The 115,343-nt window shown below is 46.8% G+C and carries 87 protein-coding genes (1 of these 87 running past the window's edge); 40 read left to right on the top strand and 47 right to left on the bottom strand.

Going from position 1 to position 115,343, the window contains the following annotated elements:
• A partial coding sequence (locus VFC92_00675; protein ID HZK06688.1) for a T9SS type A sorting domain-containing protein occupies positions 1–430 on the top strand: 430 nt, incomplete at its 5' end.
• Positions 431–476: 46 nt separating this feature from the next.
• On the opposite strand, the gene VFC92_00680 is transcribed toward VFC92_00675, so the two are convergent.
• The 4 genes from VFC92_00680 to VFC92_00695 form a co-directional block, all read right to left on the bottom strand.
• Positions 477–2,195 carry a glutamine--tRNA ligase/YqeY domain fusion protein gene (locus tag VFC92_00680; protein ID HZK06689.1) on the bottom strand — a complete coding sequence of 573 codons (1,719 nt, stop codon included), beginning with the start codon at positions 2,193–2,195 and terminating at the stop codon, positions 477–479.
• A 143-nt stretch (positions 2,196–2,338) separates the two neighbouring features.
• Positions 2,339–2,959: a hypothetical protein gene (locus VFC92_00685; protein ID HZK06690.1), complete on the bottom strand. Its 621-nt coding sequence runs from the start codon at positions 2,957–2,959 to the stop codon at positions 2,339–2,341.
• Positions 2,960–2,962: 3 nt separating this feature from the next.
• Positions 2,963–3,778, bottom strand: coding sequence for a metallophosphoesterase (locus VFC92_00690; GenBank protein ID HZK06691.1), 816 nt, complete (start codon positions 3,776–3,778; stop codon positions 2,963–2,965).
• Positions 3,779–3,885: 107 nt separating this feature from the next.
• A complete protein-coding gene (locus VFC92_00695) occupies positions 3,886–4,407 on the bottom strand; it encodes a nitroreductase family protein (GenBank protein ID HZK06692.1) in 522 nt (173 codons plus the stop codon).
• A gap of 65 nt (positions 4,408–4,472) precedes the next feature.
• Between VFC92_00695 and VFC92_00700 the strand changes: the two genes are divergently transcribed.
• Positions 4,473–5,498, top strand: a complete 1,026-nt coding sequence (locus tag VFC92_00700) for a GntG family PLP-dependent aldolase (protein ID HZK06693.1) — start codon at positions 4,473–4,475, stop codon at positions 5,496–5,498.
• Between the two features lie 323 nt (positions 5,499–5,821).
• Complete coding sequence (locus VFC92_00705; protein ID HZK06694.1) at positions 5,822–7,252, top strand: transporter substrate-binding domain-containing protein; 1,431 nt, start codon at positions 5,822–5,824, stop codon at positions 7,250–7,252.
• 27 nt (positions 7,253–7,279) lie between these two features.
• On the opposite strand, the gene fumC is transcribed toward VFC92_00705, so the two are convergent.
• Both fumC and VFC92_00715 read right to left on the bottom strand, forming a co-directional pair.
• Positions 7,280–8,674 (bottom strand): class II fumarate hydratase, encoded by a 1,395-nt coding sequence (gene fumC / locus VFC92_00710; protein ID HZK06695.1) that lies wholly within the window; start codon positions 8,672–8,674, stop codon positions 7,280–7,282.
• Positions 8,675–8,685: 11 nt separating this feature from the next.
• Complete coding sequence (locus VFC92_00715) at positions 8,686–10,191, bottom strand: alkaline phosphatase (protein ID HZK06696.1); 1,506 nt, start codon at positions 10,189–10,191, stop codon at positions 8,686–8,688.
• A 361-nt stretch (positions 10,192–10,552) separates the two neighbouring features.
• Between VFC92_00715 and VFC92_00720 the strand changes: the two genes are divergently transcribed.
• From VFC92_00720 to VFC92_00735, 4 genes are all read left to right on the top strand, one after another.
• Positions 10,553–11,818 carry a peptidase U32 family protein gene (locus VFC92_00720; GenBank protein HZK06697.1) on the top strand — a complete coding sequence of 422 codons (1,266 nt, stop codon included), beginning with the start codon at positions 10,553–10,555 and terminating at the stop codon, positions 11,816–11,818.
• Positions 11,815–12,063 carry a C25 family cysteine peptidase gene (locus VFC92_00725; GenBank protein HZK06698.1) on the top strand — a complete coding sequence of 83 codons (249 nt, stop codon included), beginning with the start codon at positions 11,815–11,817 and terminating at the stop codon, positions 12,061–12,063. The genes VFC92_00720 and VFC92_00725 overlap by 4 nt, the downstream gene beginning before the upstream one ends.
• Positions 12,064–12,076: 13 nt before the next feature.
• Positions 12,077–13,483: a T9SS type A sorting domain-containing protein gene (locus VFC92_00730; protein HZK06699.1), complete on the top strand. Its 1,407-nt coding sequence runs from the start codon at positions 12,077–12,079 to the stop codon at positions 13,481–13,483.
• Between the two features lie 157 nt (positions 13,484–13,640).
• Positions 13,641–14,480 (top strand): histidinol-phosphatase, encoded by an 840-nt coding sequence (locus VFC92_00735; protein ID HZK06700.1) that lies wholly within the window; start codon positions 13,641–13,643, stop codon positions 14,478–14,480.
• Between the two features lie 166 nt (positions 14,481–14,646).
• On the opposite strand, the gene VFC92_00740 is transcribed toward VFC92_00735, so the two are convergent.
• A complete protein-coding gene (locus VFC92_00740; protein HZK06701.1) occupies positions 14,647–15,120 on the bottom strand; it encodes an SPOR domain-containing protein in 474 nt (157 codons plus the stop codon).
• Positions 15,121–15,132: 12 nt separating this feature from the next.
• Positions 15,133–15,978: a universal stress protein gene (locus VFC92_00745; GenBank protein ID HZK06702.1), complete on the bottom strand. Its 846-nt coding sequence runs from the start codon at positions 15,976–15,978 to the stop codon at positions 15,133–15,135.
• Between the two features lie 273 nt (positions 15,979–16,251).
• Between VFC92_00745 and ruvB the strand changes: the two genes are divergently transcribed.
• Positions 16,252–17,280, top strand: coding sequence for a Holliday junction branch migration DNA helicase RuvB (gene ruvB, locus VFC92_00750; protein ID HZK06703.1), 1,029 nt, complete (start codon positions 16,252–16,254; stop codon positions 17,278–17,280).
• A gap of 225 nt (positions 17,281–17,505) precedes the next feature.
• Here the strand turns inward: ruvB and trxB are convergent, their stop codons facing one another.
• From trxB to VFC92_00800, 10 genes are all read right to left on the bottom strand, one after another.
• The gene (gene trxB, locus VFC92_00755; protein HZK06704.1) at positions 17,506–18,459 is read right to left on the bottom strand and encodes a thioredoxin-disulfide reductase; all 954 of its coding nucleotides are present in this window, start codon (positions 18,457–18,459) and stop codon (positions 17,506–17,508) included.
• Between the two features lie 199 nt (positions 18,460–18,658).
• A complete protein-coding gene (locus VFC92_00760) occupies positions 18,659–19,654 on the bottom strand; it encodes a dihydroorotate dehydrogenase-like protein (protein HZK06705.1) in 996 nt (331 codons plus the stop codon).
• 83 nt (positions 19,655–19,737) lie between these two features.
• A complete protein-coding gene (gene trmB, locus VFC92_00765) occupies positions 19,738–20,403 on the bottom strand; it encodes a tRNA (guanosine(46)-N7)-methyltransferase TrmB (protein HZK06706.1) in 666 nt (221 codons plus the stop codon).
• Between the two features lie 38 nt (positions 20,404–20,441).
• A complete protein-coding gene (locus tag VFC92_00770; protein HZK06707.1) occupies positions 20,442–21,521 on the bottom strand; it encodes an SPOR domain-containing protein in 1,080 nt (359 codons plus the stop codon).
• Positions 21,522–21,580: 59 nt separating this feature from the next.
• Positions 21,581–22,306, bottom strand: coding sequence for a 3-deoxy-manno-octulosonate cytidylyltransferase (kdsB, locus tag VFC92_00775; protein HZK06708.1), 726 nt, complete (start codon positions 22,304–22,306; stop codon positions 21,581–21,583).
• Positions 22,303–23,404, bottom strand: a protein-coding gene (gene prfB / locus VFC92_00780; protein HZK06709.1) for a peptide chain release factor 2 whose coding sequence is annotated in 2 segments (ribosomal slippage) — positions 22,303–23,340 and positions 23,342–23,404 — 1,101 coding nt in all. Because the reading frame shifts where the segments join, the coding sequence is not laid out codon by codon here. The genes kdsB and prfB overlap by 4 nt, the downstream gene beginning before the upstream one ends.
• A 73-nt stretch (positions 23,405–23,477) precedes the next feature.
• Complete coding sequence (locus tag VFC92_00785; protein ID HZK06710.1) at positions 23,478–23,936, bottom strand: RecX family transcriptional regulator; 459 nt, start codon at positions 23,934–23,936, stop codon at positions 23,478–23,480.
• A gap of 1 nt (position 23,937) precedes the next feature.
• The gene (locus tag VFC92_00790) at positions 23,938–24,645 is read right to left on the bottom strand and encodes an NAD-dependent deacylase (protein HZK06711.1); all 708 of its coding nucleotides are present in this window, start codon (positions 24,643–24,645) and stop codon (positions 23,938–23,940) included.
• A 71-nt stretch (positions 24,646–24,716) separates the two neighbouring features.
• Positions 24,717–25,661 carry a malate dehydrogenase gene (gene mdh / locus VFC92_00795; GenBank protein HZK06712.1) on the bottom strand — a complete coding sequence of 315 codons (945 nt, stop codon included), beginning with the start codon at positions 25,659–25,661 and terminating at the stop codon, positions 24,717–24,719.
• Between the two features lie 161 nt (positions 25,662–25,822).
• The gene (locus VFC92_00800; protein ID HZK06713.1) at positions 25,823–26,491 is read right to left on the bottom strand and encodes a PrsW family glutamic-type intramembrane protease; all 669 of its coding nucleotides are present in this window, start codon (positions 26,489–26,491) and stop codon (positions 25,823–25,825) included.
• 81 nt (positions 26,492–26,572) lie between these two features.
• On the opposite strand from VFC92_00800, the gene rsgA reads away from it, so the two are divergent.
• From rsgA to VFC92_00850, 10 genes are all read left to right on the top strand, one after another.
• Positions 26,573–27,511 carry a ribosome small subunit-dependent GTPase A gene (gene rsgA / locus VFC92_00805; protein HZK06714.1) on the top strand — a complete coding sequence of 313 codons (939 nt, stop codon included), beginning with the start codon at positions 26,573–26,575 and terminating at the stop codon, positions 27,509–27,511.
• A gap of 72 nt (positions 27,512–27,583) precedes the next feature.
• Complete coding sequence (locus VFC92_00810; protein HZK06715.1) at positions 27,584–28,249, top strand: CBS domain-containing protein; 666 nt, start codon at positions 27,584–27,586, stop codon at positions 28,247–28,249.
• Positions 28,250–28,352: 103 nt separating this feature from the next.
• Entirely contained in the window at positions 28,353–29,819 is a 1,467-nt protein-coding gene (locus tag VFC92_00815) for a hypothetical protein (protein HZK06716.1), read from the top strand.
• A 197-nt stretch (positions 29,820–30,016) separates the two neighbouring features.
• Positions 30,017–30,895, top strand: coding sequence for an NAD kinase (locus VFC92_00820; GenBank protein HZK06717.1), 879 nt, complete (start codon positions 30,017–30,019; stop codon positions 30,893–30,895).
• 242 nt (positions 30,896–31,137) lie between these two features.
• On the top strand, positions 31,138–31,791 hold the full coding sequence (locus tag VFC92_00825) for an immunoglobulin-like domain-containing protein (GenBank protein ID HZK06718.1): 654 nt from the start codon (positions 31,138–31,140) through the stop codon (positions 31,789–31,791).
• Positions 31,792–31,797: 6 nt separating this feature from the next.
• Positions 31,798–32,634, top strand: coding sequence for a DUF6089 family protein (locus VFC92_00830; GenBank protein ID HZK06719.1), 837 nt, complete (start codon positions 31,798–31,800; stop codon positions 32,632–32,634).
• Between the two features lie 82 nt (positions 32,635–32,716).
• Positions 32,717–33,475, top strand: a complete 759-nt coding sequence (locus VFC92_00835; protein ID HZK06720.1) for an isoprenyl transferase — start codon at positions 32,717–32,719, stop codon at positions 33,473–33,475.
• A 4-nt stretch (positions 33,476–33,479) separates the two neighbouring features.
• Positions 33,480–36,149: a POTRA domain-containing protein gene (locus VFC92_00840; GenBank protein ID HZK06721.1), complete on the top strand. Its 2,670-nt coding sequence runs from the start codon at positions 33,480–33,482 to the stop codon at positions 36,147–36,149.
• Positions 36,150–36,233: 84 nt separating this feature from the next.
• A complete protein-coding gene (locus VFC92_00845; GenBank protein ID HZK06722.1) occupies positions 36,234–36,788 on the top strand; it encodes an OmpH family outer membrane protein in 555 nt (184 codons plus the stop codon).
• A 136-nt stretch (positions 36,789–36,924) separates the two neighbouring features.
• Positions 36,925–37,440, top strand: coding sequence for an OmpH family outer membrane protein (locus VFC92_00850; GenBank protein ID HZK06723.1), 516 nt, complete (start codon positions 36,925–36,927; stop codon positions 37,438–37,440).
• 56 nt (positions 37,441–37,496) lie between these two features.
• Here the strand turns inward: VFC92_00850 and VFC92_00855 are convergent, their stop codons facing one another.
• Both VFC92_00855 and VFC92_00860 read right to left on the bottom strand, forming a co-directional pair.
• A complete protein-coding gene (locus VFC92_00855; GenBank protein HZK06724.1) occupies positions 37,497–38,312 on the bottom strand; it encodes an alpha/beta hydrolase in 816 nt (271 codons plus the stop codon).
• Between the two features lie 6 nt (positions 38,313–38,318).
• Positions 38,319–39,614, bottom strand: coding sequence for an aminopeptidase P family protein (locus VFC92_00860; GenBank protein HZK06725.1), 1,296 nt, complete (start codon positions 39,612–39,614; stop codon positions 38,319–38,321).
• A gap of 164 nt (positions 39,615–39,778) precedes the next feature.
• Here VFC92_00860 and VFC92_00865 point away from each other — a divergent pair, with 164 nt between their 5' ends.
• The 3 genes from VFC92_00865 to VFC92_00875 are packed head-to-tail and all read left to right on the top strand — an operon-like array spanning position 39,779 to position 43,219.
• On the top strand, positions 39,779–40,483 hold the full coding sequence (locus tag VFC92_00865; GenBank protein ID HZK06726.1) for a succinate dehydrogenase cytochrome b subunit: 705 nt from the start codon (positions 39,779–39,781) through the stop codon (positions 40,481–40,483).
• A 13-nt stretch (positions 40,484–40,496) separates the two neighbouring features.
• Positions 40,497–42,440 (top strand): fumarate reductase/succinate dehydrogenase flavoprotein subunit, encoded by a 1,944-nt coding sequence (locus VFC92_00870; GenBank protein ID HZK06727.1) that lies wholly within the window; start codon positions 40,497–40,499, stop codon positions 42,438–42,440.
• 11 nt (positions 42,441–42,451) lie between these two features.
• On the top strand, positions 42,452–43,219 hold the full coding sequence (locus tag VFC92_00875; GenBank protein HZK06728.1) for a succinate dehydrogenase/fumarate reductase iron-sulfur subunit: 768 nt from the start codon (positions 42,452–42,454) through the stop codon (positions 43,217–43,219).
• Between the two features lie 191 nt (positions 43,220–43,410).
• Here VFC92_00875 and VFC92_00880 read toward each other — a convergent pair whose 3' ends face one another.
• Positions 43,411–44,205: a hypothetical protein gene (locus VFC92_00880; protein ID HZK06729.1), complete on the bottom strand. Its 795-nt coding sequence runs from the start codon at positions 44,203–44,205 to the stop codon at positions 43,411–43,413.
• A 135-nt stretch (positions 44,206–44,340) separates the two neighbouring features.
• Here VFC92_00880 and VFC92_00885 point away from each other — a divergent pair, with 135 nt between their 5' ends.
• From VFC92_00885 to VFC92_00900, 4 genes are all read left to right on the top strand, one after another.
• Entirely contained in the window at positions 44,341–44,793 is a 453-nt protein-coding gene (locus VFC92_00885) for a hypothetical protein (GenBank protein ID HZK06730.1), read from the top strand.
• Between the two features lie 65 nt (positions 44,794–44,858).
• On the top strand, positions 44,859–45,104 hold the full coding sequence (locus VFC92_00890; GenBank protein ID HZK06731.1) for a hypothetical protein: 246 nt from the start codon (positions 44,859–44,861) through the stop codon (positions 45,102–45,104).
• 218 nt (positions 45,105–45,322) lie between these two features.
• The gene (locus VFC92_00895; protein HZK06732.1) at positions 45,323–46,882 is read left to right on the top strand and encodes a toxin-antitoxin system YwqK family antitoxin; all 1,560 of its coding nucleotides are present in this window, start codon (positions 45,323–45,325) and stop codon (positions 46,880–46,882) included.
• Positions 46,883–47,125: 243 nt separating this feature from the next.
• Positions 47,126–47,689 carry a GNAT family N-acetyltransferase gene (locus VFC92_00900; protein ID HZK06733.1) on the top strand — a complete coding sequence of 188 codons (564 nt, stop codon included), beginning with the start codon at positions 47,126–47,128 and terminating at the stop codon, positions 47,687–47,689.
• A gap of 272 nt (positions 47,690–47,961) precedes the next feature.
• Here the strand turns inward: VFC92_00900 and VFC92_00905 are convergent, their stop codons facing one another.
• The gene (locus tag VFC92_00905; GenBank protein ID HZK06734.1) at positions 47,962–48,696 is read right to left on the bottom strand and encodes a response regulator transcription factor; all 735 of its coding nucleotides are present in this window, start codon (positions 48,694–48,696) and stop codon (positions 47,962–47,964) included.
• Positions 48,697–48,771: 75 nt separating this feature from the next.
• A complete protein-coding gene (locus VFC92_00910; GenBank protein ID HZK06735.1) occupies positions 48,772–50,070 on the bottom strand; it encodes a HAMP domain-containing sensor histidine kinase in 1,299 nt (432 codons plus the stop codon).
• A 154-nt stretch (positions 50,071–50,224) separates the two neighbouring features.
• Between VFC92_00910 and VFC92_00915 the strand changes: the two genes are divergently transcribed.
• The gene (locus tag VFC92_00915) at positions 50,225–50,551 is read left to right on the top strand and encodes a hypothetical protein (protein HZK06736.1); all 327 of its coding nucleotides are present in this window, start codon (positions 50,225–50,227) and stop codon (positions 50,549–50,551) included.
• A gap of 196 nt (positions 50,552–50,747) precedes the next feature.
• On the opposite strand, the gene dtd is transcribed toward VFC92_00915, so the two are convergent.
• The 4 genes from dtd to VFC92_00935 form a co-directional block, all read right to left on the bottom strand.
• Positions 50,748–51,200: a D-aminoacyl-tRNA deacylase gene (gene dtd, locus VFC92_00920; GenBank protein HZK06737.1), complete on the bottom strand. Its 453-nt coding sequence runs from the start codon at positions 51,198–51,200 to the stop codon at positions 50,748–50,750.
• A 14-nt stretch (positions 51,201–51,214) separates the two neighbouring features.
• Complete coding sequence (locus VFC92_00925; protein ID HZK06738.1) at positions 51,215–51,937, bottom strand: FKBP-type peptidyl-prolyl cis-trans isomerase N-terminal domain-containing protein; 723 nt, start codon at positions 51,935–51,937, stop codon at positions 51,215–51,217.
• A gap of 113 nt (positions 51,938–52,050) precedes the next feature.
• Positions 52,051–52,674 carry a hypothetical protein gene (locus VFC92_00930; protein HZK06739.1) on the bottom strand — a complete coding sequence of 208 codons (624 nt, stop codon included), beginning with the start codon at positions 52,672–52,674 and terminating at the stop codon, positions 52,051–52,053.
• A gap of 199 nt (positions 52,675–52,873) precedes the next feature.
• Positions 52,874–54,436 carry a T9SS type A sorting domain-containing protein gene (locus tag VFC92_00935; GenBank protein HZK06740.1) on the bottom strand — a complete coding sequence of 521 codons (1,563 nt, stop codon included), beginning with the start codon at positions 54,434–54,436 and terminating at the stop codon, positions 52,874–52,876.
• A 142-nt stretch (positions 54,437–54,578) separates the two neighbouring features.
• On the opposite strand from VFC92_00935, the gene VFC92_00940 reads away from it, so the two are divergent.
• Both VFC92_00940 and VFC92_00945 read left to right on the top strand, forming a co-directional pair.
• Positions 54,579–55,997, top strand: coding sequence for a dicarboxylate/amino acid:cation symporter (locus VFC92_00940; GenBank protein ID HZK06741.1), 1,419 nt, complete (start codon positions 54,579–54,581; stop codon positions 55,995–55,997).
• Between the two features lie 480 nt (positions 55,998–56,477).
• Entirely contained in the window at positions 56,478–70,376 is a 13,899-nt protein-coding gene (locus VFC92_00945; protein ID HZK06742.1) for a T9SS type A sorting domain-containing protein, read from the top strand.
• Positions 70,377–70,464: 88 nt separating this feature from the next.
• Here VFC92_00945 and VFC92_00950 read toward each other — a convergent pair whose 3' ends face one another.
• On the bottom strand, positions 70,465–71,736 hold the full coding sequence (locus tag VFC92_00950; protein ID HZK06743.1) for a folylpolyglutamate synthase/dihydrofolate synthase family protein: 1,272 nt from the start codon (positions 71,734–71,736) through the stop codon (positions 70,465–70,467).
• Between the two features lie 239 nt (positions 71,737–71,975).
• Between VFC92_00950 and VFC92_00955 the strand changes: the two genes are divergently transcribed.
• Complete coding sequence (locus tag VFC92_00955) at positions 71,976–74,105, top strand: DPP IV N-terminal domain-containing protein (protein HZK06744.1); 2,130 nt, start codon at positions 71,976–71,978, stop codon at positions 74,103–74,105.
• A 125-nt stretch (positions 74,106–74,230) separates the two neighbouring features.
• On the opposite strand, the gene metG is transcribed toward VFC92_00955, so the two are convergent.
• Complete coding sequence (gene metG / locus VFC92_00960; protein HZK06745.1) at positions 74,231–76,294, bottom strand: methionine--tRNA ligase; 2,064 nt, start codon at positions 76,292–76,294, stop codon at positions 74,231–74,233.
• 407 nt (positions 76,295–76,701) lie between these two features.
• Here metG and VFC92_00965 point away from each other — a divergent pair, with 407 nt between their 5' ends.
• Positions 76,702–77,070 (top strand): YccF domain-containing protein, encoded by a 369-nt coding sequence (locus VFC92_00965; protein HZK06746.1) that lies wholly within the window; start codon positions 76,702–76,704, stop codon positions 77,068–77,070.
• Between the two features lie 8 nt (positions 77,071–77,078).
• On the opposite strand, the gene VFC92_00970 is transcribed toward VFC92_00965, so the two are convergent.
• The 10 genes from VFC92_00970 to VFC92_01015 form a co-directional block, all read right to left on the bottom strand.
• Positions 77,079–78,002, bottom strand: a complete 924-nt coding sequence (locus VFC92_00970; protein HZK06747.1) for a hypothetical protein — start codon at positions 78,000–78,002, stop codon at positions 77,079–77,081.
• A 5-nt stretch (positions 78,003–78,007) separates the two neighbouring features.
• Positions 78,008–79,120: a heparan-alpha-glucosaminide N-acetyltransferase domain-containing protein gene (locus VFC92_00975; protein HZK06748.1), complete on the bottom strand. Its 1,113-nt coding sequence runs from the start codon at positions 79,118–79,120 to the stop codon at positions 78,008–78,010.
• A gap of 62 nt (positions 79,121–79,182) precedes the next feature.
• Positions 79,183–80,214, bottom strand: a complete 1,032-nt coding sequence (locus VFC92_00980; GenBank protein ID HZK06749.1) for a hypothetical protein — start codon at positions 80,212–80,214, stop codon at positions 79,183–79,185.
• 6 nt (positions 80,215–80,220) lie between these two features.
• Positions 80,221–81,378: a hypothetical protein gene (locus VFC92_00985; protein ID HZK06750.1), complete on the bottom strand. Its 1,158-nt coding sequence runs from the start codon at positions 81,376–81,378 to the stop codon at positions 80,221–80,223.
• Positions 81,379–81,416: 38 nt separating this feature from the next.
• The gene (locus VFC92_00990) at positions 81,417–82,325 is read right to left on the bottom strand and encodes a hypothetical protein (protein HZK06751.1); all 909 of its coding nucleotides are present in this window, start codon (positions 82,323–82,325) and stop codon (positions 81,417–81,419) included.
• Between the two features lie 11 nt (positions 82,326–82,336).
• Positions 82,337–83,485: a poly-gamma-glutamate system protein gene (gene pgsW / locus VFC92_00995; protein ID HZK06752.1), complete on the bottom strand. Its 1,149-nt coding sequence runs from the start codon at positions 83,483–83,485 to the stop codon at positions 82,337–82,339.
• Between the two features lie 55 nt (positions 83,486–83,540).
• The gene (gene pgsC / locus VFC92_01000; GenBank protein HZK06753.1) at positions 83,541–83,993 is read right to left on the bottom strand and encodes a poly-gamma-glutamate biosynthesis protein PgsC; all 453 of its coding nucleotides are present in this window, start codon (positions 83,991–83,993) and stop codon (positions 83,541–83,543) included.
• Positions 83,994–83,995: 2 nt separating this feature from the next.
• Positions 83,996–85,177: a poly-gamma-glutamate synthase PgsB gene (gene pgsB / locus VFC92_01005; protein ID HZK06754.1), complete on the bottom strand. Its 1,182-nt coding sequence runs from the start codon at positions 85,175–85,177 to the stop codon at positions 83,996–83,998.
• Between the two features lie 18 nt (positions 85,178–85,195).
• A complete protein-coding gene (locus tag VFC92_01010) occupies positions 85,196–86,548 on the bottom strand; it encodes a FlgD immunoglobulin-like domain containing protein (protein HZK06755.1) in 1,353 nt (450 codons plus the stop codon).
• A gap of 72 nt (positions 86,549–86,620) precedes the next feature.
• Positions 86,621–88,960 (bottom strand): C25 family cysteine peptidase, encoded by a 2,340-nt coding sequence (locus tag VFC92_01015; protein ID HZK06756.1) that lies wholly within the window; start codon positions 88,958–88,960, stop codon positions 86,621–86,623.
• A 338-nt stretch (positions 88,961–89,298) separates the two neighbouring features.
• On the opposite strand from VFC92_01015, the gene cysS reads away from it, so the two are divergent.
• The 4 genes from cysS (at position 89,299) to VFC92_01035 (ending at position 96,655) form a co-directional block, all read left to right on the top strand.
• Complete coding sequence (gene cysS, locus VFC92_01020; GenBank protein HZK06757.1) at positions 89,299–90,771, top strand: cysteine--tRNA ligase; 1,473 nt, start codon at positions 89,299–89,301, stop codon at positions 90,769–90,771.
• Between the two features lie 146 nt (positions 90,772–90,917).
• The gene (locus tag VFC92_01025; protein ID HZK06758.1) at positions 90,918–93,170 is read left to right on the top strand and encodes a S9 family peptidase; all 2,253 of its coding nucleotides are present in this window, start codon (positions 90,918–90,920) and stop codon (positions 93,168–93,170) included.
• 20 nt (positions 93,171–93,190) lie between these two features.
• Positions 93,191–94,771 (top strand): hypothetical protein, encoded by a 1,581-nt coding sequence (locus tag VFC92_01030; protein ID HZK06759.1) that lies wholly within the window; start codon positions 93,191–93,193, stop codon positions 94,769–94,771.
• 150 nt (positions 94,772–94,921) lie between these two features.
• Positions 94,922–96,655 carry a C69 family dipeptidase gene (locus VFC92_01035; protein ID HZK06760.1) on the top strand — a complete coding sequence of 578 codons (1,734 nt, stop codon included), beginning with the start codon at positions 94,922–94,924 and terminating at the stop codon, positions 96,653–96,655.
• Positions 96,656–97,006: 351 nt separating this feature from the next.
• Here the strand turns inward: VFC92_01035 and idi are convergent, their stop codons facing one another.
• The 8 genes from idi to VFC92_01075 all read right to left on the bottom strand — a co-directional run bounded on the left by idi (position 97,007) and on the right by VFC92_01075 (position 102,185).
• Entirely contained in the window at positions 97,007–97,558 is a 552-nt protein-coding gene (gene idi, locus VFC92_01040) for an isopentenyl-diphosphate Delta-isomerase (GenBank protein HZK06761.1), read from the bottom strand.
• A 78-nt stretch (positions 97,559–97,636) separates the two neighbouring features.
• Positions 97,637–98,167: a hypothetical protein gene (locus VFC92_01045; GenBank protein ID HZK06762.1), complete on the bottom strand. Its 531-nt coding sequence runs from the start codon at positions 98,165–98,167 to the stop codon at positions 97,637–97,639.
• Positions 98,164–99,000: a phytoene/squalene synthase family protein gene (locus VFC92_01050; GenBank protein HZK06763.1), complete on the bottom strand. Its 837-nt coding sequence runs from the start codon at positions 98,998–99,000 to the stop codon at positions 98,164–98,166. The genes VFC92_01045 and VFC92_01050 overlap by 4 nt, the downstream gene beginning before the upstream one ends.
• Before the next feature lie 13 nt (positions 99,001–99,013).
• The gene (crtI, locus tag VFC92_01055; GenBank protein HZK06764.1) at positions 99,014–100,483 is read right to left on the bottom strand and encodes a phytoene desaturase family protein; all 1,470 of its coding nucleotides are present in this window, start codon (positions 100,481–100,483) and stop codon (positions 99,014–99,016) included.
• A 272-nt stretch (positions 100,484–100,755) separates the two neighbouring features.
• Positions 100,756–100,962 carry a sulfur carrier protein ThiS gene (thiS, locus tag VFC92_01060; protein HZK06765.1) on the bottom strand — a complete coding sequence of 69 codons (207 nt, stop codon included), beginning with the start codon at positions 100,960–100,962 and terminating at the stop codon, positions 100,756–100,758.
• Entirely contained in the window at positions 100,962–101,552 is a 591-nt protein-coding gene (gene thiF / locus VFC92_01065) for a sulfur carrier protein ThiS adenylyltransferase ThiF (protein HZK06766.1), read from the bottom strand. The genes thiS and thiF overlap by 1 nt, the downstream gene beginning before the upstream one ends.
• A gap of 152 nt (positions 101,553–101,704) precedes the next feature.
• The gene (locus VFC92_01070) at positions 101,705–101,935 is read right to left on the bottom strand and encodes a CopG family antitoxin (GenBank protein ID HZK06767.1); all 231 of its coding nucleotides are present in this window, start codon (positions 101,933–101,935) and stop codon (positions 101,705–101,707) included.
• A complete protein-coding gene (locus tag VFC92_01075; protein ID HZK06768.1) occupies positions 101,922–102,185 on the bottom strand; it encodes a BrnT family toxin in 264 nt (87 codons plus the stop codon). The genes VFC92_01070 and VFC92_01075 overlap by 14 nt, the downstream gene beginning before the upstream one ends.
• A 137-nt stretch (positions 102,186–102,322) precedes the next feature.
• On the opposite strand from VFC92_01075, the gene VFC92_01080 reads away from it, so the two are divergent.
• From VFC92_01080 to VFC92_01105, 6 genes are all read left to right on the top strand, one after another.
• The gene (locus VFC92_01080) at positions 102,323–102,532 is read left to right on the top strand and encodes a hypothetical protein (protein ID HZK06769.1); all 210 of its coding nucleotides are present in this window, start codon (positions 102,323–102,325) and stop codon (positions 102,530–102,532) included.
• Between the two features lie 252 nt (positions 102,533–102,784).
• Positions 102,785–104,944, top strand: a complete 2,160-nt coding sequence (locus tag VFC92_01085) for an aldehyde ferredoxin oxidoreductase C-terminal domain-containing protein (GenBank protein HZK06770.1) — start codon at positions 102,785–102,787, stop codon at positions 104,942–104,944.
• A gap of 362 nt (positions 104,945–105,306) precedes the next feature.
• Positions 105,307–107,229 carry a molecular chaperone DnaK gene (dnaK, locus tag VFC92_01090; protein HZK06771.1) on the top strand — a complete coding sequence of 641 codons (1,923 nt, stop codon included), beginning with the start codon at positions 105,307–105,309 and terminating at the stop codon, positions 107,227–107,229.
• Between the two features lie 347 nt (positions 107,230–107,576).
• Positions 107,577–109,208 (top strand): T9SS type A sorting domain-containing protein, encoded by a 1,632-nt coding sequence (locus VFC92_01095; GenBank protein ID HZK06772.1) that lies wholly within the window; start codon positions 107,577–107,579, stop codon positions 109,206–109,208.
• A gap of 69 nt (positions 109,209–109,277) precedes the next feature.
• On the top strand, positions 109,278–112,631 hold the full coding sequence (locus tag VFC92_01100; GenBank protein HZK06773.1) for a choice-of-anchor J domain-containing protein: 3,354 nt from the start codon (positions 109,278–109,280) through the stop codon (positions 112,629–112,631).
• 72 nt (positions 112,632–112,703) lie between these two features.
• Positions 112,704–115,343, top strand: partial view of a choice-of-anchor J domain-containing protein gene (locus VFC92_01105; protein ID HZK06774.1) — the 5' portion only. Its footprint extends 732 nt past the window's final position; only the first 2,640 of its 3,372 coding nucleotides appear in the window; its start codon is at positions 112,704–112,706; its stop codon lies off the right edge, out of view.

A 115,343-nucleotide genomic window follows, 5' to 3' on the forward strand; every position in this document is an offset into this window, starting at 1 on the left:
TGATACCGGCACACCTGACACCTTGGGATTGTTGCTGCCCGCCGGCGACCTTTTGATGAACCACCGCATCTGGGACGGCAACCACAACGGCACCGCCATCATCGACATGGGCGCCTATGAGTTTGATGCCGCTCCGCTGGGCTTTGTATCTCCTGAAATTTCGGGCAGGAAAGTCACTGCACTTCAGGTTTTCCCAAATCCTGCTAAAGAAAATTTTGTGGTAGCTTTTGATTTAGAAAATGCACAGCAGGTTTCGCTTCAAATCTTTTCGATCACCGGTGTTTTGGTGCACCAAGTACCGGCAACCATTTATGAAAGAGGAACGCAACAGATAGCAATAGATATTTCACACCTGCGACCGGGTATTTATCTGCTACGGCTTATGCCGGATGGAAGATTTGCAAGGCAGACAAGACTGGTGGTTCGGTAGAACCCTTGCAGGGTTTAGATAACCGCCTCGCTGTTCGATGCTTTTCTTATCCCTGCGACCGCGCCCACGAATCGCGCAGCGGCACCGTGCGGTTGAAGATGAGATTGCCGGGTGTGGAAAGTTTATCCACACAAAAATATCCGAGCCGCTGAAACTGGAATTTCTCACCAGGCTTTGCCTCTTTCAGTCCGGGTTCTACTTTACAACCTTCAAGAATCTGCAGTGAGTCGGGATTGATATTTTTCTTGTAATCTTCGCCTTCGGGCACATTTTCGGGATCTTCGCTCAGGAAGAGCCTGTCGAACATGCGCACATGTACATCGATGGCGTGGGGCGCCGAAACCCAATGCAGCGTACCTTTTACTTTGCGCTGGCTACCGGCACCGCCACTTTTGGTATCGGGATCATAGGCGCATATCACTTCAGTGACATTTCCCTTATCATCTGTTTTGTATTCTTCGCAGCGAATGATGTAGGCACCTTTGAGACGCACTTCGAGGCCGGGTGCCAGACGGAAGAATTTTTTGGGCGGATCGACCATAAAATCTTCACGCTCGATAAACAAAGTTCCTGAGAAAGGCACTTCGCGTGTACCGCCCTCCGGGTCTTCAGGATTATTTTCGAGAGTGACCATTTCGTGCTCCTGCGGGTAGTTAACGATAACAACCTTCAGTGGGTTGAGCACGGCCATCACGCGCGGGCTGTGGCGGTTGAGGTCTTCGCGGATGCTGTGTTCGAGCAGCGCCACATCTATCACGTTGTCGCGTTTGGCTACGCCCACTTTTTCGGCAAACATTCGCAGCGACTCCGGCGTGTAACCCCGACGCCGCAATCCGGAGATAGTGGGCATGCGTGGATCGTCCCATCCTTCTACAAATTTTTCGTTGACCAGCTCCAGCAGCTTGCGTTTGCTCATCACGGTATAGGTCATGTTGAGGCGTGCAAATTCGATTTGTTGCGGGCGGTATTCGTCCGTTTGTATCTGATCGACAAACCAGTTGTAAAGCGGCCGATGCACCTCAAATTCGAGCGTACAGATGCTGTGGGTGATTCCCTCGAGATAATCTGACTCGCCGTGTGCCCAGTCGTACATCGGATAGATGCACCATTGGTCGCCGGTACGGTGATGGTGTGCATGCAGGATACGATACATCACCGGATCGCGCATGTGCATATTGGGCGAGCTCATGTCTACTTTAGCACGCAGCACTTTTTCGCCGTCGCGGAACTCGCCGGCTTTCATGCGGCGAAACAGATCCAGATTTTCTTCAGCGCTGCGGGTACGGAAAGGACTTTCTATGCCGGGTTGGGTCGGCGTACCACGCTGTTGCGCAATGATGGTTGCCGGCTGGTCGTCGATGTAAGCCTTTCCATCGGTGATAATTTTCTCTGCCCATTCGTAAAGCTGATCGAAATAATCGCTGGCAAAGAAAAGCCGGTCTTCCCAATCGGCACCAAGCCAACTTACATCCTCAAGGATAGAATCGACATATTCCTGTTCTTCTTTGGTGGGATTGGTATCGTCGAAACGCAAATTGAATTTCCCGTTGTATTTTTTAGCCAGGCCGTAGTTTAGCAAAATCGATTTGGCATGGCCAATATGAAGATAACCATTGGGTTCCGGCGGAAACCGCGTGTGCACCCGGTTGTTGTTTTTTCCTTGTTTCAGGTCTTCGTTGATGATGGCTTCGATAAAATTCACCGATCCGCCCTGACGCGATTCCATATTCTTCGGATCGATTTCTGGATTTCTACTTTCAGTCATAAAACTCTGTTATTTATAAATGAGCATTTTAAAATCATACTACAAAAAAGCAAAATTAGCCTAAAATGGCGGTGTCAAATTGTTTTTTTATTAAAAATCAGATTATTGAGATTAAAAAAGTGATCGCAATTCCTTGAAATAAATCAGTTTTTCTCAAACATAATCAGGTTGATGCCCAGCGCCATGCTGAAGATATTGCGAAACTGCACCTCCTTGCTTTTTAGCAGATAGGTCATGTAAAGGTCGTTGGTGGTGGTTTCGGCGTAGAAGTCGATGGCTTTGATAAAGGTGTAATCTTTAAGCTGCTTTCTTACTTTGACGCCCAGGTTCAGATGAAACCTTAAGGCATTGGGGGCGTAATATCCGTCGGGAAAGGTTTTGGGCAATCTTACAAAAGTGTTTCCCGCACCCGAAAACTGGCGGCTGATGGTGATTCCCATCTGTGGTGCCAGCATCCAGCCTTTTTTCAGATCGAAAGTCGTCGGCACCACAATTCCTTTTACAAAAATGTTGTGAATACGCTTGTTGGCTTTTTGCTTGGTTGTGTAGCCATAGCCCGCCACCAGCTGCAGGGTGTGTTTGTGGTTAAGATAATATCCTGCCCCGGCGATGTAGGCGCCATAATTGCCGGCATATTGCAGGTTGATGTAATTGGGCGTCAAAGCCCGCTTGAAGCGAATGATGGTATCCTGCGCCGCAGCCGGAGCCATAATGAGCATCATGATCAAAACCAAAAAAATAGGGAAATGTAGCTTTTTTGTCATGGCTCAGAGTTTTTTGGTTTCGAGAATGAGTGTGTCGGGCGTAACGGTGAGCGTACACCAGGTATCTTTGCCCGGCGATCCGATGACCAGGTATGGGATGCTGTCGCCGAAATAATTACCAAAATAATGGTCGTGGTGATGCCCGTGAATCGACATGGAAACCTTGGCAGAGTCCATCAACATGCGATAAGCGTTAGTGTTGAGCGGTGTAAACTGGTCGGACCACGGCGGGATATGCGCAATCACAAACACATGATCGTATTGAACGTTGCTAAACAGCTCCTCTTTAAGCCAAAAATAATCAGGTTCGGCATTGTTGAGCTCCCAAATAATATTGTTGAAAAAGATGAATTTGCAATTTTTAAAAACAAAACTGTAGTTCTCCGGCCCGAACATATCGTTATAGATAAGCCTTCCATTGGCCAGACAGTCGTGATTGCCAATAACGGTAAAGTAAGGCATCTTCAGGTCGTGCATTAGCTTGTGAAAAATGTTGTACTCGGCTATCATGCCGCCATCTGTCAAATCGCCGCCATGAAGCACCAGGTCGATATCCTGGTCACTTTCTATTTGTTCTACAACCTCCGCGAGGCCGTTGTAATAAGTATGGCTATCGGCAATCAGTCCTATTTTAAAAGTGTCTTCAGCCGCTATCTGTTGCTCAATCAGGCGCAGCTTCTCAAGGTTTTTGCTGTGGGTATTGAGCCGTTCGTGGCGCACGTTCGACGAATAGGGCGTGTATTCAAACAGCCGCTCGCAGGCTGTCGTTGCCAGCAGAAGCGTAAGAGCGGTTATCAACAGTATCATGATTTTTTTCATCTTAAAAAACTTAGATTTGTAAAAATTATTCAATGGAATTTGCCGCGGGGATCGATCGCTTGTCACGGCTAATTTCATGGTGTCAAAAATAGAAATGTCTAAAGTTTTTACAAATATACCACCATCTCCGAAAAGTCATTTCTGATTTTTTGTTTCCCCAGTCCCACTTCTTTTGCAGGATAGCCCAATGGCGTAAAAGCAAAAATGATCTCTTCAGATTTGAACAAGCCTGATTGTTTGAGCTTTTCAGGGTCGAAATTAGAAATCCAGCAGGTGCCGATACCTTCTGCTGTGGCAGCCAGAATCATGTGATCCATGGCGATGGTAAGATCAGTCTCGAGCGAGTTGTAGCCGTCGGCTTTGCGCGTCCAGGCTGCGGTGCGCTGCCCTGCCGCCAGCAGTATGTGTGGCGCATCGTACAACCACACGCCGCTGTAACATTGGTGCATCAGCTTTAGGTTTTCGGGCTCGGAAATCAGGTAAAATTTCCACGGTTGCCGGTTGCATGCCGAAGGAGCCAGATGACCCGCTTCGAGAATGCGGTACAGCTTTTCAGTTTCTACCGGACGCGTATCATAGCTGCGGATGCTTTCGCGCTGCCGGATGAGTTGTTGGAAGTTCATATTCATAATCGTTATTTTCGGTAAAAATAATAAAAGCCTACTTTTGCGCTGAATATAAAAAAATTGAAACTATGAAAATTGATTTGCGCAGCGATACCGTAACACGCCCCTCCGAATCCATGCGTGAGGCCATGTTTGCCGCACCGGTTGGCGACGATGTTTTTGGGGAAGACCCCTCGGTGAAAGAACTCGAAGAATATGCATCTCAACTTTTTGAAATGGAAGCGGCTCTATTTTGTCCGTCGGGCACCATGACCAATCAGCTTGCAATAAAAGTACATACGCAGCCCGGCGACGAGGTGATCTGTGATCATACTGCGCATATCTACATCCACGAAGGCGGCGGCATTGCTTTCCATTCGGGCTGCTCAGTGCGCCTGTTGCCCGGCAATCGCGGTCAATTTACAGCGCAGGATGTTATCGATAACATCAATAGCATCGACGTACATCATCCTGTAACGAGACTCGTTTCGATCGAAAACACCTGCAACAAAGGGGGAGGAAGTATCTGGGATTTTGATGAGATCATCCGCATCCGCCGGGTATGTACCGAAAATGATTTGAAAATGCACCTCGACGGCGCACGAATTTTCAACGCCTTGGCAGCCACCGGCGACGATCCCGCTCAATTTGGCCGGGCATTCGATTCCATCTCGGTTTGTCTGTCGAAAGGGCTGGGCGCTCCCGTTGGCTCCTTGCTAATGGGCGACAGCGATTTCATCCGGCAGGCACGTCGCTTCCGGCGTATGATGGGTGGCGGAATGCGCCAGGCCGGCTATCTTGCCGCAGCTGGCAGTTATGCCCTGAAAAATAACATCAACCGCCTCAAGGACGACCATAACAGAGCGACGACTTTGGGCGCAGTTGTGCAAGAACTTCCATTCATTGAGGAGGTACTGCCGGTAGAAACCAACATTGTGCTTTTCCGTCTTAACGAAGCTATGCCGGCAGAAATGTTTATCAAAATGCTGGCAGAAAAAGAGCTGCTGGTAGTACCTTTCGGCAAACAGTACATCCGCATGGTCACTCATCTCGACTTCAACGACGACCATCTGGAGGAAGCTTGCTCGCTGCTGCGAAAAACAAAAGGTAGATAGTAGAAAGTATCTTTTTGAATATTGAAAACTGCGGAACCGCATCCTTTATGCCATAGGCTTTACAGCAACTGTTTCCTACCATAAATCTATGTCTATAAATCTGAGGTACAACAAATAGAAGCTTATCTTGCGATTCTCCATCTCAAATTTAATTTTATTGTTCCTACTACGAATCTAAAAACCAGTAAAAGAAGTTATTACGCACTATTCTATTCATTAAGATAGGGTTATAAAAGCACTCATATCATGTTAAAAACCTTTAAGATGATTCAGGTTATAAAAATGATAATATCTTTGCCGCCCAATTTTAAAAGCAACACTAGATGAAACAATGGATCATTTTATTGATTGCCTTGACAACCATACTGATACCTCACTCGTGTGACATTGACTCAACTTCTTCTGACACTGACGCCCTTGCTGCTATACAGGATAAGTCGCTGAGCGACATACTGCAAAGAGGCAAACTCATAGCCACCACCAATTATAATTCGTCCAATTATTTTATCTACCGTGGCGAACCGGCGGGCTATGAATACGAGATGCTCGAGGCTTACGCCCAACATCTTGGCGTGGATCTGGAGCTGATTGTTAATGATAGCTACGAAGAAGCACTTGCCGACCTTGAGCGTGGCAAGGTAGATTTGATTGCCATGGGAATAAAAGTTATTGGTGAACGCACTCGGCAGGTCGACTTCAGCAAACCTTTGCTGCAAACCCGCCAGGTTCTGGTGCAACGACTGCCCGCCAACTGGCGGCAGATGCGCACCACTGCCGAAGTGCAGCAGCATCTTATCCGCAACCCGCTCGATCTGGCCGGCAAAATGGTGTACGTACCACGCCATTCGGCTTACAGCCTGCGTCTGCACAACCTGCAGGAAGAAATGGGCGACAGTATTATGATCGTGGAGTTTCCGCAGTCGGATGAAAAACTAATAGAGATGGTAGCCCGCGGTGAGATAGATTACACCGTGTGCGATGAACATGTGGCCATCGTAAACAAGAAATATTTCCCCGATATCGACGTGGAAACAGCACTTAGCTTTCCACAAAATGTGGCCTGGGCAATGAAAAAGCAAGACAATGCCCTACAGCAAAATCTCAACGAATGGCTCGGGACTTTCACCGACAGCCGCATAGCACAGCATATTTATAACAAATATTTTGTTAATCCCCGCTCAATGCAATTCGCACACAAATATCACTCGGTGCGCAGCGGACGTATCTCCAAATGGGACGACATCCTCAGGCAGAAAAGCAACGAGCTGGGATGGGACTGGCGATTGGTAGCTTCGCTGGTGTTTCAGGAATCGCGGTTTCAGACAGATGCCACTTCATGGATGGGCGCGCAGGGACTGATGCAGCTCATGCCCGGCACCGCCCAAATTTATGGCGTCGACAGCCTCTCGTCACCTGTCGAAAATATTATCGCCGGCATAAAGTATCTGAAAATGCTCGATAATAGGTTTAAAGATATTGTGCAAGACCCCGACGAGCGTATCAAATTTGTACTCGCCGCATACAATGCCGGTATTGCCCACGTCTTCGACGCCCGTCGCCTGGCCGAAAAGTATGGCCGCGACCCAAACGTGTGGGCCAACAATGTGGACTATTTTCTGCTCAACAAATCCAACCCTAAATATTACAACGATGACGTTGTCTTTTACGGCTATTGCCGTGGCGAAGAATCCTTCAATTATGTCAACGACATCCTGCAGCGATTCGAGCATTATCGCAATGTTATTCCGGGGTAGTCAGAAAGCAGTCGGCAATCATCACACTTACTTGTGACCAAGCATCTTGCGCGGATCCACCCATTCATCAAATTCCTTGTCCGTTACCAATCCTGATTCGAGGGCTGCTTCGCGCAAAGTTTTGTTTTCGTTGTGGGCTATCTTGGCAATCTTAGCGGCATTTTCATAGCCAATGTGCGTATTGAGCGCCGTGACGAGCATGAGCGAATTTTCCAAATTTTTATTGATGTCAACAAGATTGGGCTCTATGCCCACGGCACAGTTGTCGGTGAACGACACACAGGCGTCACCCAGCAATCGCGCCGACTGCAGCAGATTGGCTACCATCACGGGTTTAAACACATTGAGTTGAAACTGTCCGTGGGTGCCGGCCACAGCAATGGTCATGTCGTTGCCAATTACCTGTGCGCACACCATAGTGAGCGCTTCGCTTTGGGTGGGATTGACTTTTCCGGGCATGATGGATGATCCGGGTTCGTTGGCCGGAAGGATAAGCTCACTGATCCCGCAGCGCGGACCCGAAGCCAACAACCGGATGTTGTTGCCGATGTGCATCAGGCTCACCGAAAGGGTTTTTAAGGCGCCGGAGGTTTCTACCATTGCATCGTGAGCCGAAAGCGCTTCAAATTTGTTGGGCGCGGTCACAAAAGGGAATCCGCTGATTTCAACAATTTTCTTTGCAACCAGCTCAGCATAACCTTTGGGCGTATTCAGTCCGGTGCCTACGGCAGTGCCACCCAGCGCCAATTCGGCAAGATGCGGCAATGTAGCTTCAAGTGAGCGAATGCCATGATTGAGTTGTGAAACATATCCCGAAAACTCGTTGCCCAGCGTCAGCGGCGTAGCATCCATCAGGTGGGTGCGGCCGGTTTTTACAACATCTTCAAAATCCTTTGCTTTGGCGGCAAGTGTATCACGCAATTTTTTTATCCCCGGAAGGGTAACGGTGACGATGGCAGTGTAGGCCGCAATGCTCATGGCCGTGGGGAAAGTATCGTTTGACGACTGCGATTTGTTGACGTCGTCGTTTGGATGGATAAACTTTTGTTTGTCGTCGAGGGTGCCGCCATGCATCACGTGTGCGCGGTTGGCCACCACTTCGTTTACGTTCATATTGGATTGGGTGCCGGAGCCGGTTTGCCATATCACCAGCGGGAAATTGTCGTCGAGTTGGCCATTGATGATTTCGTCGCAGGCGCGGCCGATGAGCTTTTGTTTTTCTTCAGGCAAAACGCCCAGCTCATAGTTGGCCATAGCGGCGGCCTTTTTCAGGATGCCAAAGGCTGTGATGATTTCTTTGGGCATAGAGCCGGGCTGCCCGATTTTAAAGTTTTCTTTAGATCGCTGTGTCTGCGCGCCCCAGTATTTGTCGGCAGGAACTTCTACCGTTCCCATAGTGTCGTGTTCGGTTCTTGTTTTCATCTGAACTATTTTTATTTGTCTAAAATAATCAATTTCTGGTCTTCTCTAATTTTTCTGTCTTCCATTTTTATACCCATAGCCTGCGCTATTTTTTTGGGCACATCTGTATTGTCGTAAACCCCGCTAAAAGATTCCGCGCCAGCGCCAATAGCATACACCGGTACCGGCAATCCTGTATGCGACCACGTGGTCCATCCCAGACCGGCTTTGTTGTTGAGGATACGCGTGGCGGTAGCTGCCAAGGCATTCTCATAGCTATAGCGTAACCGCATCTCATCTTCGTCTTCAAATTTCAACTGTTTGGTGGTTACCAGATAGGCATCCTGCAAAAGTTTGTTTTCACGATCTGTCAACAGAATACCATCCACAGTTCCAAGTTTATAATATTTGTACACCAGCGCCATAGCGGTATCGGGGTGGTTGTGTCCTTCGATGGCAAATGTGGAATCTGCTATTTTGGCAAAACGATCCATAGATACTTTTTGTGCTGTGAGCATCTGCAGATAGCTTTCGTAATGTGTGAGGGCGTACCCGAGGGCGAGACCACCAGTTTCGTGGTCGGCGGTTACGATGATGAGTGTTTCGTCAGGATGCTTCTGATAAAATTTCAATGCCGGTTCGATGGCATGTGCCAGCGCCTCTATATTGTAGGCCATAGCCACGGCGTCGTTGGAATGGCAAGCCCAGTCGATCTTGCCTTCTTCGCACATGATAAAAAAGCCTCTTTCGTTGTCGAGCATCTGAATAGCTTTTTCGACATATGCTGACAACGGTATGTCGTCAGCAGTTTGATCCATAGCATAGGGCATGGCTCCCGAAGATTCGAGACGCGGCGCTACTGCCAGCGCTTTGCCTACGGCCGGTGATAATGTGTCGAATTGTTCGCGGGTACGGGTGATGGTGTAGCCGGCTTTTTGCGCAAGCTCCCAGGAGCTAGGACTTTTCTTACCGCCGCCATCGGGTTTGGCAAATCCGCCGCCGCCAAAGAAGTCGAAGTTGCTGGCGGCCAGGTCTTGTGATATTTCATAATAATCGTTGCGGTCGGGACGATGGGCATAAAACACTGCCGGTGTGGCATGGTCGATGCTCACGCTGCTGATAATTCCCACCTTTTTGCCGCGCGCTTTTGCGTAATAGGCTATCGAGTTGAGCGGCTCAGTGTTGTCGCCATTCATGCCAATACGATTGATATTGGTTTTGTGTCCGGAAGCCAACGCTGTTCCTGCGGCAGCCGACCCGGTGACGAGGCGGTTGGCAGCGTGTGTGGTGATAAGCCCCGTTACAGGAAACTCGCTGAAGTTGAGATGTTCAAAGCCGTCCTTGTTGTGTCGGGCAGCCAGCATAGCTTCAGTTGCAGCTACCTGCGCCAGACCCATGCCGTCGCCGATAAAATAAAAAACATACTTTGCCCGCTGTGCCTCCGCTTGATTTGTCCGCTGCGCCTCCGCCTGAAATGACAACAGAAAAAGAAGGACAATCAGAAATAAATGCTTTTGAATGATACTGAAAAGTTTCATAGTCTAAATAGGATTTTACGTGAGTTGATGTTAATAGTAATTTGTAATGATCATACACATTATGGCAAAAATAGCCAGTTTTTGGATTCCTGCGTAAAATGGCTCTACTTTATCATTTTCAAAACAAGCTATTTTTGCTCATCGTTTGTTGTTCCCTTCGGCAAGCTGGCTTCGACAAGCTCAGCCACCGCAACCGACACAGGGCAGACTGTTGTTTTTTGTTGTTGAATAAAGGAATGTGATAAATGAAGAATCCAGGTTTATTTTTAATCATCAAAAATGTGATCTTAAAAGGTAAATACAACGACATAAGTAACTGCTGAAACCAACGTTCATTACAATGAAACAAAGATTTTAAACTATGACAACACCACACGATACAATAGAGATCATGGCGCCGGTAGGTTCGTACGAATCGCTGATGGCTGCCATTCAGGGAGGCGCTGACTCGGTCTATTTTGGCGTGGGCAAACTCAACATGCGCTCACGCTCTTCCAAAAACTTTACGCTCGACGACCTGGCCAGGATTTCCGAAATATGCCGCAAGCACGGCAAACGATCGTACATCACGCTTAACACCATTATTTACGACGACGAAATCGATGAAATGCAAACAATAGTGGATGCTGCCAAAGCAAACGGCATCAGCGCCATCATTGCTTCTGATATGGCTGTGATCGACTATGCCCGCTCCCAGCAGGTGGAGGTACACATGTCAACCCAAACCAACATCACCAATTTGAGGGCAGTGCGCTTCTATGCGCAGTTTGCCGATGTAATGGTGACGGCGCGTGAGCTTTCGCTGGAGCAAGTCGGCGCCATCACCCGCGCCATCAAAGAACAAAACATCACCGGGCCATCCGGCAATTTGGTGCAGATTGAAGTATTTGCCCACGGCGCTTTGTGCATGGCCGTTTCGGGCAAATGCTACCTGAGCCTCGACAATATGAATTCCTCGGCCAACCGGGGCGCCTGCCTGCAGGTGTGCCGCCGTGGCTACAAAGTTACTGACCTCGACAATGAAATAGAGCTGGCCATCGACAACGAATATATCATGTCGCCCAAAGACCTGAAGACGGTGGATTTTCTGGATAAGATACTGGCCGCCGGCGTGCGGGTTCTCAAAATCGAAGGGCGTGGCCGCCAGGGCGATTACGTGAAAGTGGTGAGCCGTGTATATCGCGAAGCTGCCGATGCCGTGCTGCAAGGCCATTACACCGCCGAAAATATCGAACGCTGGAACCGCGAGTTGGCCACGGTTTACAACCGCGGTTTCTGGGATGGCTATTATCTGGGACGCAAAACCGGCGAATGGACCGAGAGCTATGGCTCGATGGCCACACGCCGCAAAGAATACGTGGGAAAAGTTACCAATTATTTTTCTAAAATCGGTGTGGCCGAAATAAAGATGGAGACGAAGCAGCTTGCCATGGGCGACGATATTCAAATCACCGGACCTACCACCGGCGTTTACGAAGGCACCGTTGGCGAAATACGTGTGGACGAAAAGCCTGTGGAGATTACCGTGAAAGGCGACATGGCTTCGATCCCCGTAAAAGAAACTGTGCGACGCATGGACAAAGTTTTCAGGATGTTTGATGATAACCCCGAAAGTGCCGACCAATGAACGCACACTATTCAGACGGTTTAACTTCAAATCCTAAAACACAGAAAACAAGGTTTGATGTTTGCGTCCCCCCGCATCAAGAGGGCCACGATATCTATTTCACCCAGCTTACCTACGACAGCATAGCCGGAGAGTACGACCCCTACCCCGATATTATGATAGGCCGCTGCAGCGTGGATGATACCGAGCAGGTGCAAAATGTGGTGCGTAAAATATTGGATTCAATAATTTTAATCTTAACATAAAAACTCAATTATTATGAAAAAAACAATTTTATTAATCGTATTCTTTCACTTTACAATTGGTTCAATTGCGCAAACCATTACAAGAGGACCAGACATAGGTGAAATTTACTTTTTTGGTTTTACCGTAACACAAGGAGATGACGGAATCTATCATTCAACTGATTTTGGTAATAGCGCATCTTGCATGGACAGTATTTCACAATTATCAAATAATATAGTGTCTATTACTGCTGACAAAGCTGTTGGTGGTCTATATTTTGTTACAATGGGTGAAGCATTGTACTACTCCGACAGTTATGGTCAATATGGGAGTTGGGAATTTAAACATTCAGGTATCAATAAATACATAAATGCTGGTCGCATTGTTGGGGAAGTATATAAATCTTTTATTTCTCATAGTGAAAATTATGGTTCAAATTTCACTTCACATACTTGCAATGGGTATTTTGGCACATTAAAAGATGTTGATATTGACTTAAATAATGACATTGGGTATTGCATATCTAAAAAATATAATGTAAACGATACGTTATATTTTTTCAACTCATTTAACAATTTTGATGACATAGAAATGATCAAAAAATTTGATTTTCATGGTTTAGATTTTATTGACATCACGAGGGAAAATAATGAAGGCAATATTTTTTTGTGTAACCAAAATTCTAAGAAAATTCTATTTAGTTCAAATTACGGAGTTGATTGGAAATTAAAAAATCAGTTAACATGCCCTAATTTACCAATTATTGGAATAACAGGTGGACGCCAAAATGGTGAGCTTTATTTACACGTGGTTTATGCACAATTGATGGGGCAACGACGACATATCTACATTTATCACAGCTTAGATTATGGAGAAACATATACTGTTTATCATCCTGTCTCTATTGGCCCTGATCCAATTTTTGCGGATTTTATTGCTGAAGACACCTTGGTAGAACCAGGTGATACATTACAGTTCACAGATTTATCCAATGATGCTGAAACATGGGAATGGGATTTTGACAATGATGGCACAATTGATTCGTATGAGCAGAATCCTACACATATCTACCAGGATACAGGATATTATACTGTTAAACTTTCAATCACAGGAGAAGCGATTCAGGATTATGGGATCAGGTATGATTATATACATGTTGATAATATCACCAGTATTGAAATATTTCATAAACATGATACAGATTTTATAATCTTCCCGATTCCCGCAAAAGACGTGATAAATGTTAATTTATACTTTGAAGCAACCAAAATACAACTTCTCGATTTAACTGGAAGATTGGTAAAAAACTTTAACACAAATCCAATTATTAAAAATTCATTAATTGAGTTATCTGTTACTGACATTCCTTCAGGAGTTTATTTGCTGAAAGCTAAATCACCAGAAAATACGATTACAAAAAAGATATTGATAAACAAATAAAATGAAAATACCATGAAAACAATCGTAATTATCACAGCCTTAATGCTTGTAAGCATTTTCTCCTATTCACAAGAATGGGTTGAATTTTCTGCAAGCGAAAGCACCAGCCCACAACCCAACTAATTCCAAACCATTATTTTTTTATTAAAAACAGAATATGTTCAACCTCCACTGCCACTCCAACTATTGCGACGGAGCATCGCCATTGCGTGAATATACTGAGGCTGCCGTTTCCAAAGGATTTCATACGCTTGGATTCTCCAGCCATGCACCATTGTCTATCGAAAATAAATTTGCTTTGCGCGATGAGCAGGCATTGTTGCAATATGCCGCCGAGATAGCACAACTTCGCAAGGAATATCAGTCGCGGCTTAAAATTTACACAGCCCTCGAAATCGACTACATCCCGGGCATCAGCGATGATTTTGATCATTTGCGCAAGCTGGCCAACCTCGATTATGTGATTGGCGGCGTGCATTTGGTCAGGAATGCTGACCAGGAGCAGCTTTGGTTTATCGATGGACCGAAGCAGGAAATTTATGTGGAGGGATTTCAGCAGGTTTTTGGCGGCGACATCCAAAAAGCTGTCATAACGTATTGGCAGCAGATGCGCGATATGATTACCACCCAAAAGCCCGACATCGTGGCACATCTCGACAAGATAAAAATGCACAACCAAAACCGGTTTTTCTCAACTACCGACAAATGGTATGTGGAACAGGTAGAACAAACGCTGGAAGTGATTGCCGCCGCCGGCACCATCGTTGAGGTGAATACGCGCGGGCTTTACAAAGGCCGCAGCGACGAGCTTTTCCCCGGCGACGCCATCCTTGCACGGATGCTTGAACTGAATATCCCGGTCACCGTAAACTCCGACTCGCACCGCCCCGAAGAAATTGATGGGTTTTACCCAATGGCTTACGAAACGCTTAGGCGCATTAGCTTCCGGAAGGTGATGTGTTTTACAGATAAGGGATGGGAGGAAAGAGATTTCTGAAAAAAGAAGTTATCAGGTTATCGTAGAAAAACCTCATAAGCTTTCTGTTTCTATCAGGTTATAGAATTATTGGATGTTGTCTTATTGACATTTGGAATTTGCGAAAACCGCTCCGCTCTCCAGATCAAAAAAAACGCCTTTCAGATTTACTAAAACTAACGAAAGCTTACGGTTTTATTGCGCTCAAGCGCACCCGATCTTTTATTACAAAGGCATTGGGATACACGCTGAGGATTTGCTGAAGAAAACCTTCAGCGGCCAGGCGTGTGCGAAAATCACCCACCCGTACCTTGTAATAAGGCTCGCTGTAGGAAACATAAGCGGTGTCGTCAGGGTAAAGCATCTGGTAGGTGCGCGCTTCGGTTCGTGCGCGTTCCAGCGAATTGGTGCCGGCATCGAAATAAATTTGCACGCGATAGCCCATAGCTACGTCCTGCCGGCGCTCGTTGTAAACCTTGTGCATCTTTACGATCTCATCCACCCGCTGGTCGCGGATAACCTCAACGTTGCCTTGCGTTACAGGTGGCATCGGCAACACCCGATCGAGCGGCACTGCAGGTTCCGGAGCAATATTTTGTGCCGTTATGGCAACACTGGCTAAGATGGCCAGAGCAAGAAGAAAATATTTGGGTATTTGCATTATTTAAAAAATCTATTCAAACGAACTTTCGCTTTTTTTAGCATCATCCTCGTGCATGCTCAAAATAGGTATTGGCGAGTAGTTGACAATTTGCTGAGCACACGGACCCAAAAGCCCATTGTCGTCCTGCTCGGTCATAATCGAAATCAAATCAGCATTGATGCTTTGGGCATATTCGATGGTCGATTTGGTGACATCCGTCGAATGGATGTATTCGATATGATATGGAACGTTGACTTTGTCGAGGTATTTTCGCGCCTTGTCAAGAAAGTTTTCTATGCGTTGGTTCATCGTCTTCATGGTGGTGGCATAGATACCGACAAGATGTAGCTCCGACTGATAAAGCCGGGAGAAGTCTGCAGTAAAAGGAAGCTTTAGCAGGGTATTGTTGTAATGGTCGATCGGCGCGACGATTTTTTTAATCTCTGGTTTTAGTTCAAATTTGCTGCTAACAGTGATGACCGGACAGCAGGCATTGGTGATCACCCGGTTAGCGTTGCTGCCAATCCAAAACTGTTCGTAGCCCGACACGCCGTGCGAACCCATCACGATCAGGTCGGCGTGTTGTCGTTTTGCAATGGTTGCAATTTCCAGATAAATCTTGCCTTTGCGCAATTTGTATTCGAGCTTTCCCCCCGTTAGCAAAGGCTGGTACTGATCTACCAGATCATTAAAACGCTTCACAGCTTCTGTTCGGTAATCTTCGACAGAGATGGAATAAATGGATTCGGGAGAAGCTGTTTTGTCAACCCAAACCATCAGGATGTCGGATTGAGCTTTGTTGGCAATAGCAATCGCGTAGCGGAGCGCATGGATAGAACCGGTAGAGAAATCGACGGCAACAATGATTTTTTTCATGGCAATAGTTTTAAAAATGCCCGAAGGCAACAACATCAGAACTTTTAAATCGGGGCTAAATTAGATATTTTTTGGATGACCGATAGAAAGACAGAGAAGGCTGCAATGACTTCCCGCCACAACGTGAATTTCGCTTAATCCGTCAACAGCAATTCGACCATTCTTCTTTGAAGCCCAAGTTATTCAAGGTATGAGTTGTCATCTTACCACAATTTTCATCCCTTTGCTTGCCGCGATTTTGCTACTTTTGAAAAATTAAAACAGAATAAAACAATGGCGATAAATAAGAATCTGGATGCCGATACCGAACGTCTTTCCAACGGAGAAAAAGAGTTGGAAAGGGTGTTACGACCTTCTCACTTCGTAGGTTTTGCCGGACAGGGCCAGATAGTAGATAATCTCAAAATTTTTGTAGAGGCCGCCCGAAACCGAGGCGAGGCACTGGATCATACTCTGTTGCACGGCCCGCCGGGACTGGGCAAGACCACGCTCTCGCACATCATCGCCAACGAATTGGGTGTGGGTATAAAAATTACTTCCGGACCAGTAATAGACAAGCCCGGCGACCTGGCCGGCCTGCTTACCAACCTGGAGCCCAACGATGTGCTTTTCATCGACGAGATTCACCGCCTCAGCCCGGTGGTAGAGGAATATCTCTACTCGGCCATGGAAGATTACAGAATCGACATCATGATCGAAACCGGTCCCAACGCCCGCAGCGTGCAGATTACACTAAATCCTTTTACACTCATCGGTGCTACAACCCGCTCGGGATTGCTCACCGCTCCTTTGCGTTCGCGCTTTGGCATCAATTTACGCCTGGCTTATTACGATGCCGGAACGTTGTGTAAGATTATACTCCGGTCAGCCGGTATTTTGCATCTTGAGATCTCCGACGAAGCTGCCATGGAAATAGCCCGCCGCAGCCGCGGAACGCCACGTATCGCCAACCTGTTGCTCCGCCGCGTGCGCGACTTTGCCGAAATAAAAGGCGACGGAACCATCAACATCGATATTTCACAATATGCTCTTGCAGCACTAAATGTGGACAAACATGGTCTGGACGAAATGGACAACAAGATACTGCTGGCCATCATCGATAAGTTTGGTGGCGGACCCGTGGGCCTCACCACCATAGCCACGGCCGTGGGCGAAGACGCCGGCACCATCGAAGAAGTTTATGAGCCTTTTCTCATCATGGAGGGCTTCCTGATGCGCACCCCACGCGGCCGCGAAGCCACAGGCTTTGCCTACAAGCACCTGGGCAAAATCAAAAATCCGGATCAGGGAAAACTGTTTTAAAAAACAGGGCGCAAAGAGCGTGGCGTTAAACCTATTTTTGAATATCGAACCGTAGAATATCGAATTTTGAAGTAAAGAAGGCAGGGCGCAGGGCGCAGGGCGCAAAGAGCAGGGCGCAGGGTTTCTATTTTTGAATATCGAACCGCAGAATAAAGCCTGCCCTGAGCTTGTCGAAGGGAATATCGAATTTTGAAGTAAAGAAAGGAACAAGATCAAAAGAAGCTTTTAATCCTGCGCCGCCAAAAACCGCTCTGCTTCCAGTGCCGCCATGCATCCTGTTCCGGCAGCCGTAACAGCCTGCCGATAAACTTTGTCCTGCACGTCGCCGGCGGCAAAGATTCCCGGCACCCGTGTGGCGGTGCTGTCGGGCTTGGTGATGAGGTAGCCGGTTTCATCCATGTCGAGTTTGCCTTTAAACATGTCGCTGTTGGGCTTGTGGCCAATGGCAACAAAGAAACCGTCGATGTCGATGGTCTTTTGTGCGCCGGTTTTTACGTTTTCCACAATCACACCGGTAACGGATTTGGCAAAACCATCCTGTTTGCCGGTGATCTCTTTGGGTATGCTGTCCCACACCATCTCGACGTTTTCGGTTTTGAAAAGCCGGTTTTGCATAGCCTTGGAGGCGCGCAACTCATCGCGGCGGTGTATCAGGTACACTTTCTTGACGAGCTTGGCCAAATAGGTAGCTTCTTCCACAGCGGTATCGCCGCCGCCAACTACTGCCACCATTTTGCCGCGATAAAAATATCCGTCGCAGGTAGCGCAGGCCGAAACGCCATAGCCATTGTATTCTTTTTCGCTCGGCAGTCCTGTCCATTTAGCGGAAGCGCCCGTAGAAATAATTACGGTTTCGGCCAGCAGTTGCTTGCCTTCGTCGGTGGTTACTCTGAAAGGCCGCGCACTGGTGTCGATATCGGTGATCTCGCCCCAGCGCACTTCGGCACCGAAGCGCTCGGCTTGTTTTTTCATGTCTTCCATCATGGCCGGCCCCGTCACACCATTGGGAAAGCCAGGATAGTTTTCTACCTCGGTAGTGATGGTGAGCTGGCCGCCCGGCTGCATGCCCTGGTAAATGACAGGTTTAAGTTCGGCGCGGGCTGCATAAATGGCTGCTGTGTATCCGGCGGGGCCCGATCCTATGATCAGACATTGTACTTTTTCGATGTTTTCGCTCATTGCTTTTGTATTTCAGTTTTTTTGTTTTCCTTTTCAGAAAAAATTATTGAATGTTTTAATCACTTTTGTGAAAACTGCCTGCTGTGAAAATCATGCCATTATTAAATCGCATGAATATCACCATCGATTTCTGACAAGATTTCGTTTTCACAAAATTTATTGTCAGAAATGAGGTGTCAATGCGGCAGCAGGATAGTGATTATTCAAAAATAAAATGGCGGAAACTTTTCATAAACTGCACCCTCTCATAAGAAGCGGGATTGTTGCTTTTTGCCTGGCTGAGCTTGCCGCGGAAATCCTTGAGACTGCCGTAGCCTTCGTGATCCATCCAGCGCTTCAAGTCATCGAGCATCACGCCGATGTGATCGAGACCATGTTTGTAAAGTGTCGATACCGTTTGCACAGCATTGGCGCCGGCAAGTATTTGTTTTATCAGAGCTTCGCCGTCGTGGACGCCTGTGGAAGCAGCCAGGTCGCACTCCACGCGATTGGCCATCACAGCAATCCAGCGCAATGATATGGAAAGATCGGAAGGCTGGCTCAACACATTGGTAGAAACCACCTGATAGGTTTCGAGGTTGAAATCGGGACTATAAAAACGGTTGAACAACGTCAAACCACTGATGCCGGTTTTTGACAATTTCTGCAGAAGTTGCCCCAGGTTTGAAGCGTAATAACTCACTTTGAGCAGCAGGGGCATCTTTACCTCTTTTTTTACAGCTTCGATGATCTCGAAATAAAGCTTTTCGTTGTCAGCTGAGCTTCTGTTGAAGTCGGTGGGAAGGATGAAAAGGTTAAGCTCCAGAGCATCGGCGCCGGCAGCTTCAATTTCGCGGGCAAAGTATGTCCATTTTTGGGCACTCACACAGTTGATGCTTGCTATAACCGGGATGTCCACGGCAGCTTTGGCTTCTTTTATCAGCCGCAGGTATTTGCGCACGCTGTCTTCATCTTCGTCGTGATCCATGTAGTCCATCGTTTCGGGATAGATGAACTCGCGCGACGTCATCCGATGCATCGACTCCTCCATTTCGGCAATGATCTCTTCCTCGAACAACGATTTGAGAACTACCGCGCCGGCGCCGGCTTTTGCGATGTTTTTGATTTTATCGACACTGTCTGTCAATCCTGAACTACCTACTATTAATGGATTGCGTAGGGTTAAGCCTAAAAATTTTGTGGTTAAATCTGCCATAGTAATATTGTTTTAAATTCTTTTGTATTGATGTCGGAATGACTGATGTTTTGTGGCATTCCGGAAAAATGTGTTCAAAAATACTACTTTAATTCGAATTTCAGGTATTTGATGGTGGCGCCTCTGGCTCTGAACATCTCTTCGTAATAGGTACGGATGGCGGAAACTTCTTTGAGGCCGGCCTCTTTGTCAAGATCAAAAGTACAGGTAATCAATGGCAATTGCTGTTCGTGGATCACCTCCAGAGAATACTCAAAAAAAAAGTCGTTATCTGTTTTAAGATGAACGATAGCGCTGGGTTTGGCAATTTGGCGGTAGCGTTCCAAAAACTGTGGCGAGGTAAGACGCTTTTTTGTTTTGGGTTTGTTGGGCAACGGGTCAGGAAAAGTGATCCATAGCTCGTCAACTTCCCGTTCGCCGAAAATAAAGCTCAGATGCTCGGCGCTGCTCCGTACAAAAGCCACATTTTGCATCCCGGCTTCCAGCGAAGTTTTGGCGCCACGCCACAACCGGGCACCTTTTATATCGATACCAATAAAATTTCTTTCGGGATAACGTGCTGCCAGTCCGGTGGTAAATTCGCCTTTGCCGCAGCCCAACTCAAGCGTAATGGGGTTTTGGTTTTTAAAAAAAACTTCTGCCCAACGGCCTTTCATTTCATAACCATCGAAAAGCTGTTTGTAATTAGGCTGGAAAAAATGAGGGAAGGTGTCGTTCTCGGCGAAGCGCTGTAGTTTTCTCTTGGCCACAATAAAAATAAATCAGTTGGACAAAAATTTTAAAGCTACTACTGCCGCAGCAACCAGATGTTGGGATTGTACTTTTCGCGAACCTCCGCCAGCACTATCAACGCATCTTCTTTGCGCAGATAGGCAGCAATGCTCACACGATAACGTCCGTTTTCGCCCGGGGCAATCACCTCAGGCGAAAATCCCTTTTGGGTATAGCTGTCGATAAGTTCTGTGGCATTTACACTGCGTTCGTAACTTCCGGCTATCAGGTGGTACATGCGTTGGTAAGCTGCGTTTGTATTTTCTGGGGCTTTTTCAGCAGGTGCTGATTCCCAAATATTTTCTTCCACAACTATTGCAGAATTGTCAATGGTGGGCAAATCTTCGAGCAAACGCGTAACGATTTCGGCTACTTCAGGATCGGGACGTTCTGATGAAGCAAATGAAACTCCAAAAGCGGCATTGGAAACAGGCTCCACCATCGTGGCTGGTTCCTTAGTTATTTGTGGAACAACATTTTTAGTGTTGTAAATCATCGCCAACTGCGACCATTGATTTGAAACAAATTGCCGTGATTCCGAAAAATTTAATCCTACCATCCCAATTAAAACGACAATTACCGCAGCTACTGCCACACGACGAACAGAAATGCTTCGTTGCGGAGCGCCCACGGCTGTTTTGCGATCTTTGAACACAGGCTTGTTGCTACGGCCATCGCGGCGCACTGCCGGCGAAACCACTGCTGTCATTCCATAAACATCTTTAAGATAATTGATGGTATGATCCTGTGTAAACTGGATGGTTCCCTCACCGTCGAGAGCAAAGGTTCCGATATTATTAAAAATAACAGGCTTGGATTGCTCGAGTGCACGCAGCGTGTCGCGCGAAATAGCAGCAAGCTCCCGCAAAGATTCTTCATAACTAATTGCTTCACCGGCAGCTATTTCGTTGGCCAGCAAACCATCGTTGATGGTCAGTGCCGGGTTGAACAAAATATGTTTGCAGGGCGGATGAAACTGGTGCTGTAATTTGTTGACGCGCGTTGATTGGTAATTGCTGACAAATCCGCCAAAGCCCGGCACGATAACGCAGTCGTGACTAAAAAGCAGCTTGCTGATATGTCGTGAAATATCCATGTGTGGTAATATTTTTATTGAATAAAACAGCTAAGATAATGAATCTGCAAAAGTAGGACTTATCTGTTGATAATTTTTGATAAATCTTCGGGTGTGTCCACAGAAATACTTTCGACGAAAGTCTCACTTACGTAGATAGCAAAACCATTTTCGAGCCAGCGCAACTGCTCGAGTTTTTCGGTTTCTTCCAGAGTTCCGGGAGGCAATTTTACAATTTGTTTCAAGATGCAGCTACGGTAGGCATAGATGCCGATGTGTTTCATAAAAAAGGAATCTGCTTCATCAGCAGCATCGCGTGGAAAAGGAATGGGTGCCCGGCTAAAGTAGAGCGCTTTTCCTTCCGTACCCGTCACCACTTTTACAACGTTGGGATTGTGAAGTCCTTTTTCTGCCGGCGTTTTTAGCATCAGCGTGGCAATTTCCACTTTGTCATTATCAAAAAGACGGGCAAGGTCGTCGATCTGTTGTGGATCGATAAAAGGTTCGTCGCCCTGAATATTAATAACCAGATCGAAATCTTCATCCAGCATATCGAGCGCCTGGGCACAGCGTTCGGTGCCACTTCGGTGGTATGCATCCGTTATCACAGCTTCAAAACCACAATTTTTTACTACCTGGCTGATGCGTTCGTCATCGGTAGCTACCACCACTTTGGCCGGGCTAACAGCTTTATGCGCTTGCTCTGCCACATGCTGAATCATGGGTTTTCCATCGATCAATGCAAGCGGTTTGCCTGGAAATCGTGTAGAACCATAGCGGGCGGGGATGAGGCAGACGATTTTCATTTCTTGTTATTTTTCTGTCCTGACTCCATCAGGAAGGCTTTGATAAATTCGTTGATGTCGCCATCGAGCACGGCCTGGGTGTTGCCGGTTTCGTAACCTGTGCGTACGTCTTTGACCATTCGGTAGGGATGCAGCACGTACGAGCGTATCTGCGAGCCCCATTCGATGCGGCGTTTGCTGCCTTCTATTTCGGTGATTGTTTCCTGTTTTTTACTCAATTCGATGTCGTAGAGTTGTGATTTGAGCATGCGCATGGCTTTCTCGCGGTTTTGCTGTTGTGAGCGGGTTTCCTGACATTCGACAATGATGCCGCTGGGTTCGTGATGCAGCCTCACCGCCGTTTCCACCTTATTCACATTTTGGCCACCGGGACCGCTCGATCTAAAAGTGTCCCAGGAAATATCAGCCGGATTGATAATGATTTCGATGGAGTCGTCGATCATCGGATAAGCGTACACCGAGGCAAAAGAAGTGTGACGCTTGTTTGCGGAATCGAACGGCGAAAGACGCACCAGACGGTGAACACCATTCTCACTTTTGAGATATCCATACGCAAAATCGCCTACAAATTCCAATGTTACGTTTTTGATTCCAGCCACCTCACCTTCCTGAAAGTTGACTTCTTTAACGCTGTAGTCGTTTCGTTCGCCCCAACGGATGTACATACGCATGAGCATCCCGGCCCAATCCTGACCTTCGGTACCACCGGCGCCTGGATTTATGTGCAGGATGGCCCCCAGCCTATCCTCCTCGGTGCTAAGCATGTTTTTGAATTCCAGATCTTCGACCATCTGAAGGGTTTTGCTGTATTGCTTTCCGAGGTCTTCTTCGGTGGCCTCATCTTCTTCGTAGAAATCGTGCATTACACGCAAATCGTCGAGCGACGTCTGTACTTTGGCGAAAGCCTGCGTCCAGATTTTTATTCCTTGTATATCCCTCATCACCAGCTCAGCTTTTTTCACATCATTCCAAAAGGTGGGCTGCCGGGTGATTTCTTCGAGTTCTTTTATCTGTTGTTCTTTTCCGGAGATGTCAAAGGTACCTCCTCAGAGCATCCGTTCGGTGGCTGATCTCCTTGATGTTTTCTGTTGATGTCATAAATGTTTTTTGAAATTTGATCAGTTGGTTTTTGAAACTTATTTGGAATTTGTTTCTGTGATTTACAATTTGCTTAAGCGTGCTCGTATTGTTCGATCACCTCCTCGATAAGCGGCATTTCATAACCCAGCGAGTAGAGGTAACTTTTTAACCGAAAAAACCTTTTGTCGGCTGGCAGCTCTTCCATCAGGCGATATTTTTTTTCGGCGATATGCTCCAGATTGTCGCGGTACTGACCAGCGTCAATTTTAAGAATCTCAAGGGTTATTGCTGATGATTTTATCTGATGGTGCGCCAATGCGAACCTGATCTTCTTTTCGCCCCAGCGCTTTTGGTTTACTTTGCTTCTTACGAAAAGTTCGACGAAGCGTTGTTCGTCGAGATAATCTTCTTTTTTGAGGGTCTCAATTATCTCTGTTATTTGATCAGGCTCCACCCACAAAGCTTTCAGTTTACGCTCTACTTCATGCTCGGAACGCTCCTGATAGGCACAGAAGTTTTTCATTTTTGCAAGCAGATCCTGAGTTTTCATTTTATTGTTTTTGTCGGGTACCATATTCTTCAATCAAATGGTCGACCAGCATCGGAACTCCCATGCCGGCGGTTTGTTTGATTATTTGCAATTCAGCAAAACCAGGAGAGGCCTGCGCTTGTGGATCGACGAAAAACAGGGGTATGCCTCTGGGGGTGTAGCTTATCAGATTGGCAGCCGGATAAACGCGCAGGGAAGTTCCGATGATGATAAATACCTCCGCGCTTTCTGTCAGCGCAATAGCCGGAACAATGTTTTCGGTGATCTCACCAAACCAAACAATATGCGGCCGTAGCTGGCTTCCCATGCTACACGTGTCGCCAAGCTTCAACTCCCATCCATCGATGTCGGTAACCAGCGAATCATCGGCAGTGCTCCTTGCTTTGCGCAATTCACCGTGCAGATGCAGGACATTTTTCGAACCGGCGCGTTCGTGTAAATCATCTACGTTTTGGGTCACAATCCTTACGTCAAAAAACTCCTGCAACTTTGCCAGAGCATAATGTGCCGGATTGGGCTTCACCTCGAGCAACTGCCTGCGACGAATGTTATAAAATTCAAGCACCAATCCCGGGTCGGCAGCCCAGGCCTGTGGACTGGCAACTTCCTCAAAACGATAGTTGCGCCAAAGCCCATTATCATCTCTGAAAGTTTTTATTCCGCTTTCTGCACTGATTCCCGCACCGGTAAGGACAATAATTTTTTTCATTTGCTTATGAAAGATTCTCTTATTTCCCGAAATTCAAATAATCTAACAACCCAACAATTGGTTTTCTGTGATTATTCTCCCGCAACGTTCATATTTTCGAACACTTTTACCAGCGCACGCACCTGATTGGCCGATTCGTGCAACAGGTTGTATTCTTTCTGGTTCAGGTTGAGTTCGATCACTTCTTCGATTCCGTTTTTGCCAAGCTTCACGGGCACGCCAATGTAAAGATCGTTGATGCCATATTCGCCATTGAGGCGAGCGCACACCGGAAATATCCGTTTTTGGTCGTCAACAATGCTTTCCACCATTTGGGCTGCTGCAGCTCCCGGGGCGTACCATGCCGAAGTTCCCATCAGATTCACCAGCTCGCCGCCGCCTTTGCGCGTGCGTTCCACAATTTTATCAATCTCATCTTTGCCGAGCAGCTCGGTAATGGGGATTCCTTTTACGGAAGTATAACGACGCAGCGGAACCATGGAATCGCCGTGGCCGCCAAGCAGCAATGCATGAATATCTTTGGGAGAAACGTCAAGGGCCGTTGCCAGAAATGCGGTGTAGCGTCCTGTGTCGAGAATGCCGGCCATACCAAAAACTTTGTGCGCCGGTTTGTTGGCTGCTTTCCAGGCTGCGTAAGTCATTACGTCGAGCGGATTACTCACCACCACGATGATTGCTTCAGGCGAATATTTTACTACCTTTTCGGTGACATCGTAGATGATGCGTGCATTGGTTTTTATCAGATCATCGCGGCTCATGCCGGGTTTGCGCGGCACACCGGAGGTAATTACCACCACACCCGAGCCTTTGGTACGCAAATAATCGTTGGTGCATCCTACCACGCGTGTGTCGAAATTATTGATGGAGGATGTTTGCCAGATGTCGAGTGCTTTCCCTTCAGCAACACCTTCTTTGATGTCCACCAGCACTACTTCATTAGCAAGATTTTTATGAGCTATCACATTTGCACAGGTTGCGCCCACGTTACCGGCACCTATTACTGTTATTCTTTCCATATCTTTATAGTTTTTATAAAATTATAAATGATTGCATTACAAACATAGTTTGCAAAATTAGGAAAACCCATCAGTTTAATTTTTCAGGAAAAGCAGGGTTGCCCTTATTTATGAAACATTAACAAGTAAAAGAAAGGCAAAGGATACTGTTAGGTTCTGCTTTACATCATCGATTTCACATCGGTATTGATGGAGCGCACACTGAGCATGATGCAGATGATGAGCGTGCCGGCGGCCACCAATGCCAGCAGTAGGTAGTCCTGCGAGAAGAGACAGAAGCTGAAGAAGCCATTAAAAAAAACGGCTGCCAGCAAGCCGGTGAGCGAATCGAAAGAACCGCCGGTTCTGAATTTTCCCATCCCTACAAAAAACCCGAGGATAATACCTGTGAGCAGGTTGGCAAAAGGCACAGCGTAAAGCACTGTGAGCAGGTTGTCGGTATAATCCCATTGATAATAAAAATAAATGTTGGCCACGGTAGCAAAACCCATCGACACCAATACCGAAAATAAAATACCGTCGAAGGGCTTGGTAATCCTTTCGTTAGGCATGTATTTGTAGCGCACAATCAGAAACTTGGTAAGCTCACTCAGAAGCCCAATTAGGATGAAGCCATAAAACAAAATGCGCCGAAGGCTTTGCACATGAACCAGCCAGTAGGTGTTTACCAAATAAATAGCAATGATCATGGGCAGTGCTGCCACAAACCCGAAAAAATAGGAACCGGCAAAGAGTCCCAGAGTTTTTTTCTCCATTCCGGCTTGTGCTATCAGCAATAGCAAAAGGAAGAGGGCGGGTGCGATAAATAAAGGAATAAGATAGGTCGCCATGATGATTGTTAGGTTGAGTGAATCTTAAAAAAATTAATTTTGAGCAAAATTATAAAATTACAAAAGCGAAAGTAATAAATTTTGGAAGGATTAGTAATAAAATCAACCGGAAACTGGTACCAGGTAAAACTGGCAGATGGCGAAAATCTTAATTGCACCATCAAGGGACGGTTGCGGCTGCGTGGTATCAAGACCACCAACCCGGTGGCTGTGGGCGATCGGGTAAAACTGGAGCGCGTGCCCGGCCAGCCTGAGGGAATTATCAACGACATCATGCCGCGCAACAACCACATCATACGCAAATCGACCAAGCTCTCGAAACTCTCGCACATCATTGCTGCCAACATCGACCTGGCCATACTGGTGGTCACCATACGAGAGCCACGCATCACCGCAGGATTCATCGACCGTTTTCTGGTAACTGCCGAAGCCTATCACATCGACGCTGCATTGGTTTTTAATAAAATAGATATTTATCAACCTCCAGATTTGAAAAAGCTGGAGCAATGGTCGGCTATTTATGAGGATGCCGGCTATCCCACTTTTGGCGTGTCTGCGCTCACAGGCGAAAACGTTGAAGAATTAAAGGCGGCTGTTGCCGGAAAGATAAATCTATTCTCTGGCGTTTCGGGAGTGGGCAAGTCGGCGCTGATCAACCAAATAGAGCCGGGGCTGAAACTGGCCACCGGACGTATCTCAAGCTACAACGAAAAAGGCCGGCACACCACCACCTACACCGAGATGCATCCTTTGACCATCGGCGGCTACATCATCGACACGCCTGGCATACGCGAGTTTGGGCTGGTGGAGTTTCAAAAACACGAGATTGCTGAACGTTTTCCTGAGATGCGACGTTATATGCATGGTTGCCGGTTTAACAACTGCACCCATATCCACGAGCCTGAGTGTGCTGTAAAGAAAGCTGTGGAAGAAGGGAAAATCCCCGCATCACGCTATGATAGCTACCTGCGCATTTATAACGACGATTATCTGGACAAGGAACTGTGGGAGTGGGAGTAGCAGCGGCACAATAATTACTTTTAGCGAAAGCGAAACGTTTTTAAAAATACCTTTACAGAAAAAAATTAAAAAATGACCACCATCGAACTGATCGACGATCTGATAAGCCCTCTTTCGCCCACCGACACAGTGCAGCATGCGCTGGCGCTGATGCTCGATTGCAAAGTAAGCCACCTGCCCCTGGTAAACCAATCAACGTTTGAAGGCATAATTTCCGAAGAAAGTCTGCTGGATAAAGATGATGAAAACCTGACACTGGGTGAAATAAATCTGACCACAGTGCCAGTATCCATTTCGCAAAGCGATCATTTTTACAATGCACTCCGACTTATGGCGCAAAACCGTCTCAGCCTCATTGCTGTCACCAGCCAGGACAACACCTATCTGGGCGCGCTCACTGCCGAAACCGCCATGCGCGAAATAACCGAAACCATGTCGCTGGGAAATCCGGGCGGCATCATCGTGCTGCAGGTGAACGAAACGGATTTTTCGCTTAGCGAAATAGCGCGCATTGTCGAGTCAAACGACGCCAAAATATTAAGCATGGGAGTGAGCAACCTGCCCAACAACGGCTCATTACAAATTACCCTTAAGCTCAACCGCATTAACATTGAGTCTGTGTTGCAGACTTTCACCCGATTTGAATATAATATCCCAGCCTATTTCGGGATGAATGAAAAAGACGAAGATTTACTTCGCGACCGTTACGACTCGCTGATGATGTATCTTAAATTATAGACCTGTGTTGCGGTGCTTTTCGTTTATTAAAAAATATGCTTTTGAGTTTTATTCCGGATCATCATCTTTATGAACAGATAATAGCCGTTACTACTAAATTCCAATGAGGCTTGTTTTTCTAATTTTGTTTCTTTTCGCAACAGCCCATCTGGTGCAGGGTCAACGCGCGACTATGGTGACAGATCGTACCGTCGGCGACAGCGTGTTTGTGGTCAGCAACACCATCGATCCGGAACTACGCATCATCATTGACACCGTCGAAATCAGTGGCAACAAAGTTACCAAGTCCAAAATTATTTTGCGGGAGCTTACTTTCGATCTCCACGACACCATTGCAGTGCATAACCTGGTAAATCATTTGGAGCGCACACGCGAAAACCTTTTGAATACCTCTTTATTCAATTTCGTCACCATCCACGACAGCATCCTCACTTATGGGCAGTATTCGCAAGTGATAATTCGCATCGACGTGATAGAACGCTGGTACCTGTGGCCATTTCCAATCATTGAATTATCCGATCGCAACTTTAACACCTGGTGGCAAACCAAAGACTTCGACCGTATTTCTTATGGTCTTTTATTAATAGAAGAAAATATGCGTGGGCGCAAAGAAAGGCTCAATTTGCTGCTGCGCTTTGGCTACGATGAGAAATATGAATTGAGTTACGATGTGCCCTTTATCAACCAAAAACAAACTTTTGGCGCTACGGCAGGCATAGGCTTCAGCCGCAACCACGCGGTTTCGTACCAAACCCGTAACAACAAACTCGACAATGTGAAAGACCCGAAGAAATATCTCTACACAAGGTTTTATTCTTTTTTGGGCATCACCCACCGGCCATCGCTTTACCAGCATCATTTGCTGCAGCTCGGCTACAGCTCTTACAACTTTGCCGACACCGTGCTGCAGCTCAATCCTGAATATTCGTTCAACGGAAAAACACAAAACGAATACCTGACGCTGGTCTACCGCTATACCATCGACCACCGCGACTCGAAGAACTATCCGCTTCAGGGCAACTTTCTGCAAGCGAACATAAGTAAAAGTGGCTTTAATGTGTTTCGCGAAGGCGACATATCCATGATGGATGTTTGGGGATCCTACCGACACTATTGGAAGCTTTCGAAGCTGTTTTATTTGGGCACCGACTGGACGGGGAAGATTTCCACCTCGCGCGAGCAACCCTACTTTTATCAGCAGGGGTTGGGCTATGGACGCAATTTTGTGCGTGGATACGAACTTTATGTGGTGGACGGACAAAGCTTTGTGCTTTCCAAAAATACTTTAAAATTCAATCTTGTCCCCACCAGGGTGAAGAATATTGGTTTTTTGAAATCACAAAAATTCGGGCTTATCCATTACGCTCTTTATTTGAATTGGTACATCGATGCCGGCTATGTGGACGATTACCGAAAACTAGATTACAACGAACTGTCGAACAATCTGCTTTTGGGAACAGGAGTGGGGCTCGATTTGGTGACCTATTACGATATGGTTTTTCGCTTCGAGTTTTCGGTAAATCGCATGGGTGAACCGGGATTCTTTTTTCATGTAGCCAATACATTATAATGATGGGTTGCGGGTTGCGGGTTTTGAGTTACCATTAACGATGAACGATTAACGATTAACGAACCAAATCCAGCCTCTCCGCATCAAAAACAGTCGGATAGAAAACCACCACCCAAAATAATACGATGTTTGTATGAATGTTTTAAAAAGGCTATTCGGCGGAGGTTGATCAGCTATCGCTTTTAAATTCTCAAAATATGAAAATAGGATTGTTTGGTAAAAACGTTGCAGACGAAGGGATTCAATACCTGCAGCAGCTCATCGATAAACTGAAACGAGCGCAATGCACCCTGCTGGTGTTCGAGCCTTTTCTTAATCAGATTCGCAACAATGTAACACTGGCCTGCGAGGTGCAGCCTTTTAATACACATAGCGAGCTTCGCAACAAGTGCGACCTGTTGTTTTCGATTGGCGGCGACGGCACCATGCTCGATATTATTTCGCTGGTGCGCGATTCAGGCATACCCGTGCTGGGAATTAACCTGGGCCGGCTCGGATTTTTGTCGAGCATTTCGCGCGACGAAATCCTACCCGCCATCGACGAGGTGATCGCTGGCAATTACCAACTAGAGCAACGAACGCTCATCACCCTTGAACGCCCCGAAGGTTTGTTTGGTGAGATGAATTATGCCCTCAACGAGCTTTCGCTTACCAAAACCGACAACACTTCGCTGGCAGTGATTGAGGTTTTTGTTGATAATAAATTTCTAAACACCTACTGGGCCGACGGATTGCTGGTAGCAACACCCACCGGCAGCACGGCCTATTCGCTAAGCTGCTATGGCCCTATTATTTCTCCCGATTCCGAAAACTTTGTAATTACACCCATCGCCAGCCACAACCTTACGGTACGCCCTATTGTGGTGCCCGACAGCAGCGTCATCACGCTGAAGGTGAGCGGACGCAACAAACAATATCTTGCCGGCCTCGACTCGCGCTACAAAACCATCAGCAATACCGAGGAGCTGGTAGTGAAACGTGCCGGTTTCAGACTAAACCTGATACAACTGCCGAACAAAGATTTTTTTACCACACTGCGCGAAAAACTCCTTTGGGGCAAAGATCAGCGGAATTAATAAAATTAATAAGGTTGGATTTAATGAGGTGTTGTTTTCAACTGAGGTTAAAAAATAGAATAAGGTTTTTTGTTTTTAATCAAAAAAATAGCGCAGTGCGCTGCATGCCAGAACCAATATGGTCATAAAGCAATTTATGGGCTGCCGACTGAAGACTCCCCCCCCTGTCCCTTCATTGCTGCTGTGATTTATAATAAAAATCCTCATCATGAGTTTATCAATGAAATTCGGATATTTAGAAAATGTTGAACATCAATAAGCTTTTTTTTACTGTTTTAGGCGGCTTGCTGCTCTTGGCCGGATGCCAAAAAATAGCAGAGGATAAAATCCCGCCGGTCATCCTGCTCAATGGTCATAATCCCGCAACGTTGCTGCTGGACATGGGCTGCAGTTACAGTGACCCCGGCGCTGTGGTTATTGACGACCAAACCTCTGGCTTGAAAGCTACCGTGACGGGAAGCGTGAATTCTGACAGCGCCGGCGTTTATTACCTCGACTACACCGCCGTGGATGCCGACAGCAATGTGGCCACCATTCGCCGCAAAGTAACCGTACAGCACATTGACTTCAACCACTATGCCGGAACTTTTACTGTCGTCGACACGCTCATCAGAATTCCTCACGTTGATACCAGCTACACTTCCAATATCTCCCTCTTTATGTCGAATCCCCGCACATACAGCATTGCCAACTTCAATAATTTTGGCAGCCATTTTAAAGTGCTATTTGCACCCGACTCCTCAGGCAATTTTCTGGTGAACTACTCTAAAGCTGATACGGTGGTCACAGGTTCCGGCTATACATTCTGCGACGACACCGGTTTTAATATCAGTTACAATGTGTATGTTCCGGACTCTATAGAACGACGTAAAACAAGCTACATAAGACCCCGATAAAAACCTATGCGGAACAGCATCATAAAAATCTTTTTCCTATTTGCATCAGCGTTTATCATTTCTGCCTCGCAGGCACAGGTTGTGGATATCGGCCTGTTGGGTGGCGGCACTTATTATTTGGGCGACCTTAATCCACACCAACAATTTTTGCTTACCAAGCCGGCGTATGGCGGGTTGATACGCTTTGTGTTTGACGACCGCTGGTCAGCCCGGTTCAATTTGATGCGTGGCGAAATTGCGGGCGACGATGCCATTAGCGGCACCAACGAGCTGCGCAATCTGCGCTTCAAATCCTCAATTACAGAGCTTTCGCTCACGGCAGAGCTTAACTTTCTGGAATACTTTACCGGCAGCCAGTTTTATTATTTCTCACCCTACCTTTTTGCAGGGCCGGCATTTTTTATCTTCAATCCCAAGGCCCCCTATCAGGGCGAAATGCTTGCTTTGCGCGATCTGGGTACCGAAGGACAAATAGCAGATAGCACCAAGAACAAATACAGCCTGTATGGCGGCGCACTGGTTTTTGGTTTTGGTATTAAATACAGCATTAATAAACGCCTCGGCCTTGGATTAGAATGGGGCATGCGCAAAACCTTTACCGATTATCTGGATGATGTGAGTACTAATTATTACATAGATTTTACCAGCCTGGACCCTAATAATATCTCAGACTGGGATCGGGTGATCCTTTCCGATCCATCGGCAATAAAGCATACGCCGGGCATGCAGCGGGGCAACTCTGGAACCAACGACTGGTACTCTTTTGCAGGCATTACGCTCACCTATCGTTTCAGACTGGGTGAGAAAACTACCTGCGTCGACTTTGACTACATCAATAAATAATAATACTTTTGCAACCCAAAAAAAGGCTGAAATGGGGGGCTAACAAATTGTTGCACTGAATATTCAGAACTGATAACAGCGGATGAGTTTTAAAGAACAAATAGACCAGACGAAACTGCCTCGTCACATTGCCGTCATTATGGATGGCAACGGACGATGGGCGAAGCGCAGAGGCAAACTGCGGATTTTTGGTCATGAGAACGGGGTGATTTCCGTGCGAGAAACTGCTGAAGCTGCCGCTGAGCTGGGAGTAGAGTATCTGACGTTGTATGCTTTTTCGACAGAAAACTGGAAGCGTCCCCGCCGTGAGGTGGAAGCGCTGATGGGACTGCTGTTCAGAACTATCAACATCGAGATAAAAACCCTGAACGACAACAACATTCGCCTACAGGCTATCGGTGATCTTGATTCATTGAATGAAAGCATCAGAAAGCGTCTGCAGCAAGCTATCGAAGAAACGCGCAACAATACCCGCATGACGCTGATCCTGGCACTGAGTTACAGCTCACATTCCGAAATTACCGAGGCCATAAAAGCCATTGCCACCAAATACAAAAACGATCAGATCCAACTGAGCGACATCAACGAGGCCTTGATTTCCGATCATTTGTTTACCAAAGGTGTTCCCGATCCTGAGCTACTCATCCGTACCAGCGGCGAGTATCGCATCAGCAATTTCCTGCTCTGGCAGCTTGCCTATTCCGAATTATACATCACACCTAAGCTCTGGCCCGATTTCCGAAAAGAAGATTTCTACGAAGCTATTGTTAACTATCAATGCCGTGAAAGAAGGTTTGGATGCACCAGCGAACAAATTAATGAGCAGGCCAAAGTACAATAAGAAGATGACAGAAAAGGCAAACCTGACAATCAGCATCCGGAGCATATTATTACCAATCACCATTATCGCCATGTTGTGGCTGCTCAGTGGCAATTGTTTGATGGCGCAGGTGTCCATCGGTGGCGCCGACGATTTCAAGGTGGATTATACCCAACCCAAAGAATACGAAATTGGCGGCGTAACGGTGTCAGGCATCCAGTACCTCGACCAAAATGTGCTGGTGATGATTTCGGGATTGAAAGTAGGCGATAAAATAAAAATCCCCAGCGACAAGTTTCGAAATGCCATCAAAAAACTCTGGGATCAAGGGCTTTTCGAGTACATCAATATTTCGGTGACAGGTGTAAATGATAATATTGTTTTTCTGAATATTGACCTTCGTGAACGCCCACGCCTTTCCAAGTTTTCGTTTGAGGGAATAAAGAAAGCCGAAGCCGACAACATACGCGACGAGATACAAATTGTGCGTGGCGACGTGGTTACCGACAACCTTATTAATACAGCCAAAAACCGCATCGTTAGTTATTATACTAAAAAAGGATTTCTGGATGCCGAGGTGAACATCATTCAAACCCCCGACACCACCAAGCCCAACAGCATGATCCTTACCTTCGACATTGATAAAAACGACCGCATCCGCATCTACGATATCAATTTCATCGGCAACCATCATCTTACCACCCAACAGGCGCTGAAGACTTTTAAAAATACAAAAGAAAAAGGCGTGTTCCGTCCTTTCGACGACATCGAGCTGCTCATTTGGAATGCGGCCAATGCTGCTTTGCATCTCAACTTCGACAGCATTCCTACTATTGCTCAAAATTATGTGAACGACAATATCAAGATCAGGATTTTTAAACCGTCCAAATACATCGAAAGTAATTTTGAAGAAGACAAGCAGGCGCTCATCGACCGGTACAATGCCTTAGGCTTTCGCGATGCCAAAATCATCAGCGACTCGGTGTATCGCCACGACGAAAAAAGTATCAACATCGACATTAAAGTTTCGGAAGGTGAACGCTACTACTTTGGCAATATCACCTGGATAGGCAACACCAAATACACCGACGAATTTTTGAACACCGTGCTGCGCATCAAAAAAGGTGACGTTTACGACCAGGAGGCACTCAATACCAACTTGTCGTTCAACCCCGGCGGCATCGACGTGAGTTCACTTTATCTCGACGACGGCTATCTATTTTTCCAGGCTATTCCGGTGGAGATGCATGTAGAAAACGACACCATCGATCTTGAGATTCGCGTACGTGAAGGCAAGCAGGCGCGTATTAAAAAAGTACTCGTACGTGGCAATACCAAAACTAACGACCGGGTGATCATCCGGGAGCTGCGCTCACGTCCCGGGCAGCTCTTCAGCCGTACCGACGTGATCCGTACCACACGTGAACTTGCGCAGTTGCGTTATTTCAATGCCGAAACCATCCAGCCCGACATCCAGCCCAATCCTACCGACGGCACCGTCGACATCATCTACCAGGTAGAGGAAACTTCTGCCGACCAGATAGAACTTTCGGGCGGCTGGGGCTATGGCCGTGTGATTGGAACCTTGGGATTGAGTTTCAACAACTTCTCCCTGCGCAACATGTTTAATAAAGATGCCTGGCGCCCGATTCCAAGTGGCGACGGCCAAAAACTCAGCCTGCGTCTGCAATCTTATGGCAGAGGATACATCAGCTACAACCTTTCGTTTACGGAACCGTGGCTGGGTGGGAAGAAACCCAATTCCTTCAGCGTTTCCTATTATCACTCGCTCTATTCCAACGGACGAAGCAAAAACGACCCGTTGCGCTCATCTTTTACCATCGACGGGGTTTCGTTCGGTTTGGGAAAACGCCTTCAATGGCCCGATGACTATTTCAGCCTTTTTCAATCCATCAACTTACAGGTGTATAATCTGCGCAATTACACCACTATTTTTCCGGTGGGCGATGGCAATGGAAAATACAACAACGTCAACTACAGCATTGGCTTTGCGCGAAATTCGATAGATGCACCCATTTTCCCACGCAGCGGATCAGAAGTGTCGTTGACTCTGGAGGTTACTCCGCCTTACTCGGCCTTCAGCAATAAAGATTACAGTACCCTTTCGGAAAATGAAAAGTACAAGTGGATCGAGTACCACAAGTGGAAGATCAAAGCCAATTTCTATTCAAAACTCATTGGCAACCTGGTACTGAGCACACGTACGCAATTTGGCTTTTTGGGAACTTATAACCATGACCTTGGCGTTACACCTTTCCAGCGCTTTTATCTGGGTGGCGACGGATTGTCGGGCTACAACAACCTGGACGGACGCGAGCTGATAGGCATGCGCGGCTACGGCAACGAAACCATCACACCCAATTATTATCTCAACTCGAACCTGGGCGGAAGCATCTACACCAAATACACTTTTGAGCTGCGTTATCCGCTGTCGCTCAATCCAAACGCAACCATTTATGCATTGGGATTTTTGGAGGCTGGTAACTCCTGGGCCAATTTCGCCAACTTCAACCCGTTTAAAGTTTATCGTTCGGCTGGATTTGGCATGCGCGTGTTTCTGCCCATGTTTGGCGTGTTAGGTCTCGACTGGGGCTATGGCTTCGACAAAGTACCCGGCATACCCGGAGCCAACAAAGGCCAGTTCCACTTCTCTATTAACCAGTCGATAGATTAATAAAGTGAAATAAAAATAATTTGGAATACAATTTGTAAATGTTCGCCGTAAATTCTAAAAATAAAACTACGGAGGTTTAAAATCATGAAAAATAAATTAAGTGTAGCTACCAAAACCCTGATGCTGACAGGAGTGCTTTTTGCGTTGATGTCGATCACAGCAACTGCTCAAAAGATAGGATATGTTGATACGGAATACATCCTGCAAAACATCCCTGAATACCAGGATGCCCAAAATGAGATTGAAGAATTGTCGAAGCAATGGCAGGAAGATATTGAGAAACAATACGCTGATGTAGACAAAATGTACAAAGCCTACCAGGCCGATGCCGTGCTACTACCCGAGGACTTGAAGCGCAAGCGTGAAGAAGAAATAGTAGCTGCCGAGCGTGAAGTAAAAGAACTGCAGCGCAAACGCTTTGGCGCCGAAGGAGACTTATTCAAAAAACGCGAAGAACTCATCAAGCCTATCCAGGAAAAAATCTTCAACGCCATTGAGGCAATTGCCACCAAGAAAAACTACGCTTTTGTTTTCGACAAATCAGGCGGCCCGGTGCTTATGTTTGTGGATAGCAAATACGACATCTCCGACGAGGTACTCGACCAGATTGGAAGTATTATGGGAGTAAGAGGAAGGTAATGCCAGGCTTTGATTCCAGGTTCTTTTTAAACAAGTTTTAAATAGCCATCTGTTACAATTTATTTGTTTAAGTAATGTTAATTAATATAATTTTGCCCACTTAGTAATTGAATAGAAATCATTTAATAAATTGAGAATGAAAAAAATAGCAAAAGTATTCTTCGTTTTGGTGTTCATGACCACTGCCATCGCCGCCAATGCACAAAAAGCACAAAAATTCGGTCATATCGACTTTTCATCACTGATACAGATGATGCCCGGGCAGGACTCCATCAATACCGCTTATGAGACCTACGCCAAAGGTCTCTCCAACCAGCTCACTACCATGCAGGCCGAGCTTGAAAACAAACAAATGGATTTTCAGGCCAAAGAACCAACCATGTCGAACATTATCAAGCAAACCAAAGAAAAGGAATTGCAGGATCTTTATAACCGACTGGTAGATTTTCAGCAACAGGCACAGCAAGACCTTCAGAATTACGAAAACGAACTTCTCAAGCCGCTGATTGATAAAGCCCGCAAAGCAATCGAGAAAGTTGCCGAAGAAAACGGTTTCACCTATATCCTGAATTCTACCCAGGGAATGGTGCTTTACTCACAACCCTCCAGCGATGTGATGTCGATGGTAAAAACCAAACTTGGAATCAACTAATCGAAAGATTCTTCAGAATAAAAAAATAAAAGCCCTCTGCGACCCAGAGGGTTTTTTTATTTCTGCTCCGTAACTTCAACAGCAAAAGTGCGGGCAGCAAAGTCACGCAGCACAGGTAACGTTTTTTCAGGTGCTTCCACAAAACCCATGTGCCCCACATCAGCAAGCATCAGCATTTCAGCGTGACGGGGAAGTAGTGCCTGCGACATAATTTTTTGCACAGGGATGCGCGGATCCTCTTTGCCGGAGATAAAAAGTACCGGCACTTCTATATTTTGCAACAGCTCGATACCCCCGGAGCGTCCACGCATAGCTTCGAGCGAAGCAACAATGCCCTCTACCGAAACCCCGGCAGCGATTTCCTGCAGCCGGTTTATTGTAGCCGTCAGGCGCATGAGATTAGTTTCTGCAAATAATTCGGGAATAAACTGCCGGACAAAACCATCATGGTTGAGCCGAACAATATTAATAGTTCGTCGCCGGTTTTCTTTGGCTTCCTCAGTATCAGCCGAGGCATGCGAATGAAAAAGACATAGCCCTCGGAGCATTTCCGGATTTTGTCGGGCAAATTCCAGTGATACATACCCACCCATCGAATGTCCTGCCATCAGGCAAGTCTTTATTTGCAGAGAATCCAAAACAGCTTTTACAGTTGCAGCAAAGGCTTCCATACTCGCATCTTCAATGACATCGGAACTTCCGTACCCCGGCAGGTCGATGGCAATTACTCTGAAATGAGTTGAGAGTTCGCGTGAAAAATCATTCCAGATTTGTAGCGAGCCCAAAAAACCATGCAGCAAAACGATTGCGTCGCCTTGCCCCTGATCAGTAAAATGAATCTTTTTGTTGTTATGAATAATGGTTTGATTCATGTCATTTTATATTTCAATGTTTTTCATCAATTTTTCGATGTCGTCAGGGTTTACGGGAATATCAGATGAAAGAATCACCGGCCCATCGTTGGTAATAAGTATGTCATCTTCGATGCGAATGCCAGTGGATTCCTCAGGAATATAAATTCCCGGTTCGCATGTTAAAACCATGCCTTCGGCCAAAGGTTCATATTTATGAGCAGCGTCGTGCACTTCAATCCCCAGGTGATGCGCCACGCTGTGCATGTAATATTTTTTGTAAAGCGGCTTTTTATCGTCTTGCTTTTCTACCTCAGCAGCATCAAGCAAACCGGCTTTTATCAATGCTTTTTCCATCAGCTTTCCGGTAAATTTATTGAGTTCCTGCAGGGTCGTTCCCACCGTCATGCGGCTGATGGTTTCTCTTTGTACATTTAGCACCAGCTCATAAAGCTGCCGCTGGCGGGCGGTAAATTTTCCGTTTATCGGAATAGTTCGAGAAATATCGGCGGCATAGCCATTTATCTGCGCACCAAAATCGAGCAGCAGCAGACTGCCATCATCGCATTTTGCGCTGTTGCGCGAATAGTGAAGCGTACAGGCATTTTTTCCGGCAGCTGCAATGGGAGCAAAAGCATTACCGGTGGCACCGCTGTAGCGAAATTGATGTTCAATTTCGGCCTGTACCTGGTTTTCTGTTACGCCTGGCCGAACAAAACGCAGCACTCTTTCGAAAGCCGATGCTGTAAGCGATATAGCTTGCGCAATGAAATTTTGTTCGGCAGAATCTTTAACCATTCGCAGCTTAGTGATCAGTGGCGCTGCACGCAGATAGTGATGCACGGGATAACGTTGCATCAGCAGCAGCTCGGTGGTGCGCTGAAGCGCTCCTTCAAAAATTGCTGCAGGCTGATGCTCCGGAACGTTCAGATACACCTGCCGGCACCAGGCAAAATATTCGGCAAGCATTCCTTCTGCTTCATTTAATGAATGTATTTCCTCGATTCCTGAAATGGTAGCAGCGTCTGAAAGAGAGATTTTATCGCTGCCCCACACGATCTCCTTTTGCGTAGGCTCCGAAACAAAAAGCACTTCCCGCCGCCGGGGTTCAGGATGATCGGGTGCCAACACTAGCAAACATTGTGGCGCGCGTATTCCGGTGAGATAATAAAAATCGGCAGCAGCGATCATCGGATGGCACTCTTCCCCAACAGATGCTGCGGGTGCCGACGAGCTAAAAACCGCAATGCTGAGCGGTTCGGTCAGTTTTACAAAATGCTCACGATGATTCTTGAAAATTTTGGATGCAGCAACAGAAATCATTTTATTGGGTGATAGTTATTTAAAAACGTTACAAATTATGTCGGATTAGATATTTAGATTGAATACGAATGATATTAAAACTAAATTTGTCGTGACTTGCAAAAGAAGGTTTTTTTAGTCAATTTTGAAAAATCAGAACTTTAATATTCGAAAAACATAATCCTATGAGCAGTTATTCATTACAGTACTCCTCCATCACAAAAAAGGCCATCATGGCATTGGTGGGACTGTTTCTTATCACGTTTCTGTTCGTGCACCTGGGAATCAATCTCACGTTGCTGATTCCCGGCACCGACACCACCGCCGACAGAGAAATCTTTAACTTAGCAGCTCATTTTATGGGCACCTTTTTCCTGATAAAGGCATTCGAAGTGGTTCTCTTTGGCGGCTTTATCATCCATATTATCCTTGGATTGATAATACAAATTCAAAACTGGATGGCACGTCCCAAACGTTACAAAGTTGAGGGCTGGTCGCACACCTCGCCATTCTCCAAGTTTATGATTCATACAGGAATCATCATCCTCATCTTTCTGGTGATACACCTGATGGATTTTTATGTAAAAGTCAAAATTCTTCATGATGTTCCCAATGTGACCTATAATGGCAAAATCTACCACGACCTGGGAGCACTTGTGATTATGAAGTTTACAAACGGTTGGTTTGTAATAGGCTACATTGTCGCTTTTGTACTGCTGGCTTTCCACCTCGACCATGCTTTCCAATCGGCGTTTCAATCGCTTGGCCTCAATCACAGCAAGTACATGCCATTTCTCAAAGGGTTGAGCCGTGTTATTGCCATCGTCTTAGGCATCGGCTTTACGGTGATCCCCTTGGTTATTTATTTTAGTAACAGTATTCAAGTATAATTATCAGATAGCTATGGTAAAATTAGAATCGAAATCCCCCGAAGGTCCTTTAACACAGAAGTGGACGAGCTACAAAGATTCGCAAAAGCTGGTAAATCCGGCCAACAAGCGCAAGCTCGAAATCATAGTGGTGGGTACCGGCCTGGCAGGAGCAGCAGCAGCAGCAAGTTTTGGTGAGCTGGGGTTCAAAGTCAAGATTTTCACCCTCCTCGACAGCCCTCGCCGGGCACATAGCATCGCAGCTCAGGGCGGTATCAATGCTGCCAAAAACTATCCCAACGACGGCGACAGTGTTTACCGTCTGTTTTACGATACCATCAAAGGCGGCGACTACCGCGCACGTGAGTCCAACGTTTACCGCCTGGCCGAAGTGAGCAACGCTATCATCGATCAATGCGTGGCACAGGGCGTTCCTTTTGCCCGCGAATACAGTGGCTTACTCGACAATCGCTCGTTTGGCGGCGCGCTGGTGTCGCGTACTTTTTATGCCCGCGGACAAACCGGACAACAACTGCTTTTGGGCGCCTATGGTGCGCTTAGCAAAGAGATTCATAATGGTTCTGTGAAGATGTACACCCGGCAGGAAATGCTCGACCTGGTAATCGTCGACGGACGCGCCCGCGGCATCATCACCCGCAACCTTGTAACCGGAGAGCTCGAGCGCCACGCAGCTCATGCAGTGGTGCTGGCAACGGGCGGCTATGGCAATGTTTTTTTCCTTTCAACCAACGCCATGAACTCAAATGGCAGTGCTGCCTGGCGTTCTTACAAACGCGGCGCTGTGTTTGCCAATCCTTCGTTTACACAAATTCATCCTACCTGCATCCCAGTGCATGGCGAATACCAAAGCAAGCTTACGTTGATGAGCGAAAGCCTCCGCAACGACGGGCGTATCTGGGTTCCTAAGAAAAAGGAAGACGCTCAAAAGATTCAACAGGGCACACTAAAGCCCACCGAAATAAAGGAAGAAGACCGTGATTATTACCTCGAGCGTCGCTATCCGGCTTTTGGCAACCTGGTGCCGCGTGATGTGGCTTCGCGTGCTGCCAAAGAGCGCTGCGATGCTGGCTATGGCGTTGGTAACACTGGCCTGGCTGTTTATCTCGATTTTGAAGATGCCATACAACGCCTGGGCATCGACAAGATAAAAGCACGTTACGGCAACCTTTTCCAGATGTATGAAAAAATTGTAGACGAAAATCCCTACGAAACTCCCATGATGATTTTTCCCGCGGTACACTATACCATGGGCGGCCTATGGGTGGATTACGAACTACAAACCACTATCCCGGGACTTTTTGCTGCCGGCGAAGCCAACTTCTCCGATCATGGCGCTAACAGACTGGGCGCGTCGGCATTGATGCAGGGTTTATCGGATGGATATTTCGTGCTTCCCTTCACCATCCAAAATTATCTGGCTGATCAGATCAACGTTCCGTTTATCAGTACTGACCAGCCTGCTTTCGCTGCTGCTGAAAAAGATGTAAAAGAGCAGTTGCAGAAACTCCTTGCTATCAAGGGTAACCAAACCGTCGACACGTTCCACCGCAAGCTGGGTCGCATCATGTGGGAGAAGGTAGGGATGAGTCGCAACAAAGAGGGGCTGCAAAAAGCTATCGAATTGATACGCAAATTGCGCGACGAATTTTGGAAAGATGTAAAGGTTCCAGGCGAACTCAGCGGCAAAAATGCCGAGCTTGAAAAAGCATGGCGCCTTGTAGATTACCTGGAAATGGGCGAACTGATGGCGCGCGACGCCCTGGAACGCAACGAGTCGTGCGGCGGACATTTCCGCGAAGATTATCAAACACCCGAAGGTGAAGCTCTGCGCGACGATGATAACTTTACCAACGTGTTTGCCTGGGAATGGAAAGGTGCCGACACCATTCCCGAAAAGAACATCGAACCGCTCAACTATGAGTTTATTGAAGTAAAAACAAGAAATTATAAAGAATAAAACGCACAGCTATGGATCTTACTTTGAAAATCTGGCGACAGAAAGATTCGAAATCCAAAGGGGCTTTTAAGACCTACGAAGTAAAAGATGTTTCACCCGACGCTTCCTTCCTCGAGATGCTCGACGTACTCAACGAGGATCTAGTGATGAAGGGTGAGATGCCCGTGAATTTCGACAGCGATTGCCGCGAAGGCATTTGCGGTGCGTGCAGTTTGTACGTCAACGGCAGGCCTCATGGCCCGGATTCAGCTATCACCATTTGCCAGGTGCACATGCGCAAGTTTAAAGATGGACAAACGGTGATCATTGAGCCATGGCGCTCCAAGGCATTTCCCGTAATCAGCGATTTGATTGTCGATCGTTCGGCTTTCGACCGGGTGATACAGGCCGGCGGATACGTGTCGGTGAGTACCGGCGGTATTCCTGATGCCAACGATATTCCGGTGAATCAGCCCAAAGCTGAGGCGTCCATGGATGCTGCTGCCTGCATAGGCTGTGGTGCCTGTGTGGCGGCTTGCAAAAATGCTTCAGCCGTACTTTTTGTCTCCGCAAAAATTTCACAACTGGCGCTGCTGCCACAAGGACAAATTGAAGCCAAACGTCGCGTGCAGAAAATGGTGAAACAAATGGACTACGAAGGTTTTGGCAATTGCACCAACACAGGTGCCTGTGAAGCCGAATGTCCTAAAGAAATCACTCTGGCGAATATTGCCCGCATGAACCGCGAATTTATCGGCTCCAAGCTCGGCGCACAAAAGATGAATCTGGAGAATTATTAACTAGCTTTACATCAGCATCTTCAATAATCGTCGATGCTTTTATAAATTTATTATAGCTATGATAAAGAACATCTTTTTCATAGCTATAATTTTTTTAGCCATAGCTAACATGAAATCGGATTACATGAAAATTCAGTTGTAAAGAATTACTTTACAACTGCCTCTGACGGCAAAAATTACGAGTTCATTGATTACACCACCAGCTTGCGGTTGAACTTCTTCACCGCTTGAAAAATAGCTACTACCAAAATTATGAGCATTCCAATGCCTGCCATCCAGGCGATGGAACCGTAATATACTTCGGCCAGTTCGGTGCGCTTGTAGATGATTCCGGCGAAAGCCCAGATGATGACAAGACTGAAGAAAATATCTTTGCGCGCAAACAAAACTATCAGCGTAAGCAATATAACAATGGCTATCATTACCACAGTCCATGTTTCGGGTGCCAGCCCCCAGCCATTCCATTTGTAGCGCAGTAGCAGGGTGGAAGCATTGGCGATGGTGGCCACGCTGATCCATCCAAGATAAACACTAAAAGGCATGTGTACCAAATACATTTCGCTGCGACTTACCACGCGATTTCCAATGCCCAGACGGGTGTAGATAAGAATGAGCGAAAACAAAAACAGCAGCATCAGCACCATCGAAAGCCAAACCACCTGATGGTGCCAGGCAAAAATCCAGGATACGTTGAGCACCGAAGTAACGAAAAACCAAATGTCGATGCGGTAGAGATAACGGTTTTGCGGGATGTTGCTCTCTTTAAATAGTCCTTTGGCCTGGTAGATGACAAAAATGATCAGCAACAGATAAATGACGCCCCAGATAGAAAAAGTGATGCCTGCAGGGGTGAAAAGACTGGGGAAACTGTCGGAGAGTGCGCCGGTGGTGCGGCCTGCAATTGGAAGTGCGTTGGCCAGATAATTTACCACGATTACTGCAATCAGGCCGACGATGTTCAGGATTTGGTAGGTTTTAATGCGCATGTTGCTTGTTTTTATTTTTGTTTTTTAGTGAACGTACAGAAGCAGTCTTGGATGTCCGGTGTCAACGGTTTTTTTGTAAAAAAATGTTTTTGAACAAACGCCGGCGTGCCCGGTTTCTTGCAAAATTATGAAAAAATGCAGCTATTAATTAAGTCGAAGGTAGCCGCGCCTTTTGAGCTGGTGCGTGAAAATTTCGACAGGGAATTATTTGAAGCGCTTTTGCCGCCGTCATTTGTAGCTTCACTTGCACGTTACGATGGCTCTGCGCCCGGCGATGAAGTGCATATTCAATTTCATCTGCCGTGGCGGTCTCTTTGGATTAGCCAAATCACCGAATCAGAGCAAACTCCCACAGCGCAACATTTTATCGATGAAGGAATCCGGCTGCCTTTTGGCCTGCGCACATGGAGGCATCAGCATGGCGTTATAAAAATTGACAACAATAAAACGGCTATCATTGATGACATAAGCTTTAGCACCCGAAACAAGCTGATGGATCTGTTGGCCTGGCCGATGCTATTTCTGGCTTTTTATCCACGAAAGTGGCAGTATAAATCTTTCTTTAAAAAACTAAAAGGGAAACGATAAATCAAAACCATAAAACTTTCGTTGATTTCTTTTTTAAAGAACCAACATCATTAATAAAAATACAAATGGAAATTGCCGAATGGAGAGAAATAGCTTACCGAAAAGCATTTGAAACCACGTTGAAATACATTCAGAATCTGCGCCACAGAGATAAGAAGTTCACCATCGACAGTCTGGAGGCGATGCTGCAAACCGAATACGACCGGCAGGGACTGGCCTGGGATGGCCGGGGCGAAGTGGTCGAGATTTCTATCGAAGCCAACATAGCAGCCATGCAGCAGGAACTTTACAGCTGGCGCAAAGAGATATAGCATCGGGTAATACTGTTTCGTGATTGCAACAGGAAAATTTTTACCAACCGACCAGATGGTTATTGTCCCGCTGTCATTTTCTAACTTCTGAGTTCCAACTTTTGGCCTCCACCTTCCAACTTCTGATTTTTACTACTTTTAGCCTCACTTTTTTAAAAATACTATCGCAATGCGCCCGGCGTTAAAATGTTGTTTTACAAAGGGCTTTTATTCAGATCATGGCTAAGCAAATTATACCATTCTTTTTATTTTTCTTCATTTCGTTCTCTCCGATGCTCATGGCGCAGGACACGATCAAGCCGGAGAATTATCAGATTTTTTATTATGAAAATGAAAACATCGCCAGCGAAGGCCTGATGGTAGATGGAAAGCCCGATGGCTATTGGAAGACTTACCACGAAAACAGAACGCTGAAATCGGAAGGCAACCGCACAAATTTTGATTTGGAAGGGTCATGGAAATTTTATGATGAAACCGGAAAGATCTTGTTGCTGGTGAATTATAGCCAAGGCATTAAAAACGGGCTGCGTATCACCTGGCACGACCAGGAAATAGTTGCAGAGAATTTTGAAAACGACATCCGGCAAGGTCTCACCACCTATTATTATGCCGACAGCACCATCGCCAAAACCATTCCTTTTGTGAATGGCCGTGAAGAGGGACTGGCCAAAGAGTTCGCCGACGACGGGAGAGTAATCACTCTCACCACCTACAAAAAAGGTTACATCGTGGCCCGCGAACGCATCAACCGAACCGACTCGGAAGGACGCAAGCAGGGAGCCTGGAAGTTTTTTCACAACAATGGTCTGGTAAGTCTCGAAGGCCGCTATACCAGCGATGAGAAAGATGGGTATTTTAAAAGTTATGATAAAAATGGCAAGCTGCTCGAAACCAGCAAATGGGTAAATGGCGTGCAGCAGGAAGATGTGGCTGAGCTGGCGCGGCTCGAAGTGGTGAAAGATTATCACAACAACGGACAGGTGGCCATTGTGCAAACCTACAAAAATGGATTGCCGCAAGGCGTAAGGCGCGAATACGACGAGGAGGGAAATCTGGTGTCAGGCGCCTATTACGAAAATGGCGTGCTGACCGCCAGCGGCATCACACTTACCAATGGCGTGCGCAATGGCAAATGGGAAGAGTTTTATCCCGACGGCTCCATGCGTGCCGAGGGTAGCTATGCCGATGGACTAAAAACCGGACGCTGGAATTATTACCACCCCAACGGGAAATTAGAACAAACCGGCACTTACAACAATAAGGGAACGCCGGAAGGTCTCTGGACGTGGTATTATCCTTCGGGTTCGCTGCTGCGTGAAGAGAATTTTCTGCATGGCCTGCCTGACGGCATGCTGACCGAATATTACGAAGATGGCAACATCGTTACCGAGGGCGAATACATCGAAGGATTGCAGGAAGGCCCCTGGACATACACCTACGGCGACAGCCGCGAAGAAGGCAGCTATAGCTATGGCCGAAGAAACGGTGTTTGGAAGTATTTCGACACGGATGGCAACTTGCTTTTCGAGGGCGAGTTTATCGATGATAATCCCCACGGCAAGCATGTTTTTTATTGGAACAACGGCCAGGTAAAAGATGAGATAAACTACGTGGCCGGCATGAAACAGGGTGATTGGAAAAAATACAATTCCGATGGCACGCTCCTGCTGGTAATCACCTTCGAAAACGGAATCGAACGCAAGTACGATGGCGTTACCATCAAGCCGGCTTTTTCCGAATCGTTCGACGATGATGGCGATGATGAGGATTGGGATTAGGATTTTTTATACCTTCTCACCACGGAGACGCGAAGGTTTTTATTAAAACCTATCAGACCAGATTACTTGTTCAATTTGGCTTAATCTCACTTTTTTTGCCACTTTAAGCCAAATTGAATTTTTAGTATGCACCATTTTATTATTTCAACACCATCTTGTTGTAATTGTGCGTTTCAACCATTGTCAGCTTATACTTTCATTTGTATGAATAATCTTTTAAATTAGAAAATCGAAGACAACAAGATGATCATCAGAAAAGCAATACCATCAGATGCAGAGCGCATCGTCGCCTTTTTGCTTTTGGCAACGGAGGAAATTGTATACAAATTTATCGGCGAAAAGGATCATGAAAAAGCGAAGGCGTTTTTACTTTACTTTATTAAAAAAGAAAACAACCAATATTCGTATCAAAACTGCCTGGTGGCCGAAATTGATAACGAAATGGTGGCAGCGGTTGCTTTTTATGACGGCGCCAGGTTGGCGGCATTGCGACAGCCAATAATAGATTACATTCGGGACAATTTTAATAAAACCTTTGAACCTGAAGATGAAACCAGCAATGGTGAATTTTACATCGATTCGATAGGCGTTAGCCTTAGCCATCGGGGAAAAGGCATCGGTGCAAATCTGCTGCAGTTTCTGATTGATGAATACGTGAGCAAGAAACGGAAAAACCTGGGTTTGCTTGTTGATGAAGAAAACCCCAAGGCAAAGAAGCTGTATTTGAAACTGGGTTTTAAAAGTGTAGGGAAAATTGTTTTAGTGGGCAAGCAGATGGAACATCTTCAAATCAAAGGGGGAGAATAATCGCGAGCGGTACATTAACGAGCATCCTTTCAGTAGCGCGCGTTCAGGTTTCTTTATTAAAAATAGATTTTGGTGGTTTATAATAAGTATAAAAAAATTAATGGATCCTCAACTATCGAAGAGATTCTGCGGGAAACCGGATTGGATCAAACCACAATCGAAGAGCTTTAAAACTAAAAAGGCGCACGATTGTGCGTCTTCAAAATAAAAGCTGTAACCGGCATTGTCAAATCGTTTGTCTTCGCAGTCCTGCCAGAAAAGTCAACAATATTCTAATCCGTTGGCTCCTGCTCCAGCTCCTGGTTTACCTGCAGCCTGAAACCGGTGCCATGCACATTTACGATGCTTATGTTGGGATCAGCTTTGAGGTAGCTGCGCAGCTTGGCAATAAAAACATCCATGCTGCGACCGATAAAATAATCGTTGCCACCCCAAATTTTTTTCAGCGCCTTTTCGCGTGGGAGCAGTTGGTTGCGATGTTCGATGAGTAACTTAAGAAGAGCGGACTCCTTGCGGGTAAGTTTTTGCTCGAAGTCGTCGCAGCGCAGGATCATGTTAATAGTATCAAATTCAATGTTGCCAAGTTTATAAATATTCCCTGCGATGCTTTCACCACTGTGGCTCTTTACCAGGCAGCGTTTAAGTACGGCACTGATGCGTAGACTAAACTCTTCGGTGCTGAAAGGCTTGGTGATGTAATCGTCGCAGCCTGCCTTGAAACCTTTGATACGATCTTCTTTGAGCGATTTGGCGGTGAGAAAAATAATCGGGATCGTATCGTTCATGTCGCGGATTTCCTGAGCAAGAGCAAAGCCATCCTTGCGTGGCATCATCACATCAAAAATACAAAGATCGAAGTGTGTGGTTTTAAATACAGTAAGCGCCTCATAGCCATCCCTACAGAGCGAAACGTTATATCCCAACATCTCGAGATAGTCTTTTAAAACCACACTTAAATTAGGATCGTCCTCGGCAAGAAGGATGGCTATGTCTTTGTTTTCTATCATGTAAATGATTTAGCAGTTTGGTAAAGCAAATATAACATAGTTTTTAGTTTGATCAGAATCTCTGGTTATCAGTCACTATTCGAGCGCATTTTGAGTGGGTGCATGAAAAGGCCAGAACAAAATAAAATTGCTCCCCTCACCCTGTTTGCTTCTTACCTGGATATTTCCGGCATGAGCCTCTACGATTGTTTTTACGTAAAACAGGCCAATCCCAAAGCCTTTCACATCGTGTACGTTACCGGTGGAGATGCGATGGAATTTTTTAAAAATGTGACGAAAATGTTCTTCGGCGATGCCAATACCTTTGTCCTGAAATGATATGAAAATACCCTTGCGGTTGCTGTGTGTCGAAATGATGATGTGTGGAGCCTCAGGTGAATATTTATTGGCGTTTTCCATCAGATTGCTAAGCACATTGGTGAAATGGTTTTTGTCGGCCTGTACGATGTAACCGGAAGCATTGAGTCGGTTTTGGATCACACCGTTACGGCTCGTAACTGTCACACGCAAGCTATCGGTGAGTTGCTCTATTAATTGATGAACATCCACAGCTTCGGGATTAATTTTGTACTCGCCGCGCTCGAGCAAGGCCACCTGGAGCACCTGATCGGCCTGATTCCTCAGCCGCTGGTTTTCGTTGTAAATGATTTTAGCATAGTGATCTACTTTTTCGCTTCTGCTTTGAATCCCTGGCTTGAGCAGCATTTCGCTGGCCACCGAAATAGTAGCAATGGGCGTTTTAAGTTCGTGCGTCATATTATTAACATAGTCGGCTCTGAGCTGAGCGAGTTTTTTTTGCTGCAGCAACGATCGCGTCACATACCAGAAACCGCTGATGGCGATGAGCATAAAAAGTGCCGACAGCAAGATGTACAACAACATCTCGTTGAACAGATAGCGCTCTTCGTGAGGAAAATATACCGTGAGATAAAACTGTTCGATTTGGAAGATACAGGAGATAGGTTTCTGGTGACGCGAATTGATAAGTTGTTCTTTTATTGCTTCATCGCTGATTAAGATAAATTGGTGATTTTCACCATCATAAATTCCATAATCATAGGAACGGAGTATCTCCAGATTTTGGAATTCAGTGGTAATAAGCTGAGTGATGAGTTCAGGATTGAGTGAGCGAATAAATTGTGAGTGGAGGCTGTTTTTGTTTGGAGAGCTAAGATAGCGCGAAGCCAGAGCCGTATCGTTTTGCAGCGACATGAGCTGGTTTATTACGCGTTTCATGCCCAACCCAACATTCTCCCGCAACTGATCGTCTTTGGTTTCTAATGCGCTGGCAACCCAAAAGGTCTGCGTGAGAATTATCCCCGTAAGGGCAACCGCAGTTATGATGATTATGATAAAATAAAGTCGTTTTTGCATGCCTCAAAGTTACTGCTCTTCGGGTCTTTTTCCGGACATTAACAAAACCTTAACAGCTTTTAACAGCCTCTTAACAGCTACCGTCTGACGCAGGTGTATGTTTGCAGCATAATTATTCAGTCAAAAACATTTAAAAATTAAAAACTAAAACCTCATGAAGAAAGTATTACTGATAATCGCCCTTGCCTTGTTCATCACCACTGGTGTTGTTACAGCAACCGAAGTACAGCAAGCTACAGCCAATGATTCTGAATTAATTGTTCAGGCTGACAACAATAATGATTTTGCATCACCGTTTATGGATAACGACAAAACTAAAAAGGACGCCAAGAAAAAGGACAAGAATGCAAAGAGCGCCACTAATTGTGTAAAAGAAAATTGTAAAGAAACCAGTTGCAAGGAAGTATGCCCCGACAAAAGTGCTACCAAGTGCTGTGACGAAAGCAAAACAGCCTGCAATAAAGATAAAGGTGAAAAGTAATTTGTTAGAGAAAGAGAGAGATAATTTTTTCATTTCATTTTTTTGTCCCCGCCTCCCCGGCGGGGTTTTTTTTTGTTAATCCCACCACAATCTCCAAAAGGAAAAGAAGATTATCAGGCTGATTGCCAATAGCTGAAAGGTTTCTCAGGATCTGCTCCCAAAGGTTGGTAAAAGAGTACGCTTTTAATTTTCAGGATTAATCCCGATTTTTGGTATCGATGATGAGCGTTACCGGACCGTCATTCAACAGTTCTATCTGCATGTTAGCGCCAAACTCACCCGTAGCGGAAGCCTTTCCGGTATCGTAGCTAATTTGGTTTACAAATTTTTCGTAAAGAGGAATAGCTGTTTCTGGTTTGGCCGCCTTGATATAGCTGGGGCGATTACCTTTTTTGGTGGAAGCGTGCAACGTAAACTGGCTCACCACCAACACTTCTCCGTCTGTTTCGATAACGGATTTATTCATCACTCCTTCGGCGTCATCAAAAATACGCAGCCGCGAAATTTTACCACTTAGCCATTCGATATCGGCATCAGTATCGGCCTCTTCGATACCCAGCAAAATGAGCAGCCCCGCGCCAATGCAAGAATAGACGCTCCCACCGATGGTTACGCTGGCTCTTTGAACTCGTTGGATTACCGCACGCATAGTTTTGCTTTCTATTAATAAATTTCGATAAGCTCGATGTTGTAGATGGTGGTGGTGCCTCCGGGGATCAAATCGATATAGTTTTGATCGCCATAGCCCAGTTGTGGCGGAATGTAAAACTCGAAGATCGCTCCCCGATGCATCAGTTGAATTCCTTCCTGCAAGCCTTTCACCAGATGATGTACACGAATATTTATAGGCCCGGTTTCGTAAGACATATCAAAGGTAGTGCGGTCGGTGTACATGGCGCGGTAATGAATGGTGACGCTGTCAGTGACGGCCGGATATCGTTTGCCGGTGCCTGTCTTCAGTATTTTGTATTGAAGTCCGTCGGGCAAAGTATTAACCCCCTCCGCCGATTTATTCTTTTCCATAAAGATTTTGCCGGCTGCTTTGTTTTGGGCCACCATTTTGAGAAAGCGCATTTGCTCCATCGAGTCAACTTCATGCTGAAAGATTCGGATAAGACGCACTTTGGTGCTGTCGCTAAAATAATTGTCGCGGTGATTTAGAGCATCGTACAACCCTTTGTAAATCATAGCTGCATCAGCATTTATTTGCTGGTCGCGAATTCCTTTGCCATAGTCGTAGCCAATAATGTAGCTCACCGAGTCGAGATGTGTGGTGGGCGTTAGATCATCGGGCGTTGCCATCCGATTGTTGCACCCCTGGCCAAACAAGAGCAGCAGCATAATGGCAGCTAATGTTTTTGTTGTTTTTATTAAAAATGACATCATTTTCGTTTTTGCATGAGCTGCAAATATAATGGACTGTCGTAATATTGAAATGGAGGGGAGATAATTTTAAACTCATTTTCCCCCGGATTAAAACCCGGGGCTATTGAAAAGCTCTATTTGTTGGCTTTAGACTTTTTGTTTCGTTTCAGTTCAAAATACTTTAAACCTTCGGGGGTAGCGATGCCACGAACAAAATTTTCGATCATGACTTCGTAAATGGTTTCAAAAGAAAATTGGTCGGAGGGGAAAATCTCTTCGTTGTGGATGTCGATAAGACGGCTCATGTAGAGGCGCGAAACCAGCTCAATGCTCAGATCGTCGCGATACATTTCCTGACTGATGCCTTTTTGCAGGTTGATTTGGATTTTTGTAAAAATAAAATCGCTGCGATTTTGAAAGTGGGCCTGATAAATTTTTGGATAACGTTCTTTGAGCATCACGCTAATGGTGGGCGTTACGTCGTAATATCGGCTTGCTATCTCACGGCTCACGATCATCAAGATGTCGATAGCATTCATCCCTTCAAAATCGAATTCGTCAAAGATTTCCATGAAGCTGCTTCGCTCAAAAGTAAGAATCTTAGTTACCAGGTCGCGCTCGTTCTTTACGTATTTACCAAGCAGTTCAGGCGTAATATTAAGCCGTTTGCAAATGCTCTCGATGTTGAGATTTGCAATCCCTTCCTGCATAGCCAATACACGTAAATTGGAAAGAATACTCTTGAATTGTGAATCCATCAACTTTTGGTTTGTTTGAATCATTACTTCAATAGAACGACAAAATTAGTATAATTATCAAAATGACAATCTGTTATAAAACAAAGCTTTAGAGCAATTTAGGGATATGATTTACAGGTAGTTTGTTCATCACCACAAAATTGATTGAAATCTAAAATAAGTACAAAACACAAAATTTAAATCGAAAAACCGATCCTTATTATTCCACCACCATTTTGCGCACCCTGTTGATGTTGTCGCCGGTAAGCGAGAAATAATAAACGCCGGGCGCCAGGTTGTATTTGCGAGCGTCAAAATGTTCGAGATACATACCGCTGCTGAGCTTTTCATGATCGATCAGACAAGCAATCTGTCGGCCGAAAATGTCGATAACTTTAAGCGTAACCGTTGCCGGACTTCGGAGTTTAAACGAAAAATGTGTGGTGGCGCTGAACGGGTTGGGATAATTCTGGTTGAGTGCAAAGGGAATTGCGGATTCGATGTGATTACTGATGCCTGTTGAGATGGTGTCGATGATGGCCGTCCACACACTTAGCTGGCCATTGTGCAGGCGCGTCCAGATGGGTCGAATCACATTGTTGACAGCTGAGATATTGTTGTAATCGCCAAAGAAAATACTCGACACGGGAACAAAAGGCTCCTCGCTGATTTTGTAATTACTGATGGTTTCGCCGCCATCGGTGGAAGTGGCCATGTAAACGTCAGTATTGCTGTCGGTATAGTTGCGGCGATCGTAAAACACAAAATGCAGATGGCCGGTAAACTGATCCAAAGTCATCCAGGTAAAAAATTGATGCCTCCCGGGCGGGTCATCGTTTACACGGATGCGTTCCGTCCAGGTGTCACCGCCGTCGGTTGATTTAACGAGCCAAACATCGGTGTCGTCAGTGCCGTTGCGTTGATCGGACCAGTTGATGTAAATAGTTCCATGATTTGGGCCGCCACTTCTGTCGCACACTGTTATTGGGAAACCGTTGCACCGGGAAATACCGGGGATTTCAAAATCCCATCCACCGGGAAGATCGCTCACAAATATGTCGTTTTCGAGCCAGGTTTCTCCCTGGTCAAGCGACCGGTCAAAAACCAACCCCAGCGGCCCTGCCCAACAAACGTAGATTTCGCCATTAGGACCTACCGAGGGCACAGCGCCTTCTACGGTTTCGTCGCTATCGATACAGTTGCCATCGACTTCGTTTATCCGCAAAGCCTCCGACCAGCTTTCGCCGCTGTCGGTAGATTTCGAAAACATAATATTGCTTCGGTGCTGTAAATTGCTGTCGCCATAAACATCAAACTGCGTCCAGGTTGCGTAAAGATTGCCATTGTTTCTATCCACGTCTACCCATGGCTTATCCTGATCTTTCCCATTCAATCCCATATAAGAACCCTGGCTCCAGGTGACCCCGCCATCCGTCGATTTCTGACATACGATACGGTCGAGCCAATTCCCATTAGATGGGTTGGAAAGATGAAAATAATAATAATGCCCATGCTCATCTACAATTACCATCGGGTCACCGGCCACGCCATACGCTGACGAATATAGTTTCTTCACGTTCCAACTGTAGCCACCATCATTTGAGTAAAACAAGTTGTTAATATTAGAACCGGCAATAATGCGATTGGTATTGTTGGGATCGATGTAAATAGTTGGCTCCTCCGGATAGCTCGAATTGCTAATCATCACGTTGGTGTGCTGTGCGGCGAGCTGCTGCAAACCAAACATGGCAAAGAAAAGAATCGCCATTTTCAGTGTCTTCATTTCCTGTCATTTTATAAATTATAAAAACAAAAATAGGCATTTTTCGGCGAGGAATGTCTGCTGTAGCCTATGCAGTAAATGAATTTGTGTAGTTTAGCCACCAAAATTTATTACAAAAAAATAAATGTGTAAAATATAGCAGATGAAAAAAGTTGCCCTTCACTGGCAGATTCTCATTGCACTGATACTTGCTGTTATTTATGGTTTATTGTTCCCGACGCACTATGTGTTGGATGAACAGGTGGTAGATAAACTTGAAAAAAAGATGGCGCCTTCCGAGGTGGTTGCTACCTTGCGGGAAGCACAAAGCGACAGTAGTTACACGTATGGCGAATTAGTTGAGGTTGCCCGGGAGCAGCTCACCCCGGCAGCTTACGAAAAGTATTATCCGTTGCTGGTTCGTTTTTCATATACCAATCCGGCCATCAAAGCTGTGAGCTGGATGGGCGATCTCTTTCTGCGCGCATTGCGCATGATCATCATTCCGCTTATTCTCAGTTCGCTTATCTCGGGCGTAACAAACATCGGCAGTGGCAGCAATCTGGGCAGGCTTAGCCTGAAGACGATGGGATATTATGTAATCACAAGCCTGCTGGCAATCCTTACCGGATTACTTCTTGTAAATCTTATTCAGCCTGGCGTAGGAACTGAAATCACATTGACACAGGAAGTTGGAGACCTTGTAGGGAAACAAAAGAGCTTCCTCGATATTATCATCGAAATTGTCCCCGACAACATTTTCAGAGCTTTGGCTGATGCTGATATGCTGGCCATCATCTTTTTTGCCATCCTTTTTGGCTTCTTCGTCATGAAAGTAGACGAAAAGCCCCGCCAGATGCTGATTGGTTTTTTCAATGCCATCTTTGAAGTAATGATGAAAATTGTAATGTTTGTCATTCTTTTTACCCCGCTGGGTATTTTCGGAATCGTGGCCAAAGTGGTCGCTGACCAAAACGATCTTTTAGGCCTTATCTCAAGCATGAGCCTTTACATGGTAACGGTAGTGGCAGGATTGCTTATTCATGCTTTGATTACCCTGCCGCTCCTGCTGCGTTTTGTCGGGCGGGTGCGACCATTTGCACATTTGCGCAACATGACCACACCACTTCTCACCGCTTTTTCTACCTCTTCGTCGGGAGCAACCCTTCCGCTCACCATGTCGGCTGTAGAAAAAAAATCGGGCGTCTCCAACAAGATCAGCAGTTTCACTTTACCGCTTGGAGCTACCATCAACATGGATGGAACCGCACTTTACGAATGCGTTGCAGCCATGTTTATCGCCCAGGCTTACGGCATTGAATTATCTCTGTTCAACCAACTTATTATTGTGGCCACAGCGCTGCTTGCGTCCATTGGCGCTGCCGCTATCCCAATGGCGGGTCTTGTAATGATTACAGTGATACTTACCGCGGTGCAGTTGCCGCTCGAAGGCGTTGGCCTTATTCTGGCTGTCGATCGGATTCTGGATATGTTCAGAACAACTGTAAATGTGTGGAGCGACAGCTGTGGCGCTGTCATCATTGCACGCTCGGAGCAAGAGCAGTTGGCGGTGGATTTGTAAAAATTTCGATCTTACATAAATCAATTATACTATCACGAGCCAAGCAATTATGAATTTGGGTTTCGTGCATTCCTTTGTTTCTAATTTATTTTAATTATAAAATACAACAAGAAAAAGAAAACGTCGACTGATGGCACATTAATTGACACGCCCAAAGAACTAATTTAAAACCGTTTTTTAACAGCTTTCTCTATTTGTAAGTGTTTTAAATAATAATTTTATATTATTGAATATCAAAGATATAAATTTATCTTTTCAATAGTATCCATATAAACTGCGCCTCTCCTTTTGGATGATGTTAATATTCCATTAATTTAGCTGCCCAAAATATTTTAACTAAGTTACCACTTTTTATTAACACTTGCTTAACCTCTAAAACCAAATTTATTTTTTAACATTCAGGATTTGTCAAAATTAACCCGGCAGTAATGGGGATTCTGTCGTTTGCAGAGTTTGACAATGACTAAAAAAGGGGAAATCATGAATTTATTTTACAACTGGATTACCAGGGGGGTGATTTATGCCTTGGCGCTAGTAATATGCACTTCAACCACACTCAACGCACAAAATTATTCTCAGCCATCTGGTGAACTAACTCAAGAAGAGCCTGGGGTTACTATTAACAGAATCAGAATTCTTGATTCTTTACTGCAAAATTACAATACCAAAGCCCCGTTTGTTTATCCTCCGGGATGGGACGTGCCGGTAAACACCGGAAATATTACCGGTGTGTACGTGGCACGTGAGGCCAAACCCAGCATCAACGGGATTCCGCTGAAGCAAAACGATGCTATAGGCGGCTTTTTCATCAATGACCAGGGCGAGTACCAGTGTGCCGGAGCCATTTATTGGCCTGACACTTCCGGGATAGTTTTTTCAATATTTGGCGACGATCCGCAAACACCTGTCAAAGAAGGTTTCGCATGGGGTGAAACCATTCACTACAAGTTGTTTTCCTATGATCTTATGGCTGAATTCGATGTGGACGAAATTCAACTTAGTCCCGATTATTTGATGATTAATAAATGGTATCCACTTAGCCTGATCGGAATCGTAAAGATGAATTGTTATGAGGACATAATCGTTCGCGCCACAGCTGACAAGGAGTTTTTTTGCAATCAGGGTACAGCATTGCTGGATGCTGAAATCATCACCGGATTCGGGAACATCACTTATAGCTGGACCTCTGACCCTCCCGGTTTTTCCTCCTCACTAAAGAGTCCATCAGCAAACGTTACCGAAAATACTGTTTTTAAGGTTCGGGCTTCTATGGGCAATGCTACCGCAAGCAGTATTATCCCCATCTGCATAAACCATTCATCCATGGTAGATGCCGGGATGGATATAGAGGTATGCGGTATCGATAGAATTTTGCTCGCACCATTAGCTCAGAATGTTTCCGAAGTTCAATGGGCAACATCCGGTGATGGCACTTTTGAAAATAGTAACGCAGCCAATACTTTTTATTTTTTTGGTGGAGGTGATCTGAATAATAGTGGAGTAACTCTCAATATCTCCGGCCTGCCATTGGCGCCTTGCACTGCTGTTGCTACAGATCAGATGGAGATAACACTTTTCCCGTCTCCTCAGGTTACAATCCCTCAAGGACTTTTCACCTGCCAGGAAATCCCTGTTGATATTGAAGCAACAGCGACTAATGTTTCGGGACTTTTGTGGCAAACGGATGGTAACGGAACTTTTAGCAATCCTACCTCACTTGTTACAACCTACACTAATGGCACATACGGAAATATGCATTCCTCTGTCCGGCTTACGCTTACCGGTTACGGACAGTCGCCTTGTGATGCTACTTTTGTTGACGAAACTTACCTCCAGATTAATAAACCTGCAGTATGCTTTGCTGGAGTCGGTGCAACCATTTGTGCCAACGAAACCTACACCACCTGTGCTACCGCTTCTTATCAAAATACCGTAAAGTGGTCTACCAGCGGTGACGGCACCTTTTCTGACGACACCCAATTAATTACCACCTATACCCCCGGACCTAATGACAAAATCACAGGCAAACCACGTCTAACCTTGTGCGTTACCTCTATTGCTCCGTGCACAGGATCCAAATACTCGAGGATGGATCTTTGGATTAAACCCGAACCGACAGTAAATGCTATCGATGATTTTGCCATCATCAACACTGATATAATTCCGCTTAATGCCACTGCTTCTTCCTATTCATCTTTACAATGGTCAACTTCAGGCGATGGAACTTTTGCCGAGGCTCAGCAAGCTGCTACAAATTATTATCCGGGACCGGATGATATCGAGATTGGTACCGTCATTCTCGGTTTACAGGCCAACCCGCTGGCACCCTGCGCCACACCAGCACAAGATGAACTAATGGTTAGTCTTGTAGAAGGTGCTAAAGCCAATGCAGGCCCGGATTTAACGATCTGTGGTGCCACCACGGTAACTTTACAAGGCAGTGCCTCCAATTACGTTTCAGTGCTTTGGTCTACCTCGGGCGATGGCACCTTTTCCAACGCCAATCAACTGACAACGCAATACACCCCCGGAACTGACGACGAAGCGTCCGGTGAGGTAGTACTAACACTCACACCCTTTGGTGAGCCACCTTTTGTAAACGGAAATCCTGATCACAAGACCGTGACTATCCTCCAACCTGCAGTTGTGAATAAGATTATTGCGCTGACGGCAGTTTGTCAAACACAAGCAATAAATCTCTCGGCTACAGCCTCACATTATGCTTCTCTGATGTGGACATCCTCCGGCAACGGGGCCTTTAACAACACTTCAATAATAAACCCGCAATATACTCCAGGAACGGTGGACATAGCCAATGGCAGCGTGGTGATTACCGTTACGGCAGCTTCGGTTGCGCCTTGTTCGGGCAATGCCACGAAGAGTAAAACGATACAGATAAAACATGCGCCTGTGGCAAATGCAGGAAACGACGTCACCGTTTGCCAGGGAACGCAAGTTCCGGTTAACGGAACTGCCCAGCACAATGGTAGTATCCTTTGGACGACAACAGGAGACGGCGTTTTTGCAAACCCGCAACAATTAGCAACCAGCTATATTCCCGGAAACGGCGATGTGCAGTCAGGAACCGTAACGTTTACACTAACAGCAGCAGCCATACAACCATGTACAGTTTCTGCAGCAGATCAGCTTGTGGCTAAAATATTCAAAAATCCGGTTTGCAATGCAGGTATCGATATTGTTTCCTGCGAAAGAGAGCCCATTGCGATAAGCGGCACCGCAACCAACTATAATTCTTTGGTTTGGGAAACCACCGGTAGCGGCACTTTTGCAAACAAATATGCAAAGAACACAACTTATCATCCCTCCGATCAAGATGTAACAAATGGCGGCGTCACACTTACACTAAAAGCGCTGCCCATGACGCCTTGCCAGATAACCGCTGAGGATAGCAAGCTGATCACTTTATCGGTTTCGCCAATCGTTGTTGCTGGCAACAATATCATCGTTTGCGAACAACAAAGTGTGCAGCTTAACGGAACAGCTACCAACGCCCAATCCGTTATTTGGAGTTCGGATGGAAATGGCGTTTTCGCTAATGCATCATCCTTATCAACCACCTATACACCCGGTAACCTTGACATTACGAATGGCAAGGCGGTGCTTCACTTAACTGCAATTTCCGGAAATGCTTGCAACAATGTAACCGGTTCCCTCACTGTTTCCATTATTAAAAATCCTGTGGTGAATGCCGGCAACGACGGACAAGTGGCTCTCGGCAGCAGCTTTAAAACCAATGAAGCATCAGCAATACATACCAACAGCACGCTGTGGACAACACCTAATGGCGATGGTATCATTCAAAATGCAAATGCTATTAAGGCAACATACGTTCCGGTGGAAGCTGACTATTATGCCGGTGTTGTTACCCTTATTCTTACAGCAGCACCTATCAATCCCTGTATTACATCTGTTTCTGATGAAATAAATCTCATCGTTACTTCCGGATGTGAAGACGCCACAGCTGTTGCCGGAGCAGATATGGAAATCTGCTACTATCCAAATACACCCATAACTCTGGCGGCAGCGACAGCACAAAATCACGCATCGCTGCTTTGGACTACGCAAGGTGACGGCACTTTTAGCAATGCCACTCAGCTGCATCCAAACTATACACCCGGAAATGGAGATGCCCAAAATGGCTTTGTAATTTTAAATCTTTTGGCCAGGGGCACAGGCGTTTGCAATGATGCCACAGATCAAATAAAAATCGTCCTTATCCAACCTGCTACGGTGGATGCAGGAATTGACGCTACAATTTGTGTCAATCAATCATTTAATACAAACGGAGCGGCCTCCAATACCGAAGCCCTTCAATGGACAACCTCCGGAGATGGCAGCTTTGCCATTCCCAATCAATTAAAAACAACATATTTACCGGGCACAGCCGATAGAGTTGCCGGTCAGGTTCAATTATGCCTCAGTGCCGAAGGCCTTCAGAGCTGCCCCGCCGTTTCTGATTGCATGACCCTACACTTTCAACCATTGCCAACGATTTTTGCGGGATCGGATTTAACACTCATCGTCGGTGATCTTTATAATACAAATGTGGCTCAGGCCTATAATTTTTCATCATTATTATGGAGTACTTCCGGCGACGGCACCTTTACGAATCCTTTGAAATTGTCGACCATCTACACGCCCGGACAAATGGATTGTCAAAACATGGTTGTAACGCTTACGCTGACGGCCTACTCAAAAAGCCCTTGCATGGGTAGTATTCAGGATGATTTGGTGATCACTTTCGTGAATGGATGCGAAGACGCCACGGTTGATGTTGGTCCCGACAGAACAGTATGCGAATCGGCCAATGTTGACTTGGGAGGAGTTGTGCAAAACCAGACTTCAGTGCTCTGGAATACCAATGGCGATGGAACCTTCGATGCTTCCGCAAATATTGATGCTACTTATTTCCCCGGCACAGCCGACCTCGCTAATGGCAATGTTCAGCTTTGTCTTACAGCTTTTGCTAATGGCGAATGCAACGACGCCACCGACTACTTAAACATCACCTTTGGGAAGGCTCCGATTGCAAATGCCGGTCCTGATATTTCGACATGTAAAACCAATGCTTTCGTAAAGCTAAATGGTCAGGCACAAAACAACGAGTCGTTTCAGTGGATAACGCTGGGAACGGGCTATTTTGTTCCGCCGACAAGTAGCACCCCCAAATACTTCTTTAGTGGCCTGGACAAAGAAGTGGGCGAAGTACAGTTGATCTTTGCAGTCACTAATGCTGCATGCGGTACCGCCGCTGACACAATGACCATAACCCTCCTCAACCCACCGCTCGTTTCCGCCGGCGCCGATGCTACCATTTGCGCAAGCCAGCCCTTTACAAATAATGATGCTACCGCAACGGATTTTTCGGCACTGCTCTGGAGTACCAATGGCGATGGTACTTTTGATGATGCCTCGATGCTTCATGCTACCTACACTGCAGGTACTATCGACGCGGCTGCCGGCACAGTAACACTAACGCTGGCGGCTGACGGCCAGTCAGATTGCCAGCAGGCACAAAGCAGCCACACGCTTACGCTGATTCCTTCGGCTTACGCCAATGCAGGCGAAGATCGCACCATCTGCGAAACGGGAACTGTGAGCCTTACAGGCCAGGCTGCCAATTATGAAAGCTTATTGTGGGAAACCACCGGCGACGGCACCTTTGCTAACGCTGCTGCTTTGAACACTATCTATTTCCCGGGAGCCGGTGATCTTACTCTCAGGTACTTGGAAATTAGCCTCACGGCTTACGCTGCAGGCAATTGCGGAGACGATTTCAGCGAATTACAAATTAACATCTTACCTGCGCCCTTCACCAATGCCGGCAACAACCAGCAAATTTGTGCAGGTGAGCAGGTGCAATTATCGGCCACAGCCGCCAATTACGACGGTTTGTTATGGAGCACCAATGGCGACGGGATTTTCAGCAATCCGTCGGCGCTTAGCGCAATGTACACACCCGGCGCTACCGACTTATCCTCCGGAGGCGTCACTTTGTGCCTCACTGCTGTGGGTACCGAACCCTGCGGCGAAGTGATGGATTGTTTAGAAATCGACATCATAGCGCTCCCCACAGTAAATGCCGGAGCCGATGCCACGCTTTGCCAAAACAAAACATTGCTGCTCACGGGCAACGCTGCAAATTATAGCTCACTACAGTGGACAACAGCAGGCGATGGTACATTTACCAATACATCCGGAGCCAACGCTCAATATTATCCGGGAAATGGGGATATTTCAGCCGGAAATGTGGTGATATGCCTGAATGCTCAGGGACTGTCAGGGTGTGGAATTGCTAACGATTGTATGGTGCTCACCCTGCAAAAGAACCCGGTGGTTTTTGCCGGCAACGATGCCACCATCGATCAGGGCAGCAGCTTTCAAACCCTTCAGGCTAATGCCCAGAACTACTCCTGGTTAGAATGGAGCACTTCGGGAAGCGGAACTTTTGCTAACCCGCTGCAGGCAGTCACTACCTACACTCCGTCGCAGGCCGATTGCCAAAACCAGCCGGTGACACTTACCCTTACTGCATTACCCAAAAACCCATGTACCGCGTCTGTAAGCGATGCGCTTTTGTTAACCATCAACATCCTGGATCTTATGGCAGATGCGGGGGATGATGCTGTGATTTGTTCAGGCCAGAATTTGCAACTTGCAGCTCAGGCCATCAACTACAGCACACTGCAATGGAGCACCAGCGGCAACGGAACTTTTGACGATGCTACAGCTCTGAATCCTATTTATATCCCATGTTCATCTGATGCTTTCAACGGACCGATAACACTGTGCCTGAAAGCTTTTGGCAACGATGCCGGTCAAAGCATCACCGATTGCCTTACGCTTACCTTTCAGCACCTGCCCATAGCGTTTGCCGGATCGGATAACACGGTTCCCATCGACGAAGGCTGCCCCCTTCATGAGTCTTTTGCTGAAAATTATGAAACCATTCAATGGTACACTTCCAACGGAATGGGAATGTTCGACAAAGAAAATATTTTGCATCCTACCTACTATGCCTCACCCATGGACATTACGCAAAGCGAAATATTCCTATACATGGCTGTTTCGCCAATGAGCCCATGTGAGATTGGTGACGAAGACATGGTAGCTGTGAAATTTGTAAACGGTTATGCCAACGCAACGGCCTATGCCGGAGCCGACATGCACCTCTGCAAGGGCCTCGAAACTGAGGAGGTTTCCCTTACAGAAGCGGTAGCTGAAAACTTTAGCAGCATCCTGTGGAGTACCGGCGGCACTGGAACTTTCAATTATGATCACATCAGCCGCCCCCAATATTATCCTTCAGAACAGGATCTCGCCAATGGATCGGTAACCCTAACCATGTCGGTAGCAGCTTTCGGTACCTATGCCCCTGCCACCGATCAGATTGTACTTTATTTTGATGAAATGCCTCAAGTTTGGGCAGGAAACGACATGACGGTGTGCAGCACGGATAATCTGCAGCTTTATGGCACAGCAAGTAATTACGCATCACTTACCTGGACCACCACAGGCGATGGCGTATTTGTAAATGGCAATACACCGCAGGCCACTTATTATCCGGGACCCGGAGATGTAATAGTTCCCAGCGTTACGCTATGTCTGGAAGCCGAAGGCTATGGCGAATGTTTTTCGGCCAGCGACTGCATGACGGTAACCTTTGTGCCAGTTCCGGGAGTTAGTGCCGGGATTGATGCAGCAGTATGTGCCGGCAGTTCACATTTGCTCCAGGGTACAGCATCAAACTTTGCAAGTGTACTATGGACCACTGCAGGCGACGGCAACTTTGATAATGCCACGCTGTTGCAGGCGAAATACACTCCCGGAGCAGCCGATATACTTTCCGGCAGCGTTAAGCTGTGCCTTACTGCACAAGGATTGATGGGATGCCCCGAAAACACAAGTTGCATGACTATCACAATACAACGAAACCCGATAGCTAATGCCGGTCAGGATGCAGTAGCTATTACCGGCCAGCAATATCTCATCAACGACGCCACCGCACAATTTCATTCAGCAGTACAGTGGATCACAAGCGGGGATGGTATCTTTGGGAATGCCGGTGAGCTAAACACCACCTACACGCCGTCAGCATTTGACGAGCAGCAACAGCAAGTAACGCTCACGCTCCAGGCAGCTCCGATAAATCCTTGCACCGTTGCAGCGAGCGACGAGAAGCAGCTTACCATTACACCCGATTGCCAGGATGCTATTGCTGATGCCGGCACTGATCTCACCGTTTGTTATGGCGGCGCCATAGCGCTTAGCGCAACAGCTCAAAACCATACCGGAGTAGAGTGGAATACCAATGGCGATGGAACCTTCGATGCTTCCGCAAATATTGATGCTACTTATTTCCCCGGCACCGCCGACCTCGTTAATGGAAATGTTCAGCTTTGCCTCACCGCTTTCGCTAATGGCGAATGCAACGACGCCACTGATTGCATAGAAATTACCTTTGGCACCGTTCCCATTGTAAATGCCGGTGAGGATGTCACCATTTGTACTACAGAAGATTTTATTCAACTGGAGGGTATTGTTATTAACGGTGATAATTATCAATGGATTTCCACCGGACAGGGATATTTCGATCCGACCAATCAACTTGTGACGAAATATATCTTCAGCAGGTACGATAAAATTGATGGGTATGTAGATTTGATTCTGGCGGCCACTAAAAGCCCTTGCCCAACGGTGTATGATACCTTACACGTTACTTTCAATCCCGATCCTATTGTTTATGCCGGGGAAGATGCTACCATTTGTGGCAACGATGAATACCTAATTTTTGAAGCTTTTGCTGCCGAATACCAAAGCCTGGAATGGACGACTTCGGGTGATGGCACTTTTGAAGATGCAACCGCACTCAATACAATTTATTATCCAGGGTCGGGTGATATTGACGCCGAAACCATTGAGCTGCAACTGATCGCATATCCTCTGGAGGGATGCGCTCCAGATGCAAGTTCGTTTATGCTTACGCTAATTCCGTCGGCTTACGCCAATGCTGGAAGCGATCTTACCATTTGTGAAACGGAAATTGCCAGTCTTTTTGGTCAGGCTTCCGGATATGAAAGCCTGCTGTGGGAAACCAGCGGCGACGGAATCTTTGGCAATGCTGCTGCACTCAACACCACTTATTTGCCGGGAGCCGGAGATCTTACGCTCGGTCAGGTAGAAATCAGCCTCACCGCATTCTCATCAGGGAATTGCGGCGACGCTGTCAGCGATATGCTGATTACAATCTTACCTGTACCCACCGCCAATGCAGGCAATAGCCAGCATATTTGTGCGGGCGACCAGGTGCAGTTGTCGGCCACTGCTGCCAATTATGCCAGCCTGTCGTGGAGTACCAGCGGCGACGGCGTATTCAGTAATCCTTCGGCGCTTAGCGCAATGTACACACCCGGTGAAACTGATCTGCAGAATGGATTTGCAGAGTTGTGTCTGACCGCGGTTTCAGCTGCTGCCTGTGTTGATGCTTATTCCTGTATCGAAATTGTTATCGAAAGCAGCCCGGTTGCTAACGCAGGTGCTAATGCTGTGATTTGTCAAAACCAAAATTATCAGCTATCAGCTAATGCAGAAAACCACAGCAGCATCGCATGGAGCACCCTGGGCGACGGGTCGTTTGATAATGCAGCTTCACCCGCTGCCATTTACACGCCGGGAGCTGCAGACATCAGCCAAGGAAGCGCAGTGCTGATACTTACAGCTTTCGCTGATGGCGTATGTGCCGATGCAACAGATGAAATGTTGCTTACCATTCAACTCTTGCCTGTGATTAATGCCGGAACGGATTTCACCATCTGCGAAAGCAACTTTGCGCAATTGAATGCCACGGGAACAAATTACAGCAGCATATTGTGGATAACCATAGGCGATGGAACTTTTGATGATGCCGCACTGCCACAAGCTATTTATTTTCCGGGTGTAAATGATGTTTCAAATGGCTTTGCCAATCTCACCATCACCGCGCAGGGAATTTTACCTTGTACACAAAGCACCGACGATTTGCACATTACACTGCAACCTGTTCCGGAAGTAGCTGCAATGGAAAATGCTTCCATCTGTCCGGATCAAAGCATAACTGTTGAAGGTTTTGTTACTCATTATCAATCGGTATTTTGGAGCACTACAGGCGATGGAACTTTTGCAACGCCACAGACGCTCACTTCGGTATATTTTCCGGGTACCAACGACATAGAAACAGGAGGCGCTCAATTATGCCTTACCGCCATAGGACTTTATGATTGCGGTAACGCACAAGCCTGCATGCAGCTAACCATTATCAGCCTGCCGGAAGTAACAGCCGGCAACGATGTTACGATTTGCAACACCGGTATCGTGGAGCTTTCGGCACAAGCCAATAACTATGAAACGCTGCAATGGATGTCGGATGGCGACGGAACCTTCAGTGCCAGCACGGCACTCCTCGGCACCTATGCTCCCAGCGCTAATGATATTGCTGTCGGAAGTGTAAAACTCTGCCTCAATGCTTTTGCAGCAAATGGTTGTGGTCAATCGCAGGATTGCCTGATCGTTACTCTGGAAGCTCCGCCGACGGCTGATGCGGGAATTGATCAGACACTTTGCGTGAATCAAAATGCAACTGTTTCGGGCGTAGTCACAAACGTAACGTCAGTGCTTTGGTCGACCAGCGGAGACGGTACTTTTGGAAATTCATCTGCTCTTACCACAATCTATTATCCGGGTGCAGCAGATTATGTAAATTTAAGTGTGGAACTGTGCCTTACAGCAAATGGTAATGGCATTTGCGATCCGGTGAGTGATTGTGTTGAAATGACTTTCCAGCCCGGCCCAACAGCTTTTGCCGGAAATGATGTAACGTTGTGTGCCAATCAAAATGTACCACTACAGGCAGCTGCCACCGAATACTCATCCGTATTTTGGAGTACCAGTGGGACGGGTAGTTTTAGTAATCCACAGATATTGAACCCCACTTATTTCCCAAGCCAGGCTGATAAAAATAATGGTTTCGTTCAGCTAACTATCAGAGCAAATGGAGCCAACGGATGCGGCTACGTCACGGATGCCGTCGCAGTTACGTTTGTTCCGGTACCTGTAGCCAATGCCGGTGCTGATGCAACTACCTGCCAAACTACTCCTTATCTTTTGAATGGATCAGCACAAAATACCATCTCCATGCAATGGGCTACCAATGGGGATGGTACTTTTGATAACCCTGCATCAGCTGTTACCGCTTACACTCCGGGTACCAACGATGTTGTGGTTGGTTATGTAAATCTTTGCCTGCAAGCCATTGGTCAGTCGCCATGTGGTGCTGTAAACGATTGCATGAAACTCACCATCATGAAATCGCCCACCGTAAATCCGGGTGCAGATATCGTGAGTTGTGGCGGAAATCAGGTTTCGCTGCAGGGGCAGGCTGCCAACCAGCAGGCGGTGCTGTGGAGCACCAATGGAGATGGTACCTTTGCCAATACCGGCGCTTTATCTTCTAAATATTTCCCCGGCACTGCCGACATCAGCAATGGCGGTGCTGAACTTTGTCTCACAGCTTTTGGAAAAGCAAATTGCGACGCGGTTTCTGAGTGTCTTACCCTTTCCATTGTTGACATTCCGGTAGCTTATGCCGGCGTGGATGCAACCATTGAGCAGGGAGATAGCTACCAGCTGCAGGATGCCTCCGCCGAAAATTACAGCCAGATCATCTGGCATACTTCCGGAAACGGTGTGTTTACCGATGTAAATGATCTCAACACCATTTATACGCCAAGTAATTATGATTTTGGGCAAGACGGCGTAATGCTGACGCTCGAAGCTGAACCGGAAAATCCATGCAACGTGTCGGCAACTGATGAAATGATGTTGACAATTGAGAGAACTGGATGTATCGATGCCGAAGCTGATGCAGGCGCCGATTTGACGATTTGCACAGGCCAAAGCATTGAAATGGAAAATGCAGAGATATACTTTGCTGAATCTGTTCTGTGGAAAACCTCTGGTGATGGTACCTTCGATAACGCCACCCTGCAACATCCTGACTATTTCCCGGGACCAACTGACGATGCTGTCGGAAAAGTTACACTTAGCGTAAATGCTTTTGCAGTTCCTCCATGCCAGGATGCTACCGATTTTCTGGAGCTGACCATTCTGCAAAACGCTGTTGCTTATGCCGGTGGTAGCAATACCATCCCGGAAGGCATGCCGTATGAAATCACAGATGCCTGGGCTGAAAACGCTTCGATGATTTTGTGGTACACTACCAACGGAATGGGCACGTTCCTAAACAGTACTTCCGTAAATGCTGGCTACTTTCCGTCGTCCTTCGATTATTATCAGGACACCATTCATTTGATCATGGCTGTTGCCTCAATTAATCCATGCATTCTTGAAGATACCGATGAGATGGCTCTCTCCTTTTCAGAGACCGGAGAGGATGCCCAGGTTGATGCAGGTGCAAACGTCATCATCTGTGGAAACGATAGCATTGTTGCCTTATCGGGTTCTGCAACCTATTACAACACTTTGCAATGGACTACCAGCGGCGATGGTACCTTTAATCATCCCAATTCTGCTAAGGGTAGCTATAATTTAGGTGCTGCCGACCAGGAAGCTGATGAAATTACACTCTATCTTCAGGCCAGTGCTTTTGACGAATATGCCTGTGCTATCGACAGCCTGACGATAACAAAGCTTGCTGGTCCGCTGGCAGAAGCTGGTTCGGATAAAACCGTATGCGAGGGATGTGTAATTGAAACCTCCCTGGCTTACGCCGAAAATTATGCAAGCCTACTCTGGACTACCAGCGGCGACGGGACTTTTGATGATGCCTCTGCTCTCATAACGATGTATTCGCCTGGCGCCAGCGATGCGGCAAATGGTGAAGCTAAACTAACGCTTACCGCTTTTGCTCTGGCACCGTGTACAAATCCAGTTAGCAGCAGCTTTGTACTCACCATTGATCCATTGCCAACTTTCCTTATTAATCTTACCGATACCTATGTAGTCATTGGCGAAAGAATCATATTTAATGTGGAAGTTGAGTATGCAACAAGATACCAATGGTATGGCCCGGATGGAATGAAAGATGGCAGTGGATTGCCGAAGTTGCTTATTGATCAGGCTGTCGCCGAGGACGAGGGGTATTATTATTGTGAAGTTAGCAATGCTTGTGGAACCATCTGCAGTAACGTGGTTTATCTGGAAGTATATGAACAACAAACAGTAATGGTTCCGGCGGGTTGGAGCGGAATATCGTCCTGGATCGTTCCGGGCAACCCCGACATCGAAGCGATCTTTGCTCCTTATCAGGATGACCTCATCCTGGCACGGAACTATAGCGGGATGTATTATCCGCAAGTAAACGTTAATACCTTGAATTTGTGGAACACACAAACCGGGTATACGGTGAAATTTGTTAATGACGTGACCTTTAAGCTGGCGGGTAATAACAACACCAATCGCACTATCGAAATGTTTGCAGGATGGAATTACCTTCCTGTGATCAGCAGCTGTCCCGTGGATATCGCTACTTTGTTTGCTGATTTTGATACACAAATTCAGGTGATAAAAGAGATCGCCGGGACAGGTGTATATTGGCCGTCATTTGGCATCAACACCATTGGTGAGTTGCAATCGGGTCGTGCTTACGAAATTAGAGCACTCCAACCTTTCAGTATGACCTTTGCCGATTGTGACGGATTAAAATCGTCAGTCGGAGCAGCACATCTGCAACCCACATATGACACCCCCTGGAACGATGTCAACTATTCGCCGGCCTCGCACAGCATTGCCATCCACGACGATCTGGCTGCCATGCTTCAGCCTGGCGATATCCTGGGCGCATTTACTGCTTCCGGAATTTGTGCCGGAGCGCATCAAATGAGTGATTTTGGAAATGCCATCGTTCTTTTCGGCGATGATGCGCTCACTAACGCAACAGATGGTTTTACCGAAAATGAAATCATCCGGTTTGAAGTGGTTCGTCCATCAACCGGTGAGCAATTCGCTTTGGAAATTTCCTACGATCAGGCGTATGCCTGCCACAACGGAAGGTTCGTTTCGGGAGGCGTGTCGGCTATCCACAAAGCTTCGGCAACGGCTATCCTTACGCCCGATGATGCTAAGCCAATTTCTGTTTATCCCAACCCGGCGTCAGGAGTAGTGTTTGTTTCGGGTGTAAAAAGTGATATGCAGATAGAACTTCGAAACGTCAACGGACAGGTGCTGCAAACCATCCCATGCCAATCGGCCATAGGTGGTAATGATCGTGTGGCTGTTGATGTATCATCTTTTGCTTCCGGGGTTATTTACATGCGTATTTACAACGAAACGCACGTAATCCATCGCAAGCTGATTGTGAACTAATTCTTTTCTGATTCTGATAAAAAACCCGGGGCATGCTCCGGGTTTTTTTATGAATGATTTCAGTTCAAATGCAGGTTGGAAAACAGAGTTACACCACCTCTGCCACTACAAAGGTGCTTCCGCCAATAAAGATCAGGTCGTCGGGATGCGCCTGCTGCCGGGCGGCCTGCCAGGCTTCACGGACGGTAGGGTAAGCTGTGCCGCGAAGCTGCCACTTTGCACCCATCTGCGCCAGCTCTTCGGCAGGCAAGGCGCGCGGAATGTTTGCTCTACAGAAATAATAACGAGCATCTTTGGGCAGCAGCTTCATCATAGCATCCAGGTTTTTATCATTTACCACACCAATAACCATGTGAAGCTCACGATGAGGCGTAGCGTTAATGTTATCCACAACCATTTGTAAACCATGTGCATTATGGCCGCTGTCGGCGATGGTGAGCGGCCGGGTGGAAAGAACCTGCCACCGGCCACGTATGCCGGTATTAGCAACCACATTCTCGATCCCGGCAGCTATGATTTCTTTAGAAATTTTAAAACGGGTATTGTCGAGCTGACGAATGGCTTCGAGTGCGGTGCACAAATTTTTGTATTGATAACTTCCTTGCAGCGGTAGTTTAGTTGTCAGAAAAGGCTGGTGTTGATATTTGATTTCTACGTGTTGCTGTTCGTTAAAAGTTGTCTGCCAGTTCTGGTCGGCATAGGTTATAGGAGCGGAGCGCTCGCGGGCAATCATGTCAAAAGTGGTTTTTATCTCCGGCTGCGTTTCGCCAATTACCACCGGAACCCCTTGCTTAATGATGCCGGCTTTTTCAGTTGCAACTTTTGTCAGGCTGTCGCCCAAAAATTGGGTATGGTCCAAACCAATGTTTGTGATCACCGATACCAATGGCGTGATCACGTTGGTCGAATCCAGCCGTCCGCCCATACCGACCTCCACCACAGCAATATCCACCTGCTCGTCGGCAAAATAGCGAAAAGCCATTCCTACCGTCATTTCAAAAAATGAAAGCTCTATCTCTTCGAGCATGTGCCGGTGTTGATCGATAAAGGCAACCACCTTTTCTTCGGGGATTTCATGGCCATTAATTTTAATGCGTTCTCTGAAATCCCTGTAGTGTGGCGAAGTATAAAGTCCTGTTTTAAAACCGGCTTCCTGCAGCACACTGGCCACAAGATTGCTCGCAGAGCCTTTGCCATTGGTGCCAGCCACATGTACGGCAGCAAATTGTCGTTCGGGGTTACCCAGATGGCTGCAAAGCGAAAGCGTATTATTAAGATCGGCTTTGTAGGCCGCGCCGCCAATGCGCTGATACATGGGCAGCCGGGCAAACATATATTCGAGGGTTTCACAGTACGTCATCATCACTTTGTATGTTTTAAAAACCACGCAAAAGTAGGGAAACCGTAGTATCATCTTTTTGACGTTTCGAGATCCTGGTGGACGCTTGAAAGTCGGGGGCAGGCGACAACTTTCTATCGTCCGAAGGACATAGAAACGTTAAAAGGAGAAAAAACATCCTCTTGCCTCCTGTTGCCAAAATCTATAAATTTGCCCGCTGTTTACAACGCATTCTATTTTTATTAATAAAAAAAACAAAAATGAAGAAGATTATTCTGGGGCTGATGCTTTTTAGCTTCTTTGCCACACAAGCTCAAAACAAGCTGTTCGATTACTCCGACTACATGAACCGGGAGATTTACCCCAAATCCATCAGCAACCTGCAGTGGCGTGGCTCCACGCAAGCATTTACCTACATCGACAATAATTCCTTGATCCAAAAACAGAGCGATGATCCGGCTACAGCCGATACGCTTTTGCGGCTTGATGCGCTAAACGAAGCCATTGAAAAGGCAGGTGCAAAATCCCTTCGTCGTTTTCCCGGCATCAGCTGGCTCGACGAAATCCGGTTTTATTTCAGGGATAATCAACATCTTTATGCTTTTAATATCGCCGACAGCACGCTGAAAGATGCCAACCATTATCCCGAAGAAGCCGACAATTTGGAAATCAGCAAAGAAACCCTCAATGTTGCTTACACAATCGAAAGCGGTCTGTATGTTACTGTCGATGGAAACGAAACGGTGATAGCCAAAGGTGACGACGATATTCTATACGGCCATGTTCCGTCGCGCAACGAATTCGGCATAAACCAGGGATCGTTCTGGTCGCCCGATGGCAGTCGCCTTGCTTTTTACCGCACCGACCAGTCGGAAGTATTGCGCTATCCGTTGGTGGATTTATATCAGCCTTTGGCCACCGCCAGCCCGATCTGCTATCCGGCGGCAGGGGGCAAAAGCCAGAAGGTAAAGCTGGGGATTTTTAATACGGCACTCAACGAAATTACCTATCTGAATACTGCCGGGTCAGAAAACCAATACCTCACCTCCGTCACCTGGGCGCCGGATGGCAAAAGCATTTTTGTGGGCATCCTCAACCGCGACCAGAACTGTTTTACCATGAACCGTTACGATGCCGCCACCGGACAGCATCTGCTGACGCTCTTTACCGAACAAAACGAACGATATGTGGAGCCACAGCACGACCTTTATTTTCTGCCCGGCGATGCACAGAAGTTTATCTGGCAAAGCTGCCGCGACGGATGGAACCATCTTTATCTTTACCAAACCGATGGCAAACTTATCCACCAGATCACCAGTGGCGAATGGGAAGTAACCGACCTTTTCGGGCTCGACTGCGAAGGGAAAACGGTTTATTACGAATCTACCGCCGCCAGCCCGCTGGAGCGCCAGCTTTATGCAACCGTGCTGAGCAGCGGCCGCACCACACGACTCACGCAGCAGGAAGGGGTTCATACTATCATCGCTTCCAATGGCATGAAATATTTTATCGACATCTTCAGCAGCACCGACATGGCGCGCGCTTATTATCTTTTAGATAATAATGGAAATACACTCGAAACACTTTTGCAGGATGCCGACCCGTGGAAGGATTATGCCGTGGGTGAGATGGATATTTTCACACTTGAAGCCGACGATAGCGAAACCGATCTCTGGTGCCGCCTGATAAAACCCGCGGATTTTGATCCTTCAAAAAAATACCCGGCGCTCGTGTATGTTTACGGAGGTCCGCATGCCCAGCTCATCGACAAGTCGTGGACGGGTGGTGCCGGTTTTTGGCTCAACCTGATGGCGCAGCAAGGATACGTGGTTTTCACACTCGACAACCGGGGATCGGCCAACCGCGGCTTTGCATTCGAAAGCATTATTCACCGGCAATGTGGCGAAATAGAGATGGCCGATCAAATGAAAGGGGTGGAATATCTGCAATCGCTGCCGTATGTTGATCAGGAACGTATGGGAATCGACGGCTGGAGCTATGGTGGTTTTATGACGATGTCGATGTTTTTGCGGCATCCGGGAATCTTCGCAGCAGCCTGTGCCGGTGGCCCGGTTATCGACTGGAAATGGTACGAGGCTATGTATGGTGAGCGCTACATGGATACGCCCATGCAAAATCCCGAAGGCTACCGAAAATCCAGCCTGCTCAACTATGCCGATCAGATCGACGGACATCTGCTGATGATCCATGGCACCAACGATCCGGTCGTGATGTGGCAAAACAGCCTGATGTTTCTCGATGCAGCCATCGAAGCGGGCAAGCAGGTGGAATATTTTGTTTATCCCGGCTCCGGACACAACATGGGCGGCAAGACTCGGGTGCATCTTTTTGAAAAAATCGCAACTTTCTTCAACAACTATCTGAAATAGGAAGGGATTTAAAAAAGGAAGAAAGACTGTCTAAAAAAGTCCGTTAGTTCGGTTCTAAAAGAACGAGGAAGAGAGCAGCAGGTGCTTTCTTCCTCGTTTTTGTTCCGTTTGTTATTAAAACACCACTATTTTATCTCACTTCCATTCGCGAAATCATCGGGTGGCGCTACAAAACCCAGGGAGCCGTCGTGGTTTTCGGCCATCAGTATCATGCCCTGCGACTCGATGCCACGCAGAGTGCGGGGAGCCAGATTAACGAGTATGCTAACCTTGCGACCAATGAGTGTTTCGGGTTCAAAATATTCAGCTATCCCTGAAACTACAGTGCGCTGGTCGATGCCGGTATCTATTTTGAGCTTGATCAGTTTTTTAGTTTTGGCTACTTTCTCGGCTTGCAAAATGGTTCCGGTTCGTATGTCGAGGCGGGAAAAGGTATCATAGTCGATGTCGGGTTTTGCCGGTGCAGCTGGTGGTGCAACGCCATCGTTTTGTTTTTTGGTATCGAACAGTTTTTGCACCTGCCGCTCGATGGTGGCATCTTCTATTTTTTCAAAAAGCAATTCGGGCGTGTTTAGCTGGTGATCGTCAGGCAGCAGTTGTATATTTCCCGCATCTTTCCATTTCAGCTCCGGAAGATTTAGCATCGCTGCCAGTCGGGTGGCGGTGTGTGGCAAAAACGGTGCGATAACAATACTCAGGTTGGCACAAATCTGAAGCGACAGATTGATAATAGTTTTTACACGTTCCGGTTCAGTCTTATAAATCTTCCAGGGTTCGCTGTCGGCCAGGTACTTGTTGCCCAGTCTGGCAAGATTCATCATCTCAGCCAGCGATTCCCGGAATTTGAAGTTCTCCAGGCTGCGACCAATGCGTTCAGGAAAAGTTGCCAGGTCATCGATGGCAGTTTTGTCATAATCCGTAAATTCACCCGCCGCCGGTACTTTGCCGTCATAATATTTTTGCGTAAGCACCAAAGCACGGTTCACAAAGTTGCCCAAAATGGCTACCAGCTCGCTGTTGTTTTTGGTCTGAAAATCCTTCCACGTAAAGTCGTTATCTTTGGTTTCGGGCGCATTGGCCGTGAGCACATAGCGCAGCACATCCTGCTGGTTGGGGAAATCCACCAAATATTCGTGCAGCCAAACTGCCCAGTTGTTGGAGGTGGAAATCTTGTCGTTCTCCAAATTCAAAAATTCAAACGCCGGCACATTGTCGGGCAGAATGTAGGAGCCTTCGGCGTGAAGCATGGCCGGGAAGATGATGCAGTGAAACACGATATTGTCTTTGCCGATAAAATGTATCAGCCGCGACTGCGGGTCTTTCCACCACTTTTGCCAGTCGCCACCGGTTTGTTGTGCCCACTCTCGCGTAGCCGAGATGTATCCGATGGGTGCATCAAACCAAACATAAAGCACTTTTCCTTCGGTGCCGGGTAGGGGAACTTCTACGCCCCAGTTGAGGTCGCGGGTAACGGCGCGTGGCTGTAGACCGCTATCGATCCACGATTTTACCTGCCCATACACGTTGGGCTTCCAGTCATTTTTATGACCTTCAAGAATCCATTTGCGCAGCCAGGGCTCATCTTCGTTGAGTGGCAGGTACCAATGGCGCGTTTCTTTGAGCACAGGTACGTTGCCGCTGAGTGCTGATTTAGGATTGATAAGTTCGGTGGGGCTGAGGGTAGAGCCACATTTCTCGCATTGGTCGCCGTAGGCTTTTTCGTAGCCGCAGCGCGGACAGGTGCCGGTGATGTAACGATCGGCCAGGAACTGATGGTTTTCCTCATCGTAATATTGCTCGGAAACCTTCTCGACGAAGCTACCCTGGTCGTATAGTTTTTTGAAAAAAGCTGAAGCTGTTTCGTGATGAATTTGGGCAGAAGTGCGCGAATAGACGTCGAAGGAAATGCCAAATTCGGCAAAGGAATCCCGGATCATCGCGTGGTATTTATCCACGATGTCCTGCGGGCTAACTCCCTGCTGCCGCGCCTTGATGGTGATGGGCACGCCATGTTCGTCGCTACCGCCGATAAAGAGCACCTCTTCGCCTTTGCTGCGCAGGTAGCGCACGTAGATGTCGGCAGGAATATAAACGCCGGCCATGTGGCCAATGTGCAGCGGCCCATTGGCATAGGGCAGCGCCGAAGTTACCGTTGTTCTTTTAAAATCCTTTGTTTCGTCAGTATGCATTGTCGCGGTTATTTTTATAAAAAAAGAGGCGCAAAGATAGCGTTTTGAGTTCACTGCAAAAGTGGGGCAATGGGAAGATGATTGCAGTGGGAGTATTGTAAATCGGAACATCATCTGGAACCATGGCGCTGGATTTTAGCTTTGGCTATTACTAACCCTGCCCTTCAGGGCGGGGTTCAGAATAAAATGCACAGATACCTTCGGGCTTTAGCCCGGAATTCTTTATGTCCACATTTTGGGCTAAAGCCCACTATATTTTGCATAGTCTTATAGCCGGACTAAAGTCGCGGGGTTAGTGATTCATGAATTCTTTTGCCCATTGCATCTTGAACTAAGCACAAGTTGACGGCTCTATTTTTAAAAAACCATACTTTCGCGTCTTCATCATACAAATTAATGGAGCTATTATGAAAATCCTGGGTAATCTTATCTGGCTGCTTTTCGGCGGGCTGGCCATTTTTATCGAATACATTCTGGCGGGGGTAGCGCTGTGCATCACCATTATCGGCATCCCTTTCGGGTTGCAGGCATTCAAACTGGGAATATTGGCGCTGTGGCCTTTCGGACAAAAAATCGAATATATGAACCATGCGCCTGGCTGCCTCTCGACGGTGATGAACATCCTGTGGTTTTTTATCGGCGGCATCTGGATTGCGCTCACGCATTTATTTTTTGGCCTTCTGCTGGCCATCACCATTATTGGCATCCCCTGGGCGGGGCAACATTTTAAGATGATGTCGCTGGCACTAACTCCTTTCGGCCGAAGGGTGATGTGAACAAACATCTACTTCTTTCTACTTACTTTTTTCTTCTTTTTACTTACTGCTTTCTTCTTACTAACTACTTCTTTCTGCCTTTTTTCAATCAGCCTGAACTCCTTCTCTGCCACAATGGTGTCAAATAGCCAGAGCTGCAAGCGGTAGTTTCCAGGCGAACGTTTGTCGGGTGAGATGTTAATGGAGCTACTGATGTCGGCCAGGCTGTCGCCGGGATAAAGCGTGATATCTTTTCGGTAACAAGGAGTGCTGTCGGTACCCTGCCAAACTACCGCGAGTTTTAGCTCATGTTTATCAACAATGATAGGGTTTTGAAGTGAAATCTGTGTCCGCACATTGGCCCGTTCCCGGATTTCAAATTCGTTGCCCACATCAATAAGTTCTCCGGTCTTACTATCAGCTTTCCTATAGATTACTATTTCCGCCTTCAACCGTTGCGCCCAGGATTGGATGATGCTATCCATGGGCAGCAAATCAAAATATTGTATTGCCACCATTTCACGAAAGTGATAGAGCCGGATTTGGTATGTTCCGGGGGTACGCGTCTGTGGCGAAACGCTGATGGAGCTTTCCAGCCAACGCGTGCTGTCGTCGGGCAGCAGGTCCATCTGCTTTCGAAACAGCAATTTGTTTTCAATATCCAGCCATTCGATATGGAATATTTGTGGTCGATCAAAATCATCAGCAATCAGATTTTTAATATCAAAAATTGCTCTCACATTATTTTCACCATAAAGCGGAAAGACTGTGGCGGCACCAACGATATTTCCAGTTTCGCTCTTGTAGCTGCGGCACAATGTGATGGTGGAAGCGCTATCATTACCCGGTGTGGAAACTACTGCCGGCTTGTGTTGCCAGCAACCAGACAAAGCCCAAAGCACCGGGAGCAAAAGCAGAATATTGAGTTGATATTTTTTAAGAAAGCTTTTCATACGCATCAAATCATTTTGATGAAATAGTTTTTACTGCGACGCTTCACGCCATAAAACCACCAGCAGAGCGGCAGCATCACCACCAGCATCACCGCCAACCCTATGAATGAAGCCGCGACGCCTCCTTCGCGATAGAAGAAATCCATGCGTTTGACAAAAATCCCCAGGATGGCCAAATGCACTGCATAAAAAAACAAGGGCACCCTTCCGGGGATGATAAACAGGCGCAACAAAGCGGGTGCAAAAGTGTCGATGGTGATGAAGAGTGTAACGCCCGCAACCACTGCTGCAAACGACCATAAATTCATAAAAAGGCTCGGTGGATATTTTTGATCTATGAAAAATGAAACCGTTCCTAAATCTGAAAAACCAAATGTGCTACCCCAACCGCGTTCCATGCGAAGCAGTATGGCCAGTGCAAAAGCAGCTCCTGCCACCACCACGCCAAGAAGAATACGCTGACCGTGGGTTTTATTAATATCCAGCCAACCATTGGCCATCACCGAACCGAGAATGCCGAGGGACAGCCACGGGATAAGCGGATATTTATTGAAGTCGCCCGAAACGACAAAGGTTTGCATCAGCACCCGCTGCCACACCACAGCAGTGTGATAAGGTATCCGCAGCAGAAACACATGCGCCGCGAGCAATACCAGCGCCAGCAACAGCCGCCACTGCCAGCGCCAGTGAACCATCAGCGTAAGCGAAATCATCGACAAGCCAATGGTGGAGATGATGCCCAGGTGCCACGGCTTGAACTCCGCAAAACCACCCCACGCTGCGTTTACAAATATCATTTGCGCAAGCACCAGAAAAATACCCCGCTGTATCAGATGCCACCGTGTGCTAATTGGTTTGCTACCTTTGGCGATGCGCCGCTGAAACGACCACCACACCATGGCGCCGTTCATCATCAAAAACCCGGGGGCACACAAATAGCCGGCATAGCGCAACGCAAACTGACTCCAGTCGGGAAACAGCGGATCGCCCGGGTCGAGGTGATGCCAGATGGCGTTGAAATAATAGGAGCTGTGGCCGAGCAACATCAACACACCGATGAGTCCCCGAAACTGGTCGATGAACAAGAAGCGCTGCTTGGGTGGTGTGGCAATGTTCACAATGGTATTTTGAGTTAGAGCATCCAAATTACAGTCGTGGCGAAATTTGCCTTAAGGATTTATCAATTGGTGACAATAACACCAGGTTTTGCAATCACAATGATTCCCTCCACCTCATCAGCGACATAGATAAAATTGTCATCCATATCCAGATCGAGGGCATAGGAACTTTTGATCTGCGCTATGAGTTTTGGTGCTGTTACATCCGAAACATCTACAATTTGCAAACCGTATAATTCGGCAGCCAGATAAACCAGCCCGTCGCGGTAAACCAACGACTTGACGTAGCCTTTATAATCGAAATTGCTCACAATGTGATAATCGGTGGTATCAGAGATGTCGATGATACAGAAACCTTCGATGCCGCAAGCCACAAAAGCATATTTGTCGTCGTCTGATAACTCCACCGATTGGGCGTAGCCGGGCAAGCTGCACCAGTTGACGCGCGTGTAAACGCCCAGTCCGTTCTGGAGGTCAGAAATATCAAATACCGAGATTCCCATTTCACCGCAGGCCACCACCAGATAGTTGCTGTCGGAAGTACTGGTGCAGCCGTAGGCATAACCGGATGTTTCGATCCCGCCGCGCACGTCGGGCTGTATCGGATAATCGATAGCAGCAATCCTAACCCCTTGCTCACTGATGGGCGTAAACATGTAGTCGCCCATCAGATACATGTCGCGGGCAGGTTTCATGTTCAGGTTATAGACCGTTACGAATGGATTGTAAGGATCGGCCACATTGATGGCAGTGACACCAAAAGCGCCTGCAGCAAGATATACCGCGCTGTCGCGGAAGGCCACCTTTAAGGAATACCCACGTGCGTTTTCGGTGGTAATGGATACCTGCTGTGGATTGGCGGGATCAGAAACATCCAGAATCAGCAGGCCACCCTCGCCCTGCGCTACATACAGCAGCGTGTCGTTGAGTGCCACATCCTGCGCATAAGCAGGCGTGGTATAACGCGCCACCACCATGTAGCCACCAGTTTCGGGTTCATCGGGTTCCAGCACTTCGGCATCATTGGGTTTGCCGCAGCTTATCGCAAGGCCGGTTAGCAGTAGCAGTATCAGGTACAATGGTTTTGTTTTCATCAACTATTATTTTTTTTGTTTTAAAAGATCAATTTTATAAGTCACGGCTATTCCTACCTGGTTCTGGCGGTAATCTTTTTCGTTGGAAACATAGGCTTCATTAAGCCTGTTGGTGGTGCCGGAATCGCGGCCTAACCAGTTGAAATAAGCTTTGACTTTTAATTTCTTCGTTACGCTCAGGTAGTAGTTCAGATAAATGCGCAGATCGTGATCCACGCGGCCAGCGTGCAGCGGGTCGACCAGAACGGACTTTTCGGTTTGAAAATAGGTGTTGTAAAGCACCGCATTGAGCGTAAGGCTATGGAAGTGCTTTTTTACGCGGGGTATCTTCCAGGTCAGGCCCGCGTTTAAGCCATTTTCCACATAGGTGGCATCGCTGTCGTCGGAGGTTTCCCGCGTTTCGCCCGGTTCGTCATAGCCTTTGGCATCCGATGATTCGTACTGGTAAGATAGATCTACTTCAAAATTCCGCGAAAGCGGCTGCGTAACGCGAAGCCGAAACAAGTTGTTCTTGCTATCGTACTCGGTGTAGTGCTTGTTATGGTAATATTGCATGTAGTAATAATACAGCCGTACCCGCGTATCCTTGAAAAAGGTGTACTCGCCAACGAAAGCGTAGTTGTTTTTGGCAAAAGAGTAAGGGGTGAAGCTTTCGGGCGTGTAACCCACTATGGGTATCAGGTCGTCGTCGCGAAAATGGCGGACATAGAAATCGGGAATGTAGCTGTACCTAAAACCTAAACTAAGCCTGCGCGTGATTTCCTGGCTGATACCCACATTGTAAATCTGCCAGTTTTTGATGTCGTTGATCAGATAGTTACTAAAGCTGGCTTCGGCATCAACTATCGTTTTTCGCTTGCCAAAAAGACGGTAAGAAGCTGATAATCCCACGGTGGCGTTCACAATCACATCGTCGTAGGTTCTGATGTGAAAACGGCCTTCGTCTTTATTATTAATAAAACGATCCAGATATTTATATGAATATTTCAGAATGTTGTCGTCGTAAAAAGTGGTCAGGCCAAAGTCGGCTTCCATTTTAAATTTGTTCGACTTCTTTTTCTTTTTCTGAGCCTGCACCCCATTTGCGCAAAGCAAAAAAGCTATCAGTAACAGTAATGTTGACGGCTTCAGAATGCGCATGAACTTTAATAGTAATCGTTTCATTGTTTTCGATATTTGTTGTGAGATCACAAGCCAAATTTTTAATCTTCCAACCCGACATCTTTTTTGGGCAGCAGCATGCGTCCGAGCGCCGTCTGTTCGCTTTTGTCGAGCAGCCTGATTTCGTAGGTGTGCCTGCCATTGGGCACGTCGATTACAAATTCGCAGCCCTTGCCGGGGATAAGCTTAGCGTCGTCTTTGTAGGTGGCCACTTCGGAGCGGCTGCTGCTTAGCATATAAGTGTTGATGATTTTCCCTTTCTCGCTCACCTGCACGCGGTAGTCGATACGTCCGCGCATGTTGTAATTGTTTTCGATACGCGAGAGTACCCGCAGTTCTGTTGGGCCGATTACCTCTACACGCAAACTCTTTTCATTGGAAAACCGGTAATAGGTCACACTCGATTCCCCCGAAATTATTTCGACAGGTTCCATTGGTTTCAGTGGCGAGAACGGAACCCAGTCGCGTTTTTTGGCTTTAGCCGGAACAAAAATGTAGCGCATGGCTACCGGCTGTTCCGGCGTATTGTTTACAAAGTGGATGTTGTGGTTACCACGTCCCAGCTCAATCTCAAAATCTTTCCCCACACCAGGCTTTCCCGGTATTGCATCTTTATAAGTCGCGTCGGGGGCACGTTTGATGCCGCTAAATTTTTTGATTTTTTTCTCGCCGCCATCCACCACATATTGCAACGAATAAGAAGTTTTGGCAGAAGCCGACGTAGCAAGTATCGCCCGGCTGATCACCCGCAGGCGTCCCGGACCTTGCACCTGCACCACCGATGCCCGTGTAGCATCAAGCTGGTAATAGCTTCGGTTTTTTTTATTAAGAACTGTAACCACCTTTTTCTGGTAATCAGTAGGCTTTATTAATCTTGTTTTAGAAGATTGCGCCAACACCATCGGCAGGCTAAGGGCCATTAAAAGAAGAGCAAGTAATAGTTTTTTCATTTCTATTTTAATTATAATAAGTCATCCGAATCATTTCCATAGGTCATGGGAGTAGCTGCCGGCACAATGCTGGCGCCAAGGCGGTTGTAGCGTTTTTCGTTAAAATAAATCAGCAAAATCACAAGCACCAGAACCGCAGTAGCAATGGCGGTGATGGTTACGTTGTATTGTTTGTGAATAAAAATGCCTCCTTCGCCAGGATCTGGCAAGGGGACAGGGCTTCCCGGCAGGTTGAAATCTTTAAGAAGCCGGTTGATGTTGAGCAAATGGATGATAGGAATTCCATTTTGCCCCATCTGAATGATTACGCCGCGTGCCGGGAAGTTGCGTGTAGGCAAATGTTTGGTGAGGCCCGGATTGATGAGGCGGCCATTGATAGTGTTGCCCAGACTGGCAATACCACCACCTACATTTATAAAAGCTTTGATGGGCTTGTTTTTGCTATACTTTTCGTAAATCTCCATGCGCCGCTCGATGCTGTTTTCAAGATAGCTTTCGTTGATAAAAATAACGTCGTTGCGTTGGATGGCTTCTTCGATCAGATGACGTCCCTCCGGACTAAGGCCGCGGCCAATGTCGTGGCCGCCGCCGATGGAAGCTGCCACCGAGCGATGACGCATCAGCCCCGAATTGTAAAGGACTGTTTCCATATCAAGCCATGTAAAATTGGGATCGTTAGCCCCGAAGTTGGAAGCGCCCACCGAAGTAATGGTGACGGGATTCAAGCTTAGGATTTCGATGGCCGCTGCCACCGATATGTTCAATCCCGGAAACGATCCCGACATGGCAACCGCCACATTATCGCCTGCTTCCACGCCGGCATCTTTGAGCAATTGCACCACCACGGCAGCAAAGTTGGGATTGGTGGTGGAGAGTTTGGCGTCGATTTCTCCACGGTCGGTGGTTACAAGCGTAAATTCCTGGCCAATCAGCGCTGTCTGGTTGGGGTCATTCACCACATCGATAAAAATGCTGTTTTCGACACGGTGGTTTTTTAGCACCTGCTCAGCCTTTTGCGAAAGCTGCGCGGCCTCAAGCTTTTCGTTGTACCACTCCTTTTTAACATCTATCTTGCTTTGCTCCACGGCAATAAATGCCAATAGTGCAAGCAACGAAAGGATGCTCAACGCTGCCGTAGATTTCGCTCTGAATTTGTACATCTCTTATTTTAAAATTTCATTTTTTATTAATAAACAAATGCCAGCTGTAACTGCTTTAATCCGGCAGCAAAGCCCCAGCAAACAACAGAATCAAAAACAAGCGCACCAGCACCGACGAAACAAACAGCACGCTGATGGTTTGGAAAATGCCCTGCTTTGCAAACCAATGCGCGATAAGTCCGGGGATAACCCATCCCACCGCAGCCAGCTCCAGCGAAGTAGAAGCAATGTTGATGCTCAGAAAATAACGGGAAAAATTGGCCAGCAAAACACCGATGAGCAGGCTTAGCACCATCTGGCGCCGTCCATACAAAAAGGTGTAATTGCTTAGGATTTTAATGATGAGAAAAGTAAGCAGGCTCACGCCCAAAATCCCCAAAAGTCGGTCGGGGTGAGTAAGCTGCAGCGCCACAAATCCCGGCACCACAATGCCGCCCGCGGCCAGGCCAAACACTTCGTACGAAAGCAGACTAAACACAAGTCCGATGGTAATGGCTAATTCGATCATAATTACATTGTGCTTCTATTGTGAAAATATTCTACTGTGATGGCTCCCATGCCGCCCATATTGCCTATGGCCAGCGTAGTGGAGCTTTTGGCGGTGACCGATAACACTTTTTCAAAAACTTTTTGAGGCGTTGTCCAGCCTACATTGATAATCTTTTTGCGCGGCATCCCGTATCTCACGGCCATAGCTTCCACCACTTCTGTCGATTGACCGATGAGCATCAGGAAGTCGATGTCAGCGGACATCTTTTTTGCAGCCATCGCGGCAAGCTGTTTGGCTCTGTCGAGCCGGTCCTGCCGTGTGTTGAGCAATATGATGCGTGTGCCGTCCCAGCCCATTTCTTTTTTAATCTTTCCCCACACCATCATCGTCGAATCGGGATCGTTGGCGGCAAAGCCATTATAAAAAACCATGGTTTTCTGAAAAGCCTCAACGGTGTAGCGGCGCAGCACGCCTTCGTCGGGGATGGCCTGATACATGCCGCGCAGCGCCGTTTGCCTGTCGATGTTCAGATGCTTGCAGATATCGAGCGCCAGCGCCACATTTTCGCGGTGTTCGATATAGCTGAAGCCTTTCATTTCCTCTGGCGTCACTTCGTTTTCGTTGGCAAGATGAAATACCGATTTGCGCCGTTCGGTCATTTTGCGAAGTAAATCGGTGATATGATATTCGGCTGTAAAAAGATGCTCGTTGCGCGGAATGGTACGTCCAAGTGTTTTTGCAATATCGGGCAGAGTATGTCCCATTATGTCCACGTGGTCCATCCGGATGTTGGTCATCACCGCCACATTGGAATGAATCATCTTGCGCTCCGTGATGGTTTGATATTGCGGCTGCAACGCCATGCACTCCATCACCAGCGCCTGCGCATTACGTTGGGCAGCAAATTTTACAATCGAAAGCTGCTCGATGATATTGGCCGCCGACTTGCGATGGATATATGTTTCGGTGCCGTCTTCGAGGATAAGCCGCGGAAAAGTACCTGTAACTTTTGTGAGCGTGCTGACTCCGGCAGCACGCAAGCCTGCACCCACTAACCGCGTAACGCTCGATTTGCCGCGCGTGCCATTGATATGCACGCGAATAGGAATAGAATGGATTCGCCGCTGATGCCGCCGGTATTCGATAATACCGGCTATCGACGAAAGAATGATAATGGCTAAAAGCAGGAAGAAGCTATACATAAAAACGCATACTTATTTTTATTTGCTCAGCATGAGTTTTAAAGTCTTAACGACATCGTCGGTTTGGAGCCGGTAAAAGTAGATGCCTGTGCCAGTGCGCGATCCTGTGTTTGTAGTTCCATCCCAAGTCACCGTGTGCACTCCCGCTGGCCGTTTGCCCTGCTCCAGGGTTTTCACCACAGCACCATTGATGTCATAAATCTGTAATAATATCTGGCCAGATTCACCCAACTCGTATTGTATGGTGGTACTTGAGCTAAATGGGTTGGGCGTATTTTGGCAAAGCTTTGCCAACAACACCCCTGCATTGGGATTACCGATACCAACCATAAGTGAAACAAAGGGTGGCTCGGTTGTAAATTTCAATGCGGAATGACTTACAATTGCATTGGCAGTAGCCGCGTAATTATTATTAAAAACATATTGTAAACCCACGTCCTGCGAATGATTTTCGATTCCGATAGTGTTGCTCAGCGCATCGGTTACTTTTTTGTATTGTACCACGATCTCGCCGTCGCCGGTAGTGGTTGTATAGTAAGCCGGATCGTAAAGCACCACCTGAAATATTTCCCGCTTGGGTTCGGTGCCTGAATTGTTGTGTGAAATGCTGTCCCACTCAACGATGAATCGGTTTTCTTCTGTATCGTTGTAATAAAGGAGTTGCCCTTCGGCAAATTCTATATCATAAAGGTCGTCCCAAAAAGGAGCCACCATAGCATTTACATTGTCGAAGGCGGGAAGTGGCTGATTTACGGGAGCTGTCTGGCTACCATTGCCAAAAGCTATCCATCCGTCGGTGCTGATGCGGAGCTGGTTATAATTTACACCATAATATCTGAACGTAAATGGCAAATTGACGGTTTCTGTGTAATCGCTCACGCCGGGAATAATGACGGGCGTTCCGATTGCCGACAATTCCATCCATTCATACACAGGGCTTTGGTCATAAAAGATATCGGTGCTCGAATAGGCATAATAACCGTAAGCATCGGGGCCGGTATAGTCGTGGGATAGCTGTTTGGCAACCGGAATTTTTACCGGCACAATTACCTCATACGGATAGTTGCTATTGGTGGTATAAAGCCGCAGCGAACAACCGGCAAGATAATTTGTGGGGCAGTTGGCAGCAGCAGAAATTGTGAAGAAATCATCCTCATTGATGGCAATTCCATTTATCACCACATGACCAAATGAAGCTTCGCCATCCAGGATGGTAATGTAGGGATCGGAAGTGGTGAGAAGACCCATTACTCCGGGGGCAATATCATCACCAAAATTTTCGATGGCCATCATCATTTCGGCAGTTTCGCCGGGTTCGAACAGATAGTTGATATTCGAAGGACTTAATTCCTGCAGGATAAAGCTATCCATCCTAAGCTAGCAACCGTGTACCTTCAGCGTATAGTTGTAAGTCCACGAGGAGAGGCTGCTGGTAACATCGAGCTACAACTGAAACTCATGACCAACCTGGCAGGCAGGAGCAACCGTAAGCATAAAAGGTTCGCCGGAGGCCATGGCATTTGGAGCTATATTTCCGTAGCTGATAGCTCCTGTAGTGAGAATTTCGATGTCGGGGTCGGTAGTTGATAAAGTTGCCTGGACATTATTTACCGTAAGGTTTCCCCAGTTTTTGAGGCTGATGGAGATGCTGAAATCTTCGCCGGGATTGATCAATCCATCGGCATTGCCATTAAGATCGGTGATTTCGGGCTTGCCTTCGGGTTCTACGAGTTCTTCGGGTTGTATCACGTCAATTGTTCCCTGATAAGGAATCACGTTGCCGCCTCTCACGGTAATGGTAAGCGCTCCTTCGGTGAGTGGCATCAGATTGAGATGAGCGGTGCCGGAGCTGTCGCTAAATACAGAAACAAATAGTTCAGGTGCGGTGATGGTTACCTGTGCATTATTTATAGGCTGTCCGGTGCTTGTGTGGGTAATGGCAACAGAAAACTCATTATTTCCTACGGGAATTATTTCCGGATGGTTTACCGTTACGGCCTGTGGCGTATCTTTCCAGATATGAACGGAAGGATCGCCCAGGGTGCAGTAAACTTTAAAATGATATTCGACATAATATTCGTTACCAAAAACATTGAACATGTAAAGCTTGCCACGCAACAAACCCTGACCGGGGGTATCCATGCCTTCGCGAAACATTCCTTCGTATATGCCTTTGTCGAGGCGGTTGTTGTGGGTGGTATGTGTGTTGGAAGTAGGACCCAAAATGGCAATGCCACCACGCGGTGCTGTGAGTGAGCCAAGCTGCAACCACTCCTCGCCAAAACAATTGCCGCCAGTGCTATGAAATCCTGCGGCGCCGCAGCCTATGCTGGTGATGAAAGTGAACTTCTGGCCATTGCTAAGCGACGACACATCGTTTACGGTAAAGCTGTAACAACTGGCTTGCCAGCCGCTGTACCAACCTTCGCCGCGATAGTTCAGGAAGCTGCGTCCATTGTTGATGGCACTGATGATGTTGCTTTTGCTCACCGAACACCCCCATCCCCAGCCACTGCCGTCGCTCATCAAGGTATCTACTTTTATAAAATTCCCGTCGTTGAGCATCACATTGGTGGTAAAGCGTTTTGTTTCTACCTGCGAATCGTATGCGTTGTTGGAGCAGCAGGTGCCTTTCCTGAACCAGGTATCATCGGCGATGTAGGGTTCTTTTTCGTAAAGAAGATTTTTATTAATGATTACCTGCATGCGATAATCAGCCTGGTTGGTAAACCTTCCGACCATCATCTCAGGAAAATAATCAGCACCTTCTACCGAAACAAAAAAGTCTTCGTTAGGAAATGAATAATCGGGATAGGAAACGATTTTATATGGGAATACCCCAGCGTCGCCAACCATGAGCACATAGGTAGGCGGTGTTTCCCAGTTGAACCAGGCATCGCTGATATGGTCTTTGATGATATCAGAGTTGTTGGCGTTAGCGCCAATTTCACTGAATTTGGTGATATGAATATCGGTGCCGCTCTGGCGTTTCCATTCGGCGTAAATCTGAAAACTTGCTACAAACTCATCGGGCATGATACACAGCATCAAATCATGACCTTCTTCGCGGCCATCGTACAACTGCTCCAGTACCTGCGGATAGTTAAAAATAACACTTTTATAAATTTTCCCGAAAGAAGGAGCTATAGGTTTGCGTGCAGAAATTTTAGGATTGATGGCTTCACCGTTTCCGAATTTTACCCGTACAATCATCGATGTGGTAACCTGCAGCTCTTTTTTGGCAGCATTATAGCGAAAAGGGAACATAGAAACGCGTACAATTCGGAAGTCACGAAACACCGCCGGAGCTTCTGCCAGAGCGGCCACCGTGGGATATAATGCATCATTAGCGTAAGCTGCACGATCTTCCTGGTAGGGAGTTTCCGGATCGCCTTCCCACCAACTCTGGCGGGCAGGAGGTAGCGAGATGTCTCTGAAAGTTTGTACTTCACCGGCTTCAATTACTTCCACCTCAATGGAAGCGTGGTCGGGAACGGCCAGAATTTCGGCAAGATAAGGCACCTCGGGCAGCCCCACTTCGTTGGTATAGGTTTCTCCCTTGATGTTTATGCGTTGGTAGTAAGCGCCATCGGCTTCAAAGCTATCAATTGAAAATCCTGGCAGTATAATCTGAATCACCGCACCTGATGCATCCTGGCTCAAAAGCGTGACTTCAGGAGCGCTGCTGGTGTTTGTGGCAGGCTGCAGGGGTTGCCATTGGGCAGTTACAGTAAAAATGAGGAAATGAAAAACAACAAGTGAAAACAGTGTTTTCTGATACATAATCTGTGTTGTTATTAGTACATAAATACAAAGATGAACCGAATGAAATCAGAGGAAATCATCGCTTTCGAAGAATCAGACCAACGTGAAACTCTGGCGGATGAACTAAGAAAAATGCGGAGGTTGCATTATCAATTGTTATAAAAGGCAATGGCAAATGTATATTTATTTCATTCAAATGAAGGTTTCTTTAAAATAAGATTAAGAAACTTTATTAATGAAAGGTCGGGAGTGAGGCTAAAAAAAGGAGCGCGTAATGATAAACTTATCCAACCGCAATCCTGTTTTTCCGCCCATCAACATCAAAAGCACTATTTTTGCTAAAAAAATATAATATCATGGAACAGCTTCTCACACTATACAACACGCTGACGCGAAAAAAAGAAATCTTCAAACCCATTCATCCGCCACACGTCGGGCTTTATGTATGCGGCCCTACGGTTTACGGCGATGCCCATCTGGGTCATGCGCGCCCGGCCATCACTTTCGATCTGGTATTCCGCTACCTGCAACACATTGGCTACAAAGTGCGCTATGTGCGCAACATTACGGATGTGGGCCATCTGGAAAATGATGCCGACGAAGGCGAGGATAAAGTGGGCAAGAAAGCACGGCTCGAACAGCTCGAACCTATGGAAATCGTCCAGCTTTACACCAACCGTTTCCACAAAAATATGGAGCAGCTCAATACGCTGCCTCCTTCTATCGAGCCACACGCTTCGGGGCATATCATCGAGCAGATCGACATGATCAACAAAATTTTTGAAGCCGGCTACGCTTACGAAAATCAGGGCTCGGTATATTTTGATGTTAAAAAGTACGACCACGACCACAACTACGGCAAGCTCTCGGGGCGCTCGATAGATGAGGCACTGGAGAATACACGGATACTTGCCGGCCAGGATGAGAAGAAAAACCAGGTTGACTTCGCCTTGTGGAAAAAGGCTACGCCACAGCACATCATGCATTGGCCATCGCCATGGAGCGAAGGCTTTCCGGGCTGGCATCTGGAGTGTACGGCAATGGGCTGCAAATATCTGGGGGAAACTTTCGACATTCATGGCGGCGGAATGGATCTGGTGTTTCCGCACCACGAGTCGGAAATAGCACAAGCAGTGGCAGCTTTTGGACACGACCATGTGCGCTACTGGATGCACAACAATATGATCACCGTCGACGGACAGAAGATGGGCAAATCGTTGAATAATTTTATAACCCTCGACGAGTTTTTTACCGGCAGCCACCAGGCTCTGCATCAAGCGTACAGCCCAATTACCATAAGGTTTTTCATCCTGCAGGCGCATTATCGCAGCACCGTCGATTTCTCGAACGAATCGTTGCAGGCAGCAGAAAAAGGTCTCGACAGATTGCTTACTGCCGCCGAAACCCTGAAAAAACTTAAACCTTCCGATAATAATAGTGTGGATATTAAAGCGCTTTCCGCGAATTGTTACCAAGCCATGAACGATGATTTCAACAGCCCCATCGTGATTGCCCACCTTTTTGAAGCCGTGCGCATCATCAACTCCATAAATGACGGAAAGGAAACCATCGACGTCGAAAATCTGGAATCGCTCAAAGCGACCTTCAACACCTTTGTTTTTGATATCCTCGGATTGAAATCAGAAACGGATGCTTCCGATGCCGACGATCACACCACCGACGGGCTGATGAAACTCGTGCTGGATTTGCGTCAGGATGCCAAGAAAAATAAGGATTGGGCTACAGCCGATAAAATTCGCGACAGCCTCAAAAGTATCAAGATCGAAGTGAAGGATACCAAAGAAGGCGCCGAGTGGAGCCGGATGTAAAAATGTCCCCACTACCCCTCAATCCCCTAAAGGGGAAGCCAGCCCACACACTTCCGAATGTGCGGTGGCAGCTCCCACTTTAGGGGGTCGGGGGGTGCGCGAAGGGTGTTTCAAATCAATAGGGTTTATTAAAAATTATTATAAAAATGAAATTTAAAACTTTAAAAATGGCCGGCGCAATCCTTTTGCTGGCCATCATTTTTTCGGGCATTCCTGTAGTAGCTCAGCAAGCGACGGATTCATCCAAACTTTCGATGGACCGGATTTTCCTTTCAGCCGAATTGGGTGGCGATTACTTCAACCAGCCGCGCTGGATCGATGGCGGCGAAAGTTACACCACACTAGAATTGGCGGGCGGAGCAATGGAAATCGTAAAGCACAACACCGTTACCGGCGAAAGCAACGTGCTGATAACGACCGCGCAGCTAACGCCCAAAGATTCCGGCAGTCCGTTGTGGATTGCCAACTACGAATGGTCGCACAACCGCAAACAGCTGCTCATCTTTACCAACACGCGGCGTGTGTGGCGCTACAACACCCGCGGCGATTACTGGCTACTCGATATAGATAGTGGCAAGCTTACGAAACTTGGTGAAAAGTTACCAGCCTCATCGCTAATGTTTGCCAAATTTTCGCCTGACGACAGCCAGATAGCTTTTGTGAGCAAGCACAATATTTATGTCGAAAATTTGAAAAACGGCAAAACCGTTCAGCTCACCAAGGATGGCACCGACGATCTGATAAATGGTACTTTCGACTGGGCTTACGAAGAGGAGTTCCATTGCCGCGATGGCTTCCGCTGGAGCCCCGACGGAAAAACCATCGCCTACTGGCAAATCGACGCATCGGGGATTCGCGATTTCCTGATGATCAACAACACCGACGCACTCTATTCATTTACCATTCCGGTGGAATATCCAAAGGTAGGAGAAGACCCTTCTTCGGCACGAATTGGCACAGTAGCGGCAACAGGCGGCAAAACCGTATGGATGAAAATCCCCGGTGATCCCTACCAACATTACCTCGTGCGTTTGCTCTGGACGCCCGACTCCGACGGCTTCCTGGTGCAGCAGCTCAACCGAAAGCAAAACACCAACAATGTTTGGTATTGCAAACCAAAAACCGGCCTGGCCGCCAACATTTACACCGATCGCGACGAAGCATGGCTCGACGTGGTGGACGACTGGCAGTGGGTTGGCGACAAATATTTTACCTGGCTCGGCGAAAAAGATGGCTGGCGACATTTGTATCTGATTTCTAAAACCGGCGACGAAGAACGCCTCATTACCCATGGTGATTACGATGTGGTTTCTATCGCTGCCATCGTGCCCGAGGCCAACGAAACCTGGTTTATTGCTTCGCCCGACAACCCCACGCAGCGGTATCTCTATCGTGTGACAATGGATGGCAATGGCAAGCCACAGCGCATCACACCAGAAGATCAAACCGGTACACACGAGTACGATATCGCGCCTGACGCAAAATTTGCTTTTCATACCTATAGCTCCATTAATACACCACCCGTAACAGAGCTTATTAGTTTGCCAGATCATAAGGTGGTGCGCAATCTGGTGGACAATGCCCGGCTCAAAACCACGCTGGAAAAACTTGATCTGCGTCCGATAGAATTTTTTAGCGTCACCACCATCGACAATGTAACTATGGAGGGCTTTATAATAAAGCCACCCAACTTTGACGCAGGCAGAAGATATCCGGTGTTTTTCCATGTGTATGGCGAACCGTGGGGCCAAACCGCCACCGACGACTGGGGAGCCGCTACCATGTGGCACCGCCTGATGGCGCAGGAGGGTTATCTGGTGATAGCCGTCGACAACCGCGGAACTCCTTCTCCGAAAGGACGCGAGTGGCGCAAGAGCATCTACCGCAAAATCGGAATCATCAACAGCCACGACCAGGCTATGGCAGCACGCGAAATTATGAAATGGCCTTTTGTGGATTCTACACGCACAGCTGTTTGGGGCTGGAGTGGCGGTGGCAGCATGACACTGAACCTCATGTTCCAATACCCCGAAATCTACGAAGCCGGCATGGCCGTAGCTCCGGTTACCAACCAGCTTTATTATGACAACATTTATCAGGAACGCTACATGGGATTAAAAACAGAAAATCTGGAGGATTTTATAAAAGGCTCGCCGATAACCTACGCCAAAAACCTGGAAGGCGATCTGCTGATCGTCCACGGCACTGCCGACGACAACGTTCATTATCAAAATACCGAGGCGCTCATCAACGAACTGGTGAAGCACAACAAGATGTTTCAGGTAATGCCCTATCCCAACCGTTCACATGGCATCTACGAAGGCGCCAATACTTACCGGCATGTATTTTCGCTGTTGCGGAATTATCTGATGAATCATGTGGAGCCGGGAGGTAGATAATGACGCAGATCAGGCACTCTTTGACAAGGATTTACCAGGCGGCAGGAAAGTACGAACCAGCCTTCTTTTATTTGCTGCTGCTTATCAATACCTTGCCGGTATTGCTGTTTAAGAATTTCCCGACGGTTGATGGGCCAGCTCATCTTTACAATACGCGCCTTATTTTAGATCTCTTGCAAAATCCTGACAGTGGTTTGTCTGATTTTCTGATGTTTAATCCGCATCTCAATCCTAACCTCATCGGGCATGTTCTGTTGGGCGCCTTTATGTTGTTTCTTCCTGCATTGGTTGCCGAAAAAGTGGTGCTGCTTGTCTATCTGATCCTTTTCCCTGTTGCCTTCCGATATCTTTTGAGCGTGCTTCGGATTAAAGAAACCTGGCTCGTTTATTTTGTTTTTCCGTTTACCTATTCGTTTATGTTTTTCTACGGATTTTACAATTTTCACCTGGGACTGGTATTCTTTTTCTTCACACTGGGATTTTGGATTCGCACGATGCAGAAAGGTTTTTCATGGCGAGTCTGCATAGGTTTGGCTCTGCTGTCGATGATGGTGTTTTTTTCGCACTTATTTGTATTTGCCATGTTGCTGCTGACGATAGGTATAATAAACATGAGCGCCGTGTCCGACCTGCTATCAAATAATTCTGTACACCGAAAAGCAGTTTTCAATACCTGGCTCAGGCAGCTACTGATACTGTTGCCGGGAATAATTTTAACCATCATCTATTTTGTCACCCATCCTCCCGGAAATGGTGTTTCTGAATATACCAGTTGGTCGGAAATATGGCTGATGATAAAACACGTGCAGCCAGCCAAAGGAGTCGATTATATTAAAGAGGATATTTTTACAAAATGGATCTTTTTCTTATTCGTGCTAATCACCGGCTATCATCTGATAAACCGAATCAGGAAGCTAAAAAAACCCGTTACACGCCAATCATTTATCTGGGGAATACTGGTCGTGCTGCTGTTTCTTGCTTTAAAACTGGTGCCAAACACAGTTGGGGGAAACTTTGGCTTTGTGAGTTCCCGCCTGCTGGTTTTCTTTTTTCTTTTCTTAATCGTTTTTCTGGCCACACTTCGCACGCCACTTTGGCTCAAAATCATTGCTTTTGTAATCATTAATTATGCAAACATTGGATTGCTAAATGTTTATGTCCACGCTACCGAAAAGAACAGCGCTATTGTGGAACAGGTGATAGCCGCTTCAGCGCTTATCGAGCCATACAGTACCGTTTATCCAATTTACAGCAGCAACGACTGGCTTTTTACACACGTTTCCAACTATCTTGGCATCGATACACCCATGATAATTACTAAGAATTATGAAGCTTCGCTCGATTATTTCCCATTAAAATGGAATTACGCGCAATTACCAAATCTTCGTGTAAGTGATTCGCCCAATGACACAAGAATTTTGTACACCGAAAATCCGGATCAACACCAGCAAATAGATTACGTGTTCATCTTTTCGGAGGATTCCAACAATCCAAACGAAACGTTGGATTCCTATCCTTTTTTAAACCAAAACTATACGCTTGTTTATAAAAGTGAAAACCAAAGAGCAAGCCTTTTCCGGAAAAAAGAGAGCGTTAATTAAAACTATAGGTTCTGATTACAAGATAGGTAACCATAATACAATTGCCTTACAAAAACTTTTTCCTACGGGTAATCGTTCAAATCTTCTATTTTTGTCCTTTTTTAACACGATACTTTTATAAATCTATATCAACTAAATATTTAGAAAATTATGAAGAAGCGTATTCTAACTACTGTTTTGCTTGTTGCCTTTGTGGCAGGTACGGGAATTTTCCGTGCCGAAGCCTGTACCAATTATCTCATCACCAAAGGTGCCTCGGTGGATGGATCGACAATGATTTCTTACGCCGCCGACTCGCACGTATTGTATGGCGAGTTGTATCACTGGGCTGCAGCTACCTGGCCCGAAGGCACCCTCATGGATGTGTACGAATGGGATAGCGGAAAATATCTTGGCAAGATCAAACAAGCCACACAAACCTACAATGTAGTGGGCAACATCAACGAGTTTCAGGTTTCGATTGGCGAAACCACTTATGGTGGATTGCCCGAGCTTGAAGGCCAGGAAGGCGCCATCATGGATTATGGCAGCCTTATCTATATTACGCTGCAGCGTGCCCGAACCGCCCGCGAAGCCATCCGCATTTATCACGAACTCACCAGCACATACGGCTACGCCAGCTCCGGCGAGTCATTTTCGATTGCCGACCCCAACGAAGTGTGGATTCTGGAACTTATCGGAAAAGGCAACGGACAAAAAGGCGCTGTGTGGGTAGCACGCATGATTCCCGACGGCTATGTGAGCGCTCACGCCAACCACGCACGCATCACCACCTTCCCGCGCGCCGACGGAAAAACCTCCGTTACCTCCGATAATTTTGACCTTTTTATGAAAGATAAAAACATCGAGACTATTTATTCTCCCGACGTAGTGAGCTTTGCCCGCGACAAAGGTTTTTTTAAAGGAAAAGATGAAAACTTTAGTTTCTCCGACACCTATGCTCCGGTAGATTTTGGCGCCGCCCGCTTTTGCGAAATCCGTGTGTGGAGCATGTTCAACGATGTAACCGACGGCATGGATAAATACTGGGAGTATGTAAAAGGAAACTTAGAGCATGGTAAGAAGTTGGCCAATGGCGACGAAAATGTGGATAAATATACCACCAACCGCATGCCGCTGTGGGTGGTGCCCAACAGAAAAATCAGTCAGCTGGATATGTTCGAATTTATGCGCAATCATCTGGAAGGCACCGAGCTGGATATGAGCAAAGACGTGGGCGCAGGACCTTTTGGATTGCCTTACCGCTGGCGTCCGCTTACCTTCGAAGTTGATGGTGTATCCTATTGCAACGAGCGTGCTACCGCCACACAACAAACAGGTTTTTCGTTTGTGACGCAAATGCGCAACTGGCTGCCCGACCCAATCGGCGGCATCATCTGGTTTGGCATCGACGACGCTTCGTGTAGCGTTTATATGCCCATGTATTGCGGCATCACCCGCGCGCCACACTCCATAGAACGCGGCAATGGCGCCCTGATGCGCTGGTCGTCGGATGCGGCTTTCTGGGTGTTTAATCAGGTTTCTAACCTTGCCTATACCCGTTGGAATGCAATCTATCCAGAAGTGAAAGAAAAAATTGATGCTTACGAAAAAGAATTTGTAACCCTTATGCCGATGATCGACGAAAAAGCCAAAGCGCTTTACGCGGAAAATCACAATCTGGCAACAGCCTATCTCACCGATTATTCTACCGCTGCCAGCGACCGGGTTACCAACGAATGGCAAGACTTCTATCATTATCTCTTTATGAGATTTATGGATGGTAATATAAAAACGCCAAATCCAGGAGAGCAAAATCCCAATGTGGTACAGCCAGGCTATGGCGAAAAGTTCGAACGACTGATTGTTACCGAAACCGGTGATAAGTTGAAAGTAATAGAATAAACAGCGCTCATTAAGCTGTCCGATGATGACATCAGGATATTAAAAAGACAGAGCGGCCGGAGCATTCCGCCGCTTTGTTTTTTATTAATGATCAAAATTTTAGGTGTAATGGACAAAAGGAGGCTGTTTTCCTGACTAAAATTTACCGTGATAGAATGCGATTATTATTTTGTCTGATCAAGCTAAACAGAAGTAGGCTCTGCTGGAGAGCAACCTACAAGGGATAAACTTGATGACTGACGAAAAAGGAAAAGGGGTTCTGTTGTAGAATCCCTTTTACGTTTTCAGAAGTCATTCTGCCTTCAAAAACTCATCAATAAATTTCTTAACAACAATATCGATTATAGAAGTTTATTGCCTCCTTTGGTCTATTACGCCTTTATTTTGGATGTATTCGTGCACCCTGTCGAAAGCAATCCTGAACCAAATGGTATATTCTTCGGGGCGTACCTTTAGGTCGGCGGCAATATCGTCCATGCTCCGCCAACGCCAGGTTTCTACTTCCTCTTTATTTATTACCGGCTCGCCATTGTAAGTGCCAACAAACACATGGTCGAATTCATGTTCGCTTAGCCCCTTCTCAAGAGCGGCTTTGTAGACGAAATCGAAAAGTTTGGTAAGCTCACAATCAAAACCCATTTCTTCGACCATGCGCCGGTGTGCGGCCTGCATCACTTCTTCGCCGGAGCGTGGATGGCTGCAACAGGTATTGGCCCACAATCCGGGAGTGTGATATTTACTCAGTGCCCGCTGCTGAAGCATCAGCTCGCCTCGATCGTTAAAAACAAAAACTGAAAAGGCACGATGCAAAACCGCTTTGATGTGCGCCTCCATTTTTTCCATGGTCCCCAACTGATTATCGTTGCTATCGACCAAAATCACTTGTTCTTCGTTATCCTTCATTGTAGTTTTTTCTTTATTAATTAAATTTTAAACCATCAGATTGACAACTTGACAACCCGATAACCTGACAACTTGTTTTTATAACCTCGCTCCTTCCAGCGAATTCTTAACAGCAGCTGTCTCCTCTTTGTTGAGTTCGTCGCTGTCGATCATAAACTGCGCGGCCTTTTTCCAAAAGTCTTCCTGGTCTTCTTTTAACAACTGAGGCAACTGCCGGATGATGATCTGCTTGTCGTCGCGCATATTATTATAGCCAAGAATGGCGGGAATGTTGGCTTGGGTGGAAAAGCGCAGAAAACGTATTTCGGCATCAGCCGCAGCTTTCTCCACCGCCTCTTCAATATTTTTTTTGCCGCGTTTAAAAGTTCCTAATTTATCCAGCCATCCGCTCATACATTCTGCCATGGCAGCTTCGCCGGCACCGGCATAAGCCTGAACAACGGCAAGCTGATAATTGTCCTGTTTGGCCATTTTGAATAAAGTGGTGGCACCACAGCTATCGGTTTTCATGGCAAAAAACGCTTTGCGCAATTTGCCAACCGATGGCTGACTGTAGGAAGTAGTTATGGTCATTATAAAAACGGCAAGCAGTAGGCTTTTTTTAATCATATCATCCGGAGCTTTGTGCGAAAAAATGAGGTGAAGAGCAGGAGGTATTTTTCTGGATCCGATACACGCACCCGCTCACGCAGCAACCGCTCAGCATTCGATTTTTTTATTTTTTTAAAAAGGGTATAGAAATAAATGTAGGCCAGATAAACGCCAAACCGGGAGCCATCAGGCAGCTTGCGGATGCCTTCGAGACCCGCTTTAAAATCGGCTTCTATCTCCTGTTCTATTTTCGCTTTTGCATGATGATCGAACGCGGCGATGTCGATGCCGGGGAAATAACTGCGCCCTAAACCCTGATAATCCTGCTTGAGATCGCGCAAGAAGTTGATCTTTTGAAAAGCCGCTCCCAACCGCATGGCCGAAGGTTTTAGCTCCTCATACATCTGCTCGTCGCCTTCGCAAAACACCCGCAGACACATCAAACCTACCACTTCTGCCGACCCTAGAATATATGCATCGTAAGCCTTGCGGTCGTAGGTTTCTTTGTAAAGATCCATCTCCATGCTGCGCAAAAACGTATCGATGGTTTCGCGGTCTATTTTGTAGGTATTAACAGCCGACTGAAAATTATTAAGGATGGGATTCAGACTGATTTTATCTTCGATGGCTTCGTAGGTGTCGCGCTTGAAATTTTCGAGTAACTTTTTTTTATCAAAACCATGAAAGCTATCCACGATCTCGTCGGCAAACCTCACAAATCCATAGATGGCGTAGATAGGATCGTGAAAACGTTTGTTAAAAACACGTATGCCCATCGAGAAAGAAGTGCTGTAGGTCAAGGTGGTGATCTTACTCGATTTTTTGGAAATCATATCAAAAAGTTCTTTCATGGGCTTTTTGACTTTATAATTGAGAAATAAGATCGGTAACAATTTGTCCGGAGATAATCGACGGCGGCACACCAGGGCCTGGCACGGTGAGCTGTCCGGCATAATATAGGTTCTTCAGCTTGGGGTTTTTTATCGATGGTTTCAAAAAGGCGGTCTGCATGAGTGTGTTGGCCAGGCCATAAGCATTGCCTTTGTAGCCGTGGTAGTCGCCTGCAAAATCGGCGTGGGCATAGCTCCGCTGAAAGTCGATGTGACCGCGCAGGGTTTCGCCGGTAAGTTTTTCTATTCTGTCGAGCATCATCTCCAGATAATGCGCGCGTATTTCGGGTGTGTCTTTTAATCCGGCAGCCACCGGAATTAATACAAAAAGATTTTCGTGACCGGCGGGCGCCACAGTGTCGTCGTACTTTGAAGTCATACATACGTAGGCCGACGGTTGATCGGGCCACATGGGATTGTCGTAAATAGCTGCTGCATGCGGTGCAAACGGCACATCGAAAAGTAGATTGTGATGCTCGAGCTGTGGCAGTTTTTTATCAATACCTAAATAATAGATCAACGAGGAGGGCGACATTGCGCGCGAATCCCAGTATTTTTCGGAATACTTTCGGTATTCAGGCGCCAGCAGTTGCTGCTCGGCATGATGATAATCGGCGGAAGCCACAAAATAATCGGCTTCGTATTCCTTGCCATTCGCCACAGCGGCCACTATACGACTGCTATGATAAGTAAAGCTTTGTACCGGCGCATCGTAAATAAACTTCACGCCTGTTTCTTCGGCCAGCTTCACCATGCCTTCCACAATTTTGTACATGCCGCCGCGGGGATACCATGTGCCCAGCATAATGTCGCCATAATTCATCAGACTGTAGAGCGCCGGCGTTTTCTTGCCGGTGCCGCCCAGAAAAAGTATGGGAAATTCGAGCATCTGAAGGAGCCGGGGGTTTTTGAAATACTTGCGTGTGTATTTATCAAACGATTGCAACATGTGCAGCTTCAGCGCCGATTTCATCAAACGCAGATCCATGTACTCCATAAATGATAAGCTTGGCTTGCGCACAAACTCCTTCATGCCCACTTCGTATTTGTATTCGGATTCTTTCAGGAATTTCTTCAGTTTTTCGGCGGAACCTGGTTCTATGGATTCGAACAGCCTGTACATCTCGTCAACATTGGCCGGAAGATCCACCACATCATCTTTATCATAAAAAATCCGGTAGGACGGATCGAGGCGCATCAGATCATAATAATCGGAAACGCGGCGCCCAAACGTTTCGAAATAATCGTCGAAGATGTCGGGCATCCAGTACCAACTCGGTCCCATGTCGAAATTGTATCCCGCAGCTTGAAACATCCTGCTGCGCCCGCCTGGCGTAGAGTTTTTCTCCAATACGGTCACTTCAAAACCTTTGGAGGCCAGCCCGGTGGCGGCGGATAACCCGGCAAAACCGGCACCGATTACAATTACTTTTTTACTCATCATTTTTTGTTTTAATGTTTTTATCGATCTAATCTACAACATCCAACATATTGAAACCGGCATCTTTTGATAAATAGCACCGGGATGAAAGCCTCTCCGAGTCGATTTCCATAACAAGGCGCATCAATATTTTGTTTAAGCTTTTACAATAATTAAAAAACAAAAATAGCACTTTCAAATTTTAGAGGTTAGAAGTTGGAGATTATTAAATAAGTTTTGAGTTTTAGTTGAAAAAAGGCATTTGTCAAAGTGGTTTATCGTCAGTTTCATGATCATCATCCGCCGCTTATCAGATGCAGTACCGTTACGTTGTCGCCGTCTGTTATTTCTGTGGTATCGCGATGCTCTTTGCGCACCAGCTTGCCGTTGAGTTTTGTTACCAAAAATTTAAAAGTAAAGTTTTTCTTTCTGATCAATTCCGCAAAAGTAAGCGTCTCTTCATGGAAAGATTCGGGTCGGTTGTTCAGAATTATGTTCATCATCAAATTGGATTGTTTAGTAAGATTTCGAGCACCTGGTTGGCTTGCATGGCAGCCACCACCATTAAACGCGGTGCCAGCGGTGGCAGCTCAGGCGAGATTTCGCGGGTACCATCGCCGCAGATGTAGAGGTTTTTGTCAGCCCGCAAAGTTGTGATGGCATTGTTGTTTCCCCATCCGGCTATGCCAATGCCAGCAACGAGTGGCGTGGCGGGCAGCTCCAGCGCCATGGTTTCTATGAGCATCTGTTTTGCGGTTGCATCATCAAAAGCTTCTACCACCACATCACAGCCAATAAACAATCGGGCAATATCCGCCGCCGTCAACTCTATGCAGTGCGTTTCGACAATCAGTGCCGGGTTGAGCTGCAGCAAATTCTCCCGCAGAGCATCCGTTTTGTAAAGCCCCACTTGAAAATGGAAAAAATATTGCCGCGACAAATTCGAAGCATCCACTTTATCAAAGTCGGCCAACACCAGCTTGCCAATGCCGACACGTGTAAGCAGTGCGGCACAGTTGCTCCCCAGCCCACCGCAACCGGCAATCCCAATGGTTTTGGTTTGTAAAATGGTTTCGATCTGTTTGGTATCCATACACGTCTTTTCTGCAACAAGTTTTCAAAAGTATGAATATTTGAGTGGTTTAGATTTCAACCTTCAGGCAAGTGAGAGAAGTCAAACCGCGGAGGCGCGGAGACGCGGAGTAATACAAAAAATATAGGGGTGGATTGATTGAATATCACTTATTAACTTTTCGCCGTGGCTTTGAGCTTTTCAGCAATCCAAACTTTTATAATCGACTGTCGCGTGATACCTAATTTTTTGGATTCCTGATCTAGAAGGTTGAGCATCCACTCTGGAAAATCTACATTTATGCGCTTACTTTTCAGCCCGGGGCGTTCTGCTTGTTTCAAATCCAGTGCTTCGGTAATATCTTCACCATCATCAAATGCTTTATCAAATTCATCTGCCTTCATAGAATGTCCTTTCTTCTTTTCGTGATCTTCTTACTGATATTAACCTAATTTTATTGTTTCTTAAAGTGTAAATCGCCGACCAAAGTTGATGATTTATTTTTCCGATAAGTAAAAACCTAGGCTCATCCATTTTTTTTGCAGGTATTACGAGTCTGATTTCATCATCCCATAATTGTTGCGCTTCAATGAAATCGATTCCATGTTTGACTTTATTGTCTTTGCTTTTATTATCATCAAATTCAAATGCCATAATTGAAATGGAATTTTTTTCTTTCTTAATCGCAACAAATTTAACATGATTTTGATTAGAATTTCATTCCCGGCTAAAAAGACTTACCAATAGATTAATCATACTTTTATAAAAAAGTACCAGAAAAAAATGCCGAAATGAAACACAACGAGCAAATTAAATGCGATTTGGTAGTCGCTCTCGATTTTGCAAAGCAGATTATCAAAAATCCTGATCTTTTGGATGAAATACCCGAAGGCTCGGTGATAACTTTTCTTGATGATGAGACTATTATAAAGAAAAATCCAAAAGGCGAAAATCCCAAACGAAAATTTGTAAGGGTGAAAAGAAGTTTCGAAGTCCTTTAGCTTTCCGATGCTATCTCCATCACTCTCACTCCTATTCTACCCTCCCGGCTTTCTCATTTCAAAATCTTACAAATCCTATCTGGCTTATTTTTAAATAATCATCAAAGCGCTGAAACGCAAAGTGAAAACCCGTTATGCACGCTTATGCATATTGGAAGTGCTGATAATCATTGTTTTGTATGATGATTAAATTGTTTAATTTTGTGAACCAGATAACAGAAATCATAAAAATATCATCATAAAATAATTGTCATGGAAGTTGCCGAACTGAAAAAAAAACACAAACTGATCAAATCATGGTCGTACCAATGGACGCCCCTCGACAAAGGTTATACAGATAAGACTCTTTATCTGAACCTTTCCCGAAACGAGATCAAAGAAAAAGAGGTTCCGCCCGAGATGAAAGAAAAATTCATCGGTGGGAAAGGTTATGGCCTCCGGCTTTTGTGGGATGGTACCACCCCCACTACCAAATGGACCGATCCGGAAAATGAAATCAATATTGCGTCCGGGCCCATCGGTGGCATCACCCAGTATTCGGGCAGCGGCAAGAGCATTTGCGTCTCTATCTCACCACAAACCGACATCCCCATCGACAGCAACGTGGGCGGATTCTTTGGCCCGTTTCTGAAATTTTCGGGTTTCGATGCCATCGAAATACAAGGCAAAGCCGAGCGCGACGTAATTATTTTTATCGATGGCGTAAATCACATTGTCGAGATCAACGAGGCTCCTTACCTGGATGCCCGCGACAGCCATGTGCTGGGCGAATTGCTGACGGAAATGTACGCCGACGACGAGCGCGACAAGAAAAATATTGGCATCGTAGCATCGGGCACTGCCGCCGAACATTCACTCATCGGTATGCTCAACTTTACCTTCTACGATCCCAAACGTAAACTCGTTCGCCTCAAGCAAGCGGGACGTGGCGGAATAGGCAGCGTTTTCAGAAACAAAAAAATCAAAGCCATTGTCTGCAAGATTCCGGGCGTGAAAGGTAACCTCAACAATGTAGTGGATTTACCGGCCATCATGGAACGCGGCAGGCGCTTCAACAAAGAGATGCGCGACCTGGACGATTCGCAGGCCGAAATGCGCACCAAAGGCACCGCCCACCTGGTGAACATTATGAACGACTACGATTTGTTGCCGGTACACAATTACAAATTTGGCTCACATCCTGACGCTGACAAGATACACTCGGAAGTTTGGAAAACCCGCTTCACGCAAGGCATCCCCGACGGCTGTTGGATAGGTTGTAATATGGCTTGCGCCAAAGGTGTGGATGAATTTGAACTGAAAACCGGCCCCTACAAAGGGCAGAAAGTTATTGTGGACGGACCGGAATACGAAAACGCCGGCGGCCTGGGCAGCAACTGTGGCATTTTCGATCCTGATCATATTATCGAAGCCAACTTCTATTGCGATACCTACGGCATCTGCACCATCACCTGGGGCACGCTGACGGCCTTTACAATGGAATGCTACGAAAACGGAATCCTCAACAAAGAGAGAACCGGCGGGCTGGAGCTGAACTTTGGCAACGGCGATGCAGCTATGGAGATGATGCACCAACTCTCGCGTGGCGAAGGCTTTGGCTTGATTGCAGGACAAGGAGTTCACAAGATGAAGCAGATTTTTGCAGAAAAAGGCTGGGGCGATCCACAATTTCTGCAAGACATCGGCATGGAAGTGAAGGGTTTGGAATATTCGGAATATGTTTCCAAGGAGTCGCTGGCACAGCAAGGCGGTTTTGCAATGACCAACAAAGGTCCCCAGCACGACGAAGCCTGGCTGATATTTATGGATATGGTCAACAACCAAATCCCGACCTTTGAAGATAAGGCCGAGGCATTGCATTACTTCCCCATGTTCCGCACCTGGTTTGGCCTGCAGGGATTGTGCAAGCTGCCCTGGAACGACGTGGAACCGGTGAACAATGCCGAAACCGACGAGCCGGCCAAAGTACCCGAGCACGTCGATAACTACGTGACCATTTATACAGCCGTTACCGGAAAACCTTTCGATAAAAAAGAGATGATCCGGCAGTCGGAGCGGGTGTATAACTTTCAGCGAACCTTCAACCTGCGCCGCGGCTACGGTACCCGCAAATACGACGCACAACCATACCGCGCCGCAGGCCCTGTAACCAACGAAGAGTACGAATCACGTGCCGAACGCTACGACAAACAACTCAAAGAAATTGTAGGTTTTGATCCTGAAGGAAAAACTACCGAAGAAAAAGTAGCCGTGATGCGCAAACATCGCGAAAGCCAATACGAAAAACTCCTCGACGCTGTGTACAAGCGTCGTGGCTGGACACGCAACGGCGTACCCACCATTGCACACCTCAAGTCGTTGGGTATGGATTTACCCGAACTCATCGAGGTAGTGAAACCTCATCAGGAGTAAAAGGGATTTTTTCATTGCTTTAGTAAAGGCGGCAGAACTATTTTGCCGCCTTTTTTATGATTAATATTTCGCATTCCACCCGATGGTAAAGTTTTTTCTCATCGCTCACAGCTCATCTCTTCATCCTTCTTCCTGCCTATTTGACACTCTGGCTGTCAGCATCGGCATTGGCTACCACATTAGCTATTATTTTCGGTGCAACCACCGTAAACAGGGACTTTAATAAATGTATGTGCGTATTAAAAAATAAAAATGACAGAAGATGAATGCATGTATGACAGCGTAAAAATGAAATGGCATAATGATTGACGAGGTCTGCCAAATAAATTTAGAAAACAAAAAACAGAAAGGATATTTTAAACATGGGAAAAATTATTGGAATCGACTTAGGAACTACCAACTCATGCGTCTCCGTAATGGAAGGCAACGAACCGGTGGTTATTCCCAATTCCGAAGGACGTCGTACCACGCCGTCGATAGTTGCATTTACTGAGAATGGCGAACGCAAAGTTGGCGACCCTGCCAAGCGTCAGGCTATTACCAATCCCACACAAACCATTTATTCTATCAAAAGATTTATGGGCGAACCGTGGGGTCGTATGCAAAAGGAAGTAAACCGGGTAACCTACAAGGTAGAAAAAGGTGAAAATGAAACCACACGGGTACGCATTAAAGACCGTCAATACACGCCACAGGAAATCTCGGCCATCATTCTGCAAAAGATGAAAAAAACTGCTGAAGATTATCTGGGCACTTCTGTAAACGAAGCTGTGATTACCGTTCCGGCATATTTCAGCGACTCGCAGCGGCAAGCTACCAAAGAAGCCGGTGAGATAGCGGGCCTCGTGGTAAAACGTATTATCAACGAGCCTACTGCCGCAGCACTGGCTTATGGCCTCGATAAGAAAAAAGATGATGCCAAAATCGCAGTTTACGACCTGGGTGGCGGTACATTTGACATTTCAATATTAGAACTGGGCGATGGTGTTTTTGAAGTAAAATCGACCAACGGCGACACCCACCTGGGTGGCGACGACTTCGACCACGTTATCATCGACTGGCTGGCCGAAGAGTTTAAAAAAGACAACAACATCGACTTGCGTAAAGATCCGATGGCGTTGCAGCGACTGAAAGAAGCTGCCGAAAAAGCAAAGATTGAACTCTCAAGCTCAAGCGAAACCGAGATCAACCTGCCCTACATTATGCCTGTTGATGGAATTCCACAGCACTTGGTGCGTAAACTCACCCGCAGCAAATTCGAACAGCTTTCTGATTCGTTGATCAAACGAAGCATCGAGCCTTGTAAGAAAGCGCTGAGCGATGCAGGTTTGAGTGCCTCCGACATCGATGAGGTGATTTTGGTAGGTGGTTCTACACGAATTCCTGCCATTCAGCAGGAGGTGAAAAACTTCTTTGGCAAAGAGCCTTCCAAAGGTGTAAACCCCGACGAAGTAGTTGCCATTGGCGCAGCCATTCAGGGTGGCGTACTTACCGGTGAGGTAACAGATGTGCTGCTGCTCGACGTTACACCGCTTACCCTTGGAATCGAAACTTATGGTGGCGTGATGACCAAACTCATTGCCTCCAATACAACCATCCCTACCAAGAAAGCAGAAGTGTTTTCGACGGCTGCCGACAACCAGCCATCTGTCGAAATTCATGTGCTGCAGGGTGAACGTCCAATTGCAAAAGACAATAAAACTATTGGCCGATTCCATCTCGACGGAATTCCACCCGCACCCCGTGGTATCCCACAGATTGAAGTGGCTTTCGACATCGACGCCAACGGTATTCTCAATGTTTCGGCAAAGGACAAAGGCACCGGCAAATCGCAAAGTATCCGCATCGAAGCCTCCTCAGGCCTTACCGATGAAGAGATCAAAAGGATGAAAGCCGAAGCCGAAGCCAACGCCGAGACCGACAGAGTTGCCAAAGAGCGGATTGATAAACTCAACCAGGCTGATGCGCTGATATTCCAGACAGAAAAGCAACTGAAAGAATACGGCGACAAGATTCCGGCTGACAAGAAAAAACCCATCGACGATGCACTTGCCGAACTTAAAGAAGCGCACAAAAAAGAAGACATCGCCGGCATCGACGCAGCCAGCAAAAAGCTGAACGATGTGTTTCAGGCTGCCAGCCAGGAAATGTACAGCGCCGCCGGAGCCCAACAGCAACAGCAACAAGGCGAACCTACCGACCAGCAACAACAGCAAGGTGGTGGTGAACAAGGCGGAAACAACGATGGCGAAGTAACCGACGTAGATTTTGAAGAGGTTAAATAATTTTGGATTGTAACGACGCACAGCCGTCGCCATTCAAATCAACGACGATTAATAAATTAAAAACCCTGGTAGGAATACCGGGGTTTTTTTTGTGCTTTTTTTCAAAAAACAAAGCTTCTCTTCTATTTCCAAATAGGAGGTTTATGAAAATAAGTAAGAAGTTTTTAACAAATCCGTTCCCGGTTAAGTCATTAATAGTAGTTTTAGTGCCTTTTTCTGCTGTGGCAACTTTTAAAACTTTAACACCGCGAGCGTTTTATTTTGTAACATCTTTGTAATTATCAATTAAATAAGCATACTCATCAAAAATTAATATTTAAAACTAACCATCAAAAATTGCATTAACTATGAGAAAATTTACATTTTTATTGGTGCTGATGATTGCTTTCGCAACAGCACAGGCACAGTTACCTTCTAACTGGACAGACGACACAGGAATAGAAACTTTTAAAGAATCATCCACTGTACATGGCGGCAACTTCAGTTGTGGCGTAATTGTAAATACTGAGGTGCAAGCCAACTGCGACTTTGCCAACGACAGCCCAATGCCCGTAACGCCGGGTGCTACTTACAAAATTTCTTTCTGGGCCAATACCAGCGAACACGTTCGCGTAACAGCCGTTGTGGACTGGGATGCAGGATCCACACAATACTCCAACACTTATGTTGGTCCGGCCACCAGCGGGTGGGAACAATTCACCTTTGAGGGAACGGTGCCAGAGGGCGTAGCAACAGGAACTGCAAGACTTCGCTTCTACGATGTACCCGGTTTCAATCCGGGCGAAACCCAATACGTGGACGATGTCGCTTTTGAATCACCCATCGGAACACCTAAAACTGTAGTAAATGGTGATTTTGAAAACTGGGGTGGTGCTAACGAAGGAGAACCTTCCGACTATCCAACTGAATTTGCGGCTACCGCATCAGGTGTTAAAATAACACTATCCTGGATTGATGCAGTGGGAGATCCATTGCCGGGCAACTATCTGATAAAAGCAAGCAAGCAGAATGATATTACCCCTCCGGTTGACGGTACCTTCGTTCCAAACGATCTCAACCTGGCCGACGGCAGCGGTGCCGCCAATGTGGCTTATGGCCTGGAATCTTTCACCTTTTCGGAACTGGAGCCATTAACAACTTATTATTTCAAAATATTCCCCTACACCAACAGCGGCCCCGATGTAGATTACAAAACCGACGGAACTGCTCCATCGGCACAGGCAACCACCGGAGAAGAAACGATCAGCTTCTTCACCGACTTCAACGATGGCTGGGGTGGATGGACACCGATAAGTGTAGTTGGCGACCAAGTATGGACACGCACCACCGAATATGGCATCGAAAATAGCCCGTGTGCTAAGATGGCCGGTTTTACTACCCTTGCCGTAGTTAACGAAGACTGGCTGCTTTCGCCAGCCTATGACCTTGCAGGCCTAAGCAATATGATGGTGAATTTTTATTCCGCCACAAAATTTGCAGGCCCCGCTTTGCGCTTTAAAGTTTCGACGAATTACAACGGCACCGGAAACCCCAACGACGCAACATGGGACGACCTTACAGATATGGCTGAATGGTCGACCGACAATTACGAGTGGACCGAGTCGGGCGACATTGATATGGCGGCATACAGCGGCAGCACCGTACATCTGGCTTTTGTTTATTTCTCGACAGCCGAGCAGGCTCCTACCTGGGAAATTGATAACATCCACCTTCAGGTAAGCAGCAGCATCAATGATCCTGAGTCATATCTGCTGGGATTGTATCCCAATCCTTCCAACGGCCTGATCAATTACAACCTGAAACAAACGCCTGTAAGCATTGAAGTATTTAATATTACTGGCCAGCGTCTTTTTGTAACCGCAACGTCCAGTGCTACCGGAACAATTGATCTGCAGCAAATACCTGCAGGTGTTTTTATTGTAAAATTCGTTCTTGATGAGCAGGGAACTTCCGTCGTAAGACGCATCATCATAGAATAGTTTACCTAAAGGAAGCCGGGAGCATTTGTTCCGGCTTCCCTTTTTTATTAAAAAAAACAATATGACTTCATGAAAAAAGTCTTCCTTTTTGTCCTAATGCTTTTTGCAATATCAACGGTGCAGGCACAGTTGCCTTCCGATTGGACTGACGACACAGGCATAGAAACATTTAAGGAATCGACAAGCGTGCATGGTGGCGCTTACAGTTGTGGCGTAATTGTAAATACCGACGTGCAGGCCAACTGCGACCTTTCCAATACCAGCCCAATGCCTGTGACTCCAGGTGCAACCTACAAGATTTCTTTCTGGGCCAATACCAGCGAACATGTTCGTGTAACGGCCGTTGTGGACTGGAATTTAGGTAGCGCACAATACTCCAACTCGTATGTAGGCCCGGCCACCAGCGGGTGGGAACAATTCGTCTTTGAAGGAACGGTACCCGACAGCGTAGCAACAGGAACCGCAAGACTTCGTTTCTACGATGTGAGCGGATTTATTCCGGGCGAAACCCAGTATGTGGATGATGTTGCTTTTGAATCACCCGTGGGAACACCAAAAACTGTTGTTAATGGTGATTTTGAAACCTGGGGTGGCATCGTGGGAGAACCTTCCAATTATCCAACTGAATTTACTGCTGCCGCATCGGGCGGGGGAATAGCACTTTCCTGGGTGGATGCTGTTGGTGATCCTTTACCTGAAAACTATCTGATAAAAGCAAGTAAGCATAGTAACATTGCCCATCCGGTAGATGGTATCTACGTTACCAATGACCTAGATTTGTCCGACAGCACCGGAGCCGCCAATGTGGCTTATGGTCAAGAATCATTCAACTTTACGGGACTGGTGCCATTCACAACTTATTACTTCAGAATATTCCCTTACACCAACAGCGGCATCAATGTGGATTACAAAACTGACGGTACGGCTCCATCGGCGCAAGCCACCATTGGAAGCATTATAATTCTGGAATCCGAAAACTTCGACGCCGACTGGGGCGGATGGACACGCGTGAATGTATTAGGCGAACAGGAGTGGAGCCGCGACAACACATTTGGTATTGGTAATACCGCTTGCGCTAAAATGACAGGCAACAGCGGCGGCGCCAACTACGCTAACGAAGATTGGCTCATTTCGCCATCGATGGATTTTACAACCTGCACCGATCAGATTTTTACGTTCTTCAGCGCAGTAGGTTATTCTACTTCTGAACCTCAGCTCACCGTGCACATCTCCACTGATTATGACGGCCACAATCCTTCTACCGCCACCTGGACAAAGCTGAACCCAATACTAGCCACCAGCCCGCCCAACTTGGCCTGGACTAATTCGAGCGCAGTGGATGTTTCGGACTTCACCGGCGACAACGTGCATGTAGCATTTGTTTATATCTGTGGAACCGACCCAGCAGAAACCTGGGAAATTGATAACATCATGATAAGCGGCGAAGGCGAAATAGTGCCTGAACCCGAACCATCCAATTATCCCGCTGACTTTGCAGCTTTGGCTGATGGACAAACCGTCCATCTTTCGTGGGCCGACGCTATCGGCGAAATTTTGCCGGAGCATTATCTTATTTTGGGAAGTGATGCCAACAATATCGCAGCACCGCAGGATGGCCAGCCCGTGGAGAACGACCCCGACTTTAGCGACGGAATGGCGGTAATGAATGTATCATACGGAACTACCAGCATTACGTTTACCGAATTGGCAAACAACCAGACTTATTATTTCAAAATTTATCCCTACAACAATTCAGGTGTGGCGATAGATTATAAAAATGATGGAATCCCGCCAATGGCAGAGGCAACGACCGAACAAGAAGCTGCCAACCTTTTCACCGACTTCAACGAAGACTGGGGCGGATGGACACCGATAAGCCTCGTGGGTAACCAAACATGGACGCGCACCACCGAATATGGCATCGAAAACAGCCCATGTGCTAAGATGGCCGGTTTTAATAACGGCGCCGTCATCAACGAAGACTGGCTGCTCTCGCCGGCGTACGACCTGGCAGGCATGGACGATATGGTAGCAAGTTTTTATTCTGCTACCAAATTTGCCGGCCCTGCTTTGCGCTTTAAAGTATCTACTAATTACGATGGCGCGGGCAATCCCAACGATTTTGCCTGGGATGATCTTACCGATTTGGCTGTCTGGTCGACCGACAATTACGAATGGACTGAGTCGGGCGATATCGATATGTCGACATACGGTGGCAGCACCGTGCGTCTGGCTTTTGTCTATTTTTCGACTGATCTGGAAGCGCCAACCTGGGAAATCGACAATGTGCTGCTTTCTCCCGCACAGGTTCTGGGAGAGCCGTCGGCTTACCCCACCACTTTTGCCATGACAGCACAGAATCAAAACATAACCATCACCTGGATGGATGCTACCGGCACCATTGTTCCCGAAGGCTACCTTGTGATGATTAGCAATACCGACGAATTCACAGCTCCCATCGACGGTACACCCGTACCCGATGATTTGGATTTGAGCGATGGCAAGGGTGCTAAAAATGTAATGCCCGGCGTGCAGCAGGTAAGTTTTAATGATCTCGCGCCGAGCACCACTTACCATGTAGTGATTTATCCCTTCACAAATTCCGGCGCCGCCATCGATTACAAAACCGACGGCACGGTGCCACATGCCGAGGCTATCACTGCCGAAGCTGCGGCCGATCTACTTTTTACCACTTTTAACGAAAACTGGGAAAACTGGACACCCATCAGCATTACCGGCGATCAGGTATGGAACCGCAACAATACTTTTGGCATTGACGGAACAGCTTGCGCACGCGTAAGCGGATTTGCCAACGAAGTTTCCAACCCAAACGAAGACTGGCTGGTTTCGCCGGCTATCGATCTTACAGGAATCACCAATGCCGCGCTGATGTTTTATTCGGCAGTAGCCGATAGCGGCGATCCGCTGCAGGTTATGGTTTCGACCGACTTCGACGGTGCTGGCAACCCCAATGATTTTACATGGGATAACCTTACTTCACTGGCCGATTGGCCTGCCGTTGATCCTTTCTGGCAATGGACTCATTCGGGAAATATTAGTTTGGAGGATTATGCCAATCAAACCATTTACGTTGCCTTTAAATTTACCTCCAACGCCGAGGAATCAAAAACATGGGAAGTCGACAACATCCGCATTCAGGGAAGCAGCAGCATCAACGATCCGGAATCGTACTTGCTTAGATTGTATCCCAATCCAACCAACGGTCTGATTCATTACGATCTAAAAAAAGCGCCAACGACTATCGATATTTATTCGATCACCGGACAGCTTGTCTACAGCGCTGCCTTACCAGCTTCTAGCGGAAGCATTAATCTGCAGCAAATGCAAAAAGGCCTCTATCTCGTCCGCTTCATTCTGGACGAACAAGGTACTTCCGTCGTAAGACGCATAATAGTTGAATAATTTACTGAAAGGAAGCCGGGAGCATCAGTTCCCGCTTCCTTATTTTTTTAATAATAAAAATAGCAAAACCACATGAAAAAACATTTATTCTTCATCCTGATGCTGTTGGCAATTACAGCATTGCAGGCACAGGAGCCTCTCCACTGGATAGTTGATACCCAAATCGAAGCGTTTCAGGAATCGACCATTGTGCAGCAAGGCAGCTACAGCAGTGGCATCATCGTCAACAGCGATGTGCAGGCCAATTGCGATTTTGATAACGAAACTGTGATTCCTGTTACGGCAGGAGATACTTTCAAAATGTCGTTCTGGGGTTATACCTCCGAAAATGTGCGGGTTCGAGCCAAGATTATCTGGTCGGACAATACCACATTGTATGCGACCAACTACCTGGGGCCCAACACCGGTGGCTGGGAGCAGTTCGAATTCGATGGCCAGGTACCCGCCAACATTACAAGTTTAAAGGTGGGCGTTCGATTTTATGATGTCCCCCCCGGATTTACTCCCGGTGAAGTGCAGTATGTGGATGATTTCGTTTTTGAATCGCCCATCGGCACACCATTGACCATCAACAACGGCGACCTCGAGTCGTGGACGGGTATGTCTGGTGAACCGGATAATTACCCAACGGACTTTGCCGCAGAACTTGCGGCGCTTAGCGCCGCGCTTTCGTGGATAGATGCAACCGGCAGCCAGCTTCCTCACGCCTATCTGATAAAAGCGAGCACCTCCGACGACATTACTTTGCCCGTTGACGGCGTTCCAGTTGCCGACGACCTCGACCTGAGCGATGGCAAAGGAGCAGTTAACGTGGATTTTGGCCAGGAAACTATTACCTTTCCTGATCTGGAACCTTCCAACACTTATTATTTCAAAATTTTCTCATACACAAACGGTGGTGCCAACATCAACTACAAAACTGACGGAACTCCTCCGGCAGCGCAAGTAGAAACGCCTGACATCGTGGTAATCCATTCACAAAACTTCAATGCCGGCTTTGCCAACTGGACGCCCATCAGCGTTGCAGGCGATCAGGTATGGAATGCCACCAACAACTTTGGTATGGGCGGCACGCCCTGCGCCCGTATTTCTGGTTTTGTAAGCGGCGCTGCTGTCGAAAACGAAGACTGGCTCATTTCACCCGCGATTGAGCTGGGTAATTTTCAAAATGAAATCCTTACTTTCTATACGGCTATCGGCTACCCCACTGCCACACCGCAACTGGCGGCTTATGTATCGACAGATTATGATGGTGGTGGCAATCCAGCTACTGCTACCTGGATTGATCTGGAACCGGTGCTGCCCGATGGCGTTGTGTTCTGGGAATGGACCAATTCCGGCGATTTAAACCTTTCGGGATACGAAGGAAGCGTCCATATCGCTTTTGTTTACGCCTGTGGCACCGACGACGCTGCCACCTGGGAAGTGGACAATATTCTGATAACCGGCGAGGGCGAATTTGTACCTGACCCGGAGCCAACCAATTATCCGGTGAATTTTGCAGCCCTTGCTACCGGCCAGTCGATAATACTTTCGTGGACGGATGCCGTGGGTGCTCAGCTTCCGGCAGGATATCTTATTCTGGCTTCCGACAATCCAAACATCGCCGCTCCGGTGGATGGAACGCCGGTAGCTGACGACAATGTGCTGAGCGATGGCAGCGGCGCGCTTAACATCAATCCAGGTGTGCAAACTGCACATTTTTATAATCTTCCGCAAGGTACCACCTATTATTTTGCCATCTATCCCTACACAAACGAAGGCGAAAATATTGATTACAAAACTGACGGTACACCACCTACTGCAACAGCTACAACCGAGGAAACCAACTTCCTGCTTTTCACGGATTTCAATACCGACTGGGGCGGATGGACAACCTATAGCGTGGTGGGCGATCAGCAATGGGGACGCAACAATACCTACGGGCTGGAAGGCACTCCCTGTGCTTTGATGTCGGGTTTTTCCGGTGGCAACTTCGAAAACGAAGACTGGCTCATTTCGCCACCGATCGACCTCAGCGCCAGCAGCAACGAAGTGCTCAAATTTTTCTCAGCCAAAAACTATGTGGGTCCACGGCTGGAGCTGCGCATTTCGACCGACTACAACGGAACTGGTAATCCCAACGATTTTACCTGGCAAGTGTTTACCGATGAAGCGATGTGGTCGCCGGGCAGCTTTGCCTGGACGGAATCTGGTTACATCGATCTGTCAGCATTTACCGATAACACCATTTATGTGGCTTTCCAGTTTTTCTCCACCGCAACGGAATCGGCCAACTGGGAAATAGACAACGTGAGCATCACCGTACAGGAGCTACCTCCCACCGAGCCTTCCAACTATCCAGAGAATTTTGAAGGTGAGGCAAACTTTAATGATGTGAAACTTACCTGGGAAGATGCTACGGGAGAAATCATCCCCGACGGCTATCTAATCCTGGCCAGCAACCAAAGCAACATTCCTTTACCGGTAGATGGCGTGCCTGTAGTGAATGACCCCGACTTGTTCGATGGTACCGGAGCTATGAATGTAGAAAGCGGTATAGAACGCTACACCTTTACCGATTTGGATAACACCACCTATTACTTCAGGATTTTCCCCTACACCGGTTCGGGTACAAAGATTGACTATAAAACCGATGGTGTTCCGCCTTATGCATCGGTTGTTGTTACTACATTTTCTTATTACGCTTATCATTTAAATACCACATTTGAT

It is taken from the genome of Bacteroidales bacterium (assembly GCA_035647615.1).
Classification (GTDB): Bacteria; Bacteroidota; Bacteroidia; order Bacteroidales; family 4484-276; genus SABY01.

Excerpts from the sequence above, each read along its gene's own strand:
- VFC92_00925 (HZK06738.1), bottom strand. The coding sequence starts at position 51,937 with ATGATGTCATTTTTAATAAAAACAACAAAAACATTAGCTGCCATTATG.
- VFC92_00965 (HZK06746.1), top strand. The coding sequence starts at position 76,702 with ATGAAAATCCTGGGTAATCTTATCTGGCTGCTTTTCGGCGGGCTGGCC.
- thiF (HZK06766.1), bottom strand. The coding sequence starts at position 101,552 with ATGGATACCAAACAGATCGAAACCATTTTACAAACCAAAACCATTGGG.
- VFC92_00885 (HZK06730.1), top strand. The coding sequence starts at position 44,341 with ATGCAGCTATTAATTAAGTCGAAGGTAGCCGCGCCTTTTGAGCTGGTG.
- metG (HZK06745.1), bottom strand. The coding sequence starts at position 76,294 with ATGCATACTGACGAAACAAAGGATTTTAAAAGAACAACGGTAACTTCG.
- VFC92_00835 (HZK06720.1), top strand. The coding sequence starts at position 32,717 with ATGAGTTTTAAAGAACAAATAGACCAGACGAAACTGCCTCGTCACATT.
- VFC92_00905 (HZK06734.1), bottom strand. The coding sequence starts at position 48,696 with ATGATAGAAAACAAAGACATAGCCATCCTTCTTGCCGAGGACGATCCT.
- VFC92_01070 (HZK06767.1), bottom strand. The coding sequence starts at position 101,935 with ATGAAGGCAGATGAATTTGATAAAGCATTTGATGATGGTGAAGATATT.
- pgsW (HZK06752.1), bottom strand. The coding sequence starts at position 83,485 with ATGTACAAATTCAGAGCGAAATCTACGGCAGCGTTGAGCATCCTTTCG.
- VFC92_00970 (HZK06747.1), bottom strand. The coding sequence starts at position 78,002 with ATGAAAAGCTTTCTTAAAAAATATCAACTCAATATTCTGCTTTTGCTC.
- VFC92_00980 (HZK06749.1), bottom strand. The coding sequence starts at position 80,214 with ATGAAAACAAAACCATTGTACCTGATACTGCTACTGCTAACCGGCCTT.
- VFC92_00875 (HZK06728.1), top strand. The coding sequence starts at position 42,452 with ATGGATCTTACTTTGAAAATCTGGCGACAGAAAGATTCGAAATCCAAA.
- VFC92_00940 (HZK06741.1), top strand. The coding sequence starts at position 54,579 with ATGAAAAAAGTTGCCCTTCACTGGCAGATTCTCATTGCACTGATACTT.
- VFC92_01085 (HZK06770.1), top strand. The coding sequence starts at position 102,785 with ATGGAAGTTGCCGAACTGAAAAAAAAACACAAACTGATCAAATCATGG.
- VFC92_00990 (HZK06751.1), bottom strand. The coding sequence starts at position 82,325 with ATGAAAAAACTATTACTTGCTCTTCTTTTAATGGCCCTTAGCCTGCCG.
- VFC92_00945 (HZK06742.1), top strand. The coding sequence starts at position 56,478 with ATGAATTTATTTTACAACTGGATTACCAGGGGGGTGATTTATGCCTTG.
- VFC92_00735 (HZK06700.1), top strand. The coding sequence starts at position 13,641 with ATGTTCAACCTCCACTGCCACTCCAACTATTGCGACGGAGCATCGCCA.
- VFC92_00810 (HZK06715.1), top strand. The coding sequence starts at position 27,584 with ATGACCACCATCGAACTGATCGACGATCTGATAAGCCCTCTTTCGCCC.
- VFC92_01075 (HZK06768.1), bottom strand. The coding sequence starts at position 102,185 with ATGGCATTTGAATTTGATGATAATAAAAGCAAAGACAATAAAGTCAAA.
- VFC92_00845 (HZK06722.1), top strand. The coding sequence starts at position 36,234 with ATGAAAAATAAATTAAGTGTAGCTACCAAAACCCTGATGCTGACAGGA.
- VFC92_00715 (HZK06696.1), bottom strand. The coding sequence starts at position 10,191 with ATGAAACTTTTCAGTATCATTCAAAAGCATTTATTTCTGATTGTCCTT.
- kdsB (HZK06708.1), bottom strand. The coding sequence starts at position 22,306 with ATGAAAATCGTCTGCCTCATCCCCGCCCGCTATGGTTCTACACGATTT.
- VFC92_00850 (HZK06723.1), top strand. The coding sequence starts at position 36,925 with ATGAAAAAAATAGCAAAAGTATTCTTCGTTTTGGTGTTCATGACCACT.
- thiS (HZK06765.1), bottom strand. The coding sequence starts at position 100,962 with ATGATGAACATAATTCTGAACAACCGACCCGAATCTTTCCATGAAGAG.
- pgsC (HZK06753.1), bottom strand. The coding sequence starts at position 83,993 with ATGATCGAATTAGCCATTACCATCGGACTTGTGTTTAGTCTGCTTTCG.
- VFC92_01050 (HZK06763.1), bottom strand. The coding sequence starts at position 99,000 with ATGAAAGAACTTTTTGATATGATTTCCAAAAAATCGAGTAAGATCACC.
- VFC92_00910 (HZK06735.1), bottom strand. The coding sequence starts at position 50,070 with ATGCAAAAACGACTTTATTTTATCATAATCATCATAACTGCGGTTGCC.
- VFC92_00985 (HZK06750.1), bottom strand. The coding sequence starts at position 81,378 with ATGAAACGATTACTATTAAAGTTCATGCGCATTCTGAAGCCGTCAACA.
- VFC92_00760 (HZK06705.1), bottom strand. The coding sequence starts at position 19,654 with ATGGCAGATTTAACCACAAAATTTTTAGGCTTAACCCTACGCAATCCA.
- VFC92_00695 (HZK06692.1), bottom strand. The coding sequence starts at position 4,407 with ATGAATATGAACTTCCAACAACTCATCCGGCAGCGCGAAAGCATCCGC.
- idi (HZK06761.1), bottom strand. The coding sequence starts at position 97,558 with ATGAAGGATAACGAAGAACAAGTGATTTTGGTCGATAGCAACGATAAT.
- VFC92_01045 (HZK06762.1), bottom strand. The coding sequence starts at position 98,167 with ATGATTAAAAAAAGCCTACTGCTTGCCGTTTTTATAATGACCATAACT.
- VFC92_00785 (HZK06710.1), bottom strand. The coding sequence starts at position 23,936 with ATGAAAACTCAGGATCTGCTTGCAAAAATGAAAAACTTCTGTGCCTAT.
- VFC92_00935 (HZK06740.1), bottom strand. The coding sequence starts at position 54,436 with ATGAAGACACTGAAAATGGCGATTCTTTTCTTTGCCATGTTTGGTTTG.
- VFC92_00820 (HZK06717.1), top strand. The coding sequence starts at position 30,017 with ATGAAAATAGGATTGTTTGGTAAAAACGTTGCAGACGAAGGGATTCAA.
- pgsB (HZK06754.1), bottom strand. The coding sequence starts at position 85,177 with ATGTATAGCTTCTTCCTGCTTTTAGCCATTATCATTCTTTCGTCGATA.
- VFC92_00700 (HZK06693.1), top strand. The coding sequence starts at position 4,473 with ATGAAAATTGATTTGCGCAGCGATACCGTAACACGCCCCTCCGAATCC.
- VFC92_01010 (HZK06755.1), bottom strand. The coding sequence starts at position 86,548 with ATGGATAGCTTTATCCTGCAGGAATTAAGTCCTTCGAATATCAACTAT.
- VFC92_00895 (HZK06732.1), top strand. The coding sequence starts at position 45,323 with ATGGCTAAGCAAATTATACCATTCTTTTTATTTTTCTTCATTTCGTTC.
- dtd (HZK06737.1), bottom strand. The coding sequence starts at position 51,200 with ATGCGTGCGGTAATCCAACGAGTTCAAAGAGCCAGCGTAACCATCGGT.
- VFC92_00680 (HZK06689.1), bottom strand. The coding sequence starts at position 2,195 with ATGACTGAAAGTAGAAATCCAGAAATCGATCCGAAGAATATGGAATCG.
- fumC (HZK06695.1), bottom strand. The coding sequence starts at position 8,674 with ATGAAAACAAGAACCGAACACGACACTATGGGAACGGTAGAAGTTCCT.
- VFC92_00720 (HZK06697.1), top strand. The coding sequence starts at position 10,553 with ATGACAACACCACACGATACAATAGAGATCATGGCGCCGGTAGGTTCG.
- VFC92_00840 (HZK06721.1), top strand. The coding sequence starts at position 33,480 with ATGACAGAAAAGGCAAACCTGACAATCAGCATCCGGAGCATATTATTA.
- VFC92_00880 (HZK06729.1), bottom strand. The coding sequence starts at position 44,205 with ATGCGCATTAAAACCTACCAAATCCTGAACATCGTCGGCCTGATTGCA.
- VFC92_00865 (HZK06726.1), top strand. The coding sequence starts at position 39,779 with ATGAGCAGTTATTCATTACAGTACTCCTCCATCACAAAAAAGGCCATC.
- VFC92_00685 (HZK06690.1), bottom strand. The coding sequence starts at position 2,959 with ATGACAAAAAAGCTACATTTCCCTATTTTTTTGGTTTTGATCATGATG.
- VFC92_00900 (HZK06733.1), top strand. The coding sequence starts at position 47,126 with ATGATCATCAGAAAAGCAATACCATCAGATGCAGAGCGCATCGTCGCC.
- VFC92_00825 (HZK06718.1), top strand. The coding sequence starts at position 31,138 with ATGTTGAACATCAATAAGCTTTTTTTTACTGTTTTAGGCGGCTTGCTG.
- VFC92_00950 (HZK06743.1), bottom strand. The coding sequence starts at position 71,736 with ATGACGTACTGTGAAACCCTCGAATATATGTTTGCCCGGCTGCCCATG.
- ruvB (HZK06703.1), top strand. The coding sequence starts at position 16,252 with ATGGCGATAAATAAGAATCTGGATGCCGATACCGAACGTCTTTCCAAC.
- VFC92_01100 (HZK06773.1), top strand. The coding sequence starts at position 109,278 with ATGAAAAAAGTCTTCCTTTTTGTCCTAATGCTTTTTGCAATATCAACG.
- VFC92_00705 (HZK06694.1), top strand. The coding sequence starts at position 5,822 with ATGAAACAATGGATCATTTTATTGATTGCCTTGACAACCATACTGATA.
- VFC92_00770 (HZK06707.1), bottom strand. The coding sequence starts at position 21,521 with ATGGATATTTCACGACATATCAGCAAGCTGCTTTTTAGTCACGACTGC.
- VFC92_01095 (HZK06772.1), top strand. The coding sequence starts at position 107,577 with ATGAGAAAATTTACATTTTTATTGGTGCTGATGATTGCTTTCGCAACA.
- VFC92_00930 (HZK06739.1), bottom strand. The coding sequence starts at position 52,674 with ATGGATTCACAATTCAAGAGTATTCTTTCCAATTTACGTGTATTGGCT.
- VFC92_01025 (HZK06758.1), top strand. The coding sequence starts at position 90,918 with ATGAAATTTAAAACTTTAAAAATGGCCGGCGCAATCCTTTTGCTGGCC.
- mdh (HZK06712.1), bottom strand. The coding sequence starts at position 25,661 with ATGGAAAGAATAACAGTAATAGGTGCCGGTAACGTGGGCGCAACCTGT.
- VFC92_00730 (HZK06699.1), top strand. The coding sequence starts at position 12,077 with ATGAAAAAAACAATTTTATTAATCGTATTCTTTCACTTTACAATTGGT.
- VFC92_00800 (HZK06713.1), bottom strand. The coding sequence starts at position 26,491 with ATGGCGACCTATCTTATTCCTTTATTTATCGCACCCGCCCTCTTCCTT.
- cysS (HZK06757.1), top strand. The coding sequence starts at position 89,299 with ATGGAACAGCTTCTCACACTATACAACACGCTGACGCGAAAAAAAGAA.
- VFC92_00870 (HZK06727.1), top strand. The coding sequence starts at position 40,497 with ATGGTAAAATTAGAATCGAAATCCCCCGAAGGTCCTTTAACACAGAAG.
- VFC92_00725 (HZK06698.1), top strand. The coding sequence starts at position 11,815 with ATGAACGCACACTATTCAGACGGTTTAACTTCAAATCCTAAAACACAG.
- VFC92_00860 (HZK06725.1), bottom strand. The coding sequence starts at position 39,614 with ATGATTTCTGTTGCTGCATCCAAAATTTTCAAGAATCATCGTGAGCAT.
- VFC92_01015 (HZK06756.1), bottom strand. The coding sequence starts at position 88,960 with ATGTATCAGAAAACACTGTTTTCACTTGTTGTTTTTCATTTCCTCATT.
- VFC92_00830 (HZK06719.1), top strand. The coding sequence starts at position 31,798 with ATGCGGAACAGCATCATAAAAATCTTTTTCCTATTTGCATCAGCGTTT.
- VFC92_00815 (HZK06716.1), top strand. The coding sequence starts at position 28,353 with ATGAGGCTTGTTTTTCTAATTTTGTTTCTTTTCGCAACAGCCCATCTG.
- crtI (HZK06764.1), bottom strand. The coding sequence starts at position 100,483 with ATGATGAGTAAAAAAGTAATTGTAATCGGTGCCGGTTTTGCCGGGTTA.
- VFC92_00955 (HZK06744.1), top strand. The coding sequence starts at position 71,976 with ATGAAGAAGATTATTCTGGGGCTGATGCTTTTTAGCTTCTTTGCCACA.
- dnaK (HZK06771.1), top strand. The coding sequence starts at position 105,307 with ATGGGAAAAATTATTGGAATCGACTTAGGAACTACCAACTCATGCGTC.
- VFC92_00745 (HZK06702.1), bottom strand. The coding sequence starts at position 15,978 with ATGAAAAAAATCATTGTTGCCGTCGATTTCTCTACCGGTTCTATCCAT.
- VFC92_01080 (HZK06769.1), top strand. The coding sequence starts at position 102,323 with ATGAAACACAACGAGCAAATTAAATGCGATTTGGTAGTCGCTCTCGAT.
- VFC92_00915 (HZK06736.1), top strand. The coding sequence starts at position 50,225 with ATGAAGAAAGTATTACTGATAATCGCCCTTGCCTTGTTCATCACCACT.
- VFC92_00690 (HZK06691.1), bottom strand. The coding sequence starts at position 3,778 with ATGAAAAAAATCATGATACTGTTGATAACCGCTCTTACGCTTCTGCTG.
- VFC92_01035 (HZK06760.1), top strand. The coding sequence starts at position 94,922 with ATGAAGAAGCGTATTCTAACTACTGTTTTGCTTGTTGCCTTTGTGGCA.
- VFC92_00855 (HZK06724.1), bottom strand. The coding sequence starts at position 38,312 with ATGAATCAAACCATTATTCATAACAACAAAAAGATTCATTTTACTGAT.
- trxB (HZK06704.1), bottom strand. The coding sequence starts at position 18,459 with ATGAGCGAAAACATCGAAAAAGTACAATGTCTGATCATAGGATCGGGC.
- VFC92_00790 (HZK06711.1), bottom strand. The coding sequence starts at position 24,645 with ATGAAAAAAATTATTGTCCTTACCGGTGCGGGAATCAGTGCAGAAAGC.
- VFC92_00740 (HZK06701.1), bottom strand. The coding sequence starts at position 15,120 with ATGCAAATACCCAAATATTTTCTTCTTGCTCTGGCCATCTTAGCCAGT.
- VFC92_00890 (HZK06731.1), top strand. The coding sequence starts at position 44,859 with ATGGAAATTGCCGAATGGAGAGAAATAGCTTACCGAAAAGCATTTGAA.